Genomic DNA, 96987 nt, shown 5'->3' with positions numbered 1-96987 from the left:
TCCTTAGAAAGGAGGTGATCCAGCCGCACCTTCCGATACGGCTACCTTGTTACGACTTCACCCCAATCATCTATCCCACCTTAGGCGGCTGGCTCCAAAAAGGTTACCTCACCGACTTCGGGTGTTACAAACTCTCGTGGTGTGACGGGCGGTGTGTACAAGGCCCGGGAACGTATTCACCGCGGCGTGCTGATCCGCGATTACTAGCGATTCCGGCTTCATGTAGGCGAGTTGCAGCCTACAATCCGAACTGAGAGAAGTTTTAAGAGATTAGCTTAGCCTCGCGACTTCGCAACTCGTTGTACTTCCCATTGTAGCACGTGTGTAGCCCAGGTCATAAGGGGCATGATGATTTGACGTCATCCCCACCTTCCTCCGGTTTGTCACCGGCAGTCTCGCTAGAGTGCCCAACTAAATGATGGCAACTAACAATAAGGGTTGCGCTCGTTGCGGGACTTAACCCAACATCTCACGACACGAGCTGACGACAACCATGCACCACCTGTCACTTTGTCCCCGAAGGGAAAGCTCTATCTCTAGAGTGATCAAAGGATGTCAAGACCTGGTAAGGTTCTTCGCGTTGCTTCGAATTAAACCACATGCTCCACCGCTTGTGCGGGCCCCCGTCAATTCCTTTGAGTTTCAACCTTGCGGTCGTACTCCCCAGGCGGAGTGCTTAATGCGTTTGCTGCAGCACTGAAGGGCGGAAACCCTCCAACACTTAGCACTCATCGTTTACGGCGTGGACTACCAGGGTATCTAATCCTGTTCGCTCCCCACGCTTTCGAGCCTCAGCGTCAGTTACAGACCAGAGAGCCGCCTTCGCCACTGGTGTTCCTCCATATATCTACGCATTTCACCGCTACACATGGAATTCCACTCTCCTCTTCTGCACTCAAGTCTCCCAGTTTCCAATGACCCTCCCCGGTTAAGCCGGGGGCTTTCACATCAGACTTAAGAAACCGCCTGCGCTCGCTTTACGCCCAATAAATCCGGACAACGCTTGCCACCTACGTATTACCGCGGCTGCTGGCACGTAGTTAGCCGTGGCTTTCTGGTTAGATACCGTCAAGGGATGAACATTCTCTTCTCATCCTTGTTCTTCTCTAACAACAGAGTTTTACGATCCGAAAACCTTCTTCACTCACGCGGCGTTGCTCGGTCAGACTTTCGTCCATTGCCGAAGATTCCCTACTGCTGCCTCCCGTAGGAGTCTGGGCCGTGTCTCAGTCCCAGTGTGGCCGATCACCCTCTCAGGTCGGCTATGCATCGTTGCCTTGGTGAGCCGTTACCTCACCAACTAGCTAATGCACCGCGGGTCCATCCATCAGTGACGCAAAAGCGCCTTTCAGCTTTCTCTCATGCGAGAAAAAGCATTATGCGGTATTAGCACCTGTTTCCAAGTGTTATCCCCCTCTGATGGGCAGGTTACCCACGTGTTACTCACCCGTTCGCCACTCTTCTTTTCCAATGAACCGAAGTTCGGCGGAAAAGAAGCGTTCGACTTGCATGTATTAGGCACGCCGCCAGCGTTCGTCCTGAGCCAGGATCAAACTCTCATAAAAAGTTGAAACAATCTTTCGATTGTTAAGCTCATAAATAACGTTTGCTAGCATTACTGCTTGCTTATTTTGTGTTACTTCTATCTAATAGAAGTGTCCTACACAATTGGTTCGTTTGCTTGCTTTGTTCAGTTTTCAAAGGTCTACCTTGCTGTGTTAGCAACTTTTATATCATATCAGTTTAACAAGTGAATGTCAACTATATTTTTCAAAAAGTTTTTTTCAAGAAGTAATTAACTTCTTCACAGCGACTTTATAAATTTAACAAATGAATTGTTATTTGTCAACAACATTTTTAATTATTTTCGTTGTATTTACAACGTTCATAATTGATTAAATTTTTGCGACTTCGTTATAATATCATCTGTCATTTACTTCGTCAACTCTTTTTTTCAAAAATTTCAAAAGTTTTATTTGTAGTTAGTCATTCAACCAACGTTGATTAATTTATCACGTTTTATCCATAGCGTCAACTAAAAAAACAATCGGTATTTTGAGTCAAAATGCCGACTATATCTATGTTTGTTCGTATTTCAAAAAGAATAAAGCTATAACTATTTATTCATCACTTTTATTATCCGAAAATTCGAACATTGTAGTTCTACACTTCCTGAAAATATCGGTAAAAAAAAGCCGAAAATCGGCTTAATATCATTTTTTTAGAAAAAAGGCATTCCATCAATATCATAATCTTGAATAATTTGACGAAAATCTTTTGCTTCTTTCCAAGCATATTCTTCTGGTAATGAATTACTTTGATCTTTTTCTTGTGTTTCAAACACAAACAGTGGAATGCTCATATTATCTGCATAACCATTCGTTAGTTCAACTAACTCAATGCAGGAAATATCAAGGTGTACTGTTTCTTTTAATAACTGTAAGATATTTGCTAATCCTGTACGTTCTTCTGAAAAAGCTGTAGATGCTAATTCTAATTTCTCATCAACTATGCGCATCAAAAATTTCTTCGAGCCATCTTCCAAATGAAGCATGACTGTTCCGGCAACTCTTTTGTTTTTCAACATACTCACCTCGATCGGTATTCTCTTCTATTCCTATATGATAACACAATTTATCAACAGATACAGTTGATTTTCAGCATTTTTCTGAAGAAAGCATTTCCAGTGCTTCTTTAATCCAAAGCGGTAAATGTTCATCAATAGTTCGAAAACCAATGCGTTTATTTTTATTCGTGAAGTAACGTTTTTTACGATGTACGGTATGTACAAATTTTGTTTCTAACGTTCGACGTGACAAACTAATTTTTTTTGTATATTCATCGATATCAATTACTTGTACGTTTACTGCATCACCTATTTGCAGGACTTCATGAATGTTTTTTGTAAAACCTGACTGTATTTCCGACACATGAATCAACCCTTGCGTTTCACCATCTAATGAAACGAATGCACCATATGGTTGAATTCCGGTCACTGTTCCTTCTAAAATATCCCCAATTTTATATGTCATATCGTTCCCTCTCTTCGCATCTTTTATTATACTATAACTAATCAAAAAATGAAGCAGAGATTCACTTGCTTTATAAGGGAGGATTTATTATGAATGAATTCGATACAGTCATTCCACGAAAAAATACGAACAGTGTCAAATGGGACACTCCTATAAAGAACTACGAAAAAGACTCATTGCTGCCACTCTGGATTGCCGATATGGATTTCCCTGCTTTACCAGCTGTACAAACTGCTTTCTGCGAATATGTCAATCAAGGTATTTTTGGTTATGCAACTTTCCCAAATGAATTATATGAATCAATTATCAATTGGCAAGCTAAACAACATCAGTACACCCTAAAAAAGAAGAGATTCTTTTTCATAGTGGTGTTGTCCCAAGTATTGCCTTAGCAATCCAAGCTTTTACAAAACCCAATGATGCCATTTTAATTCACGATCCTGTCTATCCTCCGTTTGCTGCTGTGATTAAAGCTAATCAACGAAAACTTATTCGTAATCAATTAACTGGCAGTCAAACATTCCAAATTGATTTTGAGCTTTTTGAAAAACTTATTATAGAAGAAAATGTGAAGCTATTTATCTTATGTAATCCTCATAATCCTGGTGGACGTGTATGGAAGCAAGAAGAATTGTACCAAATTGGTTTGATTTGTCAAAAACACCAGGTCCTTGTGATTAGCGATGAAATTCATCAAGATTTAGTTTTTGCACCCCATGTATTTACAACTTATCATAATGTCGATACAATTTTTAAGGAGCATTCAATCGTATTAACTTCTGCAACTAAAACCTTCAATTTAGCTGGTATAAAACAATCGATGGTTTTTATTAAAAATCCCGATTTACGTCAGAGATTTAAGACCGTCCAAAAACAACTTTGCCAGAATGAAATTAACACATTTGGCATGATCGGTACACAAGCAGCTTATCAACATGGTGAACAATGGCTAAGGGATTTATTAGCTTATATAGAAGAAAACATACAATTTACTTTAAATTTTTTAGATCAGCACCTTCCAAATATCTACTATATGAAACCTGAAGCGACTTATCTGATATGGCTTGATTTTTCAGCTTACCAGTTAACAAATAGTCAGCTGAATAAAAAAATGATTGAAGAAGCGGGAGTTGTTTTGAACTCGGGTATTCCATTTGGTTCAAGAGGCGATCAACACATGCGTTTAAATGTGGCTTGCCCACGAAGCATCCTAGAAACTGCCTTGCAGCGAATTGCTCAAGTATTTTAATTTCACAAAAAAACCGAATGATACGATTTTGCTTTGTACCAGCAAAATCGTATCATTCGGATTTCAGTTTTTCTTTTTAAATGCTATTCACTAATTTCGATTGTTTCAATAACTACATCATGTACAGGTCGATCTTGAGGACCGCGTTGTACACCACCAATTTCATCCACAACATCCATGCCTTCTGTCACTTGACCAAATACTGTATGACGGAAGTCTAACCAAGGTGTACCGCCTTTTTTATAGACATCAATGATTTCAGACGGGTAGCCCGCACTTTCCATTTGACCAATCATGTTGGCAGGTACATTTTGGTTGTTTACGATAAAGAATTGACTACCATTTGTGTTTGGACCAGCATTTGCCATTGATAAGGCACCACGTAAGTTGAATAATTCTTGTGAAAATTCATCTTCAAAGCTTGAACCATAAATACTTTCGCCACCCATACCTGTACCAGTTGGATCGCCACCTTGAATCATAAAATCAGGAATCACACGGTGGAAAATAATGCCATCATAGTAACCTTTTTTGGCTAATTGAACAAAATTTTCAACTGTTTTTGGTGCGTGTTCTGGGAATAATTGAATAGTAATATCCCCACGGTTTGTTTTAACGAGTGCTTTGACACCCTTTTGATTTGCTAAGTCTAATTGTGGAAATTGAGACAAAAAAATCTCCTCCTTACGGTTTGATAGTCTAATAATAGCAGAAAAAAATAAAAATGCCACGCACAATATTCTTTGCTATAATGGTAACTGCAAAACAATGTTCAGTTTATAAAGGAGCTTATACTTATGACCATTTACGATATTACAATTGTCGGCGCAGGTCCGGCGGGGATGTTCGCTGCCTTTTATGCCGGAATGCGCAATGCCAAAACGAAAATTATTGACACCTTACCACAACTCGGTGGTCAACTGTCCACCTTGTATCCTGAAAAATACATTTATGATATTCCGGGATACCCTAAAATTAAAGCGGGTGATTTGGTGCAAAAATTGGAAAAACAAATTACTACGTTTAATCAACGCTATTGCTTAGAAGAACAAGTCTTAAAAATTGAGCGCCAAGAAGACGGCATCATTGAAGTAACGACGAATAAACGAACGCATTATTCACGTGCGGTTATTTTAGCCTTAGGCAACGGCTCGTTCCAACCACGAAAATTAACCGTACCGAATGCTGAAAATTTTGAAAACTACGGCATTGATTATTATGTTCCTGATTTGATGAAATACGCTGGGAAAAAAGTCGCCATTGCTGGGGGCGGTGATTCTGCGATTGATTGGGCGTTGATGTTAGCCCCAATTGCTGCCGAAGTCTCTTTGATTCATCGTCGCTCAGAGTTTCGCGCGCATGAACATAGCGTCAATCAATTAAAACAATCCTCCGTTAACATTATGACCCCTTATATCATTAAAGATGTCGTGGGAGAACGAATGTTAGAAGAGATTTACCTTCAAGAACCAAAAAGTGACGAAACCGTTCGTTTGTCTGTGGATTATTTAATCGTTAATTACGGTTTCTCCTCTTCGTTAAACTTAAAAGACTGGGGCATTACGAGTTCTCGTCAAGGGATTCCGGTTCGTTCGGATATGCGTAGCTCGATGGAAGGTGTTTATTGTTGTGGGGATATCACATTGTATGACGGCAAAGTCAATTTAATTGCGACAGGATTTGGCGAAGCGCCGACTGCCGTAAACAATGCGCTACATTACATTAATCCGAAAAATCGCACACAACCTGCGCACAGTACCAGTCTCTTCCAAGAATAAACAAAAGAGGAAAGTTCTGATTGAACTTTCCTCTTTTTATCTATAAATATTCTTCATGCCATTCGACTAATTTATCTTTAACTAAATGAAGTAGTTGCGCTGGTGTCTCAGCAGCTAGACGCTCACCTTCAAAAAAGCAAAAAGGTTTTTGAGCACAAAGCGTACACTCACTTAAACAGGAATACATCATAACATCCACATCTTCCAGGGATTCTAAGGCATCCATCACTACTTGACTGCCTTCTGCTAAATTTGTTTCACAAAATTCTACCAGAGGAAACATACCTTCACCGCTTTTCTTTATTTGATTCCAATCGTGCAATAGTATACCATGAAAGAATAGAATAATCGAAAATCTGATAGGAGGATTTTTTTATGGTCTTACAAACAAGTGCGTTAGAACAAAAAGCACGCCAATTATTAGGCGATCGTGGTGTTTCGATTGTCGATATTGCCAATTTGGTGATGCATTTGCAAAAGAAATATTTGCCGGATTTAGCTTTGGAAGAATGTGTCGATAGTGTCAACTCTGTTTTAAGTAAACGTGAAGTGCACAATGCCATTTTAACGGGTATTCAATTAGATATTTTAGCTGAAGAAGATAAATTACTCCAACCGCTACAAGAAATTGTTGCTGAAGATGAAGGGCTGTACGGAATCGATGAAATTCTGGCACTATCGATTGTTAATGTTTATGGTTCGATTGGTTTCACAAATTATGGATACATTGATAAAGTAAAACCAGGAATTTTAGCTGAACTAAATAGTCATGATGGTCCACGCGTCCATACCTTTTTGGATGATATTGTGGGCGCAATTGCGGCATCTGCTGCGAGTCGTTTAGCACATCAATACCCAGATAGAGCACATGATATTACACAATAAAAAGAAGTTCGCATGATTTAGTTGTGCGAACTTCTTTTTAATTCTCTACGCCCTAATAAAAAAGGAACTAAGAAAAAGATTTCTATTAAAATAAAAAATAGAATAAAACAATACATAAAAAATTGTTCCGGCAAAACGTTAATAATTGGATCCGTTGCTGGGTTGAATAACCAATCATCATTACTAAAAAACAATTCATGGAATTTAATGAAAAAGGCATCAAAACCAACAAACATGAAAAAGCCAAAAACCACTGGTGCTAACATTCCAATTTGAGTAGGTAACAGCATTCGCCAAAACCGACGATTTTTTTGTAAATAACCTAAAAATATACCTGTTGGAATAATTGTTACTGCTAAAACAGTATAATTAAGTAGAAATAGTTTTTTCACATCGTAAAAATGACCCGCACCTGCTTCAGACATGGGAAAATCGGGTAATGCTAATGTTTGATTCCACGGATTATTTAAAAAATTTAACAATAAATGATAATTCTCCAACAATTCTTTTTTAGATAAAGTGGTGTAGTTTAGTAAATCAAATTGATCGACTGACCAACTGTACAAAGGCAGAAAATTAATCGTTAACGTGATAGCTAAACTAATAGCTGTTAAAAAGAAAGCCATCATTCCTAATCGCTCTAACCATTGCCATTTTTTATTCATTATCAAAATTCCATTCGTCTAAACTATCTAAGACATACGTAGGGGCAACAGGCAACGTAGGCACTGCTGCTTTAGGTGTAAAACCCGATAAGACCAATAAACTATCCATTCCATTGTTGATTCCAGAACGAATGTCTGTTTCGTAATTATCGCCTACCATAATGACTTCTTCTTTCGTTAAACCAATATGATCTAAAGCTTTTTCCATAATGATTGCTTCTGGTTTCCCAATAAAAATTGGACGAACACGAGTTGCTGTTTCCAATAAGCTGATTATCGCTCCAGCGCCTGGAAGTAAACCTCGTTCAGTCGGAATATTTTTATCTGGATTGGTTCCAATAAAGGTTGCTCCATTTTGGATTGCTAATGTCGCAATTGTTAGTTTTTCATAAGTAACATGAGAATCTAACCCAACGACTACGTAATCGGGATTTTTTTCATCCCATTCAAAACCAGCAGATAAAATTAAATCAATTAAACCGGTTTCGCCCACAACATACACTTTATTGCCCTTTTGATCATCATGCATATAATCAATTGTTGCTAAACTAGCCGTATAAATCTTTTCAGCCGCCACATGAATATCAAATTCATTTGCTAGGCGTTGAGCCACTGTTTCAGGACTCTTTGTTGTATTGTTTGTAACAAATAAAAATGGTAAATTACGACGTTGTAGTTCTTCAACGAAACGTTTACCAGCAGGAATAGGTGCATTGCCTAAATAAATCGTTCCATCTAAGTCTATTAAGTATCCTTTATAAGTCATTTATTCTTCTCTCTTTCGAATCGTAAAACTTTTTTTATCTTGCGACTGTTTCTGTTTCTCTTGTTTTTCTTTTGGTTGACGAGTTTTAATCACTGGTTTCACCTTATTTGAGACAGTCTCTTTCTTTTCAGAAATATGGGCTTGTGCGGATGGTTGACGTTTTTTTCGTCTACGACTATTCACCTTATCTCGTTTCCCCCCTACACGTTGGATAACAAAATAAGCACACCCAAAATTGCAATATTCGTATAAATAATCTTCTAACATATCAATACGCTGATCAGGTAGTGCTTTACGATTAGTTACTTCAAAAAAGCCTTTCAAACGTAACTGTTCATAGCCCCAATCACCAACGATATAATCATAACGTGCTAATACTTCACTATAGCGTTCTCCTAAACGTTGGGCATCAAACCCTTCACGATAGTTCATCACTAATTTATATTGACGATTACCAATCATAAACTCTGTATCGCTAATTGGTAGGACAAGCTCGCCTTTTGTCGGTTGTTCTTTTTCTGTCGTTTCAACAATTTCTTCTAAGACTGCTGTCATTTCATCTGTAATATTTGTTTTTTCTTCGGTCATTTCTTCACCACCTATTCATCATTATACCTTCTTTTAGATAATGTGTGTAGTCTGTCACTTATTTTATTCTAAGGTTGCTAAAGAATACTTCTGAGCAAGATGTTCACCTAAAACGGTTCGAATAAATTCTGGAAATAAAAACTCATGTTGACCAGCAATTTCAATAGTTGGAATGAACGGAACAAACATTAAATGATCGACTGTCGTAAAAGCATAGTTTTTCTCTGATTCTAAGGGTTTTCCTTTCCATAAAACGGTATGATTAGCCGCATCATACGTTAGTCCATCGTAAATAATCTCACCAAAAATTTTTCCCCGAAATCCCATACCTACAATGGGATAATTGCGTAAAAACATCCGATTTTTTTCAATCTCTAAGACCATTCGAACAATGTCTCGACCTAATAAGGTCACCCGAATCAAACGCATCGGATGAGGTAAAATGGTATGCAGTTGTTCTTGATTAACTAACCCTTCTGGTAATTCACCTAAAAACAACCCAGTATTTAACAAAGCGACTTCAGTATCTCCTCTTTTACGTACAGCGGTTAGTGTTTCACGGACTAAGGAGTAATCATCATACGGATTAAGCGTTAGCGCCTGTGGTAACCACGCGACTTTATTAGCAGCTAATAATTTTTGTCCTTGCTCCATGTAATGAAAGATTTCCTCATTATCTTCTGGCAATTCCAGCATTTCAGCAGTTGAGAAGGTTTGCGCTGTCGTTTTTAAAATATGATGGTCGTCATTTAAAGATAGCGTCACTTCTCCTACATAATACCCAAATTTGCCCGCTGCTGCTAGCTGAGTATTGTTTACTCGTTCGCCTGATGCAAACAAATGATGGGTGTGTGAGCCCAAAACCACATCAATTTCTGGTAATTCTTCGGCGATCAAATAATCATCTGCAATTCCTAAATGACTTAATAATACAATCACATCAACTTGTTGACGGAGCTGTTGCACTAATTCTGGCAAAATATCCATCCATTGACGAATATCCCAACCATTGGGTGTATAAGTTAATGGAAACGGCGCAGTTACCCCAATCAAACCGACTTTAGTTCCTTGTTGACTTGTTATAATTTTATAAGAGCTTGCCCAATCTGGTAGTTGCAGAGTTTGCTTATCAAAAAGATTAGCTAAAACAATATCAAAATCTGCTTCATTGTACAGCTGATTTAAAATAGCTTTAGCATTGCCAATCCCTTCATTATTGCCAATCGTGACTGCATCATAATGCACTTGATTCATTAAGGCAATATTAGCTTGCCCGTCACTTGCTTCGGTTAAAGGATGCCAACGATCAGAAAAATCTCCTAAATCGATTGTGATCACAGACTCGCCTGCTAAGGCTTTTTGACGTTCTTGAATAAAGCGACGAATTTTAGGCCAATTTTCAAAATGTGAATGCAAGTCATTCGTATGTAGGATTCTAATTTTTTCCATTTCGTTCCCTCTATTCTCAGTAATTGTTTCTGGTCCCAGTTTACCAAAAAAAGAAAGATTCTAACAAGAATTCTTTCTGAACAACAAAAAAGCTCAAAGAAAGAACTCTGAGCTTCTTACTAGTTATTGTTTTTTGATACAGTCTAACACATGTTGACGAATATATTCTAAGTCTTTCATCGATAAAACAGAATTGATTTGAATGCCTTGTGCATTTTCCTCTGTTGTCATGCTAAAATCTGCAGGTTCTGCTCCAAATACGACTGTGGCACTGTTTTTTAAATAATGACTAATCTGCAGTTGTATATGATTAACGGTTTCTTTAGGCAAACTGGATTGCATTTTCACCCGAACGATTGGAAAAAGAGTTTCTGAATCGGCGTATCGATAACATAAATGAAAATATTCTTGCTGCAATGCTTCACTGGTTAATTCAGGGGCTTTAGCGGACCATTCTTGCCATAATTGTTCGAATTTTTTATTTAACAAAGGATGATGATCACTAATCACTGACTGATCAATCGCTGTAAAAAGTAATTGTTCTACGCCTAATTGTTTCCCTAAATAGTGTCGATACAGTTGTTTAGCAATTTTTTGTTTTTCTTGAACGGTTAGTTTACGAAAATATTTTTCAAACAAATCAAAACTAAAGCGCGACAAATCAGCTTCTTGTGACTCATACAAGCGCTCAAAATCCCATTGTGGTTCAATCGTTAACAGAGATAACACAAAGGCCACTGTTAAAATATATTCCCAATCTTGGGGCAAAATATCGCTTGCAGGTAAAATCAAATCAAATGTTTCAAGTGAAAGGTTATTCTCCAAGGCATAATTTTGTTTACTTGCTTGTAAATTGACAAATAACCACATGGCAAGCACTTCTATATTTCGCTGCTCTTCAGAAGAACATGCCAGTGTCACACGTTTTGCCAAAAAAAGATACTCTGTAGCATCGATCCAAGAAACACGAGAAATCTCACAATGCGTCATTCTCAAAAAAGAAAAAAACAGTACACGAATTTGAGACTCTTTGCCTACAATCGTAACTTTTGTCCCAATTTTGAGAACTACCTGATACGCGCTCAAAAATTGATTCACTCGATTAATATTACGTCGCAGTGTCGATAAACTAATCTGATATTTTTTACAAAATTCTCCAGCTGAAAACGTTCGATATAAAACTAATTGTTTCAACAGATAATAATTGATTGTTTCGGACAATATTTTTTCAAAAATACGATTGAAATTTACCCCATTACGTACTAAATAGACTCCATAATGACGATTGATTTCTAAACGTACTTCTTCTCTATCGTAACAGCTGTCTAATTGTTCAGCTAATTCTTTGATTACTTTTAGTAATGTTTGAATCGTGACTTTGTTTAAATCGTCTGCAATTTTTTGACTACTAATTGGTTTCGTTTGTTGTTCCAAGTAAAGTAAAATATCACGCTTTAACAATACATCTTTTGATAATCCAAACACCTTAATCCCTCCTACCTAGTTTCCCTCATCAGTAATAAATACGTCAATTTCTCATTTTATATGTATTCTTTTTTAGAAATTACATACAGTATATTGTGTTCAAATCCGAAACGTCAATACTCTCTAGACTGCTTTTAGCAAGATCTGTGTCTTTTTGCACAACGGTAATTGTAAAAACGCAGAAAAAAAGACTTAGGATTGTTTATCCTAAGTCTTCTTAGTTCTATGTACGGGCACATGAGAATCACTGCTTAGTGCTGCTTCCTTCCAGATCTGACACGCTTCACAATATTCCCATTGCCCAAAAAACAGTATAACGTATTTTTTAGAGTTTGGCTAGTTCTTTTTTTCTTTTTTTGCTTGTTTTTTTAAACGACGTAGTTCCCGAAAGAAATCTGTTAGTAATTGACCACATTCTTCGGCTAAAATTCCTGATTCAACGTAGCTCCAATGGTTAAAACGTTCATCTACTAATAAATTTAAAAGGCTCCCTGCCGTTCCACCTTTTGGGTCAAAGGCACCAAAATACACCTCTTCCACTCGGGATAACAGCAATGCGCCGCTACACATTGGACATGGTTCTAAGGTAACAAATAATTGGGCATTCTCTAAGCGCCAACTCCCACTGTTCTCACAGGCTTGCTGAATAGCAATCATTTCTGCATGAGCAGTGGCATCTTGTGTCGTCTCTCTTAAATTGTGTCCGCGACCAATAATTTCACCTTCTAATACAACAACTGCGCCTATCGGTACTTCTCGAATAGCTTCGGCTTTTTTAGCTTCTATGATAGCTTCTCGCATAAAATATTCTTTTTGTTCTTGTGTTAAGGAACTTGTCTTCACTCACTTCACCTCGCCCTCACTTTAGCATGGAACGAAGAAAAAGCAAATAAAAACTACCCCTAAATGTTAGAGGTAGTTTATGGTTTAGAATTTACTGTCTACAAAATTTGTAATTTTATCTTTAACATTTTCTGTAGCGTCTTTAACATTATGACCATATTCTACAATTTGGTCACGACCATTGTTGACTTTTTTAGCAACTTTCATAAATGAATCGATGTCTTTATCTTCTAAATTGTCAACAAAACCCAATAATGTTTCATTTCCATTAAATTTGTCATCGACAAAACGTTTCACTTTACGTCGGTTCGACATAGAATGTACTTTGCTAATGACTTTCTCTGATACAACTGCAGCGGTTGCGATTCCTGCAATTGCTGCCACGCTTAAACCAATAGTTACTTTTGTTGATGTTTTCATAATACGACATCTCCCTCTTCTTTTTTACTATGATAACACGTTGAGAAATAGAAAAACAGTAATATGAATAGATTTCGCTCAAGACGGCATCGTTTTCAATAACAATATAGATTATTGATTCATCGTTTTTTCTACACTTTTTGTAATAAGAGGTTGCGAAATTTTTCCATCCCAGAATTTAATAAATGGACCTGTCAGAAAAGCATTGATGAACGTTCCTATGCCAATTGGTCCTTTGAAACAAAAACCAATCAGCGCAAAAATAATGTCTTGTACCATCCGGACTTTTTTGTAGTCCCAACCAGTTTTATCCACAATTGTGGGTGCAATGGAATCATAAGGTGCAGCCCCAACATTTGCTGACATATAAAAGGAAGCACCAAAAGTAAAAAATAAGCCCCCGATAATCAAACATATTGTTTGTTCAATCAGTCCATTAGCCATTATGTTTAAATGAGCAAAAAGTGTGGTATACATATCAATAAAAAATCCTGTCAATACCATGTTAATGACTGTTCCTGTACCAATGTACTTACGGCCAAACAAAAAAATGAGAAGCAAAATACCAAGATTCACTCCAAGTTGGTAAACACCTAACGACAAACCAAAAAGTTGTCCTAAAGCAATATTAGCACTAGTAAATGGGTCTAAACCAACATTGCCAATTCGCATAATAGTTACTCCGAAAGCGAGAATTAAAACTCCGATTAGGGCATAAATTGAACGAATAATCATTTCTTTTATATTCATGTTTTTCATGATGGGCTCCTTTAAACAGCAAACATGTGCTAGTTTCATAATAAAATCCTTCTTATGATTGTGTCACAAGAAGGATTTTCGTTAATCGCGATTGTTGTTACCAAAAAGTAAAACGAGACGAAGTAATTGTAAAAAGGTACTCACGGCGGCTGCCACATAAGTCAACGCGGCAGCTGTCAATACTTTGCGTGCCATTGGAACTTCTGCTTCTGTTAGAAGTCCACCCTCACTTAAAATATTCAACGCTCGACGTGATGCATCAAATTCTACAGGTAACGTCACTAGTTGAAAGACTAATGCCATTGCAAAAGCAATTATTCCAAGGTTAATTAATACGGGACCTTGTAATAGCACACCAATTAAAATCAATGGAATGGAAATACTTGAACCAATATTGGCAACCGGAACAATCGCCGCTCTTAAACGCAAAGGAAAATAACTTTGTGCATCTTGTACAGCATGGCCACATTCATGGGCTGCAACGCCAATAGCTGCTACCGAAGTTGATTGCGCTGTTGCTTGTGATAAGCTTAATACTTTTGTGCCAGAATTATAATTATCTGTCAGATTTCCAGCGATTCCTTGCACGCCTACATTATGAATTTGCTGATTTTGCAAAATAAATTGTGCTGCTTGAGTACCTGTCACATTATTTTGACTACGTACTTTGTCATATTTACGGAACGTACTATTTACATAAGCCGAGGCTGCCATCGATAGTGCCATTCCGAGAATTATTAAGATATACGTTGGATCAAAAAACATCCCATAAGGCATTTTAGATTTCCTCCTTTATTCGTTTTTTATTAGTATAGCAAGTTATATTGAATTTTCCATGAAGAGAACCTGAAAAAAATTCCTTATAATTTCTTCACAAATTCTGATTTTAATTTCATTGGACCAAAACCATCAATCTTACAATCGATATTGTGGTCTCCTTCAACCAAACGAATATTTTTTACTTTTGTTCCTTGTTTCAATGCGTTTGATGACCCTTTGACTTTTAAGTCTTTAATTACAGTAACCGCGTCGCCATCAGCTAACAGATTGCCATTCGCATCATGTACCACAAGTCCTTCTGCTACTTCGGTTGTATCCCATTCATGCCCGCATTCTGGACAAATAAATAATCCACGGTCCTCATACGCATATGTTGACCCACATTCTGGACAATTTGGTGTTTCAGTCATTGTTATTTCCTCCTTGATTTCAACTAAAAAGAGGGAAAGCTCCCTTCCCTCTATTATACTAATATTTGCAAAAATTTCTCGCTTGATTGTGTTTTGTGAGTATTTTCTTATTCAAGAATTATTTTAAAGAATCAGGAATACGCTCGTTTTGAATAATTTGTTCATACGTTTGACGCTCAACGATAATCTCTGCTTGGCCCTCTTTAACTAACACAACGGCTGGAATGGGTAATTTATTATAATTACTAGCCATCGCATAACCATATGCACCTGTTGCAAAGGTGGCAAAAATATCGCCCGATTCAATAGCTGGTACTTGAATATCTTTCACTAGAATATCGGTACTTTCGCACGCTTTACCCGAAATAGTTACTGTTTCAGTTACTGTTTCTTCCGCTTTGTTGGCAAGGATTCCTTCATATTGCGCTTGATACAATCCCGGACGAATATTATCGGTCATTCCTCCATCGATGGATGCGTATTTGCGAATACCTGGTAAATCTTTAATTGCACCGATTGTATGCAAACTGATTCCCGCTTCAGCTACCACGCTGCGTCCAGGTTCAATAACAATTGCTGGACGAACCAAGTCATTTTCTTGGCAAAAAGCTTCCGTTAGCTCCATTAACGGATCTAAGAAATAACTATACGGTTGACGAATATCTTCTTTGGTATAAGTAACCCCAAATCCGCCACCGTAATTTAACTCTTTGACATCGTAAGCAAAACGTTTTTTAATTTCTAAAAGCAAACCTAAAGCTACTCGTGCAGCTGCTAAATGAGTGCTATTGTCTGATAATTGGCTACCAATATGGAAATGAATACCATAAAAATTAATTTCTGGTGCATGAATCGCTTGCTCAATTACTGGGAATAAGATCTCTTCGTCTAAAGGAATGCCAAATTTAGAATCTTTTTGCCCTGTTGAAATAAATTCGTGTGTGGACACATTTACTTCTGGTGTAATTCTGAAAAGAATATTGGCTGTTTTGCCTTTTTCACGGCACAAAGCTTGAATCAACTCAATTTCTTGAATACCATCAACAATAATTCTGCCGACACCATAATCAATGGCCATCTCCAATTCTTCAATTGATTTATTGTTACCATTAAACTCAATATGCTCTGCTGGAAAATCAGCTTGAATCGCTGTAAATAATTCTCCACCACTGACAACATCTAAACAAAGACCCTCACGCTCAATAATTTTCAACATGGCTAATGTATTGAACGCTTTGGACGCATATGCCACTCGGACATTATCGTATTTTTGAATGAAATCTTGTTGAAAAGCTTGGCATTCATTCACGACTGCTGTTTCAGAGACTACATACAAAGGTGTACCATATGTTTTTGCTAATTCGACTGTATCACAGCCATCCCAAAATAAATGGTTATTTTTTACTTCTTTAATCATCGAACGACTCCTTTATTAAAATTAATTGTTACATTCATGCGAATTTGAAAGCTATTTTCGTATAAAAATTTACTATTTGAGGACAAAAACGAATTTTCCTCATCAATTTATTAGGAAAATCTTTCTAACCATTGAATTATTCTAATAATATAGTATATAATTTCAATAATCTACATAAAAACTTCGCATTTTTAAGTTTTTTTGCCAGTAGATTAAATAGAACGGATATATAAAATTCGAGAGGATGTGTAAAAAATGGCAATATTTAAAGGGTCAGGCGTTGCGCTTGTCACTCCAATGCATAATGATGGTTCGGTGGATTTCGATAAGTTGAAGGAATTGACAGAGTGGCATGTTGAGCAAGGTACAGACGCAATTATTGCTTGTGGCACAACCGGAGAAGCATCTACTTTAGACGATGAAGAACATATTGCAGTAATCGAAGCAGTCGTAAAACAAGTCAATGGACGAATTCCAGTAATTGGCGGAACAGGCTCTAATAATACACAACATGGGATTCATTTATCAACTGAAGCAGAACGTGTAGGCGCCGATGCGCTGCTAGTCGTTACTCCTTACTATAACAAAGCTACAAAAAAAAGCTTAATCGCTCATTATGAAGCAATTTGTAGCCAAGTGTCTATTCCTGTTATTTTGTATTCTGTTGCATCACGCACAGGAATGAACTTAGACGCTGCCACAGTTGCTGAGTTGAAAAAAATTCCAAATGTTCAAGGTATTAAAGAAGCCAGCGGTGACATTTCACAAATCGTGGAAATTAGTCGCTTAGTTGATGAGAATTTCGCACTTTATTCTGGTAATGACGATCAAGTGCTCCCGTTACTTTCAGTTGGCGGTTCAGGAGTTATTTCAACGATTGCAAATATTGCACCAAAACAAACATCTGAAATGGTGCATAATTATCTGTCTGGCAATTTTGAAGCAGCAAAAGAAACACAATTAACACAAATACCATTAATTCAAGCGATTTTCTCAGAAGTGAATCCAGTTCCTGTAAAAGCTGCTGTTTCTTTACTTGGAAAATGCAATTTAAGCTATCGTTTACCACTAGGTGCACCTGAAGAAGACACAGTCGAAACATTAAAACGTGAGATGACTGCTTACGGAATCTTGTAGGAGGAAGCATATGAAACGAATTATATTAAGTGGCTGCAATGGCCGTATGGGACAAGTATTGCAAACATCGATTAAAGCAAATGATGAACTAGTCATTGTCGCGGGAATCGATCATAATCCACAACAAAATGCTGATTTCCCTGTTTATGCGACAGCAAAAGACGTCCAAGAAGAGGCTGATGTGATTATTGATTTTTCACATTATACAGCTGTTCCTCAGCTAATTGAATTTGCTGTTACTAAAAAATTACCAGTTGTTGTAGCAACAACTGGACTAGAAGAAGACACCAAAAATTTATTAAAAGAAGCCTCAGAAAAAATTCCTGTCTTCTACTCTGCAAACATGTCATTAGGAATTAACGTTTTAGCCAAAGCGTTACAAGCTATTACGCCAGCTTTAGAAAGTGACTTTAACATTGAAATCATTGAAAAACATCACAATCAAAAGAAAGATGCGCCCAGCGGCACAGCTTTGCTTTTAGCAGATGCAATCAATGATGTTTGTGAACCGAAAAAAGACTATATTTTTGGACGTTCAGGTAATGATAACGAAAACAAATTAAGCGAAATGGGCATTCACGCGGTCCGTGGCGGTACCATCCCTGGTGAGCATATTGTGATTTATGCTGGCGATGATGAAATCATCGAACTAAAACACACAGCTTTATCACGTGATATTTTTGCCAATGGTGCGTTAAAAGCGGGTGTTTTCTTAGCAGACCAGCCTGTTGGTTTTTACAATATGTCAGACCTACTAGCTTAAAAAATAAGAACATCGAGAAATTCTCGATGTTCTTATTTTTTTAATATATTACCGTACGACCTGTTTGCGCCGATTCATAGGCACATTCTACTAATCGTGTTAACATCTTAGCTGCCTCTAAGTCATAATACGGCAGTTCTTTCTTCTCAGAATCATTAACTAAATCAACAAATAATTCTATTGGATACTCTGTTAATTTACTAATGCCTTCCGATGAAATCAATGTTTTTCGTTGATATTCAGCTTTTAAATTACTTTGAATAAAAATGGCTTGTGGTTCGTGTTCATTACCAACAATTTGTAAAGAACCTTGAGTCCCGATAATTTCGAGATAATTATCCAAAGTAGATGCCAGAAATGAAGTTGCTGCTGTCCCAATGGCACCCGACGCAAATTCAATAACCGTAGTCGAACGCTCATCCACGCCGCTCCCCCATTGTTCATTCATCGTGCAACTGACACTTTTCGGTTTGCCACAAATTAACGGCAACAATGTAAAACCATGTGAGCCTAAATCTAGCGTGACACCTCCGCCAGATTGACTGACATCAAACCAATAACTTGGCAAATGATTCTGGATAACCGCACCATGCGAACGACGAAAATAGGCTGACGTCACTTCTCCTAATGCGCCATCATGCACTAATTGAAACGCATAATGATAGGCATTGTTGGCTAATGATTCGAGAGAAATCATAAATTTTACATTATTTTCCCGAATCACTGCTTCAATTTCTAAGCAATCTTGAGAAGTTAAAGCTAAAATTTTCTCTGAAAAAATATGCTTCTTCGCTTGTGCTGCTAAAATGATTAACTCTTTGTGCATCGTTGTCGGTGCTTCAACAATTACCGCATCAATTGTTTCATCGGCTAAAATCACTCGATAATCTGCTTCAAATTGTGCGTGATATTCATCTGCTGCTTGCTTTCCGCGAAGCTCATCAAAGTCCCACACATAAACACAGTCTACTTTTTTCGCTAGTAAACGCGCCATAAATTTTTTCGTATGCACATGCCATGCAGAAATTAACGCTACTTTCATGCTTTTTCCTACTTCCTTTTTTTCTTTTAGTATAGCATGAAAAAAAAGAAGAAAAACGAGGATTCGTTTTCCTTCCTTCATATTAACTGATTTTTTTTCGGTTTAAATAAATAACATACATAGCTCCAACAACTAAAGAAAATAAGGGCAAAGAATAAATCGTCAACATTCCTAAACAAACTAGCGCAAACTTCATTTTCAAATCCATTTAAAGGTCTCCTCGTTTCGTCTTTCGTGTTCCAAATCTTTTTCTCGAGATTATTGTACAAAATCTAGAATAAAAGACGACCCTTTGCTAGAATTTCTTACTGAATTATTATAAAACGGATGCTCTCCTAAGAATCATTTAATTTTAACAACTAACCTATTTCAGAGTTTCTGAATATGTTAGAAAATATCACGTAAATCAACGCATATATTCCTACGTTTACCCTCTTTACTGATTATGACTCGGACTCTTCAATCTCTTCTTTGATTTCATCTATATCAATTTCATTTTCTAGATATTCTTGGTTATCGATTGGAAAATGTTGGCGAAATTCTTCCAATTCATGTAACATAATTTGACCATCTTCTAATTTAAAATCTAAGATATGCCCACCAAACGAGCGATCATCACTAATAAAATGTAGATGAAAACCTGCTGCAGCCGCACCATGAAATAATTTAGGCGTAAAAAAACCTACAATTGTTCCAGAAACATTTTTTTGTTCAAATTCGGGTTGGTGGCGAGCTATTTCAATAAAGCGTGGATACGGTTTTTCTTGTTTAGGTGCTACTCGTACATGCATCGCCGAAAAAGCACCTTCAATTTTAACAGCCGTAAATAAATTCGGACTAATTTGTTCACTAATGATTGCTTGAACATTCACTGCTTGTTCGTTTGACAAATTAAATGTTTTTTCTTTTTCAAAATTAGTTACGGCAGCATAGGGTGTTAATTCTTCACCTGTAAGTTGAAAAATTTCTCCGGTTTGATAGGCATGATACATTATCCCATCTAAAATAATCACTTCGCCATTTGAGCCTGCCAATGTTCCAATACCAAAATCACCATAATTTAATAATTGACCTATTTTTTCAGTTCCATCCATTAAATCATTCATCAAACTACCTAATACTCCATGTTGGTAAAGATAACTTCGATTTTTCTCTGTCATTGTCTCACTTCCTAATAAAATTAATCCGATAAAATACCTTTTCCTAATTTACTATTATCAATTAGAATAGCCATAATTACTAAACCTTCGATTCATGCTTGTTGCAATTCTTCTTTTGTAGTTACATGTCAACCTTTTGCACCACGTAAGTAACAAAATCTACAAAGCCAAAATGATTGGAATTCAGGATAAATAGCAATCGTTCACAGTAACAATCCTATCATCCGTTACGTTTTTTGAATACTATTGATGATTCAAGTAAATGGACTTTATCTAAATTTTGATGAATAAGTGTAAATTGAGATTGTATTTCTTTTTATAAAACAGTTTCTAATTTCTGTATTATTAATAAAAATAAAAATAACACTAAAAAATTATTTTTTCAAACAAAAACAACTATAAAATTACGTATAAAAGCATATAGAATATATTTACATATAATATAACAGAGATAAAAACTGTTCAATAATGAAGAAAAAGCTACGCTTAGATAACTATCTAAGCGTAGCTTTTTTAAAAAATTTTACTTGTAGTATAATCATTTTTCTGCCAAACGATTTTTTTCCATTACTTTGAAAAATGGATAATAAATTGCTGCACTGACAAAAACCAAACCAAACGTAAAGACCACATTGCGCCAATCCATACTAGATAAGTAAGCTTGTGCAAAAAATGGCGTAAATGACGGATCAATAATAAATCCATAACCAATTACATGAAATTTTTGCGCAAAATATGTCAGTAACAAATTAACAATTGGCGCTGTTAAAAACGGGATAGCTAAAATAGGATTTAAGACAATCGGTAAACCAAAAATAACTGGTTCGTTAATTGAACAAATACCTGGAATCAAGGATAATTTACCAATTGTTCGAAACTCCCGTACTTTACTGCGCATCATTAATAAAATTAAGCCCAGTGTTGCACCAGCACCACCCATCACCGAAATACGAAACATTTGTAAATTCATTAAGTGAGTCATTGCTTCATTTGATGCCATTTGTTCTGCATTATAGCCTGTTTGCGTAATCCCTAAAGTAAAAACAATCGGAAAAATAATCGACGAACCATTAATACCAAATAACCACAAAATATTACCTAAAGTCACAATTAGTAAAAAGCCACCTAAACTACCTGCAATATTCGTTGCAGGTGTTAAAATCTGCATGACCGCCTCTGGAAAAATTTGATCGGTTGTCACGACGAAGATAATATTGATGCCGTAAAATAAAATAATAGTTACCAACAATGGAATCAACGTATTGATAAAGGTTGCGACCATTGGCGGAACACTGTCGGGCAAAGAAATCTTAATGTCTTTTATTTCAAACCAGCGACAAATCTCAACCACTAATAATCCAACAATAATGGCAACAAATAACCCATTCGTTCCTAAATAATTTAAATCGATTTTACCTTCAACTACAGGCGTACAAATCATTGCGTAGACCACAGTCGCAATCATCCCTGTCATCGCCGCATTCAATTTGTATTCATTGGCTAATGAATACGCAATTCCAAATGCACTAATTAACCCAATAATCCCCATTGTTAAATTATAAGGTGCAGTAATCAAATCATAATTGGCAACTGCAAATTCTTTCCAGGCTGCTAAAAAGCGCATGAAAACATTTGCTGTTTCAGGATTGTATTGCTCCATATTAATTGACGGATTGGCAAAGATTAAAAAGAAGGAGCCAATCACGATAAAGGGCAAACTAAACATCATCCCTGTAGAGATTGCTCTCAAATGTCGCTGATTGCCTAATTTTGCTGCTAAGGGACTTAATACCCCATTTAGTTTATCCACCATAGATTCATTTCCCATTTTTTCTCCTCCTTACCTTAGACTTGCCACGAATTAAATTGAAACGCATTTTCCACCTGTTTCGTTGGATCATACTTTTTCAAAATTTCATCGTATTGTTCTTTATAGTCATTGTCTACTTCGGCTTGAGGAATTACTTTACTTGCTTCGTGTAAAAAATGATGCGAATCACGGCCCATCTCTAATCCACGGGTCGTATGTTTGTCTAAAGCATAGTCCGGAATTTCAGGAACATAGCCCATCGCAAAACTTTTAATCACAATATTTTTTAATAAATCGGATGAACGATCTTTTTCTGATGCACATAGATAGCGAATTGCATGAATAATAAACATTAAACGGTCCGATTCATTGTATTGAAATTCTTTGCGCATTTGATTAAAATTATTGACCATAATTGCTGCTTGTGGATTTCCCATACCAATATCTTCTACAGAAATGGCTAACAAACGACGCCATAATTTTTCTTCATATTGAGGAGAAGTAATGTACATTTCATAGGCAAATTCACATGCGGCTTTTTCGTAACCACGACGAATTGATTTTTGTAAAGCAGAAATAACTTCATCGCCTGCTAACCCATTTCTAGTTGTTGTTCTTGCCCAAGGATCTTGAATAATTTTTTCTTTTTCCATGATATAATGCTCCTATCAAATAATATAAAGGTGATTGTGAAATGAATATTGAAATGCTCATTGAGAAATATCAATTGAACAATGCAGAAGCGCAAGTTTTGCGTTACATGCAAGAAAATAAACAAAGCTTAAAACAAATGGGGATTCGCGAAGTCGCAAAACAGTCCTTTGTTTCTACCGCAACAATTGTTAATATGTCGAAAAAAATTGGGTTTTCTGGATACAGTGAGTTAGTTTTCTTCTTTCAAAATGAACCTACTCCAGCACCTACTTTTCAGGTCATCTCAGACAGCGAAAGCCAACAATTTACCCAATTATTAACTAACTACAAAGACAAACGTATTATGATTTTAGGGTTTGGTTTCTCTCAAAATTTAGCTAATTATTTTGCAGAATTTCTAAATTTATACGGGTTTCGCGCTACAGCTAATGGCCATTTAGAATTTTTGCGTGTATCGGTTGAAAACGAAATGTTAGTTATTGTTATTTCCAATTCTGGAGAAACTCGTCGCTTGATTGAACTCACCCGTCTTGCGGTAGACCATCGTTTAGAAGTCATTGCTTTTGTAGGTGAACGTTGCTCTTCAATTGGCTCTATAGCGCCTTTAACAATTAGCAGTGATACGTATTCGCCCCGTTCCTTTCAAGAATTTGCGCCTAATTTATTTTTTGGTACTGCACTTAATCAGTTTGAGTTACTCATGAGTGCGGCACTCAAATCCATTTTCACTTAAAAGCTGATTGACAACTTTGGCTTTATTATACGGCATCTCTTTTCTTTTATATGTGTTTACAAAGATTATTAAACATGTTTAGTCATTTTAAAACATGTTTATCCACAAAACACGAACATTTAAAAGTTAATTGAATAAAAAAACCTCTCGTTTCTATCTGAGGTTTAGTTTTAATTGAGTTGTCGTAAAGACTTTTTATGTAGGAACAAAAAAAAATAAGTTTAGATTCACTCTAAACTTATTTTCCATCAAGTTTTTCTAAGGCTTTTTGGGGAACTTCTGCTTTTTGTACTTCTTCGTAGCTATTTTCTCCTTTAAAGCGGGTCACGTTAATTTTTAAGTAAGCATCTTGCTTAAAAGGTCTGCCTAAATCAGGATGCGTCATGAAATCTAATGTTTTTTCATTTCCTTCTTTATCATATCCTGCTTGACTGTATTCATATTGCACATATTCTTCTTTATTATCAAAGCTACCTTTGATTTCTGTCCCTTTATCATTGATTTGTGTATAATAAGCAGTTGGTACCATCATATAATAGAAGAATCCACCACCTGCCACAACCAATAATACAAAGAAACTAATAAGTGATTTAGCTAATTTACTCATGACTCTTTGCCTCTCTTTCTAACTTTATTGTAGTTGGTTTGAAAAATTTTAGCGAGTGAATGAACTGACATTTTGCTTACAGTATTGTCATACGATGTTAAAAACTAGTTTTATGCCCGTTTAAAACAGCTTTAATCATTTTTTAAAGAAGATGTAATATGCTGTTCTATTTCTTTTTATGTTTTTCTATATTATACTCCTATCAAACAAGATAAAGGTGATCGTACAATGAATATTGAAATACTGATTGAAAAATATCAATTAACCCCAATAGAAGCGCAAGTTTTGCGTTATATGCAAGAAAATAAACAAAGATTAAACCAGCTAGGAATTCATGAGGTCGCTGAGCACGCCTATGCTTCCACGACAATTATTGTAGATATGTTAGAAAAAATTGGTTTTGCCAGCTACAATGACTTAGTTTTTTCCTTTCAAAACGAGCTGACACCACCAACACCGCCTTCTTTTCAACTTGTGTCAGAAAGTGAAATTCAACAGTTCACCCATTTATTAACTACATATAAAGACAAACGTATTTTAATTTTAGGTTTTGGCTTTTCTCAAAATTTGGCGGACTACTTTGCGGAATCTTTAAATTCATCTGGATTTCAAGCATCCGCTCACAATTCTTTAGAACTTGTGAAAACAGCCGTTGAAAATGAGACGTTACTTATTGTTATTTCTAATTCTGGAGAGATACATCACTTGATTGAATTGATGCAGACGGTTACCGAACGTAATCTAGAGGTGATTGCTTTTGTAAACGCTCGGTACTCTTTAGTTAGTTCATCTGCCCGTCTAACGATTAGCAGTGACTCCTCTTCGATCCGTTCCTTTCAAGAATTTGCGCCTAGTTTATTTTTTGGAAACACACTGAGTCAGTTTGAATTATTAATGAGTGAAACACTTAAATCACTTTCCAATTAAACGTTTAACTATGTGGAGTTTTTCTATCAAAAAACAACCAGCCAAATTTTTGGACTGGTTGTTTTATTTTAAACATTTTCAGCAATATAGCGGACAAGTTTTTCTGTTTTTTCCCATCCTAGACAAGGATCGGTAATAGATTGACCAAAGATTCCTTCACCAGGTTCTTGACGACCATCTTCTAGGTAACTTTCAATCATAAACCCACGAACATATTGTTTAATTTCTTCATTCCATTGACGATTAGTTAAAACTTCTTGAACAATACGAATTTGTTCATTATATTTTTTACCAGAATTATCGTGATTTGTATCGACCATAATAAATGGATTTTTGTAATTGCCTTTTTTGTAGGCTTCAATCACTTTTAATAAATCTTCATAGTGGTAGTTTGGTACAACACTTCCATTTTCTTTTAAAGCACCACGCAAAATAACGTGAGCTAATGGGTTTGAACTAGTTTCTACTTCCATCCCATTGTACATTAATTCTTGTTTTTGTTGGCTCGCATACAACGCATTAAATAAAACGTTAATATTGCCACTTGTTGGGTTTTTTAACCCGGTTGGATGGTCAATACCACTTGCTACAAAACGATGCTGTTGGTCTTCTACTGAACGTGCTCCTACCGCATGATAGCTAACAAGGTCTTCAATAAACTCTAAATTTTCAGGATATAACATTTCATCAGCAGTTGTTAACCCTGTTTCTGTTAAGACGCGTTTGTGCATTTTACGTACTGCAACCATTCCGCGAACCAAGTTAATTTCACCTGATGGGTCTTGTTGGTGTAATAATCCTTTGTAACCATCGCCATTGGTACGTGGTTTATTTGTATACACACGTTGTACGATGAAAATTTTATCTTTTACTTCTTCTTGTAATTTTGCTAATCTTCTTGCATATTCTAAAACTGCTTCTTCATTATCTGCAGAACAAGGTCCAATAACTAATAAAAAGCGGTCGTCTGTTCCTTCCATGACTGCTTTTAATTCTGCATCGCGTGCAGCTTTTTTGGCTGCTTCCTCTTCAGTTAGTTTTGAAATTGATTTAACTGTATCTAAATTAATATGTTGGCTTAACGCTTTAAAACTCAAATTCTTTCTCTCCTTTGCTATTTCTCTTATAGTAACAGATTTCAAGATAATAGTGTGAATATTTTGAATACTTTCTTACGAATTCTTTTATAGATAATACGCAAATTGAAAATCATCAACCCAAGTATCATTTATCCAAAATTCTTTTTTGTAATGCGCTTCTTGCTCAAACCCCATTTTTTTATAAAAGGTAATTGCCCCAGGATTCGTCGCCATTACTCGTAAAGAAAGTTTAGCGATTCCTGCTTTTCTCGCCAAACGAAACAGCTCTTCAATTAATAAACGTCCCACACCTTGACCTTGCGCAGTTGGACTAACTGCAATGCCAAAAATCCATTGTTTATTGCGAGAAGGAATCGTATCAATCACGTGATACGACAATGATCCTACCACTTCTTGACCTTTGTGTGCAACTAATAGCTGTTGGTCAGCTAATTTTTTCTTAAACGTCTCATAGTCTTCTGTATTAAGCGGAACTGGTGTATTGGTTTCATCCCAAATTTTTTCCAGCAACCACAATCCTTCACTATCTTCTTCTACAAATGGTGCAAGTGTAATCTCCATGTTTTCTCCTTTATATCGATACAATTTCTATCTTCTTATTAACCCATTTTTTATGAAAAAAAACAAGTCGTTAAATAGCTTGTTTTTAGTTCAAAACAAGCCACAATCTTTTACAGCTTCCTTTTATTTTTTGACAAAAATACTTGGAAATCGCTACCAATCAATGTTTTTTTCTATTTTTTTGATAATCTTCTTACTTTTTTCTCATTTTTGAAAGAAAGACTGTACAAAAAGAAAAAACTTGATATAATCGGGTCAGTTTCATCAAAATTCAAAGAGATTTCTTGGAGCAAAAGCAATACATTTTAGAAAGGATCTACAACATCATGATGTTCATCAATTTTCTTCTTGTAGGTACGTTGACAACCTTAGCTGAATTACGTTGTTCTAGCACTTTGCATGGGAAAAATAAGACATTCATATTTTTACAAAACACCGTATATATTAATTTATTTTCGCTCTTTTTATTACGTTTTATCTTACAAAAAAATCATTTATTTCTAAATGAGACTTACACAATCACCTTTAGCTTGAAATACGTCTTATTTGCAATGGTAATTGGGTTAGTTTTTTTATTTATGAAATATCAAATTTATCATTCCGCTCATTTGAAGGAATGTAAAAAACCACGGACCAAAGCTGAACGAAACTGGCTAATTATTGATTCAGCGATGTTTTTGATTGGATGGTTCTTGCTAATTGGTACCGATTGGTTTCATCATTTCTTTGGTTCCATCGCACCGGAACAGTTTATGTTTAATTTTACCTCGCCTGTAAATGGTGCCGCCAATGAGCTTTTAATTGATGTTGTAGATACACAAATTTTATTATATGTGACTGGTGCTGTTATTTTTTTAACTTTTTTATGGGCACCTGTCAATGTCGTAAACAAATATCGTACGCCGTTACCAAATGGACGTATTCGTAAAATTGGCGGTGTTATCGCCGCATTTCTATTATTTATCTCTAGTATTTATGCCATTTCGACCTTGCGCTTAGATGAAGTTATCCATTCGCTAACTTCGAAATCATCTTATATTGAGGATAATTATGTTGCACCTGATTCAGTTAAATTGACTTTTCCTAAACAAAAACGAAATTTGGTACACATCTACTTAGAATCTATGGAAAACTCTTATTTAGATTCTTCTTTAGGTGGGAATTCAGAAGAAAACCTCCTGCCAGATTTAACAGCTTTGTCCCAAGAAGGCATGCATTTTTCTCAGGATGAATTATTTGGCGGACCTTATCAAACATATGGCTCAGGTTGGACAATGGCGGCTGTTGTAAATATGACAGCCGGTTTGCCAGTCAAAATTGCAACAGATAGCCATGCCTATGGTAAAAAAGATTACTTTTTACCTGGTGCAACTACTATGGGTGATATTTTAGCCGAAGCAGACTATCAACAAACATTACTAATGGGCTCTCCTGCCAATTTTAGTGGCATGGCAACTTATTATCAAACGCATGGCAATACACATTTAGTCGATTATCAACAAGCGAAAGAAAGCAACCGTCTTCCTGAAGACTATTACGTTTGGTGGGGCTTTGAAGATCAAAAATTATTTAGCTTTGCCAAAGAAGAATTAACACGTTTGGCAGCAAGTCAAGAACCTTTTGCTTTGACGATGCAAACAATTGATACGCACTTTCCAAATGGCTATGTAAGTAACGAAACACCGAAGCTTTATGAAAACCAGTACGCCAATGTGATTGTTCATTCGCAAAAACAAGTGACTGAATTTGTACGTTGGATGCAAACACAACCGTTTTATAAAGATACAACTGTCGTGCTAACAGGCGATCATTTAAGCATGGATAAAGACTATTTTGATAACATTCCTGCTGATTATCAGCGTTCAACATTCAATCTAATTTTAAATAGTGCTACGCCTGCCAAAACGCCCCAACGTGCCTATGCTCCTTTTGATTATTTTCCAACAATTTTAGCTAGTATGGGTGTCACTATCCCTAATAACCGGTTAGGCTTAGGAACTGATTTAACCTCAACAACGCCTACCCTAATTGAGAGAGATGGTTTTAAAAAAGTCAATTTAGAGCTCGCAAAAAAAAGTAAGTTTTATAATCAAGAGTTAGTTACACCATGATAAAAACGGTCATCATTTATCATTAAAATTAGTTGCAAAAAACTTAAAAACAAGCTTCTCTTATAGTCGGAATTGATTGTAAGATAAGCTTGTTTTTTAATTGTATACACATTTAGCTTATATCCAATGATACCTATCAATACTGATATAATAGAAATGATGAGATCATTTATAGTTATATTGTGAAATCTAAGGACTGGTGAGACTAGCGTAATGATACTAAATAAAAACATTCGTTCACTTTTATGAGCATTCAGAAATAGCAGAACAAAAAACATATACCTATCAAGTTACGTTTCATAAAGAGAATAAAATCATTCAAAAAAATAACTATTCAAGTAAACTACGTAACTTTAGATAAAAAAGACTATACTATAAATAAATTAATGAAATCAAAGTAAAACGATATGCTTTGAAATATAAATTATGAGGAGAGATAGCATGAAAAAAGTACTATGGATATATTCCATAAATGTTCAAGATGGTGGTCCACCATTCGGCTATGGCCACAATACATCAGGAAAAGGTGTTAAACGTTTTAAGGAAAAACTTAAAGAAGAATTACCATCCGACATTGACCTTCAATTTATTAGTTACGATACTACGAGCAACGTGCTACCATCAGCGGATTTAATTATTTTTAATGATTTGGATTCAAGGTATATTCCAGAGAAAATTAAAGAAAAGGGGCTGTGTATTCCTTATCAGAATATTTATACAGGAAACGTTGAAGATGTTACGCACTTAATTCTTAACTCTTTGACAGAAACAAAAAATTAGTTCAGCTTACGAAACCTTATCTTACACAAACGATAGCCGAAAAATAAGAAAATGGTACTCATGTATACTTACCAAGGTTTCATCCACAAGTAATACATGAGTGCCGTTTTAAAATTAGTTGAATTTTCCACTTGTATAGCTTTCTTCATACAAGCTTTTGCTTCAGACTTCCTTCAGATTCCACGTCACAATGGACTTTTACCACCAAGTTATCATGCATGTCGGGCGCACAAAAAAACCATCGAGCATAATACTCGATGGTTTAAAATTAGTTACTTTCAATAGAACCGATAACAGCATTCGCTTCATTATTTCCTGTTTCAATTGCTAAAGAAGCAATGTTATCTGGATTCGTAAAGACCACAATCATGTCTGTATGACGACCAGCGTCTTTAATCATGTCTAGGTCAACTTTTGCAATCAATTGACCACGTGCGACATTCTGCCCTTCTGCAACATACAATTCAAATGGTTCACCTTTTAAGCTAACTGTGTCGATGCCCATGTGTAGTAATACTTCTACACCTGAAGCTGTTTGAATCCCCATCGCATGTTTTGTTGGGAAGATATTTAAAATCGTTCCAGCAACTGGCGCAAAAATTTCTCCTGTAGTTGGTACGACTGCAAACCCATCACCCATCATTTTTTGAGAAAATACTTCATCAGATACTTCAGTAATTGAGACTACTTGTCCATTGGCAACTGCATAAACATCTTGGATTTTTGGTACTTCGATGACCGTTTCTTTTCCTGTTTCAACGGCTGCTGCTTTTGGTGCACCTGTATGCATACGGGACATTTCATCTGCTACAAATTGCACTTCAGTACCAACAATCACTTGAATATTATTTTTATCAATCACTTTGATTCCTGGAACGCCTGTTGCTTTTATCTTCGTTTGATCTACGATGTCAGTATCTTTCACTTGCAAACGTAAACGAGTTGTACAATTATCAATTGTTGTTACGTTTTGACTACCACCTAAACCTTCATAAATACGTTCCGCCATTACTGCATGTTTACCACCAGTTGATGATGCGACATCTTCAGTTACTTCACTTTCGCCTTCTTCACGACCTGGTGTCATTAAATTGAATTTTTTAATAGCAAAAGTAAAACCAAAGTAGTAAATTGCGGCAAAAACAAGACCTTGTACAACCAACATTAATGGTTGATTGGCAACGGGATTTTTCAATGCTAAGAAGAAATCTACAAAACCAGCACTAAATGCAAAACCAGCTGTCCATTGGAAGAACGCACTGATTGCTAAAGATAAGCCTGTAAATACAGCATGTAAAACATACAATGGCCATGCAACAAACATAAATGAAAATTCTAGTGGTTCAGTCACCCCTGTAAAGAATGATGCAAACCCTGCAGCCATCATTAATGACGCGGTTACTTTTTTCTTCTCCGGACGTGCAGCACGATACATCGCAAATGCCCCTGCTGGTAAGCCAAACATCATAACTGGGAAGAAACCAGCTTGATACATGCCTGTTTTACCAACGATAGCTAAACCTGAATCAATGGCTTTTTGTCCACCTAAGAAATTCCCAATATCATTAATGCCTGCTACATCAAACCAAAATACAGAGTTTAACGCGTGATGTAATCCAGTTGGAATTAATAAACGGTTAAAGAATCCATACAATCCAGCTCCTACAAAACCTAAGCTAGAAATTCCTGTACCAAATGTTACTAATACATCATAAATTACTGGCCAAGCAAAATATAAAACAGCAGAAGCAACTACCATTGAAACAGCTGACATAATTGGAACTAAACGTTTCCCACTAAAGAAAGACAACGCCATCGGTAATTTTACATTACTAAAGCGATTGTACATTGCAGCAGCAACCAAACCAGCAATAATCCCGATTAATACGTTATTTTGTGTTTTAGTAAATGCTGCGGCTACTGCACTTACATCATCCAATCCTTGAATTGTCTGAATAGAAGCCGGTGACAATAATTTTTCTGGCACAAGGTACGCAACTAAACCAGCCAAAGCTGCGGCACCATCTTTATCTTTTGACATCCCTAATGCTAAACCGACTGCAAATAACACTGCCAAATGACTTAAAATCGCATCCCCTGCATTAAACATAAAAATTGTAAATACATTGATATTTGGATCACCATTTCCTACCCAGTTAGCAATCCCCATTAAAATTGCGGCAGCTGGTAATACAGCTACTGGTAACATTAACGAACGACCCATTCGTTGCATATATGCTTTCATCTTTATTCCTCCATTTGTTTGGCGATACGCAAGCGTTCAATATGAATCGCCAGGTAGCCTAATTCTTCACTTGTTGTTGATACTTGATAATTTTTAATTAGCAATACTCGTATTTTTTTCGCAACTTCATAGCTTTCCGGATATTTCCGTTTCACCATCTCGACAATCTCATCATCTAACACTGCGTATTGTTGATTGTGATAACGTTGTAAAAGCAAACGCAAGTGATTGGCTAAACGAGAATAATTTAATGCCATTTGTTCTCCGTGAATATCGACGGACAGTTCTTTTTCTATTAAGCGAATAATATCTGAAATAATAGTGACTTCCCGAATACTTTGATGATTACTGTTATGTCCACTTCTAGCGCTATGCAAGTGAATGGCGATATACCCCGCTTCATCATATGTGTAAGGAACACCTAACTCTTTGTTTAAATAATCCACTGCCCATTGTGCGATACTAAATTCATCACTGTATAACACTTCGATTTCTCGAAGTAATTTATTACGAATGATAATTCCATTGCGAATGTTCGATGCAGAAAATGCGATGTGATCCGTCAGTGCAATAACTATATGCTCATTTAATTTTTCCATTAAGACGGTTTCCGCATAATCAATAATATGTTCCGCGGCAAATAAAAATTGTTCGTCAATTTGATTTAATAAACTTTGCAACTTCATTTGTCCTTCTGGTTCCATGACGAAAATTCGTTCAATCTCACGTGAAAACAATAAGTCATTTCTTTTTTTCTCAAACCCAATTCCTTTGCCAATTGCTACTTTCTCTTCGCCATCATCTTCAACTAATACAGCATTTTGATTTAAGATTTTTTTGATTTTCATTGCGAATAATTCCTCTTCTGCAGAATAGTGTGTTTCATTTTACTAGAAATGTTTGCGGCCAACAAACAAAAAAAGCATGGAAAAATCCCCTAAAAAGTGTAAAAAACACCCTTTGTGGAATTTTCCATGCCTAGTCTATCCTAGTCACATGAAAACAAGTATGTTAACAATTTCCAATTGTATAGACCTATTTGTATTTTGTCAAGAGATACTCTGCTACTTTTCGGTATCTTTTGCCTCATTTTCAACAAATTCATGACATAAACGCTGAATTTCTTCATAGATTTCTTGCGCTTCTTCTAAACTATAGGCATTTGCTCCACTAGCTAAGGGATGCCCACCACCATGATGTTGTTTCGCTAATTCATTAATTACTGGGCCTTTTGAACGTAATCGCACACGGTAATAGCCTTGTGGTTGTTCGACAAAAATCCCCCAGGCTAGAACATCCTCAATCACGCCTGGCAACGGTACTACACCAGCTGTTTGAGCGTCGGTGACTGAAAATTCTTCCATCAATTCTTTGGTAAAAATAATACGCCCAGCGCCATGTTCATCGATTTCCAGATTTTGATACACATACCCTGAAAGTCTAGCGACATCTCGTGAAACTTGTTCTAATTGGCGATTTAATTTCGTTGCATCAAATCCATATTCAACTAATTTTGAAGCAATTGCTAATGTGTGTGCAGACGTCGCTGGATACAAAAATCTTCCCGTATCCCCTACAATACCGCCGTACAATAGACGTGCTGCTGCTTCATTCATCACTAATTCATCAGGGAATAACTGCCAAAAATCAGCAATCATTTCACTACAACTACTTGCATGGGTATTGACCCAAACTAAATCGCCGTATGGTTCATCATTTGGATGATGATCAATTTTAATTAACTTATCGCCTAAATCGTAACGCGAATCACTAATTCTTGGTGCATTCGCTGTATCTGTCACAATGACTAAAGCGCCTTGATAAGTCTCTTCTGGAATTTCTTCCATGGTAGCTAAATATTCTAAGCCTTCTACCGGTCCACCTACTTGATAAATGGCTTTTTCAGGAAAACTTTGACGTAAAATTTCAGCTAAACCAACTTGTGAACCTAACGCATCTGGGTCAGGACGTTGATGACGATGAATAATAATTGTGTCATATTGTTTGATTTCATTTAAAATTTCATTTTGTATGCTCATTGAAACTCTCCTTTCTATGGACGCTCCATTACTTGGCAAACTACAATCGCTTTACCAACTAATGAATTCTCAATAAAGATTTCAATATCTAGTTTCGCTGAACGTCGACCTAATTCGAGAATTTTGGGTTGTAAAATAATTTCACTTTCTAACTGAATTAAACGGAAATAATGTAAATTCACTTGCTCAATCCAAGTATTGCGTCGTTGATTAGCAATCATCGTACGTTTTGTGGCATTCGCAATCACTTCATTCAACGCACCAAATGAAATGGTTCCTAGTTCATCAACCATTTGTGGCGAAACAGTAAAACTAAAATGTGGTTGGTCTAATTTATGCCCTTCAAAATCTTGTTCAATAATACGTACTTGATCGGTAATTTGATCAGAAATTGTATCAGAAACTTGGGGTTGACGTTGAACTAATTGCATAGCTTTCATGACATCTTGACGCGTCACAATCCCTATTAAAGATAAATCATCTGCTACAACAGGCATCACTTCCAAGCCATCCCAAATCATCTGATGGCTGACCGATGCTACACTCATTTCTTTTTTCACCATGCGTGGATCTCTGGTCATCACCCGTTCAATTAGTTGACTGCTTGATTTTTCAAAAACATCTTTTGCCGTCACAATTCCAACTACACGCATGTTACGATTGACCACAGGATAGCGAGAATGATGGGTTTCTTCAGATAATCGCTTGTAGTCTTTTACGGTGTCTGTAATCGTTAAATATTTGGTCTTGTCTAATGGCATATAAATATCGCTGACTAATAAAATATCTTTTTTGATTAATTGGTCACTTAATGCACGATTAATCATTGTCGCGACTGTAAAAGTATCATAGGTTGTTCGTAAAATTGGTAGCTCAAGTTCATCTGCCAATTGCTGAATTTCAGCTGTTGTATCAAACCCACCAGTGATTAAGACAGCTGCTCCTTGTTTAAGCGCGAGTTCTTGTACATTTTCACGGTTTCCGACAATCATTAACGAACCGGGCGTTATATAACGTTCCATAGCATTTTCTTTCATTGCTCCGATGACAAATCGGTTTAAATCTTTGTCTAAACCTGCTGAACCACCCAAGACATCTCCTTCAATAATTCGAACCACTTCACTGAAGGTTAACTTTTCAATATGTTTTTTTAATTTTCGTTCAATCCGAATTGTTCCAACACGTTGAATGGTTGAAACCAACCCAATATTTTCGGCATCTTTGATTGCACGATACGCAGTTCCTTCGCTGACTTCTAATTCTTTGGCAATTCCGCGAACAGAAATCCTTTCGCCAACAGGTAAACTCTCAATATGCGCTAAAATCAAATCATGTTTTGTTGCCATTTTTTACACCTCAATTTTTTGTTATTTTAGTCTATTATCAGATTAAAATAATTCAATTACTTTGATTAATACCTTCTTCGCTATATCACTTCTGTATGTTTATCTTTTATTTACTTTCACTGTTTTTTCACTATAAAAGTTAATACAGTGTAACACTTATATTGTAACAGATAATAACAGATAAAATAAACAAAGAACTCTACAAAATAACAGAAAAAAATCCTTAGACAAGTTATCGTCTAAGGATTTTTGAGTATATTTTATAATTTGCTTGCTGCAGCTTCGTCAACAATCACAATAACATCATCATGCTTTTGTAAAACACTTGCAGGAAGATCCGTTGTTACTTCCCCATCAATCATGCCTTTTACTGCTTCTGCTTTTGCTTCGCCGAATGCCATTAAGATGATTTTTTTACTTTTTAGAATTGAACCAATCCCCATTGATAATGCGTGTGTTGGAACATCTTCAACTTTATCAAAGTAACGTTTATTCGCATTGATGGTTGATTCTGTTAATTCCACAACTTGAGTAGTTGCATCAAATGGAGTGCCAGGTTCATTAAAACCGATATGGCCATTTTGACCAATTCCTAATACTTGAATATCAATTGGATGTGTTGCAATGATTTCATCGTAATGTTTGCACTCAGCTTCTAAATCTTCTGCTTTGCCGTTTGGTACAAACGTTTCTTTAAATGGTTTTTCATTAAATAGGTGTTTATTCATAAAATAGCGGTAACTTTGTTCGTCATCACCACTTAAGCCAACATACTCGTCTAAGTTAATAGATACTTTATCTGAAAAATCTAAATCACTTGCAATCATATAGCTGTACATTGTTTCTGGTGTGCTACCTGTCGCTAATCCGAAAACTTCCGCGCCATTTTCAATACCTTCTTTAATAATTTCAAACGCTTTTTTTCCGCCTTCGTCCGCATTTTTTACACGAATAACCTTCATGAAAAACTCTCCCTTACAATTTGTATTTTGGTATATGCCAATTTTAACATTCTTTTATTGTAAAAGCAAGAATCCTCATGAAAAATCTACTTGTTTTTCTGATAAGCTTTTTCGATTTCTTCAACCAACGCGTCATCTTCTAGTTTGGTAACACTTTGAATCACTTCGCGTAGTGGTTTTTCTGCCAATAATTGCGCTAGCTGTTCGCTTTCTTGATCTGCGGCATCACGATAGTTTAAAATCATCGCCACGACTTCCAATAAATGTTGGTAAGAAAGATCACGCTCTTTTGCTTCACGAATTGGACGAATAAAACGTTCATCAAAGCCCAGTTTACGAATAGGTGTCCGAGCCACGCGTGTGATATCATCTGAAATGTACGGATTTTCAAAACGATGAATGATTTTCTCTGCGTATTTTTCATGTGCCTCACGGTCAAATCCCCATTTAGCAATCAATAAATCTCCTGTTTCTTGTAACACATTCTTTAATTGCATCAATACACGTTCATCGGCAATGGCTTCTCCAATTGTTTGATAGCCGTAGAAACTACCAGTATACGCTGTTGTTGCATGTCCCGTATTAACAGAAAATAATTTCCGTTCAATATATGGTTCTAAATCTTCTACATACAAAACGTTTTCTAACTTAAGCTCTTGGTTTTTGCGTTGTTTCGCGTCAACTACCCATTCGCTGAACGGTTCAACCGATACAAATAAGGGATCTTCATGATGTTGAATCGGCACAATTCGGTCAACTGCTGCATTGGGGAAGCCCACAAATTCTTCCACATAAGCTAAGTCCTCATCGGTTAAATATTCTTTTACTTTTGAGAACAAGAACTGACTACCACCAATCATGTTTTCACAAGCAATTACATCAACAGGTGTCGTTTTTTGTGCCTCACGGCGTTTTTGGATGCCTTTTGCAATTAATTCAGCAATAAAAGGCAAGATATTTGGTCCAATTGCAGTTGTCACAATGTCCGCTTCTGCGATAGCATCGACTACTGCTTCAGGTTCTGTTTGGTTATTTAACCCATTCACATTCGTTACCGCAATGCGTTCTTTTGCTTCACTTGCTAACTCAATTTCATAGGCATTTCGCGCTTTTAACGCATCAATAATTGTGGCATTAATATCAACAAAATCAATCGAAAAGCCATTATTGAATAAAATTTCTCCGATAAAACCACGACCGATATTTCCTGCACCAAAGTGAACAGCTTTCATTCTATTCAACCTCCTCAAGCAAGCTAATAATTTCTTCCACAGAAGATGCACTCACTAATTTCACCACATTATCTACATCTGAACAGAAAATCGCAATCTTTTGTAAGATATCTAAATGCTCGTTATCTACACCCGCAATGCCAAATACAACCATTGCTAATTTTTCTTCATCAGAATCAGTACTAAAATCAATCCCTTGAGGAACTTGAATAATTGAAATGCCGCTTTTTTTCACGAATTTTTTAGCTTCATCTGTACCGTGAGGAATTGCAATGAAATTTCCCATATAAGTAGATACTAAATTATTTCGGTCAATCATCGCATCCACGTAAGCTTCATCAACACAACCAGCTTCCACTAATAAACGACCACTTTCACGAATCGCCTCTTCTTTTGTAGCAAATTCCTTGTTTAATAAAATCATGTCTTTTTCTAATTGCATTATTTTTCCTCCTCTACCTCTCTTATTTCATTTACAAAGAGAGAACTAATTAATTCATAAATAATTTCTTTGGTTTCATGTTGATAGATATCCATGTTTAAATCACTTTCAATGATTGAAGCACTAATTAAACCTAATAACTTTTCTTCAGCAGTAGTCATTGGTTCGGGAGCCAACATTAACAATACTCGTGTAAGCGCCATTGGTTTTCGATCCATTCCTAATACAGGAATAGGGGAAGTTAAATCAAAAATACTGAAATAAGGTCCTTTCACATTCGAATTCGCACTATGGAACAACGCTAAATTCGTGCCCGGAATGCCAATAGGTGCCGTTTGGTGGCGTTTTAACACCCGCTCACTAACTTTTTGCGCATCTTCTACAATGACACCTTCCAATTCATTGATAATCTGTTGAATGGTAGCGTCCAGATTTTTATCAGTTTGAATAGTTTTAACATCAAATTGTGTCAGTAAATCATTGCCTACTTTCATAATTTCATATACCTGATCAAAAGAACCTTCAGATTCTTTTGACAGAATAGTTGGTTTAGCACTTTTTGACTCAAATCGTTTTTCGTGAATTTCTTGTTTGATTTTTTGTATTTCATCGTCCAATAATAATGGTGAAATTAATTTATACGGTAATGTAAAATCAGGTAAGAAAATGGTTGATAGAATCAAATCAAATTCTTTGTAATTCACATGACTCATCTGTGAAATTTTAATCACTTGAATATGATCGATTTCAGGAATGTATTTGCGTAAGCGACTTTCTAAAATCTTCGCTGTGCCAATACCACTGGAACATAAGACTAAGGTGGAAATAGCTTTTTTTGTCGGGTTACGCTCCAAAGATGCCGCAAAATGAATCACAATATATGCTAATTCATCATTTGAAAAATGCTCTTTAGGAAACTGTTTGGCAAGTGCTAATTGAATCGCTCGTGTCAAATCATCGTATTGCACCATCACTTTATCTAGCAGTGGATTATTTGCTAACTGGACAAGGTTATCCATCCGTTTAAACGCTGCTGATAAATGGGTTAACAGATCGTAATACAAGGTGTCATCTGCTCGAAAATCAATATGGGTCATTTCTGAAACAAAACGGATGACTTCCCGAATTTGGTAAGACAACTCTACGTCAAAGCTTTCTAAAAAGATGTTTTGTGGTTTCTTATAGTTGACTCCTTCTAACTGTCGGGCAAAGAAAATAGTTTCTTCTATCGGCATTACTAAATCATGTTCTTCTACATTTTCCATAATTTGTTCAGCCAACGCATAAATATCAGATGAAATTTGACTATCATCAATCGGTGAGATTAATAAGTGATTCGATTTTACTCGATCAATCGACAACGCCAAAATAGTTACCACTTGTTGGACTTGATTATCCGTCACTTCTAAAAATAGTTTGTTACGCTTATCTAAAATAACTGTTTTAGCAATGTAAAAAGCCTGCGATGTAATTAGATTCAAGAAGAAATTTGATGTTACTTGTTCGGTTGTCGTTGGTGTCAGTAAGGAAAGATAATGAAAAAATTCATATTCACTCACACCACTATAAATAGTATTTCCCAAGATTTGACGGCGTTCATATTCACCACCAACAATGATAATGCCTCTTGCTTTCCGACGTTCCAGCGCTAGAGAATATTCAGTTAAGCTTTCTTCTACTACTTGTAAATCTGCATGGATTGTACTGGGACTCACTTCAAAATCAATTGCCAAACCTTCAATCGTTTGTTCTTCATCTGCCAAAAGTAAACTGGATACTAAGGCACTCTGACGATGAATAGTATCAAGAGGTGCTTTTTCATCCTCTTGTATCACTTGTTTAATTTCCGTTAACTTTTCAACTTCGCCAACTAACCGATACCCTTTGCCACGTGGTTTCACAACTTGAACTTCCATCGGTTTCAAGCTTTTTTCAATACTAGATATTTCACGATATAATGTTCGCTTGCTGATTTGTAATATATCTAATAATTCTTGCGGAGTAATCCCCTCGGTATATTCAACTAATAGTTTTAGAATTTGTTTTTCCCGATTCGAGAAATACAAGTTATTCACCTCCTCTAAAATGGCAAAAAGCAGTGAGTAATCTCCCTGCTTTTCGCCCCATGTTCAATCAAGTAGCGAGCAAACAGCTAGCTATGATGCTTATTGTTCTTTCATTCGATTAACAACTTCTTCATAACGTGGACTATTCATAAAGTTTTCAACTGTCACAAAATCAGAAGATGGTGCTTTTTGTTTTGCACGTTCATATAACTCAACTTGTGTGACGATTAAAGTGTTTGGTTCGTCTTTTAGATTGTTAATTGCTGAATTGGTTACTGGAACATCAACGCCAGCTTTTTTAATCATGTTACGTAAGACCGATGCGCCCATCGCACTTGAACCCATTCCAGCATCACAAGCAAAGATAATTTTATCAATTTGTTTATCTGCTGTTGGTGCTTCAACAACTGTTTCTTCTACTACCGCTGTTTGTGCTTGACCTTTACTTTCGGCTTTCGCAGCTGCAACGGCTTCTTGTGTTGCTGCAAATTCATCTTCTGTTGAACGATCAGATTTCAAGATAACCATCGAAATCAAGAAAGAAACAACGGCTGCAACAACCACACCAGCAATTACTGGTAGATGGCCGCCTTTAGGTGCCATACCTAAGATTGCAATAATTGATCCTGGTGAAGCGGCTGCCTGCAAGCCTGCATTTAACAATTGGAAAACGAATGTTCCTGAAACCCCACCACCAATAACGGCTAAGAATAAAACTGGTTTCATCATTACATATGGGAAATAAATTTCATGAATCCCACCTAAGAATTGGATAACTACTGCGCCTGGTGCAGAAGACTTCGCTGAACCTTTACCAAACAATGTATACGCTAACAATATGCCCAAACCTGGACCAGGGTTCGCTTCTAATAAGAATAGAATTGATTTTCCTGTTTCAAGAGATTGTTCTGTTCCTAACGGTGTTAAAATACCATGATTAATTGCATTATTTAAGAATAAAATTTTTGCTGGTTCAATAAAGATATTCGCTAATGGTAATAAATTCGCATTGACAATAGCTTCTACGCCATTTCCCATCATTGTTGTTAATGAACTAACTACAGGTCCAATACCATAAAATCCTAAAATTGCTAACGCAAAACCAATTAACCCTGCTGAAAAGTTATTGACTAACATTTCAAATCCGGCACGAATTTTATCTGAGAATAAGTCATCAAATTTCTTAATACACCAACCACCAATTGGGCCCATAATCATTGCCCCAATAAACATTGGCACTTCTGATCCGACGATTACCCCCATCGTAGCAATTGCCCCAACCACTGCACCACGTTGACCATGAACCATGCTTCCGCCTGTATATCCAATTAATAATGGCAATAAATACTTGATCATTGGGTCAACCATTGTTGCTAACTGTTCATTTGGCCACCAACCTGTTCCAATAAATAATGCTGTAATAACACCCCACGCAATAAAGGCACCAATGTTTGGCATCACCATTCCGCTTAAATAACTTCCGAAACGTTGAACCTTGGCTTTCATTCCTTTTTTCTCTTCCGCCATGTCATTTCTCTCCTCCCAATAAATAAATTATTTTTCTTTACACACTTAGTCTAAATTATTTTGGTAGGGTTTTCAATTGTTTCTATATGGAGTTTTGGCACACTTCTTTGTGCCATCATTGTATGTGAAAAATAACAATAACAAATGAATATAATCACTACGTTGAACTGCTTTATAAATACCTAGTAACATCGTTTGCAACTAGCATTTAGCTCAAAGATAGATTTTCATAAAACCATACTTAAAGTTATGTTACAATTAAAGAAAGCGTTTTACAAGAAGGAGGCATTCTATGAAAAAAATATCTCTAGTTAATTTTATTGGTGCCCTAATAATTCTATTAATGGTGTGGTTTCCTCCCACAAGAATTTTTTTAACCGATGTCGATTTTGGAACGCCTATAGTGGGTATTCTTTCTTTGCTGTTATGTATAAGTACAGTCGGAGCCTATAAAAAATATAAACAAAAAATAGATATTTTTTCATTTATAATTAGTTTAAATCCTTTGATTTTTATCGTTGTACTTTTCATTATAGCTTTATCAGGTGGTCCTTTAGCCCCCTAATTTGTTGGCAAATGAAAAATAGAGCAACAAGCAAATCACGTTGATTTCCTTGTTGCTCTATTTATTTTCATTCAATGTTAACGACTGTTGTCACTATCGTAGCGCTTATCTTCTTCTATTTCGTTGACTAGCTTCCATGATGACCGGTAAAATCACTGGTCGACGTTTTGTTTGTTCAAACAAATAACGACTTAATTGGTCACGAATATCTTGTTTTAATTTACTCCATTCAAAATCGTCTTCATGGAGATGTTTGTCAACAATTTGCTCAACCATTTCGCCACCTTCACGAATCAAGTCACGACTTGCTTTGACATAAACAAAACCTCTAGAAGTAATCTGTGGTTTCGATACAATTCGTTTTTCTCGGCGATTAATGGTCACAACAGCGACAAAGATACCATCTTCTGATAACACTTTACGGTCTTTTAAGACAATATTACCAATATCACCGACACCAATTCCATCAACCATAACATTTTCTGCGGGAACTGAACCGGCCGTTGTTAGCTCGCCTTTGTCGTATTCCAAGACGTCCCCACGCGCAGTAATAAAGATACGGTTTAATGGCAAACCTACTTCTTGCGCTAAACTGGCATGGGCTGAAAGCAAACGATATTCTCCTTGTACTGGAATAAAATATTTTGGTTTCATTAGGTTCAACATTAACTGCAAATCATTTGGACTTGCATGCCCGGATACGCGTAAGTTATCCGAAATATTTTTCACAGTAGCACCGGCACGATAAATAATATCTTCTGTTTTTGCTACAAAGGTTTCCATCGCAATCGTTGGCGTTGTAGTAATATAAACCAAATCGCCCTCTTTAATCCGTAATGTACGGTGAGCACCACTTGCCATTCGTTGTAAAGCTTTGATTGGTTCACCCATTCGACCAGTTTCTAAAATAACTAATTGGTCGTCATCATAGTTTTTCATTTCTTTTTGAGTAATTAAAATAGCTTCATCAGGAATTTCTAATTTACCTAACTTCATCGCCGTACGAATAATTTTACCAAAGTCTTGTCCCGTCAATGCCACTTTGCGGCCCGAACGATAAGCAGCATCCATCACTTGTTGTACACGTTGTAAGTTACTAGCAACACAAGCAACAATAATGCGACCTTCCCAATAACGAATGGTATCATAGACTTCATCCGCAATTTGAGCTTCTGAAGCTACTGTGGCAGGATTTTCAGCGTTGCTTGAAGTACTTAATAAAGCCAACACGCCTTCTTTACCAATCTCCGCTAGACGAGCAAAATCTGTTTGATACATCGGAACAGCTGCCTGATCAAATTTAAAGTCTCCTGTATAAACGATATTGCCAGCTGGTGTTTTCAAACTGATTCCGACTGAATCAGGAATCGAATGTGTTGTTGGAAAGAAGCTAACAGTTGCAGAACCAAAGTCAATTTCAGAATGCACATCAATGACGTGGAATTCTTTAAATTTCTTTGTTGGTTCGTAACGTTGTACGGTTAATTTAGCTAATTCAATTGTTAATTTTGTCCCAAATACTGGTGCTTGGATTTTTTCTAAAAAGTATGGTAATGCGCCAATTGCATCAGCATGTCCATGTGTTAAAAATACACCCGCCACACGCTCGGCATTGTCTTCTAAATACGTGAAATCAGGAATGACCGTATCGATTCCTAATAACTCATTTTCTGGATAGCGTAGACCACAGTCTAGCACAAATATATCCTCTCCCACTTCAGCAATGTACAAGTTTTTACCATTTTCTCGCACACCACTAAGGGGAATAATTTTGATTTTACTCAAAATTTTCACCTCTCAATTGTTTATATTTACTACTTCTTATAAGTATGTATATTTATTTTTAAATAAGAAACACGTTCATTATTATCCTATTCATTATACAACACATTTTACGAAAATCGCAGTGTTATATCTTCTACCTACACGAAAAGATTCTTCTACAGTATAACATAACTTCATTCTTAAAAAGAAGATTCCAATGATTCTATCAGCGATTTATTAAAAAAACAGCTGATTTCTCTAAAGAAACTAGCTGTTCATTTATTATCCAATTACTTTTTTGCCGTTAAAAACATCATAGTCAATTTCATTAACTGATTTAGCAACAACAATCGCTGAATAAACATCGGAATTTACATTTAAGATGGTTCGTAACATACCGACAAACCACTCGACACCAGCAAAAATCGCAATACTTTCAATTGGCAGACCCATTTGTGGGACAATAATCGCTAAAGAAACTAAGCCTGCACCTGGTACTACTGCATTGGCTAAAGAAATTACTGTTGCAGCAATAGCGACATAAATCATTTGCGAGATACTAAAATCGATTTGATACATTTGGGAAATGGTCATTACCGTAATGGCCATATGCATCGCTGAACCGTTACTATTTAACGACATTCCTAGAGGTAAGACTAAGTTGGTGATACGATCACTTACACCTAATTTATTTTGCGTTTCCTCCATTGCAGTTGGCAAAGTAATGGCTGAGGAAGTTGTCGCCAAAGCCATGATAGTCATGTTTTTCATATTTTTGATTAAACGTAGTGGGTTGACACCTACATATAATGTAATGAAGGTAATCCATAATCCCAAGAATAACAATGTAGCTAAACCATACACGCCCAAATAAGAAAGCAAGGACAAAATAATTTCTGGGCCTAAATTACTAATTGTTGATGCAATAAGAGCAAAAATACCTAGTGGTGCAATAATCATCACATAGCGAATAATCATCAAAATAACTTCATTAAAATCAACAATGATTTGAGCAAGCCCTGATTCAGGATGTTTGCTCATAAACTTATTTAATGCAATCCCGAAAAATAGCGCAAAAACAATAATTTGAACAATGGTACCACTTGAAAGTGACGCAAAAATGTTCGTAGGGATAAAGCCTAAAAAGGTTTCGGAAAAGGATATTTCTTGTGCTTCAATAGCTGTCTCTTGCACATTCGACAGATCCGTTCCGCTACCAGCATTAAATACGACTGCCATCAAAATGCCCCAAGTAGCTGCTAAAAGCGAAGAACAACCAAACACAAAAATTGTGCGTCCACCTAAATTCGTTAGTTCTTTTGATTCAATACTTGCAACCGCTTGAATAATTTGGCCTAAAATTAAAACCGGAATAGCCATTTGCATTAATCGTAAGAACAAATCACCTACAATTTTTAAATGTTGTGCCATTGATGGAACTAGTATACCAACCAATATACCAATAACCACAGCAATGACAATTTGACTCGTCATCGAAATTTTCTTTTTCATATTCTCTCCTTTTTCAATTTCAGAATTTTAAAACTTTTTCTTTACATGCAAACTGACTATCTTAATAAATAAAGATAGTCAGTTTATAGTATACACTAAATTCAAACAAAGAAAATATTCATGCCTTTAATTAGGAGTCGCACTTTTTTCTTTAGCCAATAGTGCAAATAAAATGACACCAATAATTAATAAGATACTAGCTAAATAAAAACCTACTTGCATTGATCCTAATGTATCAGCTAAATACCCTGTTACATAAGGTGCTAAGATTGAACCAGACATACCAATAAAGTTATACGCACTCAAGGTTGTACCTAACGCATTAGCTGGTGCATTTCTTGTTACATAAGTTACTACAATCGGATCTAGAGCTAATTTACCTGTTAATCCATATAAAACCAACATCGCGATTAAGATTGTTCTATCTTGGACAAAGGCAATCGCAAAAACAGAAAGGATTGCTAATGGAACCAAAGTGAAAACAAGCGGTTTCGCTTTCCCTAATTTATCGTTAATGCGTGCAAATAATAACGCTCCAGGTATTGATGCCCATGGAACTAAAGAAGAAATAAATCCAACACTTGAACCTTCGAAGCCTCGCTCAGCAATTAAAAATTGAGGCAACCAGGTAATAATTACAAAGTTTGCATAGATACTTGTAAAACATAAAATAAACGCAGCTAATAAATTACGATTACTAAAAATTGCAATTAAAGATCCTTTTTGTTTTACAGGTGCTTCTTGAGCAGTTTTATTCACATCTTCTGGTCGAATAACTTTTTCTTTCAAAACAATAAAAAATAAAATGCCGACAATCAGCGTTGGTACAGCCATAATATAAAATGGTTTGCTCCAATGTTCCCCATTTTCTAAAACTAATTTACTTGATAGTAAATACCCTCCTGAGGTACCAAACGCCATCCCACTATTGATGATTGCGTTTCCGACTGTTCGTTTGTTATCAGGAATTGCTTCAGTAGATAACGCATATTGCGGACCATAATATGCGCCTTGACCAATCCCAGCAAATGCTCGAATCATTAAGAATAAAACAAATGTTGTTGCTATTCCTGTTAAATAAGTCATAATAGCTAAGACAATAAATCCGATGGTAATAACCAATTTCCTTCCGATTTTATCACCAATAACACCAAATGGTATCTGAGCAATTGCGTAAGTTAAGAAGAACATACTATTCGCTAAACCTAATTGTGTGTTACTCAAACCAAATTCTTCACCAACAACGCCCATGATTGGATTAAAGATTGTTCTTGTTGCATACATCAATACCCAACCAACAAAAAAGATAGCTACAACTTTAATCCAGTAGTTATTACTAACTTTTACTCCTGATGGTTCGCTTGTTCTCTTCATATTTTCCCCTCTTTTCTACTCTTTTTTTTAAAACAATATGATGTTGTTTTATTGCCTTTATCTTAAAGGTTAGGAGAATACGCTTACAATAGAAAAATGTCCAAATTTTAGTGTTCTTTTTTATCCTTAAAGCGAAAAAGCATGTGAGAATAAGTTATTCTCACATGCTTTGATTAAAATTATTTTGCTTTTTTCAAGTTTGCTGATAAGAATAGCAACGTTCCGACAACTAATAGAACGACTGAAATGTAAAAGCCCATTTCTTTTGAACCAGTCATATCTGAAATTGAACCTGTTAAACGTGGTGCAATAACCGATGACATCATTCCAAAGAAATTAAATACACCTAATGTTGTTCCAACACCAACTTTTGGTGCATTTTCACCTAACCAAGAAATGATAATTGGTTCTACCGCTAATTTTCCTAAGAATCCATATAAGATTAATGCAATCAATAAGAAGACTTGGTTGGTTGATTGTACTGTAATCAATAACATTGCCGCAGCTAGTAATTCTAAAACAACGATAAATTGAATTTTTTTGTTCATGTATTTATCAGCTAAACGACTGAATAATAAAGCTCCTGGAATTGATGCAAAGGCAACTAATGAAGCAGAAAATCCAATCGCTACACCTTTGAAGCCACGTTCTGTTCCCAAGAAGTTTGGTAACCAAGTAACTGTCATATAATACGCATAACATGTTGCAAAATATAAGATATATGTGAACAACATTCTTGGTGCAAATAAACTCTTGAACGATACATCTTCTTTAACTTTTTCAGGCGCAGCTTTCTTTTTCTCTTCTAATTTTGCTTTTTCAATAAATGCTACGTCATCTTTGTTTCCGCGGATTACTAAAGCAAATGCGATTAACATACAAACGATTAAGGCTACTGAAATGTACATCATAGTTTGCCAAGGCATTTGCATTTGAACAACTAGTAAACTAGAAAGAATCAAACCAAATCCTGAACCAATCGCCGAACCACTATTAACAATCGCTGTTGAGAAACTTCTTTTTGCTTGTGGAATATTTTGTGAAGTCAATGAATACGCAGCTCCATAAAATGATCCACAACCAATTCCGGCTAAGAAGCTTCCTGCATAAATCATTCCAATACTTGATGCTTGTGAAATTAAGAACGCAGCAATTCCAAATAAAATAAATCCTGGAAGCAAGACTTGTTTCTTACCAATTTTATCAACTAAAAAGCCAGCAGGAATCTGCATGATAACATATCCTAAAAAGTAAAAACTTGAAATTGAACCTAAGGCGCTGTCTGAAATGCCGCCTCCTAATGAATCGTTAATTTGTGGATATACTGGCGCTAACGCTGAGCGATAAATCCAAATTGTTACCCAGCCTGAACAAAGCAAGATGATTATTTTTTTCCAGTATTCCATACCAGCATTAACTTTTTTTGTTTCCATTCTATTTCCTCCATGTGTGCAAAGTAATAACTTTACAATTAATTATTCTCATAAATCGCTAAAGCAGCTTTCACCGCTTCACCGTGTTTGATTGGTGCTCCATAATATGTTAAGGCACCTTCTAAAGCGGTTAATACTTGTAAAACATTTTCATGACGACTACTGTAACCCATGTTACCAATACGCCATAATTTTCCTTTTAAATCACCAAATGAAGAGGCAATCTCCACACCAAATTGATTCAATAATAATTCACGAACTTGCTCGCCATCACCAACACCATCTGGAATCATTACAGGCGTAACTGTTGGCATTTTTGTTGTTAAATCACCATAAAAGCCCAGCCCCATCGCTTTAATTCCAGCAACAATTGCTTGGTCATTTAATGCATGACGTGCATAAATATTTTCTAGACCTTCATTAATAATTGAACGTAATCCTTCATGTAACGCATAAATCATACTTGTTGCCTCAGTATGATGATTAATACGTTCTGAACTCCAATAACGTTGCAATTGACTTAAATCTAGGTAATTACTAGAAATATGATTTTCGTTACGATCATCTTTACTCAAACCTAATTCTTTTTGGTAACGAGCATCTAAAACTGCTTCAACACGGTCATTGTAAGTCACTAATGACATTCCAGCTGGTACACTTAAACATTTTTGTGTTCCACCAACCGCAATATCAACACACCAATCATCAACTTGTAGAGGAACACCACCATACGTAGCAACCATATCAACTACAAAGAACATGTCATTTTCACGGCAATGTTGACCAATTTTATCAATTGATTGCATTTGACCATTGGCTGTTTCACCGTGAACCATCGCTACAATTTTTGGTTGGAATTCATCGATGGCATCGATCACTACTTGTTGATCGAATGTTGATGTCCACTCTTTTTCCAGATACATAATCTCTGCTTTGGCACGTTCAGCAATTTCACCTAATAAATAAGCAAAACGTCCATATGCCGGAATCAACACTTTATCTCCTGGTTCAATGAGTGCAATCATAGCTGCCTCTAAACCAGAACGAGAAGTGCCATCAACAGCAAAGGCTTCTTTATTTTGGGTCCCAAATGGTAATTTAATCATTTCTTTGACATTATCCATAATTGTCAAGAAAGCTGGATCAAACTGACCCAAAATTCGTGAACTCATTGCTTTTAACGCAACAGGATTTGCCTCAACGGGTCCAGGTGTCATGATGGTTCTGTGTGGAATTACTAATTCTGAAAACATACTATCTCATCCTTTTCTTTTTTTGAAAAATAGAGTTATCACTTCAGCACAACTTATGACTAATTTTAGCCAATTTATACAAAAAATGATTTGAGTCTATTCTCCTTTTTTTATATAATAGCAAAAAGGAGATGTTTTTGTGAAAACCTTAATCGATTTGTTAGCGATTCCTCGCTTTACAAATTTAACATTGCTTACCGATTCGGTAGATGCAACTTGCGAAATAGAGAGCGTTGAGATTACAGAAACGCCAGATATTGCTCACTATATTCCTGAAAAAACGTTTATTTTAACGACAGCGATGATTTATAAAGATAATCAACAGGCACTCTTTACTCTCATCGACTCATTAAAAGAGAAACAGGCTATCGGCTTAGGAATTAAAGTGGGACGTTTTATCGAAGCGATTGATCCTTCTGTTATCGCCTATGCGAACCAAAAAAAATTGCCAATTGTTCAAATACCTAGCACCATTCCATTAGGTAATTTGTTACATCAATTGCTGAATTTATTATGGTATACAAAAACTGAGCAACTCAGTTACGCATTAGATATTCAAAAGCAATTTTCTGACATGTTGGTAAATGATGTGAGTTACGAACGCTTCATTGATAGTTTTGGCGAACTGGTCAATGCACCAGTTATCTTATTAAATCCGTATAAAAAGATACTTGCTTGTTCGAAACATTTTACAAAAATTACCACACCTGCAGATTATTATGTCGAGCAATTGTCACAACGAAACTTTGCATTTGCTCAGAAAAAAGCTACCTCGTTGTTGATTGAAGATTCAACTAATAAAAAATTGCAAGTAGCGTATTATCCAGTGGAGATTAATAGCTATTTTCCACATTATCTTGTGATTTTGAATCCTGAGCAGATTCCTTATCCAGTATCTGATTTTGCAATCGATCAAGCAAAATTGGTCTTGTCATTTATGCTTTATAAAAATCAAAAGATTCAAGAATCCTTGGACCATTTAAAAACTGATTTTTTAACACGAATGATAGAATACCAACAATCATCTTCCCCTAAGGAACGTGACTGGCTTGATTTGGGCATCAATTACGGATTAGTTAAAGCACGACATTATCGTATTATTTATATTGCTTGTCATAGTAATAATTCAAAAAAAATTCGCTATCAAGAAGAGGAAAGCCAACTTGCTTTTCAATGGTTACAAGAATCACTTGATTCTCAAATTAAAGATATGAGCTTATTCAAAATCAAAAATACCAATCATTTTGCCTTGCTCATTCAACATAAATTAGATCACGTTGAAGAGATTTTACTAAATGCCGCAAATGAATTAAAAATAATTAGTGGCATTCAATTAGTATTTGGCATGGGAAATATTTATGATACGATTCAACAAGTTGCCAAATCATTTATTGAAGCAGAGAATGCTTATAATGAAATGTTGACGACAACGATTGACTTAGAGAAACCAATTGCTCATTATCAACCACGTGGGATGCGAAATTTATTTGAAAAAATTAATATGACGGATATCCACTATTTTTGCGAGAGTACTTTGAAAGAATTGGCTTATCCTTCAGAAGACTCTTTTATCGAATTACGGAAAACACTCAAATGTTATTTAGACTTTCAATGTGAAATTGCTCAGACAGCCAAAGCATTGTTTGTCCATCGAAATACGATTAAATATCGTATTGAGCGTTGTTCACAACTCCTTGGAAAAGACATTCATGATTCAGTTACTAGTCTTGATATTCGACTTGCGTTGGAATTATCAGAAGAGACTTTGGATCAATAAGTGTCCGGAGAACAAGAGAAATCTTGTTCTCCTTTTTTCTTACTCTTTTTCTGCAAAAGCGTTTGAACCACCATATTGATCGAAATGAACCGTGTCACTCTTCAAATAATCATAAATATTCGCAGCAACAGGAATACCATTTTCCATGTAGTTTTCGAAGTTCAATTGATTGATTTCACCCGGATAGTACACTTGTTTAAAACCTTCTGCCACAGGAATGGCATGTAAATCACTTACCATGGTTTCGATATTTTCTTTGAATTGTTCTAAATCAGTGAAGCGTTTTGGATCGATTAAAATAAAGATTTGTCCTAAATCACGTCCTTTTGTTAAATCGTTGTACATTGATGACACATTTTTCCCAAACGGTAAACCTAATAACATTCCTGATAAAATATCCACCATCATCATTAAGCCAAACCCTTTAGGTCCGGCAATTGGTAATAACCCATGCACGTCATGAGGATTTGTTGTTGGTTTTCCTTCACTATCAACTGCCCAGGTATCTGGGATATCTTTATTTTTAGAACGTGCATCTAAAATTTTGCCCCATGCTTGTACCGTAGTGGCCATATCAAAGACTACCGGGTCACCTACTTTTCGCGGAGCGGCAAAAGCAATTGGGTTTGTTCCAAAATAATTTTCTTTACCACCAAATGGTACAACCATCGGATCTGATTGACACATTGAAATGGCAATCAAATCTTGCTCTGCTGCTTTTTTTACATAATAAGATAGTGCGCCGCTGTGGCTCATTCTACGAATCCCAACAACCGCCACTCCGGATTCTTTCGCTACATCCATTGCATATTCTAAGCTCTTCAACGCAACAAATTGTCCTACACCATTTTCTCCGTGAACAATTCCTGTGCTTGGCCCAGTTTTTTCAAAAGTAATCTCCGGGTCAAGATTGACACCGCCTTTAGCAATTCGTTCAGCGTAATAATCTACACGAACAGCGCCATGTGAGTGAATGCCATTCGCATCTGCAAACACAAGATGATTGGCAACTTCATTGGCATGTTCTGATTTTAGCCCAGCTTTTTCTAATTTTGTTTGGATTAATTGATATAATTCATTTGGTTGTACAATAACTGTTTCTTCCATTTATATGCTCCTCTGCCTTAAATTTCAGGATCGCGATTGCAATCTTTTGAGTACACGTAAGATAATGGTTCTCCTCGACCAACAGCATAGGCTGCTTGTTGGACATAAGAGCTCATAAAAATATAATCTCCTTTTTCAACGGGATACCATTCATTATCTAAATTGTACATACCTTGTCCTGAAAGCAAGTAAGCACCATGTTCTTGATAATGTGTTTCAACATAACCGTGGCTTGCACCAGGTTCAAATGATAAGATATGGAAATTCATATCAAAACCAAGGTCTTTTGGTAAAAAGTCCCATAATAAAACATCTTCCATACCTTCGTATTGAACGGGTTCAATATCTTCAATGTTACCTACCACTTTATGAGCTTCGTAACCTTCTAATGGTTGATAACGTTTTTTATAAAGGAAAATTTCTGTTGGTTCTTCTTGAGCATTTTTCAAGTACATTAATTGACTTGCAGGAAAATACGCATAACCACCGCTTGTAAGTTTATGTGTTTCTTTATCATCACGAACTTCCAATGCTCCTTCAATCACGTAGACTAGTGTTTCCACACCTTCTCCGCCAAAACCGCGACTGTTTTCGCCATCTTTTTTCATTGTGATAATATAATCAACAAAATTTGCTCCAATTTGTTTGGAACCTAAAATTGAGCAACCACAGTTTTCAAATCCTGGTATCACATTATTAACTAAGCCATCATGAGGAAGAATAGCAAAATTATTCTTCTTGATCACTGCTCTAGATTGTAATAATCCATCTAAGTACCCTGTGTTGTTGTTTTTGTAACCCATGCCTATTCCCTGCTTTCTACATTTATTCTTTATATGCTAATTCATATAAGGCTCTTGCTAACACTTTTACACCTGCAACTAAATCTTCATGGTTGGTTGCTTCTGCTGGATTATGACTAATCCCCTTAATACTTGGAACAAAAATCATTGCTGATGGATAATGAGGCGCAATAATTTGAGAATCATGTCCTGCACCACTATGCATCACTTTGTATTTCATGTTTTCTTCTTTGGCTGCTTTTTCTACAGTCGCTACAATTTCTTCATTCATAGGTACAGGTGTTTCATCCATCCATAAATCAATATCGATATCTAATTGATGTTTTTCAGCAACTTCTTTCATTAACGCTTCGGCTTCTTCTGTGAAGTTCTTTAACACATCTTTGTCTGTATGACGACAGTCCATGGTGAATAATACTTCTCCTGGAACAACGTTTACCGTATTCGGTTTTGGTTCAACCTTCCCAAACGTCACTACAAGCGGATCTCCGACGACTAACGCACGATCGATGATCTCTGAGCAAATCTTAGAAAAACCGTATACAGCATCCTTACGATAGCCCATAGGTGTCGTTCCAGCGTGGTTTGCTTCACCTTTTAATACAATCGTGTAGCGACGTTGTCCTGCAATGTTGTTGACTACACCAATTTGTAATTCTTCATTTTCTAAAACATTTCCTTGCTCAATATGGATTTCAACAAAAGCACGGATGTCTTCTCTTTTCGGTGTGCTCTCATCGCGGAAATCAAATCCTTGGCGATGCATTTCATCGACAAATTTTTTCCCTTCAAAATCAGCAATTTCTTCTACATCAGCACGTTTTGCTTCACGGACGAAGTTTTTACTGCCCCAGAAAACAGTTGGGAAACGACTACCTTCTTCTTCAGCCATTGAAATCACTTCTAAAGAACGTAATGGTTTGCCATAAGTTTCTAATAAGTATTGAATCGCCACATATGCTGCAATCACACCAAATTGTCCATCTAAATTTCCACCATTCACAACTGTATCAATATGTGAACCAGATAAGATGGTTTCTTCTGGGTATTTTGTTCCTTCTACACGACCAAATAAATTTCCTACTTCATCAAATGAAGCTGTTAGTCCTGCATTGGTTAATTGTGTTTCTACAAATTTTTGCGCTTCTAACCAAGAATCAGTATAAAGAAGGCGCGTCATCCCTCCAGTTGGATCGCTGCCAATCGCTGATAGATTTTCGATATTATCTGCTAATACTTTCTCTAAATCCATATATTAAACATCTCCTTTGTTTGTTATATCTATTGTAATCGTTTTTAAACGAATTATCATTGTACATTTGTAACAAAATCAAATGACTTTTTGTGCTAACTTGCCATATAATTTATGTTATAAAAAAAAGAACTTGAAAATATCCAAGTTCTTCCCATCTATTTTTTCATTTTGCTAATCTGAAACAATCGTTGTGCCAGCATCATCCTGAATATTTTCTAAATTCTCGATTGAAGTAATTACTGCTTTACGGTTGCTTGCCGCTTTAACAAAGTCCAATGCTGCTTCAATTTTTGGTAGCATACTGCCAGCAGCAAAATGCCCTTCTGCAATATATCCTTCTGCTTCAGCAATACTGATTGTTTCTAACGCTTTTTGATCAGGTTTGTTATAGTTGATATAAATGTTATCCACACCCGTTAATAAAATTAAACGATCTGCTTTGACATTTTCTGCTAAGACTTTTGATGTAAAGTCTTTGTCAATAACTGCCTCAACACCCACATAACCACCATCTTGAGCAATGACTGGAATCCCGCCACCACCAGCGCTAATTGTTACCACACCGCCTTGAATCATTGTGCGAATGGCATCTTTTTCAACAATACTTTGTGGTTGTGGTGAAGGAACCACTTTACGATAGCCTCGACCTGAATCTTCAACAAAAGTTGAATTATCTTTTGCTGCTTCGATTTTTGATTCTTCTTCTGTGAAGAAAGGACCAATTGGTTTTGTCGGATTTTTAAATGAAGGATCATTTGCATCAACTTCTACTTGTGTTACAACTGATACTACTGGTTTTGATACATTACGCTTAGAAAATTCATTATTCAACGCATTTTGTAACCAATAGCCAATACTACCTTGTGTCATAGCGACACAAGAATCTAATTGCAATGCTGGATTTTTTTCACTTTCACCAGCTTTTTGCTGTAATAATAAATTCCCTACTTGAGGACCATTTCCGTGACAAATGACAACATCTTCGCCTTTTTCTACAAAATCAACAATATATTTTGCAGCTTTTTTAATAAATTCTTTTTGACCGACATCTGTAGGATCCGTATCTAAGATAGCGTTTCCACCTAATGCAATAACATTTAAACTCACGTTATTCTCTCCTTTTTCTCGTCATTATCGAGCGCCAATAATAAGCCATAACTTAAATCTTTTCCTGAAGAATGCCCAATTCGCATTACGTGCTGTACATCTTTTTTAATAACAGCTTTTTCTTTATTCGCTTCTAAATCTACATATAATTGATAGACAAGCGAATTAACATAGCCTTTAATGGAGTACCAAATGTATTCCTTACTGATATCGGTAGTTGAAAGTGGTTGTTGCAAGGCAGTGAGAACTTCTTTTGCTCGGGTATCTTTCATGACATGTAGCATAACTAAATAAGCAACTAGAATATCATCCCCACTAGGTGTTAATCCTTTTCCTCTACCAACAAGATAGGCAACAATTTCTTGCCACTCACGTAATGTTTGTTGTTTCCTTTGGCGCATTTTTTGGAAAATAATTTGTTCTTTTTCTTCTAAGGGTAAACCAATTTGCTGTTCTAAGTTTGCTTCCAATAAAACTTCTCTTAACAATTGTCGTTGTGCAGTTGTTAATTGAAACTGTTTAACTTGAAGGCTGACAACTTCATATTCTGACCATGTAATTTTTTTGATTCCATTGCGACTATACAACGTCAAACCATTCGCAAAAATTTTCACGAGATTATCTTGTTGCACATAAGGAGTAATCGCTTGAAAAAGATCATCTGGTAAATAAATTCCAAAACTTGATAGGTAACCTGCATAATTAGCAACATTTACTAAACGATCGCCCACTTTAAGATTAAAGGAACGATCAAAAACGCTATGGATTTTTCCCATCTTACCGAATTGGTTGATGGGAAAAATACCGTCGCTAATTTTTACGTTATTCAACGTCAATGCCTAATTCCTTCGCATAAGCTTCTAAAGCATTTTCAAAACATCCTAGAGGTGCGCGAACTGTACCAGCACCTACTTGACCACGCCCTGCTTCTTTGTGCGCAATACCTGTATTGATTAATGGTGTAATACCAGTTTCAACTACTTTACGGATGTCAATACCTAGACAAGTTCCTTTAAAGTCCCAAGTTGGAATTGTGAATGTTGGATTATGGGTAATACAAATTTTTGCCATCTCGTTTGAAATATCTAAGGCATCTTGGAATCCACCAGCACCAACGAAACGTGTAACACCTGGAGCAGCAACCATAGCCATTCCACCTACACCAATTGTTTCAGTAATTGCACTATCACCAATATCTGGATTACCGTCTTCTTCTGAGAAGCCAGTGAAGTACAAGCCTTTAGGCGTATTTACTGGAGCAATGTGCCAAGTATCACCTGTTTCTGCAATACGTACACCGAAGTCAACACCGTTACGTGCCATTGTTGTTACAACAGTTCCTTTTGTGCCTTTACGTGCACCATCAACAATCGCTTTACTTGCTGCCATCATGATGTTTAGGAAGAATTGATCAGTGTCTGATAAGAATTTAATTACTTCATATTTTTCTTCTTCAGAAATATCTAAGGTTGTAATTAATGGTGCCATTTCTTTTAAGAAGTTTAATGATGCTGCAATATTACGTTGGTGGAATTCATCTCCCATTGTAATCGAACGAGCAATCAATACGTTTAAGTTCAAGCCTTCTTCTGTTTTTTGTAATGCTTTAGATAAAGTTGGTCCTAAAACATCTTGAATCCAGATTAAACGGTCAACTACTTCTTTTGAATAAGCGCCGAAACGTAACACTTTTCCGATACCTTCATTTAAGATACAGAATGCGCGGTTTCCTTCTGAACGGTTTTCAATCACAGACATTGGCATGTTTGCTGAAGAAATACCACCCATTGGTCCAACGGCTTGAACATGGTGACAAGGAATGAAGCGAACTTCATCATTTTCAAACAGTTTCAAAGCATCTTCTTCAGTTGTTGCCCAACCTTCAAATAATGCTGCCCCTAGACAGGCACCTTGCATAGGTTTTGTCATATCTTCCCATTTAATTGGCGGTCCGGCATGAAGTAAGGTTTTCTTCTCTTCGTTTAACTCTGGAATAACTGTTTTCGCTGGAACGACATCCACTAAGAATGGTTGTGAATTTTGCATTTTATCAATTACTTTTTGGTTTTCTGTTGCAATTTGTTCTTCATAATCTTCAAGAGCATCTAAAATGCGAATCATTTTTTTGTTTCCATTCGCACGTGGGCGCCAGTTAAATTGCTCAGATTTTCCGCCATATTCAACGATTGATTCGTTGAAGCTTTGTAAGCCAACGTTAATAATACGTGGTTTTGTATTCAATAATTCCATCACTTTTTCGCTAACTTCAGGAATTTCAACTGTTTCGCCTTCGTATGCAACTACTGATTTATCTTCTTCAGTAAATTCAATGCCTTTTAGTAATAACGCTAAGCGAACTGCTTTAGCATTGCTTTCTTCAACAAATACCCCTGCATCTTTTAGTCGTTTTACTGTCTCATGATAATTTTGTGGATCTTTAGTTGTTCCACATACAGTTGCTACAAAGTGTAATTCACGTCCATCAGCTTTTGCTGTTTGGCGCGCTTCTTCAATCGCTGGTAATAACGCACTTGCCATATCTGCATGTGCACCGTAACCTAACACAACATCGAATAAGATGATGCCTGTATCTTTATCGGTTGCATATTCTCTGATTTTTTGAATACGAACTTCTGGATCAATCATTGGATGTGGTTTACCTTGTGTATAGATATCATCCCCTAAGTCCATTACTTCATAACCATGTGATTTCAAGACAAAGCCTTCTTTTTTCACTAAGCCTTCCAAACCTAATGCCTCAGAAATTAACATACCTGCTTCAGAAGCCAGTGTTCCGCCTGAATACAACCCTTTAACCACTTTATCTTCTGGTAAAACAGGTGCATCTGGTTTAGCAATTGCTTCTAAATAGTTAGCTTTAATAGCTTCTTCGTTCGCTAAATCAACCGCAATACGAGCTGTTTCTTCTAATGTGTGTGCTAAATAAACTTTTCCTTCATGGGCAGTTGGTTTTTCACCTAAGAAAATAGCAACAACTGGTTTAGAAATACTTTGTAATAATTGAACCACTTCATCACGTACTTCTTTTGCAGGTGGTTTAGAGATAACACAAATCACATCTGTTGGTTCGTGGTTTTCTAAAGCAACGATGGCATCTTTCATTGTAATTGCGCCAACTTTATCGCTTAAGTCACGACCACCAGTTCCAATTGCGTGAACTACACCGCCGCCTAAACGGTCAACGATAGTTGTTACTTCTTGGATTCCTGTACCTGATGCACCAACAACACCGATGTTTCCTGGTGATACTACGTTAGTAAAGGCAACTGGAATACTAGAGATAATCCCTGTTCCACAGTCAGGTCCCATCATTAAAAGACCTTTTTCGTGAGCTAATTTTTTCAAGCGTACTTCATCTTCAATTGCAATGTTGTCTGTAAATGAAAAGACGTGTAAATCATTTTTTAAAGCCTTTTCCATTTCAGGTGCACCGTATTCACCTGGAATACTAAACAATGCCACGTTTGCATCAGGTAATGCTTCTAAAGCTTCTGCCCAAGAAGTTGATGCAGCTTTGGCTTCTGATCCACCTTTAGAAGATAAATCGCTTAGAAATTCATCGACAGCCGGTAATACTTCGTCCATAATATTATCATCTTCACTGTCTACAACAATCATCAAATCGTTTGCTGATGCTGCTTCAGCTTCTGTTGATAATAGATTAGTATTGCGCAAAATGTCTTTGTTTGCATCTGTCCCCATCATAATTTGGCTCATTGTAACGTTCTCAAATTCATTGATCTTGTTCGTCAAAAGCATCAAATTGATTGAATCTTGGTAGTTATTTTTCAAAATAACAGTATTTAACATTATATTTCCTCCTTTTATTGCTTACATCCTTATTGTAATTTTTGTTGTTTGCGTTTACACTGGACAAAAGTCTAAATTTATTTTACATTTTTTATCCAAAAAGCGCAAAAGGAGACAACTATGACAATTAAAGAACTTATGTCTTTAGAACTTTTTAAAACCTGCAAACTTTTAACTGGAGATATTGGATTAACCAATGAAGTTGATTCTGCCATGGTATTAGAAGCTTTAGATATTGAAAATTGGAGCAAAAAAAATCAATTAATTTTAACTTCACTGTATGCTTTCAAAGATTTGCCGACAACTGATTTAATTAATTTTTTCCAAAAGATGAAAAATTTAGGAGTTAGTGGTTTAGTCGTTAAAATGGATCGTTTGATTACGGTTTTGCCCGATTGGCTTGTCACACTTTGTTTTGAACATCAAATTCCTTTAATTAAAGTGGAACAAGAAATTAGTTACGAAAAAATCATGTTAACTATCTATGAACCATTATTAAATCATCAAGGGCACTTATTGCGAACGTATTATGATGTTCGTCAGCGTTTTACCAAAGTCGAACGTAATCTGCATTCATTTGAACAAATTATGGAAACTTTTTATCAATTAATTCAATTGCCTTGCACACTTAGCATTCCAGCTCTGTCACTCGATATACACAAAGGCCCTTCTTTTGAACAATACATTGTGCAAAAAAAAGATTATATCGAAACCAACGAGTTTACCAAAAATTATTATGAACGCCTGAATTTATTTTCTTTAGATAGTTCACAACAAGCAACTGCTTTACAAACTGAAATTACGACACGGTTTGGTAGCCCTTGTACGCTGATTGTTTATCAATTGAAGCAAACAATTGAAGCCTCGCATATGATGATTATCGAAAATGTCATTGATATTATTCATGAACGTCTTCAAATGGAATATCTTTTGAAAAAAGAACGTTATGCCCGGATGAATAATTTGGCAGATGCTATTTTACAAAATACCCCCACAAGTTTGGATGAATTAAATAGTTTATTAGAAGAAGCAAAAATGAATAATTTTCGTTATTATCAAGGGATTACTTTTTCCGCTAAAGCTGGAGAAACATATCCTCATAATTCTGAAATCTTAACACGACTCTATGCGTTGCGTTCAAACACAATTTTCTTTGAACATTACAACTATACGGTTATTTTGTACAATCTTGAAAAAATGGAACAAGAAATTAAAAAAGAAGAAATCAAAAAAATTATCGATGCAACAACTCTTGAATCGGAAGAAATCACTATTTCTTTCAGTTTGGTTAAAGAAAAAGGGGAATTAAAAGAAATCTTGCTGGAATGCCTTGATGCCATTCGTTTCAATCAACATTTTCATATTGATCCGATTGTGTCGATTAATGATTTAGGAATCTTTCGTTATTTCATGAGGGAAAACCAAGCTGAACAACTAGAAAAACTAGTGCCACCGCAGTTGCATCTTCTATGGGAAAAACACGAAGAGCTATTTCTTACGTTATATACCTTTTTCCAAGTAGGAAGAAATTACAAAAAAACAGCTGAGACGCTCTTTTTGCATTCAAAAACGATTCGTTATCGTCTTAATAAAATTGAACATTTGTTAAACATCGATTTGACAAATCCAATTCAATTGGTTAATTATGAGATTGGGACGTATTTATTGAAAACAAAAAGGAGAGACAAATAATGACTGAAATTCTCACGTTAAGTAACGGCTGTCAAATCGCCGTAAATACACCAGTTACAACCAATGGAAAATATATGGTGTATTTACATGGGGGTGGTTTTATATACGGAAGTAAAAATGACTTACCCCAAGCATTGGCACAGCAATTCTTGGATGCTGGATATACGATTTTAGCGATGGACTATTTATTAGCGCCCAATCATTCATTAAAAGACATTTTAACAGGTATTTATGATTCTTTTGCTGAAATAAAAGAGACGATAATTAAAGATGCCCCCTTTAGTTTTTGCGGACGCTCGGCAGGCGGTTATGCACTGTTATCTTTAACTGCTCATTTGTTACAAACAAATGCGACTTTACCAGAATGTCTAATTAATTTTTATGGTTATTACGATTTGAAATTTATCCATACAAAACGCCAATTAACAAGCACTACAATTACACCTGAAATGATTGCAGGCATCGACCAAACCCAGACCGTTTGGGACGACCCACTATTACAACGTTATGTATTATATATGTATGGTGTGCAGCAACAACAATTAAATGATTTTTATCAAGTGTCTGAACAAGCAATCGATGATTTTACTATTTCTGCAGAATTATTGAAACAATTCCCGCCTACTTTTAGCACAGCCAGTACTTCTGATGCAGAAGTTCCTTTTAAATATAGTAAATCATTAAAACGTTTGATTCCCGACTGCAAATTCGTTCCTGTTTATGATTTAGAACATGACTTTTTAAAGCAACCTGAAGATGAACAAGTGCAAAAAGTATTTAACCAACTAGCTACTTGGTTAAACTAGCACAAGCCAAATAAAAATATCCGAACTATATAGAACATCCTCCTGCATTTGCACAGGGTTTTGTTATATAGTTCGGATATTTTGCGTGACCACTTAGTCGTTTTGATTATACACGTACTAAGTCCATCTCATGCAATGTTTCTGCAATTTGGACAGAATTCCATGCAGCACCTTTTAACAAGTTGTCTGAAACTACCCATAAATGGAAACCATTATCCACGTCAACATCTTTACGAATACGTCCGACAAAAGTTTCTTTTTTGCCAATACTATTTAATGCTTGCGGATAGATTTGTTGACTTGGATCATCTTCTAAAACAACACCTGGTGCAGCTTCCATTAATGCACGAATATCAGCGACAGTTAATTCATCTTTTGTTTCAATATAAACAGATTCTGAATGACCGCTAGCTACTGGGATACGTACACAAGTTGCTGATACTTTGATTGTGTCGTCTTCCATGATTTTTTTCGTTTCGCGAATCATTTTCCATTCTTCATAAGTGTATCCTTCTTCAGCAAATACATCAATTTGTGGTAAGGCATTAAATGCTAATGGATAATGTTTTTTATCTCCGCCACAAGGTAAAATTTCAGCTTTCAATTCTTCAACTGGTGTGTCATTTAAATACGCTTGTGTTTGTTCTTCTAATTCGCGAATAGCACTCGCTCCAGCACCAGAGACTGCTTGATATGTAGACACAATCACGCGATCTAAACCAGCTTTTTGGCGAATCGGTTCTAAAGCAACCATCATTTGAATTGTTGAGCAGTTTGGATTAGCGATAATTCCTTTATGATTTTTCAAGGCTTCTTTATTTACTTCCGGCACCACTAATGGCACTTCTGGGTCCATACGAAAATGGCTAGTATTATCAACAACAACTGCACCACGTTTAACAGCTTCTGGGGCGAATTGTTTCGAAATGCCGCCGCCAGCACTAAACAAAGCGATGTCAACATTCTCAAACGATTCTGGCACTAATTCTTCAATAACCAGTTCTTCTCCTTTGAAAGTAGCTTTTTTTCCCGCAGAGCGCTTAGATGCTAATAATTTTACCTCTTTAATAGGTAGCACAGTTTGCTCCAACATTTCAATCATTTTTGTTCCTACTGCACCAGTAGCTCCTACCACCGCAATACGATATCCTGACTCCATCTAAAACACTCCTTTAATTAATTCAACATTTTCATTATTTTATCATACTTCTTAGAAATTTCTAGCGTTCTGTTTGAAAATTTTTGTACTTCCCATTTAAAATTCCTTTGATAAAAAGATAATTCTCTATAAAAACCTTTATAATTCAAGGAAAATAACTTTAGTATTTTTCCTTAAGAAACGTTATACCTCTTGTTTTCAATGTATCAAATATATGAGAATTTTCTCATTAAATAACGAAAGAGAAACTACCCTTAGAAACAATAAAGAGGACCTAGCAAAATGTTTTTATTTGTGAAAAACACTAACTTTGTTCTATAATTGAGTTAAGAAGAATTTTGGGGAAGATTCTTCGCAACGTGTATAGGAAAAACTTCCTATTTAATAATCAAAGACAAAGGAAACAAGAGCGACTTCGCCTTGTTTCCTTTGTCTTTTTTATTCTTGGATAAATAATGCAAAACCTCTTGGAGCAACTTCCACAGTTGTGTCAGATGCTTCCACTAAATTACTTAAAAGAATATCACCAGCTTTTTCAGCGCGAACTTCTTTCGTTCCTGTGTTGAAAATTCCTGTTAGAATCACGCCATCTAATTTTCGTTCAAAAACAATGACCCCTGAATCTTCCGACACTTGTTTCCAATGAATGGTTCCTTCTGAAAGAATTTTTTGATTTGTTTTACGTACGCTAATTAGCTCTTTGGTAAATTGATGTAAATTCAAATCTTGTTCTTTTTCCTCCCAAATCATACATTTACGACAATCCGGATCCATTCCCCCAGTCATCCCTACTTCATCACCATAATACAGGCAAGGAACACCAGGTTGAATATAGGTAAAGGCTAAAACTTGTTTCATTAACTCTTTATCTTCTTTTGTTTCAGTTAACAGACGTGGTGTGTCATGTGAGTCTAAAACATTAAATTGTATTTGATTGGTTTGATCGCGATACAACATCAATTGATTGTTCATTTCAGAAACCATTTTACTCATGCTTAATTCGTTTTTAACAAAATATCCCATAATGGCATCTGTAAAAGCATAATTCATCACAGCATGAAATTCATCGCCTTGCAACCAGCTTTGAGAAGAATGCCAAATTTCACCTAAAATATAGAAATCATCCTTGGCCTCATCACAAACTTGACGGAACTTTTTCCAAAACGCATGATCGACTTCATTGGCAACATCTAAACGCCAAGCATCAATATCAAATTCTTCAATCCAATAACGAGCAATAGCCAAGAGATGTTCTTGTACTTCTGGATTAGCTGTATTTAATTTCGGCATATGGGGCGTAAAAGCAAACACATCATACGTAATATCTGTTGCTTCTTCAAAGAATGATCCTTCTTTATAACTTGCTGGAAATTCATTTACATGGAACCAATCAGCATACTTAGATTCTTCGCCATTTTTCAAGACGTCTTGCCATTGAGGCGACGTATCTCCCATATGATTGAACACTGCATCCAACATAATTTTAATACCACGTTTATGACATTCTTCTACCAAATTTTTAAATGTCTCTGCATCGCCAAATGCTGGGTCAATTTTTAAATAATCAATTGTATCATATTTATGATTTGAATACGCTTCAAAAATCGGACAGAAATACAAACCATTAATACCTAAGTCTTCTAAATAATCCAAATGATCAATTACACCTTGTAAATCGCCGCCAAAGAAATCTTTGTAGCTAGGATCTTTAGACCCCCACGGTAATGTCTCTTCTGGATCATTACTCTTATCTCCATTTGCAAAACGTTCTGGGAAAATTTGATACCAGACCGTTTCTTTCACCCATTCTGGTGCTTTAAAGCGGTCAATTTCTTGATAAAATGGCATTCTGAAATAATTATTGGGCATTTCTAAAAATTTATCTGTTAATGGATAAACCCCATGGTCGCCATAAAAGACTGGCAAGCCATCTACACCTACTAATGAGAATGCATAAGACAAACGTTTATAAGGTGCCGTCACCTCAACAAACCAATAATCATATAAATCCGTCGACATTAACAACGTCATACGTAATGGTTTTTTATGCCATTTTTCCTTATTCAATAAGTACGGATCTCCATGTAATAAAGAAACCTCGCGAACATCTCCTCTAGCGGTTCTTAAACGGACGTGCATTGTTTTTTCATCATATAGATAAGCAAATTCACTTTCTGGGCGATGATAAATAGCTGCTGTATTCATAAAATTCATTTCTCCTTTTCAATTTTTCACTATTATTATGACACATAAGAAAAACGGTTGCAACGATTTTACAGCAATCGGTTGCATTTAATTTTTCAAACTGAACAATTGCTGTTTCTTTCCTTTTAATTATTAGAAAGTTTCTGAATTTTCTCATTTTTTCGTAATCCTATAAACACTAGAGTTATCAGCTATTTATACTTTTTTTATTTTTTTGCAACTTAAAGCTTGACTATTTCAGCAAACGGTTGCATAATCACATGTGTAGAAGAAATATTATTTATGGAGGACAACAAAATGAAGACAAATTGGAAAAAATATGTGACAACTGGCTTAATGTTAGGTAGCGCGGTATTATTAGCAGCTTGCGGTGGAGGTAACTCTGATACACAAGAGGATGCAAACGCTTCATCAAATGAAGAACCTAAAGTTGAAGGAAATGTAAAACTTTGGGTAGACCGTGACTTCCTTCCTGCATATAAAGAAATCATTGCTGATTTTGAGAAAGAATATCCAGATGTAAAAGTTGAATTGACAGAAGGTACTTCTACTGATGCTCAAAAAGATGTATCCAAAGATCCTAAAGCAGCAGCCGACGTATTTATGATGCCACACGATCAATTAGGACAAATGGCTGAAGCTGGTTTAATTTATCCAAACACTAAATACGCAGATGATGTCAAAGAGAATAACGTTGAATCAGCCATTGAAGGTGCTTCTTGGAAAGGTGAACTTTACGGCTATCCTTATGGTGTTGAATCACAATTCCTTTACTACAATAAATCAAAATTATCTGAAGATGATGTGAAAACTTGGGAAAGCCTAACATCTAAAGGTAAATTAGGCGCAAACTTTGGAGAAGCTGGTGCCAATTATGTCTTCGCTCCATTATTTATGAGTAACGGTTTACACTTATACGGTGAAAATGGTGAAGATTCAAAAGGAACAGACTTTAATACAGAACCTGGTATTCAAGTTATGCAATGGATTGCTGATCAAAAAAATAATCCTGGTGTTGTTCAATCAAACGCTGAAACTTTAGCAAGCTTACAATCTGGTAAAATTGATGCCTTCTTATCTGGTCCTTGGTCTAAAAATGACGTTATCAAAGCCATTGGCGATGATATGGCAGTAGCTGCTTACCCAACTGTTGACTTTGGTAATGGTCCAGTACAACAAAAAGCCTTCATGGGTGTAAAACTATTTGCTGTAAACCAACAAACAGAAGCTCCTTTAGCAGCAATGGCGTTAGCTGACTATATCAGTAATGAAAGCTCACAACTTACTGTCTTTGAAAGTAACGGAATCGTTCCTTCAAACAAAGCAGCTCAAGAAAGTGACACTGTCAAAGCGGATGCTGTCTCTACTGCTGTAGTTGAAATGACTCAACCAACACACACCGTTGTAATGCCTAAAATTCCTGAAATCGTATCATTCTGGCCAGCAATGGATGCTGTAATCAATGATACTTACAAAGGAAAAATCAAACCAGCTGATTATCAATCAAAATTAGACAAACTAATCAATGATGTAGGTACTCCAGCAGAATAACAACCGAACATTTAAGGCGAAAGAGCCCTTCTTTCGCCTTCCTTTGTAAAATAATGAAAGAGAGTGGAAGGCTATGTTTACAAGAAAAAAATATGTACAGAAAACAACCTTTCGTGAGTTATTCAAAAAAGGCGATGCAATGACAAAATTGTCATTTGTTATTATGGGATCTGCAAACTTTGCCAATAAACAATGGCTTAAAGGATTGATTTTCCTAGGGACACAAGTTGCTTTTCTTTTTTGGTTAATTCGCAACGGATTAACAGCATTAAGTATGCTATCAACATTAGGAACACAAGAACAAGGGTTAGTCATGGATAAGAAGTTAGGAATTCCTGTGCTTCAAGAAGGCGACAACTCGATGCTCATTTTACTTTTCGGTATTGCAGCTCTTTTACTTTGTATTTTAATGATTGTTCTTTATATCGTAAATCTAAAAAGTGCACGTCATCTTTATGAATTAAAACAAGCAGGTCAAAAAGCACCTACAACAATGGAAGATTTGTCTAGTTTGTTAAATGAACGTTTCCATGCAACTTTGATGACCATTCCATTATTAGGTGTTTTATTCTTTACTATTTTACCGTTAATTTATATGATTTCTATCGCATTTACAAACTACGATCATAACCATCTACCACCGAAGAATCTATTCACATGGGTTGGTTTTTCAAACTTTGCCAATGTTTTAAATGGAAAAATGGCAGCAACCTTCTTCCCTGTTCTTAGTTGGACATTAATTTGGGCAGTCATTGCAACAGCTACTTGTTTCTTCTTTGGTGTCTTATTAGCATTATTAATCAATCGAAAAGGCATTAAATTTAAAGGGCTTTGGCGAACAATTTTTGTGATTACCTTAGCTGTACCACAATTCGTTTCATTGTTAATTATGCGTAACTTATTAAACGGTGCTGGCCCGATTAATGCAACATTGATGAGTTGGGGATTAATTGATACAGCGATTCCTTTTTTAACTGACCCATTATGGGCGAAAATTTCTGTTATCTTTGTAAACATGTGGATTGGCTTACCAGCAACAATGTTAGTTTCTACAGGGATTATTCAAAATCTACCGGAAGATCAAATTGAAGCAGCGCGCATTGATGGTGCAAATGCCTTCCAAATTTTTAGAAACATTACGTTCCCACAAATTTTGTTCGTTATGACCCCTGCTCTAATTCAACAGTTTATTGGAAATATCAATAACTTTAATGTTATTTTCCTATTAACAGGCGGTGGACCAACAAATTCTGATTTTTATGGAGCAGGATCAACCGATTTACTGGTAACTTGGTTATATAACTTAACCTTGAATACGATGGACTACAACTTGGCTTCAGTTATCGGTATCTTAATCTTTATCCTCTCTGCAGTATTTAGTTTAATTGCCTATACTCGAACAAATTCATTTAAGGAGGGCTAACGACTATGGAAGCAAAAAAGAAAAATAAAAGCTATAAATCAAGTCAACGAATTTCCTTAACTGGAAGTTATATCTTATTAATCGTCATGTCTATTGTCTGGATGTTCCCGATTGTTTGGATTATATTATCGAGTTTTCGTGCAGAAGGTGGCGCGTTTGTTCCGTATATCATCCCTAAATCGTTCACATTAGATAACTATAAAATCTTATTAAGTAATACAACAGGTAGTTTCCCATTTGTCCGTTGGTTCTTAAACACGTTGTTTGTGGCAACAATTAGTTGTATTTTATCCACTTTTATTACCATCGCAATGGCTTATGCGCTTTCTCGTTTACGTTTTAGAATGCGTAAACCAATTTTGAAAATCGCGTTAGTATTGAACATGTTCCCAGGATTTATGAGCATGTTTGCGATTTATTACATTTTAAAAGCTTTGGATTTAACTCAAACAAAATTTGCGTTAATTTTAGTTTATTCTGCTGGTGCAGCCCTTGGATTTTACATTGCCAAAGGATTCTTTGATACAATTCCAATGGCTCTGGATGAATCAGCTATGATTGATGGTGCGAATAAATGGCAAATCTTCACAAAAATTACGTTGCCTTTATCTAAACCAATGATTGTTTATACCTCTTTAATGGCATTTATGGGACCTTGGATGGACTTCATCTTTGCCAAAGTAATTATGGGTGATAAAGTTGAAAACTATACTGTAGCGATTGGGCTGTTCTCAATGATGACAAAAACAACAGCCAACTCATTGTTTATGGCGTTTACCGCTGGCTGTGTCTTAATCGCCATCCCAATTACAATTTTATTTATCTTCATGCAACGCTTCTATGTTGCTGGAATCACTTCTGGTTCTGTAAAAGAATAATCTTTTGTAGTAGTGAGACAATTGTTTCACTACTATTTTTTTAGATTTAAAAAGGTATGTGCCATTCGCTGCACATACCTTTTTCTTAGGATTTCTTCAAAATCAAATAACTATATTCGTCTAGTTGAAGTTGTTCGCTTAAAGGAATCAGTTGAGAGTGAATCAACTCAACAAATGTTTGTCCTTGCATTTCTTTAGGTACATCCACTGTCTCTCTCCCTTTTGTATGAAAGACAAAATAAATCGTTTCGTCAATGGAACATTTCTTAAAGATAATCGTATAGTCTGTGACACTTAAAAAGTCATATTCGCCTGCATAACCAACCGTTGGATAATTTTTTCGTAATTGGGTTAATTTAGCAATATTGCTCGTTGGCGTGACTTCCCAATTCATGCAGCGACGATTATCCGGATCGTCTTCGCCTTGGAGATAAATTTCACTTCCATAATAAAAACAAATGGACCCTGGCGTCGTTGCCAATAAAGCAAAGCACATATCAACTTTACGATAATCGTTTTGCGCACTGGTGATAATTCTTGGGGTATCATGACTATCTAACAAAGTCATCATACCCAGATTTTGATTTTTAGGATAACGAGTATACGCATGAACAAACTGTTCAAGAAATTCATAACCATTCAGTCGTTCAGTCGCAAGCCATTCTTGGATAGGCTTAGCTAAAGGATAATTCATCACCCCATCAAATTGATCGCCATTGAGCCATGCTTGACTATCGTGCCACAGTTCTCCACAAATATAGACATCTGGCTTAATGGATTTGACTGCTGCTCTAAATTTCTTCCAAAATTGATGATCTACCTCATTAGCGACATCCAAGCGCCAACCATCAATATCTGCTTCGAGGATCCAATAACTCGCTACTTGAATCAAATAGTCAATGACTTCTGGATGACTAGTATTTAGCTTGGGCATATGATAAGAAAAATTCAAATAAGAATCTTCTTCAAAATAGAACCAATCGTAATACTTAGATGTTTTGCCTTTGGTTTGCGCATCTTTAAATTGATAAGAAGTCCAGCCAATATGATTGAAGACCGCATCTAACATAATACGTATCCCTAATTGATGTGCTTTATCTACTAATTCTCGTAAATCTTCTTTCGTTCCGAAATGTGGATCAATCTCAAAATAATCTTCTGTATCGTATTTATGAGAGGTTGGTGATTTAAAAATAGGCGTGAGATAAATTCCCGAGATTCCTAAATCAGCCAAGTAGGGTAATTTATTGATGATTCCACGCAAATCTCCTCCATAAAATTCGAATTCTCCTAACACCGCTGACGATGCACTTGACCAAGCATGTGTTTTTTGCGGATCGTTTGTCACATCGCCATTCGCAAAACGTTCTGGAAAAATCTGATACCAGACCGTCTCTTTGACCCATGCTGGTGCTACAAACAAATCGTTCTCATGGATGTACGGAAACGAAAAATAACTATTAATGTCATTTTGAATAAATTCATCATCTGGCGAAAAGAAACCACGCTCTACAAATAGGACTTGTGTTTGTCCATCGTCTAACAAAAAACCATATCTAGCTTTCAAATTATGTGGTTGTATTTCTGCAAACCAATAATCAAATAACTCCGTTGAAAATTCTTTACGCATGGTTACTTGTTTTTTCTGCCACATCCAGACCCCTTTTTCATTGGGTAACCAACCATCTTCATGATCAATTAATAGAGTGACAGAGAGTAAATCATCACGTTTACTTCTCAGACGAAAATGAAGCGTTTGTGCATCATACGCATAGGCATAATTGCTTTTAGTTTTGTGTAAAATTGCTTGTTTCTCCATGTTATTCCTCCTAAATTTTCATTAAGCATATCTCTATTATGCAATCGATTGCAGTTATAATTAACAGTTAAACAATGTATTTTCAAAAAAACATAAGATAAACAAAGCAACCGATTGCAAAAAAGATAAAAAGGAAAGCCGTTATTATTCTAACAGCTCTGTAGGCACACATCTTGAAACATTCATTTGTTTGTACTTCGCTAATACTTCCAACGCCCCTGTCAAATGATTCGTAACCGTTTGATAATCTTCTGGCGTTAATATAGAAAACGTCTCGGCTAATTTATGTTTCACTTGCTTTTCTTTTTGTGCAAATAACGCCTTGCCCTCTTTCGTGGTAAAAACATTCACGATGCGACGATTTGTTTGATTATGTTTCCGTTGAACAATTTGACGATTTTCCAAATTAGTAATGGAACGACTAATCTGAACTTTAGAAGTTCCCACTTGTTGGGCTAATTCTGTCATAGAAATGCCTTCATTTGTTGCCACAATTAAAACAATTATTATTTCCATTTTAGTTAGTTTTAAATCTGCTAAATCTACTTCTAAATCTTGAAAAATCAACTGACTCATAAAAGAAAAAATATCCGTAAATACCGAAATATCTAATTCTGATGGTTGCTTCATCCTTGTTCCCTCATTTCTCCTTTAGTTTAAATGATTTTTAAAAATTTATCAAATGATGATTGTTGATTTTTGTTAACTATTATGATACCGTTAAACATGAATTTAGTTAGAGTTGTTGGTAAATTTAAACAGAGAAGAGTGTCACAATGTTAGAATTAAAAGATATTAAGAAACATTACACGGTTGGTTCAACCACAACAAAAGCCTTAGATGGCGTTTCGGTCGCTTTTCGTAAGCAGGAATTTGTTGCCATTTTAGGGCCAAGTGGTTCTGGTAAGACCACAATGTTAAATGTCATTGGTGGTTTGGATAAATATGATTCTGGTGATATGATCATCAATGGGAAATCAACCAAAACTTTCAAAGATCGTGATTGGGATGCTTACCGAAATAACTCGATTGGCTTTATCTTCCAAAGTTATAACTTGATTAGCCATCAAGGAATTATTGATAACGTCGAATTAGGGATGACGTTGAGTGGGATTTCAAAATCAGAGCGTCGCGAAAAAGCCGAAGATGCGTTACGTCGAGTTGGTTTAGGCGATCATATGAACAAAAGACCCAATCAATTATCTGGTGGACAAATGCAACGTGTGGCAATCGCTCGCGCATTAGCCAATGATCCAGATATTTTACTTTGTGATGAACCAACAGGGGCGTTGGATTCAGAAACAAGTGTTCAAATTATGGAGTTAATTCAAGAATTATCCAAAGAAAAATTAGTTGTTATGGTGACCCATAATCCAGAATTAGCCAACCAATATGCTGATCGTATTATTGAATTTTCTGATGGTCGCATCCAAAATGATACCCATCCACACATTGAAGGTGAAAAGAAAGACGAATTTCATTTAACACATACAAAAATGAAGTTCACGACAGCCTTGCGTTTATCTTTCAATAATATCCGTACTAAAAAAGGACGAACTTTTTTAACTTCCTTTGCATCTAGTATCGGTATCATCAGTATCGCGATTGTCTTGTCGCTATCAACGGGCTTCCAAAAACAAATTGATAATACACAGTCCGAGACGTTATCACAGTTTCCAATTACTATTTCTCAAGTGACAACTGAACAAGATCCCGAAAACTTCCAAAACAGTACGTCAAAAGGAACCTTCCCTACTGAAAAAGAAGTGACTGCCAAAATCAGTGATGCCGACCGCGCACAACATACCAATAAAATCGATCAAGAATATATCGATTACATTGAAAATATCGATCCTGATTTGAGTAATAATATTGGTTATACACGTTTAGTCAATATGAATTTATTACGTGAAATCGATGGTAAACCAGAAATGGTGAAATTCTCTAACGAAGCAGCTGATAGCCAAACCGGTTCGATGATGTCCATGATGGCAGCCCAAACTGGTGTCGGGATTTCTTCATTCCCACAACAATTAGATCCAGACAAAGGGAACTTTTTGAAAGATAACTACTCATTACTTGAAGGAAGTTATCCTGAAAACGCGAATGATGTAGTCTTAATTATTGATAAAAACAACACCACAAACATTAACTCTTTGAAAAACTTAGGGTTTGACGTTAAAGATGGTGAAAAAATTGCCTTTTCAGATATCATTGGTACCAACGTTACCTTAGCGTATAATGATGCATTTTACACTGAATTACCCACAGGCAACTTTATTCCAAATCAAGATTTAGAAGCGGTCTATGATAACAGCGACAATGAAGAATTGACAATTTCAGGCGTGTTACGAATTAAAGATTCATCAACAATGGATCTATTAGCACCTGGTATTGCCTACAGCGATACGCTAGCTCAAAAAATCATTGAAAAAAACAGTGACTCTGCGATTGTTAAGGCACAAAAAGACAGCGATATAAATGTCATGACCAATGAGCAATTAGATGACACAGCTAAAGATAATTTTTTGAATTATCTTGGAGCAAGTACTACACCATCTAGCATTATGTTATATCCAAATGACTTTAAATCAAAAGATCAAGTATTAGATTATTTAGATGCGTATAACAAAGGTAAAAGTAAAGAAGATACAATCATTTACAGTGATTTAGCTGGAACGATGACACAATTAACTGGTGGCTTAATGGACGCTATTACCTACGTTTTAATTGCTTTTGCGGGTATTTCACTTGTAACAAGTATGATTATGATTGGTATTATCACTTATACTTCTGTGCTAGAACGTACCAAAGAAATTGGGGTTCTAAAAGCCTTAGGAGCACGTAAAAAAGATATTACACGAGTATTTGACGCCGAAACAGCTATTTTAGGAGTAGCATCTGGGTCACTAGGGGTAGCAATTGCTTACCTAGCAACTTTCCCAATCAATGCTGTCTTATACAACTTGACTGAACTAGAAAATGTCGCAACCTTAAACCCAGTTCATGGATTAATTTTAATTATCATCAGCACAGTATTAACGATGATTGGTGGACATATTCCTGCACGCATGGCAGCTAAAAAAGATGCCGCTATCGCTTTACGTGCGGACTAGTCAAACATTCCTGTAATATGACAATATAAATACCTGAATAAACGAGAGCTAGCTCCATATTTTATGGCACTTCTCTACGATTGTTCAGGTATTTTTCTTTTTATACAGGATATGACAAGTGTTATTCAGTTATACTAGAAGTAACTAATACACAAGGAGGTTTTTGCCATGCGTGAACCAAAACCAATGACAGAAATATTGATTGACCATGAAGAGAAACAGTCACTTGTTGCCTTTGCTACGACATTAGAAACCATTGCTAAAAAATTAAAAGAACAAGGTAGCTTTCAATTTGTTCAAGGAACCAAAGCAATTTCTATTACGCCAAGTGAACAGCTAAAAGTTGAATACAGCTATACAAAAAAAGCGGATAAACATTCTTTTGAAATAGAATTCGACTGGTCTGAAGGACAAAAAGAAATGCCTTCAATGTCAATTGAATAAAGCTTTTTTCGGACAATGTTAATGCTTTGTCCGTTTTTTAGTCAGCACGCATTCTTCGCTCTAAATCTAACAGATATTTTTTACGAGCGATACCCCCACCATATCCGCCTAGTTCTCCATTAGTATTAATGACACGGTGACAAGGAATGAGAATAGCTAATTGATTGGCACCATTCGCATTGCCCACTGCTCGAACTTTATTTTTATCCCCTAATTGGATGGCAATGTCTTTATAATTCACTGTCGCCCCAATCGGAATGTCACATAAAAGCTGCCATACTTTTTCTTGAAATGCTGAACCTTCAGTATGAATTGGAATTGTAAAATGAGTAAGTTCTTCTTTAAAATACAACGCTAATTCGTTGGCTAAATTTTGCGTAATGACAGTCTCTCCGTGAATAATTCTCGCGTTGTATTTTCTCCGCATTTTTTCAATTTCTTTTTCTAATCCCCGACGATCCAAGAATTCCAATAAATATAGATAAGAATCATCTGAAAGGCTAATCATCCGACCAATAGGCGTTGAAATAAATGAAGCGTACAAAATTTTTACGACACCTTTTTTGGGTGGATTCCCCATAATTTTAGTAAATGCATCATTAAATCCACTAGACGATTGGTAGCCTGAATTCAGCTGCTGCTCAATCACTTTGCTGCCACTCTTAATTTCTTTAAAAGCCATTCCCATACGTCGAGCTCTGGCATATTGAACAAAGGTCATATGATAAATCTGTTTGAATTTTCTTCTAGCAGTTGCTGATGTCATCCCTAATTGCGCAAAATCAGCTTCTCGCCAGTGCTTGTTTGGATTTGCTTCAATGGCTGCCACTAATTCGCTCACTTCATCGGGTAAAGATTTAGGAAAAGAGAGCGGCGTGCATCGCTTACAAGGTCGATATCCAGCTAATAACGCTTCTTCAGCTGAAAGATAAAATTCACAGTTTTCAAACTTTGGTTTTTTGGCAGTACATGTCGCATGGCAAAACACGCCGGTTGTTTTAATGGCTGCGAAAAAAATACCATCATACGTAGAATCCTTCCTCACAAGTGCTTCATAATATTCTTTTCGGGTATCCATTGCTGTAATCAATCCAAAGACTCCTTTATTGTTTTATTTAATTATAAGAAAAAAACGGGCAATCTTCTCTCGAAAAATGAACAACTATTTTTTAATTTCAGTCTACCATCACCTATTGCAGAGAGTATAAGAAAAAATGGAAGAAAACTAATTCTCTTCCATCTCTGTCTTATTTTCTATACAACCGGGCTTCATATGGGCGTAAACAATCGGTTACGTCCTCCTCATAATTTGCTAAAATAATTTCTTGATTTTGTAATGCGCTTAAATAATCGCACGTTTGTTCCGTTCCCCCTAAATTAACCACAATTGTAAAGCACGCTTGGTCATCTTTTCTTTCATAACAGAAAAGATGGGCACTATTCAGTTCAATATAATGGAATTTTCCATTGATAAATGTTGGATTTTCCTTACGTAAAGCAATTAATTGCTTGTAAAAATGATAAATAGATGCTGAATTCCGTTGTTCTTCGACGACATTCAACCAGTTTTTATTTTCATTAATAGCTAACCATGGTTCTTTTTCCGAGAAACCTGCAAAAGTAGAGGCATCCCATTGCATCGGAGTACGGGCATTATCGCGAGTAGTTCCTGAAATGACTTGCATGGCTTCTTCGATTGTTGCTCCAGTTTCAATTAAACTTTCATAGAGATTTATAGAATCAACAGCATCAATTTGCGCAATGCTTTCAAATTGGTTATTAATCATCCCAATTTCTTGTCCTTGATAAATAAATGGCGTTCCTTGCAATAACATAAAGGTCATTGCCAATGCCTTGCCAGAAAGCGTACGATATGCGAGTGAATCATTCCCAAAAGCAGAAATACTGCGAGGAACATCATGATTTTCCATATATAACGCATTCCATCCACGACCGTCAGCTAATGCTTCTTGCCAACGAATCAAGGCATTTTTAAATGACAATAAATCGATGCCTTCATCGTTGCGTGTTCGCCACAAATCAATATGTTCAAACTCAAAAATCATATCAAAATAGCCGTGTTCTCCGACCCAAGCGGTAGCTTCTTCGGCTTTGACTCCGTTGGCTTCTCCTACTGACATCACTTGATGTTTTTTCAATAGCGCACTTAATTCTTTCAGGTAAACATCGATACCTTCTATATTTTTATAATTGCCATTCACATCAGCAAAATCAAACGGGCGATGCCAGTCATCTTTTTTAATATGTGAAATTGCATCAATTCGGAATCCATCTATGCCTTGTTCAATCCACCATTCAATCATCTCGAAGATTTTTTGACGCATTGCTGGTGAATCCCAATTCAAGTCTGGCTGCTCTTTAGCAAAGGCATGGAAATAATATTCGCCTCGCAGGTCATCATATTCCCAAACCGAACCACCAAAAATAGCATGCCAATCATTTGGTTCTTTACCATCAACCGGTGGATGCCAAATATAAAAATCACGATAATCATTATCGCCACCTTTTCGTGACTCTTGGAACCAATAATGTTGATTTGATGTATGATTAATCACCAAATCCATAATAATTTTAATGTCTAAGTCATGGGCTTCTTGGACCAAGCATTGAAATTCTGCCATCGTGCCAAAATCGGCAGAAATGGCACAATAATCCGAAATATCATACCCATTATCGACATTTGGGGATTCATAAATTGGCGTAATCCAAATAAAATCTACCCCTAATTCTTTTAAATAACTTAATTTTTCACGGATACCATTAATATCTCCTAAACCGTCATGATTGGTATCTTTAAAGCTTCTTGGATATATTTGATAGCCAATTGCTTCTTGCCACCATTTGCTCATTTGTTCCTCTCCTTCCATTTACTCTTATTATACGGAAACGGTTTCTAAAATGTAATTATTTTCTCTAAAAAATGATTGGCACCTTTGCGATACCAATCATTTCGTTCAGTCATCCAATGGTAATTTTTGAATCTGTTCGTCAGCAATTTGTAAACGTGTCTCGAAATTTTTCTTTAGAAAATAGCGATCATGTGTTACAGCTAAAATCGTTCCAGTAAAACTTGCAAGTAACGCTTCAATCTCTTCACGAACATAAATATCTAAGTGATTCGTTGGCTCATCTAAAATCAAAAAGTTGATTTTTTGTTGTAATAACCGCATTAAATACAGACGCACCTGCTCACCACCAGATAAATCACCAATACGTTTGGTGACATCTTCCCTAAAAAAGCCGTGCTGTGCCAACATCTGTCTGGCTTTTTGTTCCTCACCAATAAACATTTTCGTGTACGATAATATACGCTGATTTGTATCGGGAAAAGTTAGCTGTTGTGGTAAATACCCCAATTTCAAACTAGCGCCATATTTGATTTGTCCTTCATCTACTATTTCTTGATTCATAATTAAACGTAACAACGTCGTTTTACCAGAACCATTTTCACCGACAATAGCGACGCGTTCACCACGATAAATCGCAAAATCACTTTCTGTAAAAAGTAATTTTTCACCCATAATCTTCCCAATTTGCTGCGCGATAATAACTTCTTTTCCAGAACGCGAGGCTTGATCAATGGCTCGCAAACGCTTTTTAGGGACATCAGGCGCTTTAACTAAGATCATTTTTTCTAAACGTCGTTCTAATTCTTTGGCTTTTTTAAAGAATGCTTCGTTATCGCCTTCATTCCCCCATTGACGATACCGATGAATCATCCGTTTGATTCGCTGAATTTCTTTTTGTTGCAACTCGTAATTCTTACTTAATTCAACCATTCGAGCATTTTTCAATTCGATATAACGACTATAATTACCTGGATAATTTATCAGCTGACCGTCTTCAATTTCAATGATCCGCTTAGTAACTGCATCCAAAAATGCTCGGTCATGAGAAATCACGATAAACGAAGATTTCGTGGTCTTCAGATAATTTTCTAACCACTGAATCCCTGCTAAATCCAAATGATTGGTTGGTTCATCTAAAAGTAACACATCATTTTCTTGAATTAAAATCTTAGCTAACTCTACACGAACACGTTCGCCACCACTCAGTTGATGCAACGGTGTCTGGATTTGTTCTGCTAAACCTAAGCCTTTTAGAGTTGTTACAATTCGATCATTTAATTGATAACCGCCTTGTTCTTCAAACTGCTGCTGTAAGCGACCATAATACGCTAAAATACGTTCCAAATCGGCGGTTGTTTCCATCATTTTTGCTTCATAATGGTGAAGTTGTGCTTGTAATTCATGTAATCCAACAAAACTGTGACTAATATACTCAAACGCTGTTCTATCGCTCATCGTTAGCTGTTGCGGAACCCAGCCGATTGACACCCCTTTTTTACGGCTGATTACGCCCTCTTCAATGCCTTCTATTCCTAATAAAAGTTGAAACAAGGTCGTTTTCCCCGTACCATTTTGTCCCACTAAACCAATTTTTTCATTTTCATTAATCTGAAGTGTTAAGTTTTCAAATAGTGGTGTCCCACTAAAATTTTTACTGATCTTATTTGCTTGAATATACATACTCTTGCTCCTTTAAGACCACTCAAAAAGGCCATGGAAAATCCATGACCTGTCGTTATTTTATTCATCCATAATTCGTTGATAATTAGGGTAAACATACTGAATGGTCATTGATTTTTGTTTTATTTTGACTGTTTTTGGACACACTGCTCCCGTAAACGGCCATTGTAAAACCAATCGCGTGACTAAAGCTGATATGATAGCGTTGATAATTTTCAGTCGCTGTTATTTTAGTCAAGCATACCATCGAATACGTTCCCTCCTTTGTTGTTCTTATTTATTATAGCGAATTTATAATTCTAGTGCAAATCGGATTATTTTTTACTTGTTTTTTTCAAATATTAGGAGTACGATAGATACGAATTTAGGGTTACCTAAAAGTTAGCGAGGTTTTGATGATGGAAAATGAACAAACAAAAAAACTCGTCTCCTATGCAAATGGTCCGAGCTTAGAAGAAATTAACGGTACAGTCACGGTCCCTCAATCTGGGAATTTTTGGAAAAATTTAGTTGCCTTCTCAGGTCCTGGCGCGCTCGTTGCAGTAGGATATATGGACCCCGGAAACTGGATTACTTCCATTGGTGGTGGAGCTAAGTATGGCTATTTATTAATGTCGGTCATTCTCGTTTCCAGTTTAATTGCGATGTTATTGCAATATATGGCCGCAAAACTAGGAATCGTCACGCACATGGATTTAGCCCAAGCCACTAGAAAATTCACAGGTAGAAAATTAGGCGTTGTACTTTGGATTGTCACAGAGTTAGCAATTATGGCAACTGATATTGCTGAAGTCATTGGTGGCGCCATTGCTTTAAATTTATTATTTGGCATTCCTTTATTAATGGGCGTTGTATTAACTATCTTTGATGTATTGCTTTTATTAGTTTTAACACGTTTAGGTTTTCGAAAAATTGAAGCAATTGTAATGACCTTAATTCTTGTTATCTTAGTGGTATTTCTATATGAAGTCATCATTGCTCAACCCTACATGCCGGATGTGTTGAAAGGTTTAATTCCCCAAAAACAAGTCTTACATCATGGTGAATTAACCATGGCATTGGGGATTGTTGGTGCCACTGTCATGCCTCATAATTTATATTTAGGCTCTTCCATTTCTCAATCACGTAAATACAACCGTAATGACGAAGAACAGATTGCCAACGCCTTGCGATTTTCAACTTGGGATTCAAATATTCAATTATCCGCAGCTTTTTTTGTCAATTGCTTATTATTAATTCTAGGAAGTGCTCTATTTTTTGGTCATGGCGATGAATTAGGAACCTTTTCTGCTTTATACAATGCCTTGCAAGATTCTTCGATTGCTGGTGCAGTGGCTAGCCCCGTATTAAGTACGCTGTTCGCAGTAGCATTATTGGCTTCTGGACAAAATTCAACGATTACTGGTACACTCACTGGACAAGTCGTGATGGAAGGTTTTATTAACATGAAGATTCCCACTTGGGCTCGCCGAATCATTACTCGTGGTCTTTCAGTAATCCCTGTCTTAGTATGTACGATTTATTTTGGAGCAAATGAACAAGCATTAGATAATTTATTGATTTATTCGCAAGTTTTTTTGAGCTTAGCTTTGCCAATTTCTATGATTCCTTTAGTTTATTTTACAAGTTCTGAAAAAATCATGGGCAAACGTTTCAAAAACAATAAACTGGTTGCTGGATTAGGTTGGGGCTGTACGATTATTTTGACTCTTTTAAACATCGAATTAATTATTGAAACATGCGCTCAGTTTTTCTAAAAAACAAGACAACACCAAATAAGCTAGAATGAATAGTGGATCGTTCTAGCTTATTCGGATAGTTGACTGTTAAAGAGACCTCCCACTTACACTTGTCTCTTTTTAATACTCATATAACTTAATCTCTCCTGAAATATATTCACCCAAATAAATCGCTGAAACTTCTTTGCCTGATAACTCATGGACTTTATTGATTAGCCATGCTTCATCTTTATTGACGATATCCAAGAGGTCTTCATTAATTTGTCCATCCATAATAATTGGATAGCGGATATTTTCATCCCCTTGCTCAATAATCGTTAGTTGACCATTTTGCTCTAAGACAGCACGTTTAACTTTTGATACTTCATAAATACCATTACTACGTAGCTTAAACATTAAATCATTCGCTGAAATGCCATGTTGGAGGCACGTCGCAATATCAACTGTCCCGTTATGAATCAAGGTTGTAGGTTTACCATCAATAATATTTTTCACAAAACGGTTATGCTCTTTTGCAAATTTTACGATTAAAACCAAGGTCGTCCAGACAATTAATACTAAAACGAACTGTAATACACTAATCGCATCATTGTAAATCACTCCGCCAATAATTCCCCCAAGTACGTAATTTTGTACCTGATCCATCGCAGAAGAGGGTGCTAAGTTCCCTTTTCCCATAATATTGATTTGAACAATCAAACATAAAATACCTAACGCTAATTTGATAATAATTGGACTATATAAACTCATCTTCTTCCTCCTAATCTACAATCGTGACATTGGTATTTGCGAGATATGTTGGTTCTAAACGAAATGAATTACGATCATTACTTAGATGTAAAACATAATATTTCTCATCGACTAAAAATAATGTTTCATCGCTAAGCGTTAAATTATTAACATAAATTTTCTCAACAGGTACATTTAATTGCTCCGCCACCGTATGTAAGAAACCTGCCATTTGGGAAGAATTCTCATCTTGCGCTTCTTCTTGTTGATATTCCGTATATTGTGTTCCTAAAACAAACAATAAACTTAAAAATAAAATCAAACTCAAGTCACGATATTTTGTTTGAATTCGTGAACGCAAATAACGAATAAAGACAAATACAAAGAAAATTAAAATACCAAAAATAATAACATATTTAATCACATCATTAATACTCCCCCTGTTTTCAAGATAATTGAGACCATAAAAATTGATTGACATGTTTTTCCCCCCATAATTGTTTTCTTTAGTTTACTTGAATTGGTCTTTTTTCAAAACAAAAAACATCTGAATGAAAATTCATTCAGATGTTTTTTAGATAGTATTCACATTAATAAGATGTCTCTGTGTTTTTAATAGTACGAACACGAATGACATCAGAATTTTGTTCTAAAAGAGAAACAACGTTAGCTAATTTATCTTCGTCAGTTTCATTAATATCTACCAAAGTATAGGCGTAATCGCCACGTCCACGATTAATCATGTTATCGATATTAATTTCTGCCGCAGCAATTGTTGAAGAAATTTGACCTAACATATTTGGAACGTTTCGGTTAATGATTGTAATGCGATAAGGTGAGTAGAACGCCATTTCAACAGTTGGAAAATTCACTGAACGTTTAATCGTTCCAGTTTCTAAGAATTTTTTCAACGTACGGGCTGCCATTTTCGCACAATTAATTTCTGCTTCTTCAGTTGATGCACCTAAATGTGGTAACACTAAGATTTTTTCATTATTTAATAAACGTTCATCTGCAAAATCAGTAGTAAAACCAGCAAGGTATCCATCGTTAACAGCTTTTAAAATTGCTTCAGGATCAACAATTTCACCACGAGAAAAGTTAAATAATTTGGTCGTTGGTTTCATCATTGCTAATTCTTTGTCACTGATTAAATTACGTGTTTGCTCAAGCAATGGTACGTGAACTGTAATAAAATCACATGTTGAAAAAATTTCATTAATTTCAGTTGCACGTTTCACACGACGTGAAATACTCCAAGCTGTATCAACTGAAACGTGTGGGTCATACCCGATTACTTCCATACCTAAACGATAGGCATCATTAGCAACCATCGCCCCAATTGAACCCAAACCAATAACTCCTAATTTTTTACCTTCCAGTTCGTTACCAGCAAATTGTTTTTTATTTGCTTCTACTTGTTCTTCAATGTTTGAACCAGTTAAATCTTGAACCCAAATAGCGCCTTGAATAATTGGACGAACACTTAATAATAAGCTCGCAATCACTAATTCTTTGACAGCATTCGCATTGGCTCCTGGTGTGTTAAACACCACGATTCCTTTTTCAGTACATTCTTCTACAGGAATGTTGTTCGTCCCAGCACCCGCGCGAGCAACGCCTAGAACTGATTCTGGAAATTCGTAGTCATGTAATTTTTGACTACGTAAAATAATACCATCTGGAGTTTCACTTTGATTGACTTGATAATTGTCTTCATCGAAACGACTCATACCTTCTTGAGCAATTGCGTTGAATGTTTTAATCTGAAACATTTATTTCTCTCCATTCTCATCTTCGAATTTTTTCATAAAAGCAACTAGCGCTTCAACGCCTTCTTTTGGAAATGCGTTATATAGACTCGCACGCATACCACCTACCGAGCGGTGACCTTTCAAGTTTTGGAAGCCTTGAGCTAATGCTTCTTGGTTGAATTTTTTATCTAAGTCAGCGTCACCCGTTACAAAAGGAATATTCGTCAATGAGCGATAGTTTTGATCTACGGGGCTGGTAAATAACGTAGATGCTTCAATCGTATCATATAATAATGCCGCTTTTTCTTGATCAAGTTTCAAGATTTCTGATAATCCACCTAACTCTTGAATCCATTCAAAGACTAATTTCGCAATGTAAATGGCATATGTTGGTGGTGTATTATATAACGAATCATTAGCTGCTTGAACAGCAAAATCTAACATTGGTGAAAAGATTGCTTCTTTATTTAATAAATCCTCACGAATAATTACGACGGTTAATCCAGATGGTCCAATATTTTTTTGAGCACCAGCATAAATCAAACCAAAATCTTCTACTTTATAATCATTGGCTAAAATATTTGAAGACATATCCGCCACAATCGGCACATCGCCCACATCGGGAATTGTTTGATACGAAATCCCACCAATGGTTTCATTCGTAGTAATATGAAGATATGCTGCCTCTTGATCCACCATATCTTTAGTGATTTCTGGCACATAAGTAAAATTCTTATCTTCACTTGATGCAATTACTTCTACTTTTACACCATCAATTGCTTTTGCTGCACTAATAGCTTTTTTAGCCCAAGCACCAGTATTTACGTATAAGGCTTTTTTGCCAACAGCTAAATTTAATGGAATCATTGAAAATTGTAAGCTTGCGCCACCTTGTAAGAATAATACTTTATAATTATCAGGGATACCCATAATTTCTCTTAACAGTTTTTCTGCCTCTTTAATGATGTTATCAAACAAGGAGGAACGATGACTCATTTCCATCACGGACATTTCACTACCTTGGTAATTCACAAGTTCAGCTTGTGCTTTTTCTAATACAGGTTTTGGTAATACGGCAGGGCCGGCAGAAAAGTTATAAACAGTCATTCTTTTTTTCTCTCCTTCTAACAATAAGATGTGATTTTTATTATAGCAGATAGCCGTTAAATTAAAAAGATTTAACCAAAATTATTTTCATTTTTTCTGAAAAAGTTCGTATTTTCATTAAATATCCGATTTTTTAACGATAATTTTGTCTAGAACAATCGTTTTTCACAAACATATTTCTAAATACAACCTATTTCCCACTTAAAAATGGTGATAAAATGAGAAAAAGAGAGATTGCTCTCTCTTTCGTTGTGACGAGACAAATCAAGAATCTGAAATTCTTGGATTTCAGCATTGAATTCATATTTAAATAGATAAGAATGGCTACATCTTTTGCGCAACTCTTCACGAAAACTGTCTATTTCGACATAAAAAGCGACTAAAACAGATAGCTGCCTCATTTTTTATGCTACTATTCCAAACAAAGTTTTTGCAAAATATTATAATTCTTCTTGGATCATCGCTTTGAACTGTGCTTCATCAGAAGCTGCTTGTAAACGCGTTAGAAACTCATGGTTTTTAGCTTTTTCAATAATTCGTTGGAGTTGGTCTAGGTGGGTCACTTTATCTCTTACTAACAGGACAAAAATAATGCGTGGTGTTAACAATGTTGTTTTATTGGTTCCCATTTGATAGAACTCTAGCGGCTGTTCATTTAAAATACCTACAATCACGTCTTCTTTGGCATATGTTCCATCACTATGCGGTATTGCTACGGGTGGATCACTTGGTAAACCTGTAGGAAAACGTTCTTCTCGTTCTCTTAACGCCGCTTCGAATTCCATCGTTGCCCAGTCTTTATCTACTAAAAATTTCGTGACTCCTTGAAATAATTCTTCTTTTGTTTGAAAGTTTGTTTGATACATTATCTCTTTTTTCACCATGTTTTTTCTCGCTACACGTTTACGTAATCGTAGCTTCCTCCTTCTTCATCTTTTTAAATGTAAACGCTAACATAAATGTAGCATATTTTTCGTTACTTTGGAATATTAGTTGTAAAAAAAGCACAGATAAGAACTTCTCATCTGTGCAATCTTTTATTTAGCTGCTGCAAACATTTGCTCAATCAATTCTAATACATCACGAACTTCATTGTTTTTAACGATTGGTTCTGCGCCATCACGTACAACAGAATAGAAGTTTGCATAAAATGGTTGATATTCGGCTTTTGCTTCTGGGAAATCGACTTGCTCCGTTGCTTCTTCTGAAGGAGGGGCCATCGTTTTCGTCAAACCTACTCCTGCTTGAATTGGTTTTGGCGCTGAAGCATCCTCATCGTGAGTTGCACGAATAATTTCTCCTGAAAGATCCCAATCATCGATTCGTGCTGTGCCTTCAAATCCTTTAACATACCAACGAGGTAACGTTGTGTAATTACTAGTTCCGACTTCAATTAATGCTTTTACGCCATTTTCAAATGTTAGATAACTAATAAAACCATCGTCCACTTGATCGCCTAAAACATAGCTAAAATCAACGACGAATTTTTTAACAGGACTGTCTACTAACCATAAAATTTGGTCCAATAAATGAACGCCCCAGTCCAATAACATTCCGCCTCCATGCTCAGGTAAATGACGCCAGTCACCTGGAATCCCATTTGCTCCTTGCACACGTGATTCTAATTGAAACACTTCTCCAATTTGTTGGTTTTGATAAAGGTCACGAACCACTAAAAAGTCAGGGTCCCAACGACGATTCTGATGGACCATAAAGGTTTGACCAGTTTCTTTGGCAACTGCTAAAATTTCATCTAGTTCTGCCACATTCATTGCAACTGGTTTTTCACAGATAACTTTTTTCCCTGCTTGTAGACCACGAATCGCCAATTCTTTGTGGCTGTCATTAGGTGTTGCGATTAGAATTGCTTCTACGTTTTCGTCTGTTAGCACGTCTTCAAAGCTAGCGTAAGCAGTTAAGCCTTTTTCAGCTGCGGCTTGACGACGTTCTTCTAACACATCGTATACACCTAATAAATTGATTTTTTCTTTTTCAGTTGGCATTAATGTATGGGCATGGTAAGAACCCATCCCACCATAACCAATAATGACAAAATTAATTGCTGACATTGTCTTTACTCCTTTTACGCCCACCACATATCTGTTGGTTGGTCATTAATCATAATTGTTCGTAAATTCGTAATTGCGCGGTTTAAGCCTTCATCAATTGACATGATTGGATCTTCATGTTCGATACTTAAAACATAGTCATAGCCTTGAATTCGTAAAGCAGAAATAATGTCTGACCAGACTTTTAAGTCATGTCCACAACCAACGGAACGGAAAGTCCATGCACGCGTTTTTACATTTCCATAAGGTTGCATATCTGTTAGTCCATGCATATTGATATTGTCTTGATCTAAATACGTATCTTTCGCATGGAAATGATGAATCGCATGTTCATTCCCTAAAATCTTCACTGCGGCAACAGGATCAATTCCTTGCCACCATAAATGACTTGGGTCTAAGTTACAACCAATTGCTTTACCAGTCGCATCACGTAAACGCAACATGGTATATGGTGTATGTGCTAAGAAACCACCATGTAATTCAATCCCAATCTTCACACCTGCTGCTTCAGCTACAGTGTTGATGTCTTTCCAGTAAGGAATTAATTTTTGTTCCCATTGGTATTCATAACTATCACTGTATTCTGTTGGCCAAGGTAAGACCGGCCAGTTCACTTGAGTGTCTGTAGCATTTCCACCAGCTACACCAGAGAAACCGTTCACCACTGGAACGTTCATTAAATTCGCTAGTTTAATAGTTTTACGTAACAATTCATCGGCTTCTTGCGCTACTTCTTTAATGGGCGAAATAGGATTATGATGCGCACTCAACGCTGAAATCTCTAAGCCTTTATCCGATAATTTATGCAAATATTCTTTTCGTTCATCGCTACTTGCTAATAATTTATCAATATCTAAATGCGCGCTACCTGGAGAACCGCCTGTACCGATTTCCACTGTTTGCAAGCCTTTTTCTGCTACTTTTTCTATCATTTCATCAAAAGTTAAATTGTTAAATAATGGGGTAAATACACCTAATTTCATCTTTATTTCGCTCCTTCTCTTGCTTGATAATGACCATAAGTTGGATAATTATTTTCTGTTGGTGCGCACCAACGAATACCGTTTTTAATCACGCGTTGAACTTTTTCATTGTAATAACTTGGATACGTTTCGTGACCTGGTTGGAAATAGAAGATTTTACCATTTCCTCGGCGATACGTACAACCACTACGGAAAACCTCTCCACCTGGGAACCAGCTTACAAAAACTAACTCATCCGGTGCAGGAATATCAAAGTGTTCGCCATACATTTCTTCTTGCTCTAATTCAATAAATTCTCCGACACCTTCAACAATTGGATGACTCGGATTAACATTCCAAATACGGCAATGTTGCCCATCTTCACGCCATTTCAAATCACAGGAAGTCCCCATTAATTTTTTGAAAATTTTAGAAAAGTGACCAGAATGTAACACGATTAGTCCCATTCCTTCTAAAACACGTTGATGAACACGATTGACGATTTCATCAGACACTTCATCATGTGCCATGTGTCCCCACCAAACAAGGACATCTGTTTCTGACAATACAGCTTCTGTTAACCCATGTTCAGGTTCATCTAAGGTAGCTGTCTGAACAGTAAATTCTTCTTTAATAAACGCTGCTAGTTGTCCATGAATACCTTCTGGGTACATTTCACGGACTTCTGCATCTGTTTTTTCGTGGCGAAATTCATTCCACACAGTTACTTGGGTCATCAATAGACCTCCTCAATAAGTTGTTTTAGTGTTTTCACATTTAGTTGTGCAGCTTCTAGTGGCGAATAATTTTGGAAAGCTTCTTGCTCGACCACTAACCATGGCAATGTCAATTCTTTAGCATAGGCGACATACTCTTTTAATGGGAGTACACCCGCACCCAATTCGGTACTTTCTTCGAGAACTGCCTGTTTATCTTTCATATGAAATAAACCAATGGCTGTTTTATGGGCTTTAATCCATGCAGCAACATCGACGTCAGCATGTGCTAACCAATATAAATCTACTTCTAATTGCAAGTTTTCAATTTTACGAGCTAACAAATCGACAACATCTGTCCCTGCAATTTCTAAAAATTCATGAGCATGATTGTGATAATACACATTCATGCCACGAGCAGTGACTGCTTGAGAAATAGTCTGCATCGTCACAATGAATTCTTTCCATTCTGCTAAAGTTGAAAAACTTGCATAAGGCACAATTACGCGACGATTGCCAATGGCTTGTTCAAAGTCTAAGGTTACTTCCAAATTATCTCGTAATTGTTCATAAGGAACATGAGATCCTGCAATTTCTAATCCCAATTCAGCTACCAATGCATTAATTTCTGTAGCCGTTTTGTCATAATAACCAGCAAATTCGACGCCATCATAACCAAACGCTTTGACTTGTTCTAAAGAACCTACAAAATCATTTGCGCAGTCTTCTTGGATACTCCAAAGCTGTAAAGCAACTTTTGGTTTCATCATTTCCCTCCTAGTCTCTGCTCATTTCTGCTTATAAAAAGACAGGTTGTCCTGTTTCTGCTGACTTGTAAATCGCTTCTAAAATTTCGGTTACGACCAAAGCTTCCTCTGGTTTTACGACAGGTTCTGTATCATTGATAACAGCATCAATCCATGATTGAGCTTCCAATGTTGCAGGGTCTTCCCCAGCACCATCGTAAAAATCAACGCCTCCTGTTTCTAGTTCCACTTTTTTATCAAATAACAAGCCGTGTGCTTCACCGTTGATTGTTAACCCATCATTCATATCCGCACCACCTTTTGTTCCAAATAGCGTCGTTTTTGCTTCTTTAACATCTAAGCTATTTAATGCCCAGCTGGCTTCTAGATAAATGGTAGCACCATTTTCCATCACAACAAAACCAAAGGCGGAATCTTCTACAGTGAATTTTTCAGGATCCCATGGGCCCCAAGCATTAGCAGCATTTTTTGTTTCTGCTAATTTATGATAAGTATTCCCTACCACATATTTTGGTTTGTAATTGTCCATCATCCATAACGTTAAGTCTAACGCATGTGTACCGATATCAATTAACGGTCCGCCACCTTGTGCTTCTTCATCTAAAAATACACCCCAAGTTGGTACGGCACGACGACGAATCGCATGCGCTTTTGCTGAATAAATTTCTCCTAATTCACCTTCTTCACATACTGTGTGTAGATGTTGAGAATCTGTACGGAAACGATTTTGATAACCGATTGTTAATTTTTTACCAGTACGTTTTGAAGCTGCAATCATTTCGCGAGCTTCTTCTGATGTTTTTGCCATTGGTTTTTCGCACATTACATGACTACCAGCTTCCATCGCTGCAATTGATAATTCGGCATGTGATGAGTTTGGTGTTAGCACATGAACGACATCCAACTCGTTATCAGCTAGTAATTCTTTATAGTCTGCATAAACCTTTGCATCTGCGGTACCATATTTTTCTTTGGCTTCTTTGGCACGTGCAACAATAATATCGCAAAATGCCACCATTTCTACTTCTGCTACATTTGCTAATGCAGGCAAATGTTTTCCTTTAGCGATTCCGCCACATCCGATAATTCCAACTTTTACTGTCATTACTTTCCTCCTGAAAACGTTTTTAATTTGATAAATTTATTATAACTGAGAACGATTCCATATTCTTCCCAGATTTCATCCAAAAAATTCCCGAATTTTGCGCTAAAAAATAACTTCTGAAACAAATTACTGTTTCAGAAGTTATTTTTACTTAATCACATGTCCATTTATCATTGTCAAAGTGACACGCCTCAGCATTTGTATTTATTTCCTCTAATGGTGCGCTCTCTTTTTCCATTAACGATACTAATGTTTGGATAATTACCTCTTTTGGTTGGGCGCCGCTAATTAAATATTTTCCATTCACCACTAACGCAGGTACTCCTTGTAGTCCATAAGCAGCTGCTAAAGCTAAATCTTGACGAACAGCTTCTTCTGTTTCTGGATTATTAAATTGTACAAACCATTTTTCAAAATCAATAGAAGTTTCTTTGATTAGTGTTTCAATGACCGCACATTCTTCAATATCTAAGCTTCTAATAAATAATCCCTCTTGTAATTTGTCAAAAACTTCCCAGTAATCCTCTTGATTTCCAATCATACCAGCAGCCTTAGCAGCTAGTAACCCATTTTTAGATGTAGGAAAATCAAATGAGGTTTGCTTCATTCCTTCAATGTTAAAACGATGACGTTCATCATTTTCGTTAGCATGACTCCAGTGAGTCAATACTTCTGATTTGACCGCCTCTCTTGATCCAAACATAGCGATAAAATCTTCTGGTTCCCATCCCAAAGCATATGATTTATGGATAATTGTTAGTTCTGGCAACTCTTTTTTAATACTACGCATCCTATCAGACATAGGAAAACAAAAACTACAAATAACATCATGAAAAAATTCAATTTTCATAGATACACCTCCAACTATTTTTATTCAAAATAGCTTACTTTAAATTAGTAGTCAACTTTACCGCTCATATAGACTAGCTCACACATTATAATTTCCCTAGTATTTCTTTGCGATACCTACTGGGAGTAAATCCCATAATCTTTTTAAATACCCGAGAAAAATAATTATAATCAGAAAAACCCACTGCTTCAGCAATTTCTTTGACTGTCATCTCTTCTTGCAAATAACGTAAAGACTGTATCATTCGGTAGTTATTCAAATAATTAATCGGCGTTTGCTGATACTCCTTCTCAAAATCCCGAATAATTTTGTATTTGGAAATTTGAAAAGTTTCTTCTAAATCATCCAAAGAAAGGCTATCTTTGTAATGTGTCTCTAAATAGTCTTTGATTTGCTCTGTGATAGCAGTTTTTGTTAGTAAAACTTCTTTAATAGTTAAAAATAAATCATACGCACATCGCGAATTTACATATAACGATGGTTCTTCAATTACCAATTTATTAAGTTGTACCAACATTTGTTCGACACGTTCTTTTGAGCAGGTGCCAATTTGTATTGGCAATGATAACCACTGCAAAAATTCTTTAGAAAATTCAATATAAACAAAACTCCATTCCTCTTCACCACGATAATAAGTAAACTGATTCGGCAGTTCTGCTAAAAAGAAAGTCTGTTCATTTAATTCATAAATTTTATTTTTTGTTGCTAAATACCCTGTACCGCTTAATGTATATTGAAAAACGACGAAAGAGTCTTGTCGTTCTTTGGCATCCCAATAATACTCTTTAGGCGAATAGTCTAATCCAAAACCTTTTAAATAAGGTAACTGTTCTGTTGTTGGGAAAAGAAATCGATGGGAGAAAAAGGGACGCAATTTTGTCCTATCTTCCTCAATAATTTCGTCTTGTGTCATATTTTCCCCTCCTCTATGCTTAGTATAACGAATTTCAACTAAAAAGGAGAACCATTATGCCAATAAAATTTGATGAAAAAACACATTACTTTCATCTAAGCAATCAACAAATGAGCTATGTCATTGGAATTGAAAAAGAATGCTATCTTACACATCGTTATTGGGGGAAAGCTTTGCCCTCTTATGCTGGTAGTAATCAATTGCAATTTATTGATCGTGGCTTTGCGACAAATCCGTTTCCAGAAGAACGTACCTTTTCACTAAATACTTTGCCCTTAGAAACAAGTACGCAAGGAAACGGCGATCACCGCATTGCAAATTATCAAATCCGTTCACAAGACGGGCATGATGTTACTGATTTCCGCTATGACTCTTATTCGATTTCAGAAAGTAAATCAGCAATTCCAGGTTTACCAAGCTTACATGCCACTGCTGATGTAACGACACTAGAAATTATTTTAAAAGATGCTGTACAACAACTAGAAATGCGTTTAATTTATACTTTATTTGAAAATTATCCCATCATCACGCGTCGAGCTGTCTACATTAATTTAAGTGAGACGACTGTCGCTTTGGAAAATGCGGGATCAATGTCTATTGATTTAGCTGAAAGTCAGTTTGATTTAATTACTTTGGATGGATCCCATACGAATGAAGCAAATATTACACGCCAACCGATACGTTCAGGCATTCATCGAATCGAAAGCACTCGTGGGACAAGTAGTCCTCAACATCAACCGTTTGTGGCGTTAACTGCTCCTTATACGTCTGAATTTCAAGGAGAAGTTTTTGCTTTTCATTTCGTTTATAGTGGTAATTTCATTGCTCAGGTAGAGCTAGAACAATATGGTACGACTCGTGTCCAGTTAGGCATTCATCCTGACCATTTTGAGTGGCAATTAAAATCAAACGATACTTTTTACACACCAGAAGTTGTCTTAAATTATTCAAATCAAGGCTTAAATGGCATGTCCCAAACTTTTCATCAGTTATATCAAGAGCATTTAGTTCCTACTAATTGGGCGCAGAAAGAACGTCCGATTCTCTTAAACACATGGGAAGCAAATTATTTCGAGTTATCTGAACAAGAATTAATTAATCAAGCACACAAAGCAGCCGAAGTTGGCATTGAATTATTTGTTTTAGATGATGGTTGGTTTGGTGAACGCCATTCTGACGATTCTTCTTTGGGGGATTGGTTTGTCAATCAAAATAAGTTACCTAATGGTATTCATGGATTAGCAAAAGAAGTTCATCGCTTAGACATGCAGTTTGGTCTATGGTTCGAGCCTGAAATGCTTTCCAAACAAAGTCAATTGTTCCAAGAACATCCTGAATGGGCTCTTCAAGTTCCTAACTATCCATTAACAGAAGGACGACAACAATTAGTGCTTGACCTTAGTCGTACGGATGTACAAGATTATTTAATTCTAATCTTAACTAATTATTTACAAACGGGTGACATTGATTATATTAAGTGGGATATGAATCGACATTTAACTGAAGTAGGTAGTTCATTTTTTGCAACTAATCAACAAAAAGAAATTGGGCATCGCTATGTACTTGGGTTGTATCGCATATTAGACGTCTTAATCAAAAAGTTTCCCGATTGTTTATTTGAAAATTGTTCAAGTGGTGGTGGACGTTTTGATCCTGGTATGATGTATTATATGCCTCAAACTTGGACCAGTGATAATTCTGACGCGCTTTGTCGCAGCGTCATTCAATATGGTTATAGCTACTTATATCCACCAATTATGATGGGTGCGCATGTGTCAACTACTCCCAATCATCAAGTCGGAAGAAACACACCACTGGAAACACGTGGCTGGTTAGCAATGAGTGGCAATTTAGGGTATGAGTTGGATTTACAGTCATTGTCCAAAGAAGATATTCAAGAAGTCCAACAACAGATTGCTTTTTATCAAGCCCATCGACACTTATTCCAATTTGGTAAGTTTTATCGCTTGCAAGCACCAGATACCTATTTTGCTAGTGGTTGGTTGTTTATGAATGACGAAGAAGCCATTGCTATTTATTTTAATGGTCTATCTAGACCGGCGTTACCAACTAACTATTTAAAAATGCACTATCTTGAGGCAGAGGCAATTTACGAAGATATTCACACGAACCAGCAATACAGCGGAGCAGAATTAAATCAAGCTGGTGTGTTGATTCCTCGTGTCAAAGAAGATTTTCATACACATGTGTTTCATTGGAAAAAAATATAATAATAGTAAACTAGTTTATCAATAAGTCTGATGAACTAGTTTTTCTTATTCCATTCTAAACGTTATGAATTTCAGTCTGACTGTTAGAAAAAGCGACTTGAAAGAATACATTCTTTCAAGTCGCTTTCTATTATTTAACTTCCAAAATTTCTTCGCCTGCATCTACGCCTGTTTTTGCTAAAGGAGCGATGTCAGAATAATTTGCTGTATTAGTCACAATGACCATTACTGTATCATCATAACCCGCTTTTTGAATAGCTTCACGATCAAACGTACCTAGCAAATCACCTTTTTTGACTTTATCGCCACTTTGTTTGGCTGTTGTGAAATGCTCACCTGCTAAATTGACAGTGTCAATTCCAATGTGAATTAAAATTTCAGCGCCATTATCTGATTCAATACCATATGCATGTTTTGTCTCATAAACTACTGTCAAGATACCATCAACTGGTGCGAAAACTTCGCCACTCACAGGTTTTACTGCAATTCCTTTGCCCATCATTTCGCTTGAAAAAACAGGATCATTAACTGTCGATAATGCGACTACTTGACCTTTCACTGGAGAGCTTACTTTTTCTGCTTTGACAGTCATTTCTGATGTTACTGGAGCTTCTGGTGTCACTACTGTTGTTCCTTCAGTTACTACTGCTACTTCTGATTCAGACATTTTCTTTTTACCGTAAACAAATGTTAAGACAAATGCTAAAACAAAACTAATCACGGCACAAATCAAGAAACTTGGTACAGATTTAGCTGCGATTGAGATGAATCCAATAATACCAGCAGGTCCCATTGATACCGATAATACATGGAACAAACCAATGAACACACTTGCAATTCCTGAAGCAATCATCGCACAAACAAATGGATATTTTAACTTCAAGTTAACCCCAAAAATTGCCGGTTCAGTAATTCCTAACATTGCTGAGATTCCCGCAGAAGATGCTAAACTTTTTGTTTTTCATTCTTTGTAATAAAGAATATCGCAAATGTTGCGGCACCTTGTGCGATATTTGCCATTGCTGCAATTGGGAAGATAAACGATCCACCTGTTTTAGCAACGTCTGCTAACAATGTTGTCTCAATCGCTGGGAAACTTTGGTGTAAACCAGTAATAACAATTGAAGAATAGAAGGTACCAAACAATCCTAAACCAACTGCACCAGTTGTACTATATAACCAAACCAATGCATCTGTTAAACCATCAGAAACGGTCCGCATTACAGGTCCAACAATGGTAAAAGTTAAAAATCCAGTAATAATTACTGCTAGCATTGGCGTAAAGGTAAAGTCAAATACTTTAGGAATTCTTTTATGGAAGAAGTTTTCCAAATTAGCCAAAATGTAAGAAACTGCTAGAACTGGTAAAACAGAACCTTGATAACCAGCTTGTGCAACTTGTAAACCGAAGATATTCCAATAAGGCATGGTTCCTTCAGCAATTGCATTTGCTACGCCATAACCGTTTACCAAATCTGGCATAACCATAGCCATAGCCATGGCTGCTCCTAAATATCCATTACCACCAAAACGTTGTGTTGCTGAAAATCCTACTAATATTGGTAAGAAAGCAAATGGTGCCGACGCTAATAAATTAATAATACTTGCAAAATCGTTAAATGCCGGAAACATTTCTACAACTGATTGGGGTCCAAATAAACCTTGTGACGTTAATACATTGTTAATCGCCATTAACAAACCACCAGCAACTAAGGCTGGAATTAATGGGACAAAAATATCTGATAATACTTTAGCCATCGCCATGATCGGATTCGGTTTTTTCCCACTGCTAGCGATTTCTTTCAAATCATCCGTTGATGCTTCTTTGACACCAGTAGCTTGGACGATTTCTGCATACACTTTATTTACATCACCAGGTCCAATAATGATTTGATACTGTCCATTTGTTTCAAACGTTCCTTTCACATCATCGTTGTTATCCAGTGCATTTTGATCGATTTTACTTGAATCTCTCAAAACTAAACGCAGGCGCGTTGCACAATGGGCCGCTGCAACCAGATTATCTTCTCCGACTGCTTCAATCACTTCTAACGCAACTTTTTTGTGATCCATTTTATTTCCTCCTCGAATGTAATCGCTTTTTCTGATTTTTATTATAACGCATTAACCAGAATTGTCAAACGTTTATCAAAATAAATTTTATATTTTTTTTAGAAAACGCAATCTTTATTGATTTATAAATGTTAATTGAATTGTCATCCGTTTGACAAAATGAACAAAAAAAGCTATCTTTAAAGCAAGAATAATTAAAAGGAGCTTATTGATAATGAATGAATGGACAACTGAAATGAGGTATCGCCCATATGGACAATGGGATAAAGATTATTCACAAAAATTAATTACAGCTAAAAAAAATTCTCTCTGGCATATGAACTATCACATCCAACCAAACTCTGGATTATTAAATGATCCAAATGGTTTTTCTTATTTTAATGGTCGTTGGCATTTGTTTTACCAGCTATATCCATTCGGTCCAGTTCATGGGTTAAAGTCTTGGTATCACCTTTCTTCCACTAATTTAGTAGATTGGAAAGATGAAGGATATGGTTTACTTCCAGATAATCCGTATGACAGTCATGGCGTTTATTCAGGAACAGCTTTACCTGTTGGCGATCAATTACTACTAGCCTACACTGGAAATGTTCGTGGAGAAAATTGGGAACGCGCTTCTTATCAAATGGGTGCTTGGATGGACAAAAATAATCAAGTGACAAAGATTGAACAACCTTTCATTCCAGCTCCGCCTAAAGGCTACACGACTCATTTTCGTGACCCACAAGTCATTCCCTATGAAAAAGGCTATTTATTAGTGATTGGTGCACAAAATGAT

Annotated in this window: 81 protein-coding genes, 1 rRNA gene, 1 other RNA gene and 3 pseudogenes (1 of these 86 only partly in view); 21 read left to right on the top strand and 65 right to left on the bottom strand. The window is 36.1% G+C overall.

The annotated features are described in order from the left end of the window. Positions 1-7: 7 nt before the first annotated feature. From DOK78_RS05290 to DOK78_RS05280, 3 genes are all read right to left on the bottom strand, one after another. A 16S ribosomal RNA gene (locus DOK78_RS05290) occupies positions 8-1565 on the bottom strand. 656 nt (positions 1566-2221) lie between these two features. Then, a complete protein-coding gene (locus tag DOK78_RS05285; RefSeq protein ID WP_207942316.1) occupies positions 2222-2584 on the bottom strand; it encodes a hypothetical protein in 363 nt (120 codons plus the stop codon). A gap of 73 nt (positions 2585-2657) precedes the next feature. Beyond that, the gene (locus DOK78_RS05280) at positions 2658-3032 is read right to left on the bottom strand and encodes a CvfD/Ygs/GSP13 family RNA-binding post-transcriptional regulator (protein ID WP_207942317.1); all 375 of its coding nucleotides are present in this window, start codon (positions 3030-3032) and stop codon (positions 2658-2660) included. 89 nt (positions 3033-3121) lie between these two features. Here DOK78_RS05280 and DOK78_RS05275 point away from each other — a divergent pair. Beyond that, positions 3122-4281: pseudogene (locus DOK78_RS05275) on the top strand (MalY/PatB family protein). A gap of 83 nt (positions 4282-4364) precedes the next feature. Here the strand turns inward: DOK78_RS05275 and DOK78_RS05270 are convergent. Further along, on the bottom strand, positions 4365-4952 hold the full coding sequence (locus DOK78_RS05270) for a peptidylprolyl isomerase (RefSeq protein ID WP_207942319.1): 588 nt from the start codon (positions 4950-4952) through the stop codon (positions 4365-4367). 126 nt (positions 4953-5078) lie between these two features. Here DOK78_RS05270 and DOK78_RS05265 point away from each other — a divergent pair, with 126 nt between their 5' ends. After that, a complete protein-coding gene (locus DOK78_RS05265; RefSeq protein ID WP_207942320.1) occupies positions 5079-6059 on the top strand; it encodes an NAD(P)/FAD-dependent oxidoreductase in 981 nt (326 codons plus the stop codon). A gap of 40 nt (positions 6060-6099) precedes the next feature. Here the strand turns inward: DOK78_RS05265 and DOK78_RS05260 are convergent, their stop codons facing one another. Continuing rightward, the gene (locus DOK78_RS05260; protein ID WP_207942321.1) at positions 6100-6342 is read right to left on the bottom strand and encodes a DUF1450 domain-containing protein; all 243 of its coding nucleotides are present in this window, start codon (positions 6340-6342) and stop codon (positions 6100-6102) included. 92 nt (positions 6343-6434) lie between these two features. Here DOK78_RS05260 and DOK78_RS05255 point away from each other — a divergent pair, with 92 nt between their 5' ends. Continuing rightward, positions 6435-6944, top strand: a complete 510-nt coding sequence (locus DOK78_RS05255; RefSeq protein ID WP_207942322.1) for a phosphatidylglycerophosphatase A family protein — start codon at positions 6435-6437, stop codon at positions 6942-6944. Between the two features lie 17 nt (positions 6945-6961). Here the strand turns inward: DOK78_RS05255 and DOK78_RS05250 are convergent, their stop codons facing one another. The 12 genes from DOK78_RS05250 to lysA form a co-directional block, all read right to left on the bottom strand. Further along, a complete protein-coding gene (locus DOK78_RS05250) occupies positions 6962-7609 on the bottom strand; it encodes a TIGR01906 family membrane protein (RefSeq protein WP_207942323.1) in 648 nt (215 codons plus the stop codon). After that, on the bottom strand, positions 7602-8375 hold the full coding sequence (locus tag DOK78_RS05245; RefSeq protein WP_207942324.1) for a TIGR01457 family HAD-type hydrolase: 774 nt from the start codon (positions 8373-8375) through the stop codon (positions 7602-7604). The genes DOK78_RS05250 and DOK78_RS05245 overlap by 8 nt, the downstream gene beginning before the upstream one ends. Continuing rightward, positions 8376-8963, bottom strand: a complete 588-nt coding sequence (locus DOK78_RS05240; RefSeq protein ID WP_207942325.1) for a YutD family protein — start codon at positions 8961-8963, stop codon at positions 8376-8378. It lies immediately after the preceding gene. 63 nt (positions 8964-9026) lie between these two features. Then, on the bottom strand, positions 9027-10412 hold the full coding sequence (locus DOK78_RS05235; RefSeq protein WP_207942326.1) for a bifunctional metallophosphatase/5'-nucleotidase: 1386 nt from the start codon (positions 10410-10412) through the stop codon (positions 9027-9029). 123 nt (positions 10413-10535) lie between these two features. Then, positions 10536-11897, bottom strand: coding sequence for a helix-turn-helix domain-containing protein (locus tag DOK78_RS05230; RefSeq protein WP_339076345.1), 1362 nt, complete (start codon positions 11895-11897; stop codon positions 10536-10538). A 218-nt stretch (positions 11898-12115) separates the two neighbouring features. Further along, positions 12116-12211: signal recognition particle sRNA small type (ffs, locus tag DOK78_RS05225), an RNA gene on the bottom strand. Between the two features lie 22 nt (positions 12212-12233). Further along, positions 12234-12698, bottom strand: coding sequence for a tRNA adenosine(34) deaminase TadA (gene tadA / locus DOK78_RS05220; RefSeq protein ID WP_243430762.1), 465 nt, complete (start codon positions 12696-12698; stop codon positions 12234-12236). A gap of 126 nt (positions 12699-12824) precedes the next feature. After that, complete coding sequence (locus tag DOK78_RS05215; RefSeq protein ID WP_207942328.1) at positions 12825-13160, bottom strand: hypothetical protein; 336 nt, start codon at positions 13158-13160, stop codon at positions 12825-12827. A 111-nt stretch (positions 13161-13271) separates the two neighbouring features. Beyond that, entirely contained in the window at positions 13272-13919 is a 648-nt protein-coding gene (locus tag DOK78_RS05210; protein WP_207942329.1) for a YczE/YyaS/YitT family protein, read from the bottom strand. An 81-nt stretch (positions 13920-14000) separates the two neighbouring features. Then, positions 14001-14696, bottom strand: a complete 696-nt coding sequence (locus tag DOK78_RS05205) for a zinc metallopeptidase (RefSeq protein ID WP_207942330.1) — start codon at positions 14694-14696, stop codon at positions 14001-14003. Between the two features lie 83 nt (positions 14697-14779). Beyond that, positions 14780-15109: a zinc ribbon domain-containing protein YjdM gene (locus tag DOK78_RS05200; protein WP_207942331.1), complete on the bottom strand. Its 330-nt coding sequence runs from the start codon at positions 15107-15109 to the stop codon at positions 14780-14782. A gap of 118 nt (positions 15110-15227) precedes the next feature. Beyond that, on the bottom strand, positions 15228-16526 hold the full coding sequence (gene lysA / locus DOK78_RS05195; RefSeq protein ID WP_207942332.1) for a diaminopimelate decarboxylase: 1299 nt from the start codon (positions 16524-16526) through the stop codon (positions 15228-15230). Positions 16527-16781: 255 nt separating this feature from the next. Between lysA and dapA the strand changes: the two genes are divergently transcribed. Both dapA and dapB read left to right on the top strand, forming a co-directional pair. Then, entirely contained in the window at positions 16782-17663 is an 882-nt protein-coding gene (dapA, locus tag DOK78_RS05190; RefSeq protein WP_207942333.1) for a 4-hydroxy-tetrahydrodipicolinate synthase, read from the top strand. Between the two features lie 10 nt (positions 17664-17673). Then, positions 17674-18426 (top strand): 4-hydroxy-tetrahydrodipicolinate reductase, encoded by a 753-nt coding sequence (gene dapB / locus DOK78_RS05185; RefSeq protein ID WP_207942334.1) that lies wholly within the window; start codon positions 17674-17676, stop codon positions 18424-18426. A gap of 40 nt (positions 18427-18466) precedes the next feature. Here the strand turns inward: dapB and DOK78_RS05180 are convergent, their stop codons facing one another. The 4 genes from DOK78_RS05180 to DOK78_RS05165 all read right to left on the bottom strand — a co-directional run bounded on the left by DOK78_RS05180 (position 18467) and on the right by DOK78_RS05165 (position 23091). After that, entirely contained in the window at positions 18467-19468 is a 1002-nt protein-coding gene (locus DOK78_RS05180; protein WP_207942335.1) for a Gfo/Idh/MocA family protein, read from the bottom strand. A 443-nt stretch (positions 19469-19911) separates the two neighbouring features. Next, the gene (gene budA / locus DOK78_RS05175) at positions 19912-20628 is read right to left on the bottom strand and encodes an acetolactate decarboxylase (protein WP_207942336.1); all 717 of its coding nucleotides are present in this window, start codon (positions 20626-20628) and stop codon (positions 19912-19914) included. A 538-nt stretch (positions 20629-21166) separates the two neighbouring features. Then, entirely contained in the window at positions 21167-22456 is a 1290-nt protein-coding gene (locus DOK78_RS05170) for a PTS sugar transporter subunit IIC (protein ID WP_207942337.1), read from the bottom strand. A 17-nt stretch (positions 22457-22473) separates the two neighbouring features. Then, positions 22474-23091 carry a hypothetical protein gene (locus DOK78_RS05165; RefSeq protein ID WP_207942338.1) on the bottom strand — a complete coding sequence of 206 codons (618 nt, stop codon included), beginning with the start codon at positions 23089-23091 and terminating at the stop codon, positions 22474-22476. 41 nt (positions 23092-23132) lie between these two features. On the opposite strand from DOK78_RS05165, the gene DOK78_RS05160 reads away from it, so the two are divergent. Next, positions 23133-23825 (top strand): MurR/RpiR family transcriptional regulator, encoded by a 693-nt coding sequence (locus DOK78_RS05160; RefSeq protein WP_207942339.1) that lies wholly within the window; start codon positions 23133-23135, stop codon positions 23823-23825. Positions 23826-24063: 238 nt separating this feature from the next. Here DOK78_RS05160 and DOK78_RS05155 read toward each other — a convergent pair whose 3' ends face one another. Beyond that, positions 24064-24432 carry a YxeA family protein gene (locus DOK78_RS05155; RefSeq protein WP_207942340.1) on the bottom strand — a complete coding sequence of 123 codons (369 nt, stop codon included), beginning with the start codon at positions 24430-24432 and terminating at the stop codon, positions 24064-24066. Positions 24433-24660: 228 nt separating this feature from the next. Here DOK78_RS05155 and DOK78_RS05150 point away from each other — a divergent pair, with 228 nt between their 5' ends. Then, on the top strand, positions 24661-25359 hold the full coding sequence (locus DOK78_RS05150) for a MurR/RpiR family transcriptional regulator (RefSeq protein WP_207942341.1): 699 nt from the start codon (positions 24661-24663) through the stop codon (positions 25357-25359). A 68-nt stretch (positions 25360-25427) separates the two neighbouring features. Here the strand turns inward: DOK78_RS05150 and DOK78_RS05145 are convergent, their stop codons facing one another. Together DOK78_RS05145 and DOK78_RS05140 are read right to left on the bottom strand one after the other, a co-directional pair. Next, a complete protein-coding gene (locus DOK78_RS05145) occupies positions 25428-26456 on the bottom strand; it encodes a 3-deoxy-7-phosphoheptulonate synthase (RefSeq protein ID WP_207942342.1) in 1029 nt (342 codons plus the stop codon). An 87-nt stretch (positions 26457-26543) separates the two neighbouring features. Further along, positions 26544-27020 carry a GNAT family N-acetyltransferase gene (locus tag DOK78_RS05140; protein WP_207942343.1) on the bottom strand — a complete coding sequence of 159 codons (477 nt, stop codon included), beginning with the start codon at positions 27018-27020 and terminating at the stop codon, positions 26544-26546. 326 nt (positions 27021-27346) lie between these two features. On the opposite strand from DOK78_RS05140, the gene DOK78_RS05135 reads away from it, so the two are divergent. Further along, entirely contained in the window at positions 27347-29131 is a 1785-nt protein-coding gene (locus tag DOK78_RS05135) for an LTA synthase family protein (RefSeq protein WP_207942344.1), read from the top strand. A 441-nt stretch (positions 29132-29572) separates the two neighbouring features. Continuing rightward, positions 29573-29911 (top strand): hypothetical protein, encoded by a 339-nt coding sequence (locus DOK78_RS05130; RefSeq protein WP_207942345.1) that lies wholly within the window; start codon positions 29573-29575, stop codon positions 29909-29911. 268 nt (positions 29912-30179) lie between these two features. Here the strand turns inward: DOK78_RS05130 and nagE are convergent, their stop codons facing one another. The 9 genes from nagE to DOK78_RS05085 all read right to left on the bottom strand — a co-directional run bounded on the left by nagE (position 30180) and on the right by DOK78_RS05085 (position 41770). Next, positions 30180-32156: an N-acetylglucosamine-specific PTS transporter subunit IIBC gene (nagE, locus tag DOK78_RS05125; protein WP_207942346.1), complete on the bottom strand. Its 1977-nt coding sequence runs from the start codon at positions 32154-32156 to the stop codon at positions 30180-30182. 2 nt (positions 32157-32158) lie between these two features. Then, positions 32159-33004 (bottom strand): PRD domain-containing protein, encoded by an 846-nt coding sequence (locus DOK78_RS05120; protein WP_207942347.1) that lies wholly within the window; start codon positions 33002-33004, stop codon positions 32159-32161. 216 nt (positions 33005-33220) lie between these two features. Then, positions 33221-34195 carry a DHH family phosphoesterase gene (locus DOK78_RS05115; protein WP_207942348.1) on the bottom strand — a complete coding sequence of 325 codons (975 nt, stop codon included), beginning with the start codon at positions 34193-34195 and terminating at the stop codon, positions 33221-33223. A 14-nt stretch (positions 34196-34209) separates the two neighbouring features. After that, positions 34210-35541 carry a DRTGG domain-containing protein gene (locus DOK78_RS05110; protein ID WP_207942349.1) on the bottom strand — a complete coding sequence of 444 codons (1332 nt, stop codon included), beginning with the start codon at positions 35539-35541 and terminating at the stop codon, positions 34210-34212. Positions 35542-35801: 260 nt separating this feature from the next. Beyond that, positions 35802-36503 carry a glucosamine-6-phosphate deaminase gene (nagB, locus tag DOK78_RS05105; RefSeq protein ID WP_207942350.1) on the bottom strand — a complete coding sequence of 234 codons (702 nt, stop codon included), beginning with the start codon at positions 36501-36503 and terminating at the stop codon, positions 35802-35804. 86 nt (positions 36504-36589) lie between these two features. Next, the gene (locus tag DOK78_RS05100; RefSeq protein ID WP_207942351.1) at positions 36590-37735 is read right to left on the bottom strand and encodes a mannitol-1-phosphate 5-dehydrogenase; all 1146 of its coding nucleotides are present in this window, start codon (positions 37733-37735) and stop codon (positions 36590-36592) included. A gap of 1 nt (position 37736) precedes the next feature. Further along, entirely contained in the window at positions 37737-38177 is a 441-nt protein-coding gene (locus DOK78_RS05095) for a PTS sugar transporter subunit IIA (protein ID WP_207942352.1), read from the bottom strand. Further along, complete coding sequence (locus DOK78_RS05090) at positions 38177-40252, bottom strand: BglG family transcription antiterminator (RefSeq protein WP_339076344.1); 2076 nt, start codon at positions 40250-40252, stop codon at positions 38177-38179. Before DOK78_RS05090 ends, DOK78_RS05095 begins: the two co-directional genes overlap by 1 nt. A 90-nt stretch (positions 40253-40342) precedes the next feature. Beyond that, positions 40343-41770, bottom strand: a complete 1428-nt coding sequence (locus DOK78_RS05085; protein ID WP_207942354.1) for a PTS mannitol transporter subunit IICB — start codon at positions 41768-41770, stop codon at positions 40343-40345. 292 nt (positions 41771-42062) lie between these two features. On the opposite strand from DOK78_RS05085, the gene DOK78_RS05080 reads away from it, so the two are divergent. Beyond that, a complete protein-coding gene (locus DOK78_RS05080; protein ID WP_207942355.1) occupies positions 42063-42335 on the top strand; it encodes a hypothetical protein in 273 nt (90 codons plus the stop codon). Positions 42336-42440: 105 nt separating this feature from the next. On the opposite strand, the gene DOK78_RS05075 is transcribed toward DOK78_RS05080, so the two are convergent. From DOK78_RS05075 to DOK78_RS05055, 5 genes are all read right to left on the bottom strand, one after another. Next, the gene (locus DOK78_RS05075; protein ID WP_207942356.1) at positions 42441-44120 is read right to left on the bottom strand and encodes a ribonuclease J; all 1680 of its coding nucleotides are present in this window, start codon (positions 44118-44120) and stop codon (positions 42441-42443) included. 261 nt (positions 44121-44381) lie between these two features. After that, positions 44382-45611 (bottom strand): dicarboxylate/amino acid:cation symporter, encoded by a 1230-nt coding sequence (locus DOK78_RS05070; protein ID WP_207942357.1) that lies wholly within the window; start codon positions 45609-45611, stop codon positions 44382-44384. A gap of 126 nt (positions 45612-45737) precedes the next feature. After that, a complete protein-coding gene (locus tag DOK78_RS05065; RefSeq protein ID WP_207942358.1) occupies positions 45738-46985 on the bottom strand; it encodes an MFS transporter in 1248 nt (415 codons plus the stop codon). Between the two features lie 179 nt (positions 46986-47164). Beyond that, a complete protein-coding gene (locus tag DOK78_RS05060) occupies positions 47165-48418 on the bottom strand; it encodes an MFS transporter (protein WP_207942359.1) in 1254 nt (417 codons plus the stop codon). Between the two features lie 38 nt (positions 48419-48456). Next, the gene (locus tag DOK78_RS05055; RefSeq protein ID WP_207942360.1) at positions 48457-49671 is read right to left on the bottom strand and encodes a pyridoxal-phosphate-dependent aminotransferase family protein; all 1215 of its coding nucleotides are present in this window, start codon (positions 49669-49671) and stop codon (positions 48457-48459) included. Positions 49672-49810: 139 nt separating this feature from the next. Here DOK78_RS05055 and DOK78_RS05050 point away from each other — a divergent pair, with 139 nt between their 5' ends. Then, entirely contained in the window at positions 49811-51448 is a 1638-nt protein-coding gene (locus DOK78_RS05050; protein WP_207942361.1) for a PucR family transcriptional regulator ligand-binding domain-containing protein, read from the top strand. Between the two features lie 39 nt (positions 51449-51487). Here the strand turns inward: DOK78_RS05050 and allD are convergent, their stop codons facing one another. The 6 genes from allD to fdrA form a co-directional block, all read right to left on the bottom strand. Beyond that, positions 51488-52555 carry an ureidoglycolate dehydrogenase gene (allD, locus tag DOK78_RS05045; protein WP_207942362.1) on the bottom strand — a complete coding sequence of 356 codons (1068 nt, stop codon included), beginning with the start codon at positions 52553-52555 and terminating at the stop codon, positions 51488-51490. A 17-nt stretch (positions 52556-52572) separates the two neighbouring features. After that, a complete protein-coding gene (gene allE / locus DOK78_RS05040; RefSeq protein WP_207942363.1) occupies positions 52573-53358 on the bottom strand; it encodes a (S)-ureidoglycine aminohydrolase in 786 nt (261 codons plus the stop codon). A 22-nt stretch (positions 53359-53380) separates the two neighbouring features. Beyond that, complete coding sequence (gene allC, locus DOK78_RS05035) at positions 53381-54610, bottom strand: allantoate deiminase (protein WP_207942364.1); 1230 nt, start codon at positions 54608-54610, stop codon at positions 53381-53383. Between the two features lie 174 nt (positions 54611-54784). Beyond that, positions 54785-55720 (bottom strand): carbamate kinase, encoded by a 936-nt coding sequence (gene arcC / locus DOK78_RS05030; RefSeq protein WP_207942365.1) that lies wholly within the window; start codon positions 55718-55720, stop codon positions 54785-54787. Further along, positions 55717-56550: a DUF2877 domain-containing protein gene (locus tag DOK78_RS05025; RefSeq protein WP_207942366.1), complete on the bottom strand. Its 834-nt coding sequence runs from the start codon at positions 56548-56550 to the stop codon at positions 55717-55719. Before DOK78_RS05025 ends, arcC begins: the two co-directional genes overlap by 4 nt. After that, complete coding sequence (gene fdrA, locus DOK78_RS05020; RefSeq protein ID WP_207942367.1) at positions 56543-59551, bottom strand: DUF1116 domain-containing protein; 3009 nt, start codon at positions 59549-59551, stop codon at positions 56543-56545. Before fdrA ends, DOK78_RS05025 begins: the two co-directional genes overlap by 8 nt. A gap of 120 nt (positions 59552-59671) precedes the next feature. Between fdrA and DOK78_RS05015 the strand changes: the two genes are divergently transcribed. Both DOK78_RS05015 and DOK78_RS05010 read left to right on the top strand, forming a co-directional pair. Beyond that, on the top strand, positions 59672-61243 hold the full coding sequence (locus DOK78_RS05015) for a PucR family transcriptional regulator (RefSeq protein WP_207942368.1): 1572 nt from the start codon (positions 59672-59674) through the stop codon (positions 61241-61243). After that, complete coding sequence (locus tag DOK78_RS05010) at positions 61243-62049, top strand: alpha/beta hydrolase (RefSeq protein ID WP_207942369.1); 807 nt, start codon at positions 61243-61245, stop codon at positions 62047-62049. Before DOK78_RS05015 ends, DOK78_RS05010 begins: the two co-directional genes overlap by 1 nt. Before the next feature lie 106 nt (positions 62050-62155). Here DOK78_RS05010 and DOK78_RS05005 read toward each other — a convergent pair whose 3' ends face one another. Then, complete coding sequence (locus tag DOK78_RS05005) at positions 62156-63208, bottom strand: aspartate-semialdehyde dehydrogenase (protein ID WP_207942370.1); 1053 nt, start codon at positions 63206-63208, stop codon at positions 62156-62158. Between the two features lie 438 nt (positions 63209-63646). Next, a complete protein-coding gene (locus DOK78_RS05000) occupies positions 63647-65413 on the bottom strand; it encodes a glycoside hydrolase family 13 protein (RefSeq protein ID WP_207942371.1) in 1767 nt (588 codons plus the stop codon). Between the two features lie 297 nt (positions 65414-65710). Between DOK78_RS05000 and DOK78_RS04995 the strand changes: the two genes are divergently transcribed. The 3 genes from DOK78_RS04995 (at position 65711) to DOK78_RS04985 (ending at position 69265) form a co-directional block, all read left to right on the top strand. Further along, positions 65711-66964, top strand: a complete 1254-nt coding sequence (locus DOK78_RS04995) for an extracellular solute-binding protein (protein ID WP_207942372.1) — start codon at positions 65711-65713, stop codon at positions 66962-66964. Positions 66965-67037: 73 nt separating this feature from the next. Further along, complete coding sequence (locus tag DOK78_RS04990) at positions 67038-68387, top strand: carbohydrate ABC transporter permease (RefSeq protein ID WP_207942373.1); 1350 nt, start codon at positions 67038-67040, stop codon at positions 68385-68387. 5 nt (positions 68388-68392) lie between these two features. Next, complete coding sequence (locus DOK78_RS04985; protein ID WP_207942374.1) at positions 68393-69265, top strand: sugar ABC transporter permease; 873 nt, start codon at positions 68393-68395, stop codon at positions 69263-69265. 85 nt (positions 69266-69350) lie between these two features. Here the strand turns inward: DOK78_RS04985 and DOK78_RS04980 are convergent, their stop codons facing one another. Both DOK78_RS04980 and DOK78_RS04975 read right to left on the bottom strand, forming a co-directional pair. Further along, the gene (locus tag DOK78_RS04980; RefSeq protein WP_207942375.1) at positions 69351-71084 is read right to left on the bottom strand and encodes a glycoside hydrolase family 13 protein; all 1734 of its coding nucleotides are present in this window, start codon (positions 71082-71084) and stop codon (positions 69351-69353) included. Between the two features lie 144 nt (positions 71085-71228). Beyond that, entirely contained in the window at positions 71229-71714 is a 486-nt protein-coding gene (locus tag DOK78_RS04975; RefSeq protein ID WP_207942376.1) for a MarR family winged helix-turn-helix transcriptional regulator, read from the bottom strand. Positions 71715-71860: 146 nt separating this feature from the next. Between DOK78_RS04975 and DOK78_RS04970 the strand changes: the two genes are divergently transcribed. Further along, positions 71861-74200: an ABC transporter ATP-binding protein/permease gene (locus tag DOK78_RS04970; protein WP_207942377.1), complete on the top strand. Its 2340-nt coding sequence runs from the start codon at positions 71861-71863 to the stop codon at positions 74198-74200. A gap of 168 nt (positions 74201-74368) precedes the next feature. Further along, complete coding sequence (locus DOK78_RS04965) at positions 74369-74644, top strand: amphi-Trp domain-containing protein (protein WP_207942378.1); 276 nt, start codon at positions 74369-74371, stop codon at positions 74642-74644. 37 nt (positions 74645-74681) lie between these two features. Here the strand turns inward: DOK78_RS04965 and DOK78_RS04960 are convergent, their stop codons facing one another. From DOK78_RS04960 to DOK78_RS04945, 4 genes and pseudogenes are all read right to left on the bottom strand, one after another. Beyond that, entirely contained in the window at positions 74682-75734 is a 1053-nt protein-coding gene (locus DOK78_RS04960; RefSeq protein WP_207942379.1) for a bifunctional transcriptional activator/DNA repair enzyme AdaA, read from the bottom strand. A 157-nt stretch (positions 75735-75891) separates the two neighbouring features. Continuing rightward, positions 75892-77514, bottom strand: coding sequence for a glycoside hydrolase family 13 protein (locus DOK78_RS04955; RefSeq protein WP_207942380.1), 1623 nt, complete (start codon positions 77512-77514; stop codon positions 75892-75894). Between the two features lie 105 nt (positions 77515-77619). Continuing rightward, positions 77620-79194, bottom strand: a complete 1575-nt coding sequence (gene abc-f, locus DOK78_RS04950) for a ribosomal protection-like ABC-F family protein (protein ID WP_207942381.1) — start codon at positions 79192-79194, stop codon at positions 77620-77622. A gap of 60 nt (positions 79195-79254) precedes the next feature. Further along, positions 79255-79441 (bottom strand): annotated as a pseudogene (locus tag DOK78_RS04945) (hypothetical protein). Between the two features lie 151 nt (positions 79442-79592). Between DOK78_RS04945 and DOK78_RS04940 the strand changes: the two are divergent. Further along, positions 79593-80951, top strand: coding sequence for an Nramp family divalent metal transporter (locus DOK78_RS04940; protein WP_207942383.1), 1359 nt, complete (start codon positions 79593-79595; stop codon positions 80949-80951). Positions 80952-81053: 102 nt separating this feature from the next. Here the strand turns inward: DOK78_RS04940 and DOK78_RS04935 are convergent, their stop codons facing one another. From DOK78_RS04935 to DOK78_RS04880, 12 genes are all read right to left on the bottom strand, one after another. Further along, the gene (locus DOK78_RS04935) at positions 81054-81683 is read right to left on the bottom strand and encodes a DUF421 domain-containing protein (RefSeq protein ID WP_207942384.1); all 630 of its coding nucleotides are present in this window, start codon (positions 81681-81683) and stop codon (positions 81054-81056) included. 10 nt (positions 81684-81693) lie between these two features. After that, the gene (locus DOK78_RS04930) at positions 81694-82143 is read right to left on the bottom strand and encodes a DUF3290 domain-containing protein (protein ID WP_207942385.1); all 450 of its coding nucleotides are present in this window, start codon (positions 82141-82143) and stop codon (positions 81694-81696) included. A 109-nt stretch (positions 82144-82252) separates the two neighbouring features. Beyond that, entirely contained in the window at positions 82253-83437 is a 1185-nt protein-coding gene (locus DOK78_RS04925) for a phosphoglycerate dehydrogenase (protein ID WP_207942386.1), read from the bottom strand. Next, positions 83438-84523: a 3-phosphoserine/phosphohydroxythreonine transaminase gene (gene serC, locus DOK78_RS04920; RefSeq protein WP_207942387.1), complete on the bottom strand. Its 1086-nt coding sequence runs from the start codon at positions 84521-84523 to the stop codon at positions 83438-83440. It lies immediately after the preceding gene. Positions 84524-84963: 440 nt separating this feature from the next. Continuing rightward, entirely contained in the window at positions 84964-85389 is a 426-nt protein-coding gene (locus DOK78_RS04915) for a PTS sugar transporter subunit IIA (RefSeq protein ID WP_243430737.1), read from the bottom strand. Positions 85390-85560: 171 nt separating this feature from the next. Further along, entirely contained in the window at positions 85561-86592 is a 1032-nt protein-coding gene (locus tag DOK78_RS04910; RefSeq protein WP_207942389.1) for a Gfo/Idh/MocA family protein, read from the bottom strand. A gap of 14 nt (positions 86593-86606) precedes the next feature. Beyond that, positions 86607-87575: a sugar phosphate isomerase/epimerase family protein gene (locus DOK78_RS04905; protein WP_207942390.1), complete on the bottom strand. Its 969-nt coding sequence runs from the start codon at positions 87573-87575 to the stop codon at positions 86607-86609. A 2-nt stretch (positions 87576-87577) separates the two neighbouring features. Continuing rightward, positions 87578-88291: a ThuA domain-containing protein gene (locus DOK78_RS04900; RefSeq protein WP_207942391.1), complete on the bottom strand. Its 714-nt coding sequence runs from the start codon at positions 88289-88291 to the stop codon at positions 87578-87580. Continuing rightward, the gene (locus tag DOK78_RS04895; RefSeq protein ID WP_243430739.1) at positions 88291-89037 is read right to left on the bottom strand and encodes a sugar phosphate isomerase/epimerase family protein; all 747 of its coding nucleotides are present in this window, start codon (positions 89035-89037) and stop codon (positions 88291-88293) included. Before DOK78_RS04895 ends, DOK78_RS04900 begins: the two co-directional genes overlap by 1 nt. A gap of 31 nt (positions 89038-89068) precedes the next feature. After that, a complete protein-coding gene (locus DOK78_RS04890) occupies positions 89069-90142 on the bottom strand; it encodes a Gfo/Idh/MocA family protein (protein ID WP_207942393.1) in 1074 nt (357 codons plus the stop codon). 151 nt (positions 90143-90293) lie between these two features. Next, a complete protein-coding gene (locus DOK78_RS04885) occupies positions 90294-90992 on the bottom strand; it encodes a DsbA family oxidoreductase (protein ID WP_207942394.1) in 699 nt (232 codons plus the stop codon). Between the two features lie 85 nt (positions 90993-91077). Next, positions 91078-91905 (bottom strand): AraC family transcriptional regulator, encoded by an 828-nt coding sequence (locus tag DOK78_RS04880; protein WP_207942395.1) that lies wholly within the window; start codon positions 91903-91905, stop codon positions 91078-91080. Between the two features lie 56 nt (positions 91906-91961). Between DOK78_RS04880 and DOK78_RS04875 the strand changes: the two genes are divergently transcribed. Beyond that, a complete protein-coding gene (locus tag DOK78_RS04875; RefSeq protein WP_207942396.1) occupies positions 91962-94136 on the top strand; it encodes an alpha-galactosidase in 2175 nt (724 codons plus the stop codon). Positions 94137-94266: 130 nt separating this feature from the next. Here the strand turns inward: DOK78_RS04875 and DOK78_RS04870 are convergent. Continuing rightward, positions 94267-96209, bottom strand: a pseudogene (locus DOK78_RS04870) (sucrose-specific PTS transporter subunit IIBC). Between the two features lie 214 nt (positions 96210-96423). On the opposite strand from DOK78_RS04870, the gene DOK78_RS04865 reads away from it, so the two are divergent. Next, on the top strand, positions 96424-96987 hold the 5' end (the start) of the coding sequence (locus DOK78_RS04865) for a sucrose-6-phosphate hydrolase (protein ID WP_207942398.1). It continues 924 nt past the right edge of the window; only the first 564 of its 1488 coding nucleotides appear in the window; it begins with the start codon at positions 96424-96426; its stop codon lies off the right edge, out of view.

Origin of the sequence: Enterococcus sp. DIV2402, assembly GCF_017426705.2 — a bacterium.
In the GTDB taxonomy this organism is placed as follows: Bacteria; Bacillota; Bacilli; order Lactobacillales; family Enterococcaceae; genus Enterococcus_F; species Enterococcus_F lowellii.
Note: the sequence above shows the minus strand (reverse complement) of the source record. Positions and strands in the feature narration are given on the sequence as shown.

Bases quoted from the DNA above. Each gene is read 5' to 3' on its own strand.
- DOK78_RS05280 (WP_207942317.1), bottom strand. From the start codon at position 3,032: ATGACATATAAAATTGGGGATATTTTAGAAGGAACAGTGACCGGAATT.
- DOK78_RS05265 (WP_207942320.1), top strand. From the start codon at position 5,079: ATGACCATTTACGATATTACAATTGTCGGCGCAGGTCCGGCGGGGATG.
- DOK78_RS05260 (WP_207942321.1), bottom strand. From the start codon at position 6,342: ATGTTTCCTCTGGTAGAATTTTGTGAAACAAATTTAGCAGAAGGCAGT.
- DOK78_RS05255 (WP_207942322.1), top strand. From the start codon at position 6,435: ATGGTCTTACAAACAAGTGCGTTAGAACAAAAAGCACGCCAATTATTA.
- DOK78_RS05250 (WP_207942323.1), bottom strand. From the start codon at position 7,609: ATGAATAAAAAATGGCAATGGTTAGAGCGATTAGGAATGATGGCTTTC.
- DOK78_RS05245 (WP_207942324.1), bottom strand. From the start codon at position 8,375: ATGACTTATAAAGGATACTTAATAGACTTAGATGGAACGATTTATTTA.
- DOK78_RS05240 (WP_207942325.1), bottom strand. From the start codon at position 8,963: ATGACCGAAGAAAAAACAAATATTACAGATGAAATGACAGCAGTCTTA.
- DOK78_RS05235 (WP_207942326.1), bottom strand. From the start codon at position 10,412: ATGGAAAAAATTAGAATCCTACATACGAATGACTTGCATTCACATTTT.
- tadA (WP_243430762.1), bottom strand. From the start codon at position 12,698: ATGCGAGAAGCTATCATAGAAGCTAAAAAAGCCGAAGCTATTCGAGAA.
- DOK78_RS05215 (WP_207942328.1), bottom strand. From the start codon at position 13,160: ATGAAAACATCAACAAAAGTAACTATTGGTTTAAGCGTGGCAGCAATT.
- DOK78_RS05210 (WP_207942329.1), bottom strand. From the start codon at position 13,919: ATGAAAAACATGAATATAAAAGAAATGATTATTCGTTCAATTTATGCC.
- DOK78_RS05205 (WP_207942330.1), bottom strand. From the start codon at position 14,696: ATGCCTTATGGGATGTTTTTTGATCCAACGTATATCTTAATAATTCTC.
- DOK78_RS05200 (WP_207942331.1), bottom strand. From the start codon at position 15,109: ATGACTGAAACACCAAATTGTCCAGAATGTGGGTCAACATATGCGTAT.
- lysA (WP_207942332.1), bottom strand. From the start codon at position 16,526: ATGATTAAAGAAGTAAAAAATAACCATTTATTTTGGGATGGCTGTGAT.
- dapA (WP_207942333.1), top strand. From the start codon at position 16,782: ATGGCAATATTTAAAGGGTCAGGCGTTGCGCTTGTCACTCCAATGCAT.
- dapB (WP_207942334.1), top strand. From the start codon at position 17,674: ATGAAACGAATTATATTAAGTGGCTGCAATGGCCGTATGGGACAAGTA.
- DOK78_RS05180 (WP_207942335.1), bottom strand. From the start codon at position 19,468: ATGAAAGTAGCGTTAATTTCTGCATGGCATGTGCATACGAAAAAATTT.
- budA (WP_207942336.1), bottom strand. From the start codon at position 20,628: ATGACAGAGAAAAATCGAAGTTATCTTTACCAACATGGAGTATTAGGT.
- DOK78_RS05170 (WP_207942337.1), bottom strand. From the start codon at position 22,456: ATGGGAAATGAATCTATGGTGGATAAACTAAATGGGGTATTAAGTCCC.
- DOK78_RS05165 (WP_207942338.1), bottom strand. From the start codon at position 23,091: ATGGAAAAAGAAAAAATTATTCAAGATCCTTGGGCAAGAACAACAACT.
- DOK78_RS05160 (WP_207942339.1), top strand. From the start codon at position 23,133: ATGAATATTGAAATGCTCATTGAGAAATATCAATTGAACAATGCAGAA.
- DOK78_RS05155 (WP_207942340.1), bottom strand. From the start codon at position 24,432: ATGAGTAAATTAGCTAAATCACTTATTAGTTTCTTTGTATTATTGGTT.
- DOK78_RS05150 (WP_207942341.1), top strand. From the start codon at position 24,661: ATGAATATTGAAATACTGATTGAAAAATATCAATTAACCCCAATAGAA.
- DOK78_RS05140 (WP_207942343.1), bottom strand. From the start codon at position 27,020: ATGGAGATTACACTTGCACCATTTGTAGAAGAAGATAGTGAAGGATTG.
- DOK78_RS05135 (WP_207942344.1), top strand. From the start codon at position 27,347: ATGATGTTCATCAATTTTCTTCTTGTAGGTACGTTGACAACCTTAGCT.
- DOK78_RS05130 (WP_207942345.1), top strand. From the start codon at position 29,573: ATGAAAAAAGTACTATGGATATATTCCATAAATGTTCAAGATGGTGGT.
- nagE (WP_207942346.1), bottom strand. From the start codon at position 32,156: ATGAAAGCATATATGCAACGAATGGGTCGTTCGTTAATGTTACCAGTA.
- DOK78_RS05120 (WP_207942347.1), bottom strand. From the start codon at position 33,004: ATGAAAATCAAAAAAATCTTAAATCAAAATGCTGTATTAGTTGAAGAT.
- DOK78_RS05115 (WP_207942348.1), bottom strand. From the start codon at position 34,195: ATGAGCATACAAAATGAAATTTTAAATGAAATCAAACAATATGACACA.
- DOK78_RS05110 (WP_207942349.1), bottom strand. From the start codon at position 35,541: ATGGCAACAAAACATGATTTGATTTTAGCGCATATTGAGAGTTTACCT.
- nagB (WP_207942350.1), bottom strand. From the start codon at position 36,503: ATGAAGGTTATTCGTGTAAAAAATGCGGACGAAGGCGGAAAAAAAGCG.
- DOK78_RS05100 (WP_207942351.1), bottom strand. From the start codon at position 37,735: ATGAAAGCTGTTCACTTTGGTGCAGGAAATATCGGTCGTGGTTTTATC.
- DOK78_RS05095 (WP_207942352.1), bottom strand. From the start codon at position 38,177: ATGCAATTAGAAAAAGACATGATTTTATTAAACAAGGAATTTGCTACA.
- DOK78_RS05085 (WP_207942354.1), bottom strand. From the start codon at position 41,770: ATGGCGGAAGAGAAAAAAGGAATGAAAGCCAAGGTTCAACGTTTCGGA.
- DOK78_RS05080 (WP_207942355.1), top strand. From the start codon at position 42,063: ATGAAAAAAATATCTCTAGTTAATTTTATTGGTGCCCTAATAATTCTA.
- DOK78_RS05070 (WP_207942357.1), bottom strand. From the start codon at position 45,611: ATGAAAAAGAAAATTTCGATGACGAGTCAAATTGTCATTGCTGTGGTT.
- DOK78_RS05065 (WP_207942358.1), bottom strand. From the start codon at position 46,985: ATGAAGAGAACAAGCGAACCATCAGGAGTAAAAGTTAGTAATAACTAC.
- DOK78_RS05060 (WP_207942359.1), bottom strand. From the start codon at position 48,418: ATGGAAACAAAAAAAGTTAATGCTGGTATGGAATACTGGAAAAAAATA.
- DOK78_RS05055 (WP_207942360.1), bottom strand. From the start codon at position 49,671: ATGTTTTCAGAATTAGTAATTCCACACAGAACCATCATGACACCTGGA.
- allD (WP_207942362.1), bottom strand. From the start codon at position 52,555: ATGGAAGAAACAGTTATTGTACAACCAAATGAATTATATCAATTAATC.
- allE (WP_207942363.1), bottom strand. From the start codon at position 53,358: ATGGGTTACAAAAACAACAACACAGGGTACTTAGATGGATTATTACAA.
- allC (WP_207942364.1), bottom strand. From the start codon at position 54,610: ATGGATTTAGAGAAAGTATTAGCAGATAATATCGAAAATCTATCAGCG.
- fdrA (WP_207942367.1), bottom strand. From the start codon at position 59,551: ATGTTAAATACTGTTATTTTGAAAAATAACTACCAAGATTCAATCAAT.
- DOK78_RS05015 (WP_207942368.1), top strand. From the start codon at position 59,672: ATGACAATTAAAGAACTTATGTCTTTAGAACTTTTTAAAACCTGCAAA.
- DOK78_RS05010 (WP_207942369.1), top strand. From the start codon at position 61,243: ATGACTGAAATTCTCACGTTAAGTAACGGCTGTCAAATCGCCGTAAAT.
- DOK78_RS05005 (WP_207942370.1), bottom strand. From the start codon at position 63,208: ATGGAGTCAGGATATCGTATTGCGGTGGTAGGAGCTACTGGTGCAGTA.
- DOK78_RS05000 (WP_207942371.1), bottom strand. From the start codon at position 65,413: ATGAATACAGCAGCTATTTATCATCGCCCAGAAAGTGAATTTGCTTAT.
- DOK78_RS04995 (WP_207942372.1), top strand. From the start codon at position 65,711: ATGAAGACAAATTGGAAAAAATATGTGACAACTGGCTTAATGTTAGGT.
- DOK78_RS04990 (WP_207942373.1), top strand. From the start codon at position 67,038: ATGTTTACAAGAAAAAAATATGTACAGAAAACAACCTTTCGTGAGTTA.
- DOK78_RS04985 (WP_207942374.1), top strand. From the start codon at position 68,393: ATGGAAGCAAAAAAGAAAAATAAAAGCTATAAATCAAGTCAACGAATT.
- DOK78_RS04980 (WP_207942375.1), bottom strand. From the start codon at position 71,084: ATGGAGAAACAAGCAATTTTACACAAAACTAAAAGCAATTATGCCTAT.
- DOK78_RS04975 (WP_207942376.1), bottom strand. From the start codon at position 71,714: ATGAAGCAACCATCAGAATTAGATATTTCGGTATTTACGGATATTTTT.
- DOK78_RS04970 (WP_207942377.1), top strand. From the start codon at position 71,861: ATGTTAGAATTAAAAGATATTAAGAAACATTACACGGTTGGTTCAACC.
- DOK78_RS04965 (WP_207942378.1), top strand. From the start codon at position 74,369: ATGCGTGAACCAAAACCAATGACAGAAATATTGATTGACCATGAAGAG.
- DOK78_RS04955 (WP_207942380.1), bottom strand. From the start codon at position 77,514: ATGAGCAAATGGTGGCAAGAAGCAATTGGCTATCAAATATATCCAAGA.
- abc-f (WP_207942381.1), bottom strand. From the start codon at position 79,194: ATGTATATTCAAGCAAATAAGATCAGTAAAAATTTTAGTGGGACACCA.
- DOK78_RS04940 (WP_207942383.1), top strand. From the start codon at position 79,593: ATGGAAAATGAACAAACAAAAAAACTCGTCTCCTATGCAAATGGTCCG.
- DOK78_RS04935 (WP_207942384.1), bottom strand. From the start codon at position 81,683: ATGAGTTTATATAGTCCAATTATTATCAAATTAGCGTTAGGTATTTTA.
- DOK78_RS04930 (WP_207942385.1), bottom strand. From the start codon at position 82,143: ATGTCAATCAATTTTTATGGTCTCAATTATCTTGAAAACAGGGGGAGT.
- DOK78_RS04925 (WP_207942386.1), bottom strand. From the start codon at position 83,437: ATGTTTCAGATTAAAACATTCAACGCAATTGCTCAAGAAGGTATGAGT.
- serC (WP_207942387.1), bottom strand. From the start codon at position 84,523: ATGACTGTTTATAACTTTTCTGCCGGCCCTGCCGTATTACCAAAACCT.
- DOK78_RS04915 (WP_243430737.1), bottom strand. From the start codon at position 85,389: ATGTATCAAACAAACTTTCAAACAAAAGAAGAATTATTTCAAGGAGTC.
- DOK78_RS04910 (WP_207942389.1), bottom strand. From the start codon at position 86,592: ATGTCAGCAATTAATTTTGTCATTATTGGTTATGGTGGGATGGGTTCT.
- DOK78_RS04905 (WP_207942390.1), bottom strand. From the start codon at position 87,575: ATGAAATTAGGTGTATTTACCCCATTATTTAACAATTTAACTTTTGAT.
- DOK78_RS04900 (WP_207942391.1), bottom strand. From the start codon at position 88,291: ATGACCCAAGTAACTGTGTGGAATGAATTTCGCCACGAAAAAACAGAT.
- DOK78_RS04895 (WP_243430739.1), bottom strand. From the start codon at position 89,037: ATGAAACCAAAAGTTGCTTTACAGCTTTGGAGTATCCAAGAAGACTGC.
- DOK78_RS04890 (WP_207942393.1), bottom strand. From the start codon at position 90,142: ATGACAGTAAAAGTTGGAATTATCGGATGTGGCGGAATCGCTAAAGGA.
- DOK78_RS04885 (WP_207942394.1), bottom strand. From the start codon at position 90,992: ATGAAAATTGAATTTTTTCATGATGTTATTTGTAGTTTTTGTTTTCCT.
- DOK78_RS04880 (WP_207942395.1), bottom strand. From the start codon at position 91,905: ATGACACAAGACGAAATTATTGAGGAAGATAGGACAAAATTGCGTCCC.
- DOK78_RS04875 (WP_207942396.1), top strand. From the start codon at position 91,962: ATGCCAATAAAATTTGATGAAAAAACACATTACTTTCATCTAAGCAAT.